The 111,709-nt window shown below is 63.6% G+C and carries 113 protein-coding genes, 3 tRNA genes and 2 pseudogenes (2 of these 118 only partly in view); 62 read left to right on the top strand and 56 right to left on the bottom strand.

The genetic code is table 11. The features are described from left to right. Positions 1-161 carry the start of a sensor histidine kinase gene (locus DMP03_RS02915; RefSeq protein ID WP_152119215.1) on the bottom strand. It extends 1,096 nt beyond the left edge of the window, so only the first 161 of its 1,257 coding nucleotides appear in the window; it begins with the start codon at positions 159-161; its stop codon lies beyond the left edge, outside the window. A 641-nt stretch (positions 162-802) separates the two neighbouring features. Between DMP03_RS02915 and DMP03_RS02910 the strand changes: the two genes are divergently transcribed. Then, positions 803-1,321 carry a hypothetical protein gene (locus tag DMP03_RS02910; RefSeq protein WP_394351024.1) on the top strand — a complete coding sequence of 173 codons (519 nt, stop codon included), beginning with the start codon at positions 803-805 and terminating at the stop codon, positions 1,319-1,321. On the opposite strand, the pseudogene DMP03_RS02905 reads toward DMP03_RS02910, so the two are convergent. Continuing rightward, positions 1,309-1,440, bottom strand: a pseudogene (locus tag DMP03_RS02905) (zinc ribbon domain-containing protein); the annotation flags it as partial. The gene DMP03_RS02910 and the pseudogene DMP03_RS02905 overlap by 13 nt on opposite strands. Positions 1,441-1,511: 71 nt before the next feature. Here DMP03_RS02905 and DMP03_RS02900 point away from each other — a divergent pair. Continuing rightward, positions 1,512-1,637 (top strand): hypothetical protein, encoded by a 126-nt coding sequence (locus DMP03_RS02900; RefSeq protein ID WP_394349694.1) that lies wholly within the window; start codon positions 1,512-1,514, stop codon positions 1,635-1,637. 11 nt (positions 1,638-1,648) lie between these two features. Here the strand turns inward: DMP03_RS02900 and DMP03_RS02895 are convergent, their stop codons facing one another. Continuing rightward, the gene (locus DMP03_RS02895) at positions 1,649-3,001 is read right to left on the bottom strand and encodes an NAD(P)/FAD-dependent oxidoreductase (RefSeq protein WP_152119214.1); all 1,353 of its coding nucleotides are present in this window, start codon (positions 2,999-3,001) and stop codon (positions 1,649-1,651) included. An 85-nt stretch (positions 3,002-3,086) separates the two neighbouring features. On the opposite strand from DMP03_RS02895, the gene DMP03_RS02890 reads away from it, so the two are divergent. Both DMP03_RS02890 and DMP03_RS02885 read left to right on the top strand, forming a co-directional pair. After that, complete coding sequence (locus DMP03_RS02890) at positions 3,087-3,869, top strand: enoyl-CoA hydratase/isomerase family protein (RefSeq protein WP_152119213.1); 783 nt, start codon at positions 3,087-3,089, stop codon at positions 3,867-3,869. 39 nt (positions 3,870-3,908) lie between these two features. Further along, on the top strand, positions 3,909-4,145 hold the full coding sequence (locus DMP03_RS02885; protein WP_152119212.1) for a DUF5822 domain-containing protein: 237 nt from the start codon (positions 3,909-3,911) through the stop codon (positions 4,143-4,145). Between the two features lies 1 nt (position 4,146). Here DMP03_RS02885 and DMP03_RS02880 read toward each other — a convergent pair whose 3' ends face one another. From DMP03_RS02880 to DMP03_RS02870, 3 genes are read right to left on the bottom strand one after another with little or no spacing between them, the layout of a single operon-like run. Continuing rightward, on the bottom strand, positions 4,147-4,668 hold the full coding sequence (locus tag DMP03_RS02880) for an HAD family hydrolase (protein WP_152119211.1): 522 nt from the start codon (positions 4,666-4,668) through the stop codon (positions 4,147-4,149). Next, on the bottom strand, positions 4,668-5,795 hold the full coding sequence (locus tag DMP03_RS02875; protein ID WP_152119210.1) for an acyl-CoA dehydrogenase family protein: 1,128 nt from the start codon (positions 5,793-5,795) through the stop codon (positions 4,668-4,670). Before DMP03_RS02875 ends, DMP03_RS02880 begins: the two co-directional genes overlap by 1 nt. 50 nt (positions 5,796-5,845) lie before the next feature. Further along, positions 5,846-6,367, bottom strand: a complete 522-nt coding sequence (locus DMP03_RS02870) for a helix-turn-helix domain-containing protein (protein ID WP_152119209.1) — start codon at positions 6,365-6,367, stop codon at positions 5,846-5,848. A gap of 105 nt (positions 6,368-6,472) precedes the next feature. Here DMP03_RS02870 and DMP03_RS02865 point away from each other — a divergent pair. Continuing rightward, a tRNA-Leu gene (locus DMP03_RS02865) sits at positions 6,473-6,557 on the top strand. A 135-nt stretch (positions 6,558-6,692) separates the two neighbouring features. Here the strand turns inward: DMP03_RS02865 and DMP03_RS02860 are convergent. Then, positions 6,693-7,013 (bottom strand): hypothetical protein, encoded by a 321-nt coding sequence (locus tag DMP03_RS02860; protein ID WP_152119208.1) that lies wholly within the window; start codon positions 7,011-7,013, stop codon positions 6,693-6,695. Between the two features lie 148 nt (positions 7,014-7,161). Between DMP03_RS02860 and DMP03_RS02855 the strand changes: the two genes are divergently transcribed. From DMP03_RS02855 to DMP03_RS02840, 4 genes are all read left to right on the top strand, one after another. Further along, a complete protein-coding gene (locus DMP03_RS02855; protein ID WP_152119207.1) occupies positions 7,162-7,722 on the top strand; it encodes a DUF420 domain-containing protein in 561 nt (186 codons plus the stop codon). A 54-nt stretch (positions 7,723-7,776) separates the two neighbouring features. Continuing rightward, complete coding sequence (locus DMP03_RS02850) at positions 7,777-8,547, top strand: pirin family protein (RefSeq protein WP_152119206.1); 771 nt, start codon at positions 7,777-7,779, stop codon at positions 8,545-8,547. A 31-nt stretch (positions 8,548-8,578) separates the two neighbouring features. Beyond that, positions 8,579-8,929, top strand: a complete 351-nt coding sequence (locus tag DMP03_RS02845; protein WP_152119205.1) for a VOC family protein — start codon at positions 8,579-8,581, stop codon at positions 8,927-8,929. Positions 8,930-9,088: 159 nt separating this feature from the next. Next, the gene (locus DMP03_RS02840) at positions 9,089-9,415 is read left to right on the top strand and encodes a NifU family protein (RefSeq protein ID WP_152119204.1); all 327 of its coding nucleotides are present in this window, start codon (positions 9,089-9,091) and stop codon (positions 9,413-9,415) included. Here DMP03_RS02840 and DMP03_RS02835 read toward each other — a convergent pair. The 3 genes from DMP03_RS02835 to DMP03_RS02825 all read right to left on the bottom strand — a co-directional run bounded on the left by DMP03_RS02835 (position 9,397) and on the right by DMP03_RS02825 (position 13,323). Next, a complete protein-coding gene (locus tag DMP03_RS02835) occupies positions 9,397-9,771 on the bottom strand; it encodes a metal-dependent transcriptional regulator (protein WP_152119203.1) in 375 nt (124 codons plus the stop codon). The two genes, DMP03_RS02840 and DMP03_RS02835, sit on opposite strands and share 19 nt — an antisense overlap. Positions 9,772-9,856: 85 nt before the next feature. Beyond that, positions 9,857-11,314 carry an amidophosphoribosyltransferase gene (gene purF, locus DMP03_RS02830; protein WP_152119202.1) on the bottom strand — a complete coding sequence of 486 codons (1,458 nt, stop codon included), beginning with the start codon at positions 11,312-11,314 and terminating at the stop codon, positions 9,857-9,859. 176 nt (positions 11,315-11,490) lie between these two features. Continuing rightward, complete coding sequence (locus DMP03_RS02825) at positions 11,491-13,323, bottom strand: acetyl-CoA carboxylase biotin carboxylase subunit (protein WP_152119201.1); 1,833 nt, start codon at positions 13,321-13,323, stop codon at positions 11,491-11,493. A 90-nt stretch (positions 13,324-13,413) separates the two neighbouring features. On the opposite strand from DMP03_RS02825, the gene DMP03_RS02820 reads away from it, so the two are divergent. Then, entirely contained in the window at positions 13,414-14,988 is a 1,575-nt protein-coding gene (locus DMP03_RS02820; protein WP_152119200.1) for a class I adenylate-forming enzyme family protein, read from the top strand. A gap of 10 nt (positions 14,989-14,998) precedes the next feature. Here the strand turns inward: DMP03_RS02820 and DMP03_RS02815 are convergent, their stop codons facing one another. Further along, a complete protein-coding gene (locus DMP03_RS02815) occupies positions 14,999-15,943 on the bottom strand; it encodes an alpha/beta hydrolase (RefSeq protein ID WP_152119199.1) in 945 nt (314 codons plus the stop codon). Positions 15,944-16,033: 90 nt separating this feature from the next. Between DMP03_RS02815 and DMP03_RS02810 the strand changes: the two genes are divergently transcribed. Further along, entirely contained in the window at positions 16,034-17,623 is a 1,590-nt protein-coding gene (locus DMP03_RS02810) for a GMC family oxidoreductase (protein WP_152119198.1), read from the top strand. On the opposite strand, the gene DMP03_RS02805 is transcribed toward DMP03_RS02810, so the two are convergent. Continuing rightward, positions 17,620-17,859, bottom strand: a complete 240-nt coding sequence (locus tag DMP03_RS02805; protein WP_152119197.1) for an acc operon protein — start codon at positions 17,857-17,859, stop codon at positions 17,620-17,622. The genes DMP03_RS02810 and DMP03_RS02805 overlap by 4 nt on opposite strands. Then, complete coding sequence (locus DMP03_RS02800; protein ID WP_152119196.1) at positions 17,856-19,403, bottom strand: acyl-CoA carboxylase subunit beta; 1,548 nt, start codon at positions 19,401-19,403, stop codon at positions 17,856-17,858. Before DMP03_RS02800 ends, DMP03_RS02805 begins: the two co-directional genes overlap by 4 nt. Positions 19,404-19,497: 94 nt before the next feature. On the opposite strand from DMP03_RS02800, the gene DMP03_RS02795 reads away from it, so the two are divergent. Then, positions 19,498-20,145: a hypothetical protein gene (locus DMP03_RS02795; protein ID WP_152119195.1), complete on the top strand. Its 648-nt coding sequence runs from the start codon at positions 19,498-19,500 to the stop codon at positions 20,143-20,145. Here the strand turns inward: DMP03_RS02795 and DMP03_RS02790 are convergent. Continuing rightward, the gene (locus DMP03_RS02790; RefSeq protein ID WP_152119194.1) at positions 20,142-21,095 is read right to left on the bottom strand and encodes a quinone oxidoreductase family protein; all 954 of its coding nucleotides are present in this window, start codon (positions 21,093-21,095) and stop codon (positions 20,142-20,144) included. The two genes, DMP03_RS02795 and DMP03_RS02790, sit on opposite strands and share 4 nt — an antisense overlap. Before the next feature lie 170 nt (positions 21,096-21,265). On the opposite strand from DMP03_RS02790, the gene DMP03_RS02785 reads away from it, so the two are divergent. The 4 genes from DMP03_RS02785 to sucD all read left to right on the top strand — a co-directional run bounded on the left by DMP03_RS02785 (position 21,266) and on the right by sucD (position 25,102). After that, complete coding sequence (locus DMP03_RS02785; protein WP_152119193.1) at positions 21,266-21,934, top strand: glycerophosphodiester phosphodiesterase; 669 nt, start codon at positions 21,266-21,268, stop codon at positions 21,932-21,934. Between the two features lie 109 nt (positions 21,935-22,043). Beyond that, on the top strand, positions 22,044-23,012 hold the full coding sequence (locus DMP03_RS02780) for a ribonucleoside-diphosphate reductase (protein ID WP_152119192.1): 969 nt from the start codon (positions 22,044-22,046) through the stop codon (positions 23,010-23,012). A 78-nt stretch (positions 23,013-23,090) separates the two neighbouring features. Further along, positions 23,091-24,233 (top strand): ADP-forming succinate--CoA ligase subunit beta, encoded by a 1,143-nt coding sequence (gene sucC / locus DMP03_RS02775; RefSeq protein ID WP_152119191.1) that lies wholly within the window; start codon positions 23,091-23,093, stop codon positions 24,231-24,233. Next, complete coding sequence (gene sucD, locus DMP03_RS02770) at positions 24,230-25,102, top strand: succinate--CoA ligase subunit alpha (protein ID WP_152119190.1); 873 nt, start codon at positions 24,230-24,232, stop codon at positions 25,100-25,102. Before sucC ends, sucD begins: the two co-directional genes overlap by 4 nt. 12 nt (positions 25,103-25,114) lie before the next feature. Here the strand turns inward: sucD and DMP03_RS02765 are convergent, their stop codons facing one another. From DMP03_RS02765 to DMP03_RS02760, 3 genes are all read right to left on the bottom strand, one after another. Beyond that, a complete protein-coding gene (locus DMP03_RS02765; RefSeq protein WP_207105364.1) occupies positions 25,115-25,357 on the bottom strand; it encodes a hypothetical protein in 243 nt (80 codons plus the stop codon). A gap of 63 nt (positions 25,358-25,420) precedes the next feature. Further along, entirely contained in the window at positions 25,421-25,570 is a 150-nt protein-coding gene (locus tag DMP03_RS14160; protein WP_172967052.1) for a hypothetical protein, read from the bottom strand. A 607-nt stretch (positions 25,571-26,177) separates the two neighbouring features. Continuing rightward, positions 26,178-27,521: a cytochrome P450 gene (locus DMP03_RS02760; protein WP_172967051.1), complete on the bottom strand. Its 1,344-nt coding sequence runs from the start codon at positions 27,519-27,521 to the stop codon at positions 26,178-26,180. A gap of 133 nt (positions 27,522-27,654) precedes the next feature. On the opposite strand from DMP03_RS02760, the gene DMP03_RS02755 reads away from it, so the two are divergent. The 6 genes from DMP03_RS02755 to DMP03_RS02720 all read left to right on the top strand — a co-directional run bounded on the left by DMP03_RS02755 (position 27,655) and on the right by DMP03_RS02720 (position 38,254). Beyond that, the gene (locus tag DMP03_RS02755) at positions 27,655-28,311 is read left to right on the top strand and encodes a hypothetical protein (RefSeq protein WP_152119187.1); all 657 of its coding nucleotides are present in this window, start codon (positions 27,655-27,657) and stop codon (positions 28,309-28,311) included. A gap of 140 nt (positions 28,312-28,451) precedes the next feature. Further along, the gene (locus DMP03_RS02750) at positions 28,452-29,450 is read left to right on the top strand and encodes a tyrosine-type recombinase/integrase (RefSeq protein WP_152119186.1); all 999 of its coding nucleotides are present in this window, start codon (positions 28,452-28,454) and stop codon (positions 29,448-29,450) included. A gap of 948 nt (positions 29,451-30,398) precedes the next feature. Further along, positions 30,399-32,357, top strand: a complete 1,959-nt coding sequence (locus DMP03_RS02735; protein ID WP_152119185.1) for a DNA helicase UvrD — start codon at positions 30,399-30,401, stop codon at positions 32,355-32,357. Next, the gene (locus tag DMP03_RS02730; protein WP_152119184.1) at positions 32,354-33,256 is read left to right on the top strand and encodes a RecB family exonuclease; all 903 of its coding nucleotides are present in this window, start codon (positions 32,354-32,356) and stop codon (positions 33,254-33,256) included. Before DMP03_RS02735 ends, DMP03_RS02730 begins: the two co-directional genes overlap by 4 nt. Beyond that, positions 33,253-36,708, top strand: coding sequence for an ATP-dependent helicase (locus tag DMP03_RS02725; protein ID WP_152119183.1), 3,456 nt, complete (start codon positions 33,253-33,255; stop codon positions 36,706-36,708). The genes DMP03_RS02730 and DMP03_RS02725 overlap by 4 nt, the downstream gene beginning before the upstream one ends. A 154-nt stretch (positions 36,709-36,862) precedes the next feature. Continuing rightward, positions 36,863-38,254 (top strand): ATP-binding protein, encoded by a 1,392-nt coding sequence (locus DMP03_RS02720; RefSeq protein ID WP_152119182.1) that lies wholly within the window; start codon positions 36,863-36,865, stop codon positions 38,252-38,254. A gap of 342 nt (positions 38,255-38,596) precedes the next feature. Here the strand turns inward: DMP03_RS02720 and DMP03_RS02715 are convergent, their stop codons facing one another. The 4 genes from DMP03_RS02715 to DMP03_RS02700 form a co-directional block, all read right to left on the bottom strand. Continuing rightward, the gene (locus DMP03_RS02715; RefSeq protein WP_152119181.1) at positions 38,597-39,472 is read right to left on the bottom strand and encodes a hypothetical protein; all 876 of its coding nucleotides are present in this window, start codon (positions 39,470-39,472) and stop codon (positions 38,597-38,599) included. Beyond that, the gene (locus DMP03_RS02710) at positions 39,473-40,429 is read right to left on the bottom strand and encodes a MarR family transcriptional regulator (RefSeq protein WP_152119180.1); all 957 of its coding nucleotides are present in this window, start codon (positions 40,427-40,429) and stop codon (positions 39,473-39,475) included. 580 nt (positions 40,430-41,009) lie between these two features. Beyond that, positions 41,010-41,084 (bottom strand) — tRNA-Val (locus tag DMP03_RS02705). A gap of 49 nt (positions 41,085-41,133) precedes the next feature. After that, positions 41,134-41,670, bottom strand: coding sequence for a cob(I)yrinic acid a,c-diamide adenosyltransferase (locus DMP03_RS02700; RefSeq protein ID WP_152119179.1), 537 nt, complete (start codon positions 41,668-41,670; stop codon positions 41,134-41,136). 89 nt (positions 41,671-41,759) lie between these two features. On the opposite strand from DMP03_RS02700, the gene DMP03_RS02695 reads away from it, so the two are divergent. Next, complete coding sequence (locus DMP03_RS02695; RefSeq protein ID WP_152119178.1) at positions 41,760-42,152, top strand: VOC family protein; 393 nt, start codon at positions 41,760-41,762, stop codon at positions 42,150-42,152. Here the strand turns inward: DMP03_RS02695 and DMP03_RS02690 are convergent. Beyond that, positions 42,136-42,570 carry a DoxX family protein gene (locus DMP03_RS02690; RefSeq protein WP_152119177.1) on the bottom strand — a complete coding sequence of 145 codons (435 nt, stop codon included), beginning with the start codon at positions 42,568-42,570 and terminating at the stop codon, positions 42,136-42,138. The genes DMP03_RS02695 and DMP03_RS02690 overlap by 17 nt on opposite strands. A 209-nt stretch (positions 42,571-42,779) precedes the next feature. Between DMP03_RS02690 and DMP03_RS14155 the strand changes: the two genes are divergently transcribed. Further along, positions 42,780-42,956, top strand: coding sequence for a DUF7838 family putative zinc beta-ribbon protein (locus tag DMP03_RS14155; RefSeq protein WP_172967049.1), 177 nt, complete (start codon positions 42,780-42,782; stop codon positions 42,954-42,956). Positions 42,957-42,960: 4 nt separating this feature from the next. Here the strand turns inward: DMP03_RS14155 and gcvPB are convergent, their stop codons facing one another. From gcvPB to gcvT, 4 genes are all read right to left on the bottom strand, one after another. After that, positions 42,961-44,424 (bottom strand): aminomethyl-transferring glycine dehydrogenase subunit GcvPB, encoded by a 1,464-nt coding sequence (gene gcvPB / locus DMP03_RS02685; RefSeq protein ID WP_152119176.1) that lies wholly within the window; start codon positions 44,422-44,424, stop codon positions 42,961-42,963. After that, complete coding sequence (gene gcvPA / locus DMP03_RS02680) at positions 44,421-45,749, bottom strand: aminomethyl-transferring glycine dehydrogenase subunit GcvPA (protein WP_152119175.1); 1,329 nt, start codon at positions 45,747-45,749, stop codon at positions 44,421-44,423. Before gcvPA ends, gcvPB begins: the two co-directional genes overlap by 4 nt. Before the next feature lie 293 nt (positions 45,750-46,042). After that, positions 46,043-46,423 (bottom strand): glycine cleavage system protein GcvH, encoded by a 381-nt coding sequence (gcvH, locus tag DMP03_RS02675; RefSeq protein WP_152119174.1) that lies wholly within the window; start codon positions 46,421-46,423, stop codon positions 46,043-46,045. Further along, positions 46,420-47,517 carry a glycine cleavage system aminomethyltransferase GcvT gene (gcvT, locus tag DMP03_RS02670; RefSeq protein ID WP_152119173.1) on the bottom strand — a complete coding sequence of 366 codons (1,098 nt, stop codon included), beginning with the start codon at positions 47,515-47,517 and terminating at the stop codon, positions 46,420-46,422. The genes gcvH and gcvT overlap by 4 nt, the downstream gene beginning before the upstream one ends. Before the next feature lie 241 nt (positions 47,518-47,758). Between gcvT and DMP03_RS02665 the strand changes: the two genes are divergently transcribed. Together DMP03_RS02665 and DMP03_RS02660 are read left to right on the top strand one after the other, a co-directional pair. Next, entirely contained in the window at positions 47,759-48,187 is a 429-nt protein-coding gene (locus tag DMP03_RS02665) for an NYN domain-containing protein (protein WP_152119172.1), read from the top strand. A 30-nt stretch (positions 48,188-48,217) separates the two neighbouring features. Then, complete coding sequence (locus DMP03_RS02660) at positions 48,218-49,246, top strand: sodium:calcium antiporter (RefSeq protein WP_152119171.1); 1,029 nt, start codon at positions 48,218-48,220, stop codon at positions 49,244-49,246. 1 nt (position 49,247) lies between these two features. Here the strand turns inward: DMP03_RS02660 and DMP03_RS02655 are convergent, their stop codons facing one another. Then, positions 49,248-49,643 (bottom strand): DUF5684 domain-containing protein, encoded by a 396-nt coding sequence (locus tag DMP03_RS02655; protein WP_152119170.1) that lies wholly within the window; start codon positions 49,641-49,643, stop codon positions 49,248-49,250. 123 nt (positions 49,644-49,766) lie between these two features. On the opposite strand from DMP03_RS02655, the gene DMP03_RS02650 reads away from it, so the two are divergent. Genes DMP03_RS02650 through DMP03_RS02640 form a run of 3 tightly spaced genes read left to right on the top strand, consistent with a single transcriptional unit; the run spans position 49,767 to position 53,664 of the window. Continuing rightward, positions 49,767-50,597, top strand: a complete 831-nt coding sequence (locus tag DMP03_RS02650; RefSeq protein WP_152119169.1) for a TatD family hydrolase — start codon at positions 49,767-49,769, stop codon at positions 50,595-50,597. Between the two features lie 38 nt (positions 50,598-50,635). Next, positions 50,636-51,796, top strand: a complete 1,161-nt coding sequence (locus tag DMP03_RS02645) for a molybdopterin molybdotransferase MoeA (RefSeq protein ID WP_152119168.1) — start codon at positions 50,636-50,638, stop codon at positions 51,794-51,796. Beyond that, positions 51,793-53,664 carry a molybdopterin biosynthesis protein gene (locus DMP03_RS02640; protein WP_152119167.1) on the top strand — a complete coding sequence of 624 codons (1,872 nt, stop codon included), beginning with the start codon at positions 51,793-51,795 and terminating at the stop codon, positions 53,662-53,664. Before DMP03_RS02645 ends, DMP03_RS02640 begins: the two co-directional genes overlap by 4 nt. Here the strand turns inward: DMP03_RS02640 and DMP03_RS02635 are convergent. From DMP03_RS02635 to DMP03_RS02625, 3 genes are all read right to left on the bottom strand, one after another. Next, positions 53,613-54,263 (bottom strand): HAD family hydrolase, encoded by a 651-nt coding sequence (locus DMP03_RS02635; RefSeq protein WP_152119166.1) that lies wholly within the window; start codon positions 54,261-54,263, stop codon positions 53,613-53,615. The genes DMP03_RS02640 and DMP03_RS02635 overlap by 52 nt on opposite strands. Before the next feature lie 152 nt (positions 54,264-54,415). After that, a complete protein-coding gene (locus DMP03_RS02630; RefSeq protein ID WP_152119165.1) occupies positions 54,416-54,694 on the bottom strand; it encodes a 4a-hydroxytetrahydrobiopterin dehydratase in 279 nt (92 codons plus the stop codon). A gap of 219 nt (positions 54,695-54,913) precedes the next feature. Further along, a complete protein-coding gene (locus DMP03_RS02625) occupies positions 54,914-55,711 on the bottom strand; it encodes a COX15/CtaA family protein (protein ID WP_152119164.1) in 798 nt (265 codons plus the stop codon). A 107-nt stretch (positions 55,712-55,818) separates the two neighbouring features. On the opposite strand from DMP03_RS02625, the gene DMP03_RS02620 reads away from it, so the two are divergent. The 5 genes from DMP03_RS02620 to DMP03_RS02600 are packed head-to-tail and all read left to right on the top strand — an operon-like array spanning position 55,819 to position 60,813. Continuing rightward, positions 55,819-58,065: an NADP-dependent malic enzyme gene (locus DMP03_RS02620; protein WP_152119163.1), complete on the top strand. Its 2,247-nt coding sequence runs from the start codon at positions 55,819-55,821 to the stop codon at positions 58,063-58,065. A 60-nt stretch (positions 58,066-58,125) separates the two neighbouring features. Then, on the top strand, positions 58,126-58,473 hold the full coding sequence (locus tag DMP03_RS02615; protein ID WP_152119162.1) for a transporter substrate-binding domain-containing protein: 348 nt from the start codon (positions 58,126-58,128) through the stop codon (positions 58,471-58,473). Next, positions 58,473-59,150, top strand: coding sequence for an amino acid ABC transporter permease (locus DMP03_RS02610; RefSeq protein WP_152119161.1), 678 nt, complete (start codon positions 58,473-58,475; stop codon positions 59,148-59,150). The genes DMP03_RS02615 and DMP03_RS02610 overlap by 1 nt, the downstream gene beginning before the upstream one ends. Beyond that, positions 59,147-59,893 (top strand): amino acid ABC transporter ATP-binding protein, encoded by a 747-nt coding sequence (locus DMP03_RS02605; protein ID WP_152119160.1) that lies wholly within the window; start codon positions 59,147-59,149, stop codon positions 59,891-59,893. Before DMP03_RS02610 ends, DMP03_RS02605 begins: the two co-directional genes overlap by 4 nt. Next, complete coding sequence (locus tag DMP03_RS02600; RefSeq protein WP_152119159.1) at positions 59,890-60,813, top strand: amino acid ABC transporter permease; 924 nt, start codon at positions 59,890-59,892, stop codon at positions 60,811-60,813. The genes DMP03_RS02605 and DMP03_RS02600 overlap by 4 nt, the downstream gene beginning before the upstream one ends. 1 nt (position 60,814) lies before the next feature. On the opposite strand, the gene DMP03_RS02595 is transcribed toward DMP03_RS02600, so the two are convergent. Then, positions 60,815-62,269, bottom strand: a complete 1,455-nt coding sequence (locus DMP03_RS02595; RefSeq protein WP_152119158.1) for a replication factor C large subunit — start codon at positions 62,267-62,269, stop codon at positions 60,815-60,817. Between the two features lie 139 nt (positions 62,270-62,408). Between DMP03_RS02595 and DMP03_RS02590 the strand changes: the two genes are divergently transcribed. Together DMP03_RS02590 and DMP03_RS02585 are read left to right on the top strand one after the other, a co-directional pair. After that, entirely contained in the window at positions 62,409-63,026 is a 618-nt protein-coding gene (locus DMP03_RS02590) for a GNAT family N-acetyltransferase (protein WP_152119157.1), read from the top strand. 150 nt (positions 63,027-63,176) lie between these two features. After that, positions 63,177-64,460, top strand: a complete 1,284-nt coding sequence (locus tag DMP03_RS02585; protein WP_152119156.1) for an RNA-guided endonuclease InsQ/TnpB family protein — start codon at positions 63,177-63,179, stop codon at positions 64,458-64,460. An 11-nt stretch (positions 64,461-64,471) separates the two neighbouring features. Here DMP03_RS02585 and DMP03_RS14150 read toward each other — a convergent pair whose 3' ends face one another. Beyond that, entirely contained in the window at positions 64,472-64,684 is a 213-nt protein-coding gene (locus tag DMP03_RS14150; RefSeq protein WP_172967048.1) for a hypothetical protein, read from the bottom strand. 491 nt (positions 64,685-65,175) lie between these two features. Between DMP03_RS14150 and DMP03_RS02575 the strand changes: the two genes are divergently transcribed. Beyond that, a complete protein-coding gene (locus tag DMP03_RS02575) occupies positions 65,176-65,859 on the top strand; it encodes a metallophosphoesterase family protein (protein ID WP_152119155.1) in 684 nt (227 codons plus the stop codon). A 21-nt stretch (positions 65,860-65,880) separates the two neighbouring features. Here DMP03_RS02575 and ppk1 read toward each other — a convergent pair whose 3' ends face one another. Further along, positions 65,881-68,262: a polyphosphate kinase 1 gene (gene ppk1, locus DMP03_RS02570; RefSeq protein WP_152119154.1), complete on the bottom strand. Its 2,382-nt coding sequence runs from the start codon at positions 68,260-68,262 to the stop codon at positions 65,881-65,883. 149 nt (positions 68,263-68,411) lie between these two features. Next, positions 68,412-68,762 carry a hypothetical protein gene (locus DMP03_RS02565; protein WP_197739278.1) on the bottom strand — a complete coding sequence of 117 codons (351 nt, stop codon included), beginning with the start codon at positions 68,760-68,762 and terminating at the stop codon, positions 68,412-68,414. Positions 68,763-69,140: 378 nt separating this feature from the next. Between DMP03_RS02565 and DMP03_RS14550 the strand changes: the two are divergent. After that, positions 69,141-69,407: pseudogene (locus DMP03_RS14550) on the top strand (RNA-guided endonuclease InsQ/TnpB family protein); the annotation flags it as partial. A gap of 78 nt (positions 69,408-69,485) precedes the next feature. On the opposite strand, the gene DMP03_RS02550 reads toward DMP03_RS14550, so the two are convergent. Next, entirely contained in the window at positions 69,486-70,436 is a 951-nt protein-coding gene (locus DMP03_RS02550) for a metallophosphoesterase family protein (protein WP_152119153.1), read from the bottom strand. After that, entirely contained in the window at positions 70,433-70,909 is a 477-nt protein-coding gene (locus tag DMP03_RS02545; protein ID WP_152119152.1) for a DUF7529 family protein, read from the bottom strand. Before DMP03_RS02545 ends, DMP03_RS02550 begins: the two co-directional genes overlap by 4 nt. 96 nt (positions 70,910-71,005) lie before the next feature. On the opposite strand from DMP03_RS02545, the gene DMP03_RS02540 reads away from it, so the two are divergent. The 5 genes from DMP03_RS02540 (at position 71,006) to DMP03_RS02520 (ending at position 78,035) form a co-directional block, all read left to right on the top strand. Then, on the top strand, positions 71,006-72,961 hold the full coding sequence (locus DMP03_RS02540; protein WP_235908464.1) for an ABC transporter substrate-binding protein: 1,956 nt from the start codon (positions 71,006-71,008) through the stop codon (positions 72,959-72,961). Positions 72,962-73,050: 89 nt separating this feature from the next. Further along, on the top strand, positions 73,051-74,070 hold the full coding sequence (locus DMP03_RS02535) for an ABC transporter permease (RefSeq protein WP_152119150.1): 1,020 nt from the start codon (positions 73,051-73,053) through the stop codon (positions 74,068-74,070). Position 74,071: 1 nt separating this feature from the next. After that, entirely contained in the window at positions 74,072-75,523 is a 1,452-nt protein-coding gene (locus DMP03_RS02530; protein ID WP_152119149.1) for an ABC transporter permease, read from the top strand. Continuing rightward, positions 75,520-76,506: an ABC transporter ATP-binding protein gene (locus DMP03_RS02525; RefSeq protein WP_152119148.1), complete on the top strand. Its 987-nt coding sequence runs from the start codon at positions 75,520-75,522 to the stop codon at positions 76,504-76,506. Before DMP03_RS02530 ends, DMP03_RS02525 begins: the two co-directional genes overlap by 4 nt. Positions 76,507-76,559: 53 nt before the next feature. Beyond that, a complete protein-coding gene (locus DMP03_RS02520; protein ID WP_152119147.1) occupies positions 76,560-78,035 on the top strand; it encodes an ABC transporter ATP-binding protein in 1,476 nt (491 codons plus the stop codon). Between the two features lie 815 nt (positions 78,036-78,850). On the opposite strand, the gene DMP03_RS02515 is transcribed toward DMP03_RS02520, so the two are convergent. After that, positions 78,851-78,925: transfer RNA gene (locus DMP03_RS02515), tRNA-Arg, on the bottom strand. Between the two features lie 93 nt (positions 78,926-79,018). On the opposite strand from DMP03_RS02515, the gene DMP03_RS02510 reads away from it, so the two are divergent. Continuing rightward, positions 79,019-79,870, top strand: coding sequence for a geranylgeranylglycerol-phosphate geranylgeranyltransferase (locus DMP03_RS02510; protein WP_152119146.1), 852 nt, complete (start codon positions 79,019-79,021; stop codon positions 79,868-79,870). 41 nt (positions 79,871-79,911) lie between these two features. Continuing rightward, positions 79,912-80,319, top strand: coding sequence for a CoA-binding protein (locus tag DMP03_RS02505; protein WP_152119145.1), 408 nt, complete (start codon positions 79,912-79,914; stop codon positions 80,317-80,319). A 1-nt stretch (position 80,320) separates the two neighbouring features. On the opposite strand, the gene meaB is transcribed toward DMP03_RS02505, so the two are convergent. Both meaB and DMP03_RS02495 read right to left on the bottom strand, forming a co-directional pair. Beyond that, on the bottom strand, positions 80,321-81,355 hold the full coding sequence (meaB, locus tag DMP03_RS02500) for a methylmalonyl Co-A mutase-associated GTPase MeaB (RefSeq protein ID WP_152119144.1): 1,035 nt from the start codon (positions 81,353-81,355) through the stop codon (positions 80,321-80,323). Further along, positions 81,352-81,771: a cobalamin B12-binding domain-containing protein gene (locus DMP03_RS02495; protein WP_152119143.1), complete on the bottom strand. Its 420-nt coding sequence runs from the start codon at positions 81,769-81,771 to the stop codon at positions 81,352-81,354. The genes meaB and DMP03_RS02495 overlap by 4 nt, the downstream gene beginning before the upstream one ends. Before the next feature lie 130 nt (positions 81,772-81,901). Between DMP03_RS02495 and DMP03_RS02490 the strand changes: the two genes are divergently transcribed. Beyond that, positions 81,902-82,486: a DUF420 domain-containing protein gene (locus DMP03_RS02490; RefSeq protein ID WP_152119142.1), complete on the top strand. Its 585-nt coding sequence runs from the start codon at positions 81,902-81,904 to the stop codon at positions 82,484-82,486. A 1-nt stretch (position 82,487) separates the two neighbouring features. Here the strand turns inward: DMP03_RS02490 and DMP03_RS02485 are convergent, their stop codons facing one another. From DMP03_RS02485 to DMP03_RS02460, 6 genes are read right to left on the bottom strand one after another with little or no spacing between them, the layout of a single operon-like run. Continuing rightward, positions 82,488-82,892 (bottom strand): hypothetical protein, encoded by a 405-nt coding sequence (locus DMP03_RS02485; RefSeq protein ID WP_152119141.1) that lies wholly within the window; start codon positions 82,890-82,892, stop codon positions 82,488-82,490. A gap of 35 nt (positions 82,893-82,927) precedes the next feature. After that, positions 82,928-83,707 (bottom strand): ABC transporter permease, encoded by a 780-nt coding sequence (locus DMP03_RS02480; protein WP_152119140.1) that lies wholly within the window; start codon positions 83,705-83,707, stop codon positions 82,928-82,930. Continuing rightward, positions 83,700-84,623, bottom strand: coding sequence for an ABC transporter ATP-binding protein (locus DMP03_RS02475; RefSeq protein WP_152119139.1), 924 nt, complete (start codon positions 84,621-84,623; stop codon positions 83,700-83,702). The genes DMP03_RS02480 and DMP03_RS02475 overlap by 8 nt, the downstream gene beginning before the upstream one ends. A 48-nt stretch (positions 84,624-84,671) precedes the next feature. Then, entirely contained in the window at positions 84,672-84,902 is a 231-nt protein-coding gene (locus DMP03_RS02470) for a SelT/SelW/SelH family protein (RefSeq protein WP_152119138.1), read from the bottom strand. Between the two features lie 37 nt (positions 84,903-84,939). Then, positions 84,940-85,632 carry a DUF7546 family protein gene (locus tag DMP03_RS02465; RefSeq protein ID WP_152119137.1) on the bottom strand — a complete coding sequence of 231 codons (693 nt, stop codon included), beginning with the start codon at positions 85,630-85,632 and terminating at the stop codon, positions 84,940-84,942. Further along, positions 85,629-87,002 (bottom strand): heme o synthase, encoded by a 1,374-nt coding sequence (locus tag DMP03_RS02460; RefSeq protein ID WP_152119136.1) that lies wholly within the window; start codon positions 87,000-87,002, stop codon positions 85,629-85,631. The genes DMP03_RS02465 and DMP03_RS02460 overlap by 4 nt, the downstream gene beginning before the upstream one ends. Before the next feature lie 94 nt (positions 87,003-87,096). On the opposite strand from DMP03_RS02460, the gene coxB reads away from it, so the two are divergent. After that, positions 87,097-87,921 (top strand): cytochrome c oxidase subunit II, encoded by an 825-nt coding sequence (gene coxB / locus DMP03_RS02455; RefSeq protein WP_152119135.1) that lies wholly within the window; start codon positions 87,097-87,099, stop codon positions 87,919-87,921. Here coxB and DMP03_RS14480 read toward each other — a convergent pair whose 3' ends face one another. The 3 genes from DMP03_RS14480 to DMP03_RS02445 all read right to left on the bottom strand — a co-directional run bounded on the left by DMP03_RS14480 (position 87,922) and on the right by DMP03_RS02445 (position 89,432). Continuing rightward, a complete protein-coding gene (locus DMP03_RS14480) occupies positions 87,922-88,107 on the bottom strand; it encodes a hypothetical protein (protein WP_197739277.1) in 186 nt (61 codons plus the stop codon). Then, entirely contained in the window at positions 88,088-88,504 is a 417-nt protein-coding gene (locus DMP03_RS02450; RefSeq protein ID WP_197739276.1) for a hypothetical protein, read from the bottom strand. Before DMP03_RS02450 ends, DMP03_RS14480 begins: the two co-directional genes overlap by 20 nt. A 70-nt stretch (positions 88,505-88,574) precedes the next feature. Further along, positions 88,575-89,432, bottom strand: coding sequence for a cytochrome c oxidase subunit 3 (locus tag DMP03_RS02445; RefSeq protein ID WP_152119134.1), 858 nt, complete (start codon positions 89,430-89,432; stop codon positions 88,575-88,577). Positions 89,433-89,522: 90 nt separating this feature from the next. Between DMP03_RS02445 and DMP03_RS02440 the strand changes: the two genes are divergently transcribed. Together DMP03_RS02440 and DMP03_RS02435 are read left to right on the top strand one after the other, a co-directional pair. Next, positions 89,523-90,941 (top strand): hypothetical protein, encoded by a 1,419-nt coding sequence (locus tag DMP03_RS02440; RefSeq protein ID WP_152119133.1) that lies wholly within the window; start codon positions 89,523-89,525, stop codon positions 90,939-90,941. Beyond that, positions 90,941-91,168 (top strand): DUF7410 domain-containing protein, encoded by a 228-nt coding sequence (locus DMP03_RS02435; protein ID WP_152119132.1) that lies wholly within the window; start codon positions 90,941-90,943, stop codon positions 91,166-91,168. The genes DMP03_RS02440 and DMP03_RS02435 overlap by 1 nt, the downstream gene beginning before the upstream one ends. On the opposite strand, the gene DMP03_RS02430 is transcribed toward DMP03_RS02435, so the two are convergent. Both DMP03_RS02430 and DMP03_RS02425 read right to left on the bottom strand, forming a co-directional pair. Beyond that, positions 91,165-92,421, bottom strand: a complete 1,257-nt coding sequence (locus tag DMP03_RS02430; RefSeq protein ID WP_152119131.1) for a Glu/Leu/Phe/Val family dehydrogenase — start codon at positions 92,419-92,421, stop codon at positions 91,165-91,167. The two genes, DMP03_RS02435 and DMP03_RS02430, sit on opposite strands and share 4 nt — an antisense overlap. A gap of 55 nt (positions 92,422-92,476) precedes the next feature. Beyond that, on the bottom strand, positions 92,477-93,331 hold the full coding sequence (locus DMP03_RS02425; RefSeq protein WP_152119130.1) for an HpcH/HpaI aldolase/citrate lyase family protein: 855 nt from the start codon (positions 93,329-93,331) through the stop codon (positions 92,477-92,479). A gap of 96 nt (positions 93,332-93,427) precedes the next feature. On the opposite strand from DMP03_RS02425, the gene DMP03_RS02420 reads away from it, so the two are divergent. Further along, positions 93,428-93,892, top strand: coding sequence for a MaoC family dehydratase (locus tag DMP03_RS02420; RefSeq protein ID WP_152119129.1), 465 nt, complete (start codon positions 93,428-93,430; stop codon positions 93,890-93,892). A gap of 1 nt (position 93,893) precedes the next feature. On the opposite strand, the gene DMP03_RS02415 is transcribed toward DMP03_RS02420, so the two are convergent. From DMP03_RS02415 to DMP03_RS02400, 4 genes are read right to left on the bottom strand one after another with little or no spacing between them, the layout of a single operon-like run. Then, entirely contained in the window at positions 93,894-94,208 is a 315-nt protein-coding gene (locus tag DMP03_RS02415) for a DMT family transporter (protein WP_152119128.1), read from the bottom strand. Next, positions 94,208-95,950, bottom strand: a complete 1,743-nt coding sequence (locus tag DMP03_RS02410; protein ID WP_152119127.1) for an acyl-CoA carboxylase subunit beta — start codon at positions 95,948-95,950, stop codon at positions 94,208-94,210. The genes DMP03_RS02415 and DMP03_RS02410 overlap by 1 nt, the downstream gene beginning before the upstream one ends. 57 nt (positions 95,951-96,007) lie before the next feature. Further along, entirely contained in the window at positions 96,008-96,856 is an 849-nt protein-coding gene (locus DMP03_RS02405) for a class 1 fructose-bisphosphatase (RefSeq protein ID WP_152119126.1), read from the bottom strand. After that, on the bottom strand, positions 96,856-97,650 hold the full coding sequence (locus DMP03_RS02400; protein WP_152119125.1) for a class I fructose-bisphosphate aldolase: 795 nt from the start codon (positions 97,648-97,650) through the stop codon (positions 96,856-96,858). Before DMP03_RS02400 ends, DMP03_RS02405 begins: the two co-directional genes overlap by 1 nt. A 101-nt stretch (positions 97,651-97,751) precedes the next feature. Between DMP03_RS02400 and DMP03_RS02395 the strand changes: the two genes are divergently transcribed. The 3 genes from DMP03_RS02395 (at position 97,752) to DMP03_RS02385 (ending at position 100,837) form a co-directional block, all read left to right on the top strand. Then, complete coding sequence (locus DMP03_RS02395) at positions 97,752-98,651, top strand: alpha/beta hydrolase (RefSeq protein WP_152119124.1); 900 nt, start codon at positions 97,752-97,754, stop codon at positions 98,649-98,651. A 39-nt stretch (positions 98,652-98,690) separates the two neighbouring features. Then, positions 98,691-99,554, top strand: a complete 864-nt coding sequence (locus DMP03_RS02390; protein WP_152119123.1) for a 3-hydroxyacyl-CoA dehydrogenase family protein — start codon at positions 98,691-98,693, stop codon at positions 99,552-99,554. A gap of 140 nt (positions 99,555-99,694) precedes the next feature. Next, complete coding sequence (locus DMP03_RS02385) at positions 99,695-100,837, top strand: acyl-CoA dehydrogenase family protein (protein WP_152119122.1); 1,143 nt, start codon at positions 99,695-99,697, stop codon at positions 100,835-100,837. On the opposite strand, the gene DMP03_RS02380 is transcribed toward DMP03_RS02385, so the two are convergent. Further along, the gene (locus tag DMP03_RS02380) at positions 100,834-101,103 is read right to left on the bottom strand and encodes a PadR family transcriptional regulator (protein WP_152119121.1); all 270 of its coding nucleotides are present in this window, start codon (positions 101,101-101,103) and stop codon (positions 100,834-100,836) included. The two genes, DMP03_RS02385 and DMP03_RS02380, sit on opposite strands and share 4 nt — an antisense overlap. Before the next feature lie 262 nt (positions 101,104-101,365). Here DMP03_RS02380 and DMP03_RS02375 point away from each other — a divergent pair, with 262 nt between their 5' ends. Continuing rightward, positions 101,366-101,635, top strand: a complete 270-nt coding sequence (locus DMP03_RS02375) for a DUF7111 family protein (protein ID WP_152119120.1) — start codon at positions 101,366-101,368, stop codon at positions 101,633-101,635. Position 101,636: 1 nt separating this feature from the next. Here DMP03_RS02375 and DMP03_RS02370 read toward each other — a convergent pair whose 3' ends face one another. Beyond that, entirely contained in the window at positions 101,637-102,272 is a 636-nt protein-coding gene (locus tag DMP03_RS02370) for a 2,5-diamino-6-(ribosylamino)-4(3H)-pyrimidinone 5'-phosphate reductase (protein ID WP_152119119.1), read from the bottom strand. An 85-nt stretch (positions 102,273-102,357) separates the two neighbouring features. Between DMP03_RS02370 and DMP03_RS02365 the strand changes: the two genes are divergently transcribed. The 8 genes from DMP03_RS02365 to DMP03_RS02330 all read left to right on the top strand — a co-directional run. Then, positions 102,358-103,299: an ABC transporter ATP-binding protein gene (locus DMP03_RS02365; RefSeq protein ID WP_152119118.1), complete on the top strand. Its 942-nt coding sequence runs from the start codon at positions 102,358-102,360 to the stop codon at positions 103,297-103,299. Beyond that, on the top strand, positions 103,292-104,080 hold the full coding sequence (locus DMP03_RS02360) for an ABC transporter permease (protein WP_152119117.1): 789 nt from the start codon (positions 103,292-103,294) through the stop codon (positions 104,078-104,080). Before DMP03_RS02365 ends, DMP03_RS02360 begins: the two co-directional genes overlap by 8 nt. After that, complete coding sequence (locus tag DMP03_RS02355; protein WP_152119116.1) at positions 104,077-104,877, top strand: hypothetical protein; 801 nt, start codon at positions 104,077-104,079, stop codon at positions 104,875-104,877. The genes DMP03_RS02360 and DMP03_RS02355 overlap by 4 nt, the downstream gene beginning before the upstream one ends. Positions 104,878-104,943: 66 nt before the next feature. After that, the gene (locus tag DMP03_RS02350) at positions 104,944-106,218 is read left to right on the top strand and encodes a Single-stranded DNA binding protein (RefSeq protein WP_152119115.1); all 1,275 of its coding nucleotides are present in this window, start codon (positions 104,944-104,946) and stop codon (positions 106,216-106,218) included. Beyond that, positions 106,215-107,768 (top strand): hypothetical protein, encoded by a 1,554-nt coding sequence (locus tag DMP03_RS02345; RefSeq protein WP_152119114.1) that lies wholly within the window; start codon positions 106,215-106,217, stop codon positions 107,766-107,768. Before DMP03_RS02350 ends, DMP03_RS02345 begins: the two co-directional genes overlap by 4 nt. A gap of 1 nt (position 107,769) precedes the next feature. Further along, positions 107,770-108,510 (top strand): metallophosphoesterase, encoded by a 741-nt coding sequence (locus tag DMP03_RS02340; RefSeq protein WP_152119113.1) that lies wholly within the window; start codon positions 107,770-107,772, stop codon positions 108,508-108,510. A 46-nt stretch (positions 108,511-108,556) separates the two neighbouring features. After that, positions 108,557-111,376: a DEAD/DEAH box helicase gene (locus DMP03_RS02335; protein ID WP_152119112.1), complete on the top strand. Its 2,820-nt coding sequence runs from the start codon at positions 108,557-108,559 to the stop codon at positions 111,374-111,376. Between the two features lie 37 nt (positions 111,377-111,413). Next, positions 111,414-111,709, top strand: partial view of a DUF7541 family protein gene (locus tag DMP03_RS02330; RefSeq protein ID WP_152119111.1) — the 5' portion only. 118 nt of this gene lie beyond the right edge of the window; 296 of the gene's 414 nt are visible here — the first part of the coding sequence; its start codon is at positions 111,414-111,416; its stop codon lies off the right edge, out of view.

Below are 111,709 nucleotides of genomic sequence, written 5' to 3'. Positions count from 1 at the left end.
TGTGCGACCAGTCCGACGCCGTCCCAGTCGAGGTGTCGCGTCCCGGTGTCGAGATAGCGGGCCATCGCCGCGTGGTGTTGGTCGGTGAACTCCGCGGGGACGAGCAGTTCGACCGACTCACCGATGAGTTCCTCGGGGGTGTAGCCGAACAGCGACTCCACGCCGCCGCCGGCGAAGTGGATCGTCTCCGTCTAGTCGACGACCAGCGTCGCGTTCGGTCCACCGGTGATTGCCCGGAGTAGCTGCTGTGCAGTCGGCTCTCCTCCGTGTTCGTCGGTGGACCATCTCACAGCAACAGTACGTGGTCGCCGAAGTTGACTCCCCCTGTTCAGCCCAACCGGGAACACGAGCCGGCGGTTCACGAGTGTGATGTCGCCCCAAACACTAACGACCAATCTCATCCCGTGGCGGCGTGCCGCGTCGATTGGCTAACCCTCGTGTGGGGCGCGCCCCTGTAGGTGGGGCCAGTCCCTGTCGCCGGCTCACGCCGGCTCTGCGTTCGGCCACGCGTGGCGTGGCCCGTGTCGCACGCCCGGGTTCTCCACCGCGTCATCGCGCGCTGGTGCGGCCTCTGGGTGGGGACTAAAGGCGTGCGTCCGTACTGGGATACAGAGACGGATACCAGTTTCGGGCTGTTCAGCGTAATGCAAGGTGGAGCCTCCGACCTCAGGGAGCGAGCGTAGCGAGCGAGTAGGTCGGAGAGGAAACCGACCCGGTACTACGCTCCCCAAGCTCGATGGCTGGCCGACTCCCTCACAAGCCGTTAGTAGTATAAAGACAGTGGCCTACATCTGACGTACGGATGGAGGTACGTCGCACTGTCCCCGTCAAACTCGACGTGGCCGACAGCGACGCCGACCTTCTCCACGAAACCATCTCCGAGTTCCTGTGGGCCGCTAACTACGTCGTAGACCACGCGTGGCAAGACGAGTACAAGACGACGAGCAAAGCCGAACTTCAACGCGAAACCTACGACGACGTGCGGGCCGAAACGAGGCTCCAAGCGAACCTCGTCCAGAACGCCCGCAACAAGGCCGCCGAAGCGGTGAAGGGCGTCGTCGCGCGTTGGAAGCACGGTGACTATGCGGGAAAGCCGAACTTCTCCGCGCCGACGCTTGTCTACGACAAGCGGTGTGCGACGTTCAACGACGACCACGCCACACTCTCAACCGTTGAAGGACGCATCACTGCCGAGTACGTTCTTCCTGACGAGAGCCGCGAGACACCCCACTCGGAGTATCTATTCAACGACGACTACGAAGTGACGGGCGCAGAGCTGCACTACCGAGACGGCGAGTTCTATCTTCACGCCGTGTTATAGTCGGCGTTCACTTCGTAGCCACACTTCTGGCAACAGAACCGCTCTTGCGTCTGGCGGTTCTCGCGGAGCGTCGTCCCGCACTTGGAACACCGTTGGGAGGTGTACTCGGGATTTACCTGAGCAGAAGAACATCGGTCTGAAGTATCTCCGCGCGGCGCAAACGTCGTCGGGCGGAGGCGCACCCGTAGACGTGCGCTTGAATCGCGGGATGTTGAACGTGAACGGCGAGTACGAGCCTGCCTATGAAGGCCAGAACGGGAGTCCACGCGAAAGCCCCACCCTCAACGAAGCGAACGGCGAAACCGTGAGCGAGTAGGGTGGGGTAGTTTACACGGCGTACTCCGCTTCGCAAATCTGGGCGTACCGGCGGTCGCGGAGGCCGAACTTCGCCCACTTGTAGCTGGCCAACAGCTTCGCGCCCGTCACGCCGTTGGTGAGCACGTCGCGGTTGTCGTAGAAGCCGTCCTCGGGGAGCACCGCGTCGACGAGCCGGAAGATGCGGTCCCAGTCGGCGGGCGTGTTGTCGGCCACGATGTCACCCATCGCGACGTTGCGCCGGAGTTCGTCGCCGATGGCGTGGTTCCACTCGTTGTTGTACGCGCGCAGCGTCCCCCGGGCGGCGAGGCGGCCAGCAATCGCACCCGTCCGGACGGCGACGTGGTCACCGCCCTCGTGGAACGCGCTCGTCGTCCCCATCGCGCCGCCGGCGACAGCGATGTTCGCGGCCGTCGGCGACTCGATCGGCCGCGTCGAGGAGATCGGGTACGTCTCGGTGCCGTTCGTCTTGCCCCGGTCCTCGACAATCGGGAAGTCATCGAGGTCGTAGTTCGGGTAGACGTGCTCGAGCAGGCGCTCGATGTACGTGCCACCCTGCGGGATGCGGTCGTCCTCGGAGGAAAGTAAGGGATAGCTGTCTCGCTCGCGCACGTCTTCGATGTCCATCCCGATGGGCATCGTCAGGCCGACGCGGGCGACCTGGCCGTCGTTCGGGAACACCCACGGGTAGGCGGTGTGACCGGGCATGTGGCCCCACCAGAACTTGATGCGGTCGTGTTCGAGCAGCTCCTCGGGAATCTCCCGGTACTCCTGGTAGGCGATGTGGTTGGCGCGCTGGGTTGCCATCCGGTCGAACTCGCCGCCCGGGAGTAGGGGGTCGAGCACCTGCCCGGTGATCGTGCGCTGTGGGCCGTCAGCGAGGACGAGATATCGCGTCGTGTACTCGGAGCCGTCACGGAGGGTGACGGTGTGGGACGGCTCGCCCGTCAGGTGGGTGTCGACCTCGCGGACGCCGTTGCCGACCCGGTACTCTGCGCCGGCTGTTTCGCTCCGCTCGCGGAGCCAGTCGTCGAACCGGGCGCGGTGCATGGTGAACCCGAAGTTGGGGTAGTCGCTGTCGATGCCAGTCGAGTTGAGCGCGACCGACTCGTTCGGGGAGATGAAGTCCGCACCGGAGAGTTCGCGGTGTTTGACGCGGTCGGGAATCGGCTCGTCTACGTCCATCAGTTCGACCCAGTAGTCGAGGATGCCGGCGGCGTCGGTGGAGTCGGGACCGAGCTGCTCGCGGTCGGCGCGTGGCACCCCTTTCTCGATGACGAGCGCGTTCGCGCCCTCGCGTGCGGCGGCGTGGCCGGCAGCGGAGCCGGCCGGGCCACCGCCGACGATGACGACGTCGTAGTCCATACACGCAGACAGTCGCAGGGCGGCTTAAATCGCCTGCATCCTCACCTCTCACCACAGTTATCCCGCCGGCCCGAGAGGGGCGAGTATGGCAGATTCAGTGCGTATCGAACGCGAGGGAGCTGTCGGCCGACTCGTCTTCGACCGGCCGGGCGCGAACAACGCGATGGACGCTGCAAGCGCAGCCGCGCTCCACGAGGGCGCAGTCGAGTTGGCGAGCGACGACGACGTGCGGTGTCTCGTCTTCACTGGCGTCGGCGGCGTCTTCAACACCGGCGCGGACCTGACGACGCTGGAGGGTGACGAGCGCGACGAGCCGGCCATCGGGTCGCTGGCAGCGTCGTTACACGAGTTCGTGGAGACGCTCGCCGGTGCGCCGAAGCCGGTCGTCTGTGGTGTCAACGGCGTCGTCGCCGGTGGCGGTATCGGCACGGCGCTCGTGGGTGATATCGTCATCATGTCCACGAGCGCGCGGTTCCAGTTCGCGTATCCGGCTATCGGACTCTCCGCGGACGGCGGCTCCTCGTACTTCCTCCCGCGGCTGGTCGGGCTTCGTGACGCCCAACGCATCGCGCTCCGGAACGAGCCGGTCGGGGCGTCAGAAGCCGAGGAGCTCGGACTCGTCACGGAGACGGTGCCCGACAGTGAGTTCGACGAGCGACTCGCGACGGAGGCGGAGACCCTCGCCGCCGGCCCGACGCAGGCGTACGCCGAGACCAAAGCCCTGCTCCAGACGAGTTTCGACCACGGGCTGGGCGAGCAGTTGGACCGCGAGGCCGACCGCATCGCCGGCTTGACGACGACCGACGACTACGAGGCGGGCTACGAGGCGTTCTTCGGCTCCGGAAGCGCATACTTCAGCGGAGAGTAGACCGAAACCGCTTACCTGCTCGTCCGTCTTTTCCGAGGTGTGCCAGAGCGCGTTGAGACGTACGAGACCGACGGTGTCGATTTCGGATGGGTGATGCAGGTCACCTTCGTCACGACCATCGTCGTCGGTGCACCCGTCGTCGCGCTCGCTTCGCTGTTCTTCGAGCTGTCTTCGTGGGGCGCGTGGGCGGAGTTCGCAATCAGAGTCGGCGCGCTCGTCTGGTTCGTGACGGCGACGTGCGTCTACGTCTACGCGCGCCGCAACGTCGAGGAGTAAGCTACGCGTGCAGCCACTCGTCGACGTACGCGAACTCGACGCCCGCGCGGTCTGCCGTCACCTCGTCGCGCTCGCCGTCCCCGACGAAGGTGACCGTCTCGGGATCGACGCCGAGTCGCTCGATAGCCACGCGGAGCGGTTCTGGGTCCGGCTTCTCGGTCGAGACGGAATCGCGCCCGACGACGACGGGAGCGTGGTTGGCGAGCCCGTGCGTGTCGAGGGCGATCTCGCAGGCGCGCTGGCTGTTGAGCGAACAGACCGCGACCGGCGCGTCACGCGCCAGCAGGTCCGCACAGGCGAGCCGCTCGCTCGCGCGTGCACCCTCACGTTCGTGTCCGGCGATAATCTCCTCGACGGCGTCGAGGTGTCCCGTCTCGCGGGCGCGTTCGTACACGCCCCAGAGTGTCTCGTACGCGAACGAGACACCCCGCTCGTCGAGGAGCGTAACGCAGTCGTCAGTCACCGCGGCCCAGTCGACAGCGAGGTCGACGACGGTCCCGTCGAGGTCGTAGACGACCGCCATCACTCCAACAGCTCCCGGGCGATGACTGTGCGCTGAATCTGTGAGGTGCCCTCGTAGATGGTCGTGATCTTGGCGTCCCGGTAGAACCGCTCGACGGGGAAATCGGTCGTGTAACCGTAGCCGCCGTGGATCTGGACGGCCTCGTTTGCTACGTCGACGGCCGTCTCGCTGGCGCGCAGCTTCGCCATCGAGGCGGCCTCGGCCGGCGGCTCGTCGTCGTCCAACCTGCGGGCAGCGTCGCGGGTGAGCAGCCGGGCGGCCTGTGTGTCGGTGCGCATCTGTGCGAGCTTGTGGCGAATCGACTGGATGTCGGCGATCGGTCCGTCGAACTGCTCGCGGTCTTGCGCGTACGACCGCGCCGCGTCGAGGGCGGCCTGTGCCACGCCGACGGCCTGTGCGGCGATGCCGACGCGCCCGCCGGTCAGAATCGAGAGCGCCGCCGACAGCCCGCGCCCCTCCTCGGTGAGTCGGTACTCGGCCGGGATGCGCGCACCGTCGAACGAGAGGGTCGTCGTGTCCGACCCGCGAAGGCCGAGCTTCTCTTCTTTCTTGCCGACGGCGACGCCGTCGGTCGACTTGGGAACGACGAACTGCGTCACGCTCCGGGAATCGTCGCGGTCGGTCTTCGCGAAGAGGATGACCACCTCACCACGCTCCCCGTTCGTAATCCACTGCTTCTCGCCGTCGATGACGTACTCGTCACCCTCGCGGCGGGCCTGCGTGCTCATGTCGGCCGGATTCGAGCCGGCGTGTGGCTCCGAGAGTGCGAAACACCCCACCGGACGGCCGTCGGCCATCTCGGGGAGGAATCGCTCTTTTTGCGTCTCGTCGCCGAACGTCGCCAGACAGGAGGTGGCGAGACAGTGGACCGAAAGCGCGGTCGCGACCGCCAACTGCCCGTGGGCGAGTTCCTCGTTCACGACGGCGTAGGTGAGACCGTCGACGTCGAGCCCGCCGTACTCCTCGGGGACGGTGAGCGCGGTCAGGTCGATATCGGCGAGCCCGTCCCACACGTCCTCGGGGAAGGTCTCAGTCTCGTCGGCCTCCTGAGCGGTGGGGCGCACCTCTTCGCGGGCGAACTTCCGGACGGTGTCGCGGATGGCGCGCTGTTCCGTGGTGAGGTCCATACCTGTCCTTGTCGCGTGCTCGCAAAAGTTGCCCGTTCGACGCGACCGACCTACTCGTCGGAGAGTTGGACGTTGAGCCGTTCCTCGATGGCCTCGATGAGCGACCCGGGAATGTTCGCCCGATTCGCCCGGCCCTGTTCGACCGCGAGCACGTCGGCCTCGGTGACGCCGAGTTCGCCCGCGAGCTCACTCGTCTGGAGACCGGCGGCCTGTCGCGCCTCGGACATCACGTCGCCGTAATCGCTCACCAGATACGGGAGCGGGTCGTCCTCGTAGTCGGTGCCCTGCTCCCAGCGCGAGGAGTCGACGGCGTTGGCGTCGGCCATGCGCGCGGCGTTTTGCGCTGCCTTGCGCCGGCGGTCGGTCGTGTCGTCGCCGGGGCTGGCCTCGTCGCGACCCTCCGTCTCGCGTTGTGTCTTGCCGCCCTGTTCCCCGTGTTGTGAACAGTCACTACAGACCTGCAGGCGCGCGCCAGCGACGGTCTCGTCGGTGAGCGAGACGCCCTCCTTCCCGCAGAGTTCACAGCTGTCGGCGTCGTCGGAGCCGACACCGCCCGTCGAGTACTTCGCCATACCGTCTAATAACTCACAGCGGCTACTTCAATCGCTCGTCCCCCGGCCGGGGAGAATCGCTTTCCTTTTGTATGCCACCGCAGTACGCTGGAATGCACACAGCGTGCGTGGGTAGCCAAGCTAGGCCAACGGCGCAGCGTTGAGGGCGCTGTCCTGTAGAGGTCCGCCGGTTCAAATCCGGTCCCACGCACTGCCCGGTGGCGTCCGCCACCACAGTGCGGGTGCTCGTCGCAGAGACAGCACCCACGCATCATCCTATCGACGCTACACTCACGAGCGACTGCGTTGTCCTGCAGCGCGGACGCGACTCTTTAGTACAGGCGGCTCACTCCACAAACAGCGTCTCTCGACAGCTGTCGAGGAACTGCGTGAGGTCACTGCCCACGTCGAGACCGACCGAGAAGCCGAACGTCGGGTCGTCGTCTGCCGGCAGCGTCAACACGAGGAGGTCCTCGAAGTAGTGGACCGAACCACGCAGTCTTCCGTGACCGGTGAGTCCACCCTTGTCGGCGGGGTTGCTCTCCGCGCGATACAGCTCCTGAAGCCGGCGTGCGCGGTCGCGAGCCTCGTCGCCGTCGATACCCTCACGCCGGTAGAGGAACTTCATCGCCCCTTCACGGTACTCCAGACAGGTTCGCAGTCCCACACCCGACTCCGTCGCCAACTTCTCTAACAGATCCCCCGGTTTGGCATACCGGAACGACGAGACCGGCCGGTATAATCCCCTGTGCTAGCGGAGTGACACCCCCGACGAGAGCGCCACGGCTTTTGCTACTCGGCTCCGACTGTCCGGTATGCAGAGGGTCGTCCGCGGTCGGGTCAGAGAGTGGACCGCCGTTCTCAGCGTCGTCTCGCTCGCGCTCGTCTTCGGGGCAGCGCTGGGTGCGATTCCCCGAGCGCTGTTGCCGGTCGCGCCCGACGCCGTCTTCGACGCGATTCCCCACGTGAACGCGGTGCTCTCGACGCTCGCTATCGTAACCATCGTCGCCGGCGTGACGGCCTCCCGTCGGGGCGACTACGAGCGCCACCGCCGGCTCATGGTCGTCTCGCTTTTTTTGTTTGCGGGCTTTCTCGTCCTGTATCTGTACAAGGTGACGATACAGGGGCCGGCGTCGTTCCCCGGCCCGGCCGCCGTCGAGCAGTATCTGTATCTGCCGTTGCTCGCGGTCCACATCCTGCTCGCCGTCGTCTGTGTGCCGCTGCTCTACTACGTGTTTCTGCTGGCCGCGACGCGCCCAATCACGGAGGTGTTCGACACCCGGCACAAGCAGGTCGCACGGGTCGCTGCCGCGTTGTGGGTCGTCTCCTTCGTCCTCGGGAACGTCGTCTACGTGCTCTTGTACATCGTCTACTGACGTTGGCAGGTGACGACGGTGGACGTATATCCGTCTGTGGCGTACCCCGTTGACATGAGTCTCGACGCCGAAGCAGACCGAGAAGCCGCCGCCGGTCTCTACAAGGCCACGCGGACGAACGTGACGCAAAATCAGGGGAAATTCAGGATCCACTTCAACTTCCCCGGCCGGAACCACCCCGACCACGAGGACCACGGCTACGGCCCGCTCTCGACGGTCGTAGAATCGTTCATGGACCCGGACACGCTCATCGGGATGCACCCACACCGCAACGAGGACATCATCTCGTGGGTGCCGGCGGGCGTGATGCGCCACGACGACGGCGACGACAACGTGCTCGTCACCGACAGCGACCACCTGATGGTGATGAACGCCGGCCGCGAGTTCTGGCACGAGGAGCGCACCAACCCCGAGGACCCGCCCCTCCGGATGCTCCAGATATTCGTCCGCCCGCACACCCTGAACATGGAGCCGAACATCCAACACGAGCCGATTCCCGATCCCGTGGAAAACGAGTGGCGACACCTGTTCGGACCGGAGGGGACCGACGCGCCGCTGTTCGTCCGCAACGAGGTCGACCTCTACGACGCGCGCATCGGCGAGGGCGCGACGGTAGAGATTCCGACGGCCGGGGGTCGTGACACCTACTTCTACGTCTTCGAGGGAGAACTCGACGCGGGCGGCGAGACGTTCACCGAGGCCGAGAGCGGTCTCTACACCGGCGACGGCTCGCTCTCGGCGGCCGCCACCGAGGAGAGTATCGTCGTCGCGTTCACCATCAACCCCGACGCCGAAGTTACGCGACAGGGCACCATCGGTCGGTAGGATTCTTCAGCCGCGCCGGCGAACGCGGCACATGGCAGGCATCGTCTTCTTCGGGACGACCGGACGCGACCGGCTCGTGGAGTGGTATCTCAATCGCGTGGACGCCTCGGTGTGGCTCGAACAGCCCGGCTGTACGATTCTCAGCCACGAGGGGTTCCGGTTCGGCTTCTGTGACGCCGACGAGACCGAAACCGAGGGTATCCTCACCTTCGTCTACGAGACGCGCACAGCGGTCGAGACGATGCACGACCGACTGGGCGAGGCGGTTCGCGAGGAGCCACACTACAACGACCAATACGACATCTACCAGTTTTTCGCCGCCGACCCCGACGGACGCACCGTCGAAATCCAGACGTTCGAACACGAAACACCCGAAATCTGAGTCGAAAAGTTTGGCCGGCCAAAACAGTCCATATTCTGAGAGGAAATTTGGCCGTCCAAAGAATATCTCCTTTAGAGCGCCCTAAACGCCCGCGTAGCCGATTTTTAGGTCCGCCAAACAAGGCACATTTATTACATATCCGTGCGTATTGACGGGTGTATGAGTGCTGAAAGCCTCGAACGACGGACGCGGAACTACCTGCAGAGCAACGTCCCACAGATTCAGGACCACGGCGGTCACTTCGAAATCGAAGACGTGGACGAGGAGGCCGGTGAGGTCACCGTCGCCATCGGCGGGGCCTGTTCGGGCTGTGGGATTGCACCGATGACGATGAAAGCCATCCGTGAACGGCTACCGGACCACGTCAGCGACATCGAGACCGTGAACGTGCGCCGGACCAGCGGTCCGCGCGCGGCAGTCATGCCGGACAAGACCGAGGAGATGGAGGAGATGGACGAGTACACCGACTACTCGCCGCCGTTTTGAGACGGCTCCTCGAGTAGCGTCGCCGCGAGTCGTCGTGCGACGGTGGGGCTGACGGCACCCGCCATCTCCATCGCTTCCTGTTCGTACTCCGGCAGTTCGAGTACGTCTCGAAAGAACCACGAGAGCGTGACGTACGTCTCGTGAAGCTGCTGTGCGCGGTCGTATCCCGCGTCGGTCAACGCCGCACCCTCGTGGGGTTCATACTCGACGAGTTTCGTCGCCGCGAGGTCGTGAAACGCCTCGGTCACGGTGCCGGCGGTCCGGTCGGTCCGCTCCGCGACGGTTCCCGACGAGACGGGAGCCGACCCCTCGTGTTCCGTGATGTAGAGGGCCAACAGATACAGCGACCGGCTCATGGCCGGGTCGGTCGCAGCGTGAGTGCTCGGGGGGCGCGCATACACGGCCTTTTTTCCGTGTGCCTAAAACGTTCTGCGCGGCGAGTCAGTCGTCGGCGAGCGCGGTCCCGATGTTCGGCCGCTCCACGTCGCGGTCCGTCGGCTCGCCATCGATATCGTACGGGTACTCGCCGGTAACACAGCCGAGACAGAGGTCCACGTCGCTGGCGTCGAGCGCGGCGGCGACCGCGTCGATTGAGAGATACGAGAGGGAATCGGCCCCGACTTCGTCGCGGATCTCCTCGGTCGACCGGTCGGCCGCGATGAGTTCCTCGCGGGTCGCCATGTCGATACCCATGTAGCAGGGCGCGATGATGGCCGGCGCGCCGACCCGGAAGTTCACCTCCTCGGCCCCCACGTCGCGCAGTAGTTCGACTAACTGCCGGGACGTGGTTCCGCGGACGATAGAGTCATCGATGACGGTGACCGTCTTCCCCTCGACCACGTCGCGAATCGGATTCAGCTTCAGTCGGACCGCGCGCTCGCGGACGTCCTGTGTCGGCATGATGAACGTGCGCCCGACGTAGCGGTTCTTCATCAGCCCCTCGGCGAACTCGACGCCCGCGCCGTCGTCCTGTGCGGCCTCGGCGTAGCCCGACGCGAACGCCCGCCCGGAGTCGGGCACCGGCATCACCACGTCCGAATCGACGCCCGACTCCTCCCAGAGCTTCCGGCCGAGTTCGCGGCGCACGTCGTAGACGAGCTGGCCGTCGATGCGCGAGTCCGGGCGCGCGAAGTAGACGTGCTCGAAAAAACAGTGTGCCGTCTGGTCCTGTTGGACGAGCTGGTAGGACTCGAAGCCACCCCCGCCGTCGTCGAGCACGACGAGTTCGCCCGGGCGCACGTCGCGCACGAGTTCGCCGTCGAGCACGTCGATAGCGGCCGACTCGCTCGCGAGGATGTAGCCGTCGTCCAGCTTCCCGATGCACAGCGGGCGGTTCCCCTCGGGGTCGCGCACCCCGAGCACAGTGTCGTCGTGGGTGATCGTCAGCGCGTAGGAGCCGTGGATGCGTTCCATCGTCCGCTTGACGGCGCGCACGAGGTCGGATTCGAGGAGGTTCCGCGCGAGGTCGTGTGCGATGACCTCGGTGTCGCCGTCTGAGGTGAACGCGTGGCCCTCGCCCGCGAGTTCGTCGCGAATCTCGCCGGCGTTGACGAGGTTCCCGTTGTGCGATAAGCCGAGCGAGCCGGACTTAAACGAGACGGAGAAGGGTTGTGCACAGGAGGTGTCGACGCTCCCCGCCGTGGGATACCGGACGTGGCCGATACCGACATCGCCAGCCAACCCGTCGATGTCCGACTCATCGAAGGCGTCTCCGACCAGCCCCATCTCGACGTGGTCGTGCTGTTGGAAGCCGTCGTGGGTGACGATGCCGGCCGACTCCTGCCCGCGATGCTGGAGCGCGTACAGTGCGTAGTAGAGGGGACGTGCTGCGGCGCGGTCGGCGAGCGACACGCCGACGACGCCACACTTCTCGCGCGGCCCAGAGAGCTCCCGCGTCATTACCAGAGTGTTCCGGCGACAGGAGAAAAGTACCGTGGTTGTGCGTAGCCTCGCCGCTATATTCCGAGTAAGTATACACAAACATGGATCGTGTCGTGTGGGCGAGTGGCTTGGTTCGTACTCAACACAGCCGGGGGTACCGGTTCAAGAGCGTCCGGCGAGAACGGAGTCGCGAGTCAGTCCAGCACGACGAGCGCGTCGCCCTGATTCACGGACTGGCCGTCCTCGACGGCGACCTCGGTGACGGTGCCGCCGAACTCCGCGACCACGTCGTTTTCCATCTTCATCGCTTCGAGCACGAGCAGCACGTCGCCCGCAGCCACTTCGTCGCCCTCCTCGACTTCGATGTCGATGACGGTGCCCTGCATCTCCGCGGTGACGACCTCGCCGTCGGCGGAGACGCTCGGCTCCTCGCGGGTGGAGCCGTCGTCGGAGCCGCCCGAGTCACCGCCCGACGGGGCCGGTCGCGAGGCCGGTTGTGTCGGGACTCCCTCCTCTTCGAGGTCGACGTCGAAGCGCTTGCCGTTCACCTCGATGGTGAACTCGCGGGTGACGGTCTCTCCGTCCCCGTCGTCGCCCGCACTCGCCTCGGTGCCGTACTTCGCTTGATACTCGTCGAAGACGGAGCGGTCGATGTGGTCGTCGAGATACTTCGTCGTGTGCGTGCTGGCGACGAACTTCTCGTCGTCGAGCATCGCGAGGTGGAACGGGACGATGGTGACGATGCCTTCGAGGTCGTACTCGCGGAGCGCGCGCTTCGAGCGGGCGATACACTCCTCGCGGTCCTCGCCGTGGACGATGAGCTTCGCGACCATCGAGTCGTAGTCGGTGACGAGGTCGTCACCCTGCCGGAGCGCGTCGTCCATCCGGACGCCGATGCCGCCCGGCGGGTCGTACACGTCGAGCGAGCCGCCCTGTGCGGGCGCGAAGTCGTCGGTCGCGTCCTCGGCGTTGATACGGAACTCCATTGCGTGACCCTCCAGTTCGACGGACTCCTGTGAGAAGCTAATCTCCTCGCCGTCGGCGACCCACAGTTGCCACTTCACGATGTCGATGCCCGTCAGCTCCTCCGTGACGGTGTGTTCGACCTGAATCCGGGTGTTCACCTCGAGGAAGTAGAAGCCGGTGTCGGGACCGAGCACCTCGCTCGCCTCCCTGTCGGGGTCCTCCTCGACGAGGAACTCGACGGTGCCCGCGTTGACGTAGTCGGAGTCGGCGACACCGCGGCGTGCGGCCTCGCCGATCTGCTCGCGAAGCTCGTCCGAGAGGGCGGCGGACGGTCCCTCCTCGATGACCTTCTGGTGGCGGCGCTGGAGCGAGCAGTCGCGCTCGCCGAGGTGTCGGACGTTGCCGTGCTCGTCGGCGAGCACCTGTACCTCGATGTGGCGCGGATTCTCGAGATACCGTTCGAGATACACGGAGTCGTTGTCGAAGTACGCCTCGCCCTCGCGTTTGGCGGATTCGAGCTGGTCGGCCGCCTCGTCGGCGCTGCGGACGACCTTCATCCCGCGACCGCCGCCACCGCCTTCAGCCTTGATCGCGACGGGGTAGCCGTACTCCGCACCGAACTCGGTGACCTCCTCCGGCTCGGTGACGGGGTCGGTCGTGCCGGGGACGATCGGCACGTCGGCGGCGTCCATCAGCTGGCGAGCCTTCGTCTTCTCACCCAACTGCTCCATCGAGTCGGCGGCGGGACCGACCCAGGTGACGCCCTCGGTGTCCTGTACCTTGCCGGCGAACTCGGCGTTCTCGGCGAGGAAGCCGTAGCCGGGGTGGATGGCGTCGGCGCCGGCCTGCTTCGCGGCCTCGATGACTGCCTCGTGGTCGAGATACGAGTCGGCGGCACGGGCGGGTCCAACGTTGTACGCCTCGTCGGCAAATCGGACGTGGCCACTGTGTTTGTCGGCATCGCTGTACACTGCCATCGTCTCGATACCGAGGTCCTCGCAGGCGCGCATCACGCGCACCGCAATCTCGCCTCGGTTCGCGACGAGTACCTTCTCGAACATGCACGAGGTTGCCCCCGGAGTCCACCTTACTCTGTCGGTCCCTCGTGTCGATGGACAACATTTACCATAGGCCCAAGAGGCTACTCTGGTATGCATCTCGATCTGGACACCTTCGGCGACACCATTCACGGCGGCAACGTCGCTCGGATGTACGACAAGACGGCGACCGTTCGCGGTGACGCGCCCGCGCTCGAATCCCACGGCGAGGAAGTGACACACGAGGAGCTACAGGCAGTCAGCAGCGCCTTCGCCGGCGGACTCCGCGAGCTCAGCGTTGCGGAAACAGAGCCGGTGATGCTGTATCTCCCCAACTGTCCCCAGTACGTCATCGCGTCGCTGGGCTGTTTCCGGGCCGGCTCTCCCGTCTCGCCGGTCAATCCGCAGTATCGCTCGCGCGAGCTCGTCCACCAGCTCACGGATACGGACGCCGCGGCCGTCGTCACCCACGTCGCCCTGCGCGAGCATCTCGGCGAGGCGATCGCCGAAATCGACAACGACCCCGCCGTCATCACGGTGGGTGACCGCGACGCCGTTCCCGAGGGCGACACCCACTTCGACGACGTGCGCGGAGAGCCGACCACGGTTGATGTGGACGGTGACGCCATCGCCTCGCTGCCGTACACCTCCGGCACGACCGGCGAGCCGAAGGGGGTCCGACTCACCCACGACAACATCCGCGCACAGCTGCTCACGACGATTGCCGTCCGGTCCGACGACCTCACGCCCGACGAGGAGAACAGCCTCGTCTGGCTGCCGCTGTATCACATCACCGGCTTCGTCCACACGGCGCTCCAGCCGCTCGCCCGCGGCGGCACCCTCTACATCCGGAGTGCGGCCAACTGGGACGCCAAGGAGGCGATGGCAACCATCGAACGAGAGGAGATCTCCTCGTTCATCGGCGTCACGGCCATGTACGCCGACATGGTCGACGACGACAGCTTCGGCGATTACGACCTCTCGTCGCTCGTCACCGCCTCGGAGGGTGGCGCGAAGCTGACGGGCGCGGTGCAGGACGCCTTCGAGGAGACTGCCAAGGTCGCCATCAAGGAAGGGTACGGACTGACCGAGACGACCGGCTCGACTCACACGCAGGTCGGCTCGCTCTTTGGTCCGCGCCACGGGACCGTCGGCCAACCGCTTCGTCACACCGACTGCCGTATCGTCGACTCCAACGGCGACGAGGTACCGCTGGGCGAGACGGGAGAGATTCTTGTCCGCGGCCCGCAGGTGATGGAGGGGTACCACAACCGACCGAAGGCGAACGAGCAGGCGTTCACCGACGCCGGCTTCTTCCGCACCGGCGACATCGGTCGCCGCGACGAGGAGGGATACTACGAAATCGTCGACAGGAAGAAACACGTCATCGTGACGGCCGGCTACAACGTCTACCCGAGCGAGGTGGAGAACCTGCTCGCGGAACACGAGTCGGTTCGGGAGGCTGCCGTCGTGGGAATCCCCCACGAACGGCGCAACGAGACCGTGAAGGCGTTCGTCGTCCCCGCTAACGGCGACCCGGAGAATCCGGGTATGACGGCCGACGAGATACAGCAGTTCTCGCTCGACAACATCGCGCCGTACAAACACCCACGCGAGGTGGAGTTCGTCGCCGAACTACCACGAACCGCGTCTGGAAAGATTCAGAAGTACAAGCTGACCGACGAGTAGCGCCGCGTCGTTACAGCTCGAAGGCGGCCCGCAGGTCCGCCCCACTTTTTCCGATGGCGTCGTGGCCCGCCTCCAGGTTCGCCTGTCCGGCGAGCATGCTGTAGAAGCCGTGAATCATCTCCGGATAGTGGTGGTGTTCGACGGCGACGCCCGCGTCTTCGAGCGTCTCGGCGTAGGCGATTCCCTCGTCGCGAATCGGGTCGAAGCCGGCCGTGACGACGGTCGCCGGCGGGAGGTCGGCGTGCGAGTCGGCGTGCAACGGGTGGGCGTACGGGTCGTCGTCGGTGGCGGTGTGGAAGTAGCTCTCGCCGAACCACTCCATGTCCGGTTCAGTCAGGTAATACCCCTCCTTGTTCTGCTCGCGAGAGTCCCAGTCGGTCGTCTGCGTGACGGACGGGTAGACGAGCAGTTGGTAGTCGATGTCGGGACCGTCCTCGTCGCGTGCACGGAGGGTGGCGGCGGCAGCCAGATTCCCGCCCGCACTGTCGCCAGCCACCGCGAGTCGGCCGTCGCCGCCGGTCTCGTCTGGATTGGTGGCGAGCCATTCGAGCACGGCGTAACTGTCCTCGAACGCCGCCGGATACGGGTGTTCCGGCGCGCGCCGGTAGTGGGTCGCGACGACGACACACCCCGACTCGCGCGCGAGGTGCCGGCAGACGAGGTCGTGGCTCTCCAGGTCGCCGATGACCCAGCCGCCGCCGTGGAAGTACGCGACCGTCGGCACCGGACCGTCGGTGTCGGGCCGATAGATGCGAATCTCGATGTCGCCGTCCGGGCCCGGGACAGTACGGTTCTCGACGCTCGCAAGGTCGGGACCGTCGGCGTCGGCCCGCATCCGGGCGGAGACCTCGCGGGCAACGTCGGGGTCGCCGTACTTCGCAAGAGGCTGTGTGTCGGCCGCCTCGACGGCTGCGAGAATCTGCTGTACGTCGGGGTGAGGCTCGTCTGCGCGCATACACGCTGTGGTGTGACACGTCACATCAATCTGTCGTCGTCTCGGCCGCATCGGGACAATGCCTATCCTCTCGGCTACACAGACGTAGCTATGCCAACACGAACTGCGACCTACGACTACATCATCGTCGGCGCTGGCTCCGCAGGCTGTCTGCTCGCGAACCGACTCTCGGCCGACCCCGAGACGACCGTCCTGCTGCTCGAGGCCGGTGGCCCAGACGACGACCGGAACATCCGAATTCCGGCCGGCTTCTCCGACCTGTTCAAGGGCGAGTACGACTGGGATTACACGACGACGCCACAGTCGGCGCTTCACGACCGGGAGCTCTACTGGCCCCGCGGCCGGACGCTCGGCGGGTCGAGTTCTATCAACGCGATGATCTACATCCGCGGTCATCCCGACGACTACGACGGGTGGGCAGCGGCGGGCAACGACGGCTGGGGGTACGACGACCTGCTCCCGCACTTCAAGCGCGGTGAACACGCCGACAGCGACCGGCTCGACGCCGCGTACCACGGCACCGAGGGCGAACTCAACGTCACGGACGTGCGCTCGCCGCGTCCCCTCTCGGAGGCGTTCGTCCAGTCGGCCGTGGAAGCGGGCTATGAGCACAACCCCGACTTCAACGGGAGCCAGCAGGCCGGCGTCGGCCAGTACCACGTCACCCAGAAGGGCGGCGCGCGCCACAGTTCCGCCGACGCCTATCTGAAGCCCGTCCTCGACCGCCCGAACCTGACTGCCACGACCAGAGCGCAGGTGAGCCGCGTCCGGTTCGACGGCACGCAGGCGACGGGTGTCGAGTACCACCACGACGGCCGTCGGCTCGTCGCCGACGCCACCGAAGAGGTCGTGCTCTCGGCGGGAGCCATCGACAGCCCGAAGCTCCTGATGCTGTCGGGTGTCGGACCGGCCGACCACCTCACCGACCACGGTATCGAGGTCGTTCACGATTCGCCGGGCGTCGGCCAGAATCTGCAGGACCACCTGTTTGCCCCCACGACGTTCGAGACATCGACGACAGACACCCTGGAAAACGCCGAACGGCTCCGCAACGTCGCGAAGTGGTTCCTCCTCAAGCGCGGGCCGCTCACCTCGAACGTCGCCGAGGCGGGCGGGTTCATCCACACCGAACACGCCGACGGGAAGCCGGACGTGCAGTTCCACTTCGGGCCGGGCTACTTCTTCGACCACGGCTTCGCCGAGCCGCCGGTCGACAACGCCTTCGCGCTCGCCGTGACGCAGGTGAACCCCGAGAGCCGCGGCGAAATCCGGCTCGACTCCCCGAGCGGTTTCACTGCGCCCGAAATCGACCCCAATTATCTCGCCACGGAACGCGACCGCGAGACGCTCGTCGCCGGGATTCGTGCCGTTCGCGACATCGTCTCCGAGGGGCCGCTCGCCGAGTTGAGCGAGCGCGAACTCACGCCGGGTCCCGACGCCCAGACCGACGAGGAGATTCTGGAGTCGATCCGCGAACACGCCCACACGGTCTACCACCCGGTCGGCACCTGCAAGATGGGCGAGGACGGCATGGCCGTCGTGGACGACGAACTCACCGTCCACGGCGTTGAGGGGCTACGCGTCGTCGACGCGAGCGTGATGCCGACGCTGACGAGCGGGAACACGAACGCGCCGACGTACGCGATTGCGGAGAAGGCGGCTGACCTGATTCGAGACTAGAGGCGGTCGCCACGGCCGGCCGCGGTCCACGCGTCCGTGGGCGTGCCGTCGCTCGGTCGCACCGCGCGCCCGGTGACGGCCTCGGTCCGGGCGGCGAATGCCCACCGCTTGCCGTCCCACGTCTCGACCGATTCTTCTTCCTCGCTCTCCTCGGCGGCGAGGTGTGCAGAGACGGCCGCGACGATAGCGGCGGCCTCCTCCTCGTCTGCTGACTCGGGGACGAAATCGGGGTTCACAGCGGGATGTTACCGTGTTTGCGGTCGGGGTTCGATTTGCGCTTGCCCGAGAGCATCTCCAGGTCGGCAATGAGCCGGCGGCGGGTCTCTTCGGGTTCGAGCACGTCGTCCACGAAGCCGCGCTCGGCTGCCGTGTACGGGTTCGCGAACGCATCGCGGTACTCGTCGATGAGCTGTTGGCGACGCGCCTCCACGTCGGTCGCATCTTCGAGTTCCTCGCGATAGAGGATGTTGACCGCGCCCTGTGGTCCCATCACGGCGATTTCGGCCGTCGGCCACGCGTAGTTCACGTCGGCCTCCAGATGCTTCGAGGCCATCACGTCGTAGGCCCCGCCGTACGCCTTCCGCGTGATGACCGTCATCAGCGGGACGGTCGCCTCGGAGAACGCGTACAGCAGTTTCGCGCCGTGTTTGATGATGCCGCCGTGCTCCTGGTCCTTGCCGGGCATGAAGCCGGGCACGTCCACGAGCGTCACGATGGGGATGTTGAACGCGTCACAAAAGCGGACGAACCGCGCGCCCTTCTGGGACGACTGGATGTCGAGCGTCCCGGCGTTAAATCGCGGCTGGTTCGCGACGATGCCGACCGAGCGGCCGTCGAGTCGGGCGAACCCGGTGACGAGGTTCCGGGCGTACGCCTCCGCCACCTCGAAGAAGCTCCCCTCGTCCATCGTCCCCTCGATGACGTCCACCATGTCGTACGGCTTCTGTGGCTCGTCGGGAACGATGCCGGTCACGTCGGCGTCTCGGTCCGGGTCGTCCCACGGCTCGACGCGGGGGGGATTTTCCATGTTGTTTTGCGGGAGATACGAGAGGAGCCGCTGGAGCGTGTCGAGACCGGCCTCTTCGTCGATGGCGGCGAAGTCGGCGACCCCCGACTCCGAGGTGTGGACGCCCGCGCCGCCCAGCTCCTCGAAGGTTACCTCCTCGCCAGTGACCGTCTCGATCACGTCTGGACCGGTGATCATCATGTGGCTCGTCTCCTCGACCATCAGGATGAAATCGGTGATGGCGGGCGAGTAGACCGCACCACCGGCACACGGTCCCATGATGGCCGACAGTTGGGGCACGACCCCCGAGGCCTTCTGGTTGCGGTGGAAGATGTCGGCATAGCCGGCAAGCGAGTCGATTCCCTCCTGAATCCGTGCGCCCGCGGAGTCGTTCAGGCCGACGATGGGTGCGCCCGTCTCGATGGCGCGGTCCATCACCTTACACACCTTCTGGGCGAACACCTCGCCCAGCGAGCCGCCAAACACCGTGAAGTCGTGCGCGAAGACGAACACCTTCCGGCCGTCCACGTCGCCGTAGCCGGTGACGACACCGTCGCCCGGAATCTTCGTCTCGTCCATGTCGAAGTTACTCGAGCGGTGTTCCCGGAGCATGTCGAACTCCTGGAAGGTGCCGTCGTCGAGGAAATACTCGACGCGTTCGCGCGCGGTGAGCTTCCCCTTCTCGTGCTGGCGGTCGATACGCTCTTGTCCGCCGCCCTTGCGGGCTTCCTCCTTGCGCTCCCGGAGCTCGTCCCGCTTGTCGTCCATTGTCATTGTCCGTGCTGTGAGGGGAGACGAAAAAGGGTTTCCGGGACCGAGAGCCGACTGGCCTGTAAGCTATTTGGCGCGCGCGTCCCTATTTTCGGGTATGAGTGCACAGCGGCAACTCCCGCCGATCATCGACTTCGGTGAGGTGCTCGACCGCGTCGAGAACCGGACCGACGACGCCGAAGCACACGGCTACATCGACGAGATTCACGAGGGGCTCGACGAGCTGGCCGCACGTGACCCCGACAGCCGCGAGACGCAGGTTCAGGAGCTGGAGCATCTCATCGACTCGCTGTTGATATACGTCGACGACGACGCCGAGATGTGGGCCAAGACGATTCAAAACCGGTTCGCGAACTACAGACACGCACGGAGGGAGTCGTCGCGCACCCTCCACATCGCGAACGGTCGGCTCGAACGCGACGGCGAGACGGCAGACGTGGAGGCGACCGGCGAGGCGACCCTCCACGGACAGCTCGTCAACAACGGCGAGCGCTCGGACGCGATGGTGTCACTGGCCTTCTACGACGAGTACGACCGCGCCATCTGGAAGGTGGAGTCCCGGGAGTTCGAGGTCGGTCCCGGCGAGAAGCGCGACCTGGGGTTGAACGTCTACATTCCCGAAGGCGCGAGCTACTACGCCATCGCCGCGCTCGAACCGGCCGACCCCGCGACCGTCGCGGACGAGGCACCCACGCCCGGCAAGGACAACGTCGGCGAGGACACCTCTTACGTCGACTTTTCTTAGGGCCGGACGACGAGTTTCCCGAGCACCGACTCGGCGAGCACGTCGCGGTGTGCGTCCTCAATGTCGTCGAGTGCGTACTCGCGCGCGACGACCGGCTCGATATCGCCTCGCGCCACCATGCCGGCGAGCCGCGACAGGACTGTGCTCGTGTCCGGCGTGTTGAACATCGACATCGCCTGGAGTCGGATATCCTTCCCTTTCCCCGGTCCCATCGGGAACGCGACCGTCGGCTCCGTGTTGCCGATGGCGACGATACGCCCGCCGGGAGCGAGCACCTCCGCGTCAGTCTCGATGGTGCGGTCGACCACGGTCCCGAGGACGAGCGACGGCTCGCACGCGTCTGCGAGCGCACTCGCGAGGTCGCCGCGCGCGTAATCCAACACCGTCGACGCGCCGAGTCGCTCCACCTCGTCGTGGTACGGCGGCTTCGCCGTCGCCGTCACGTCTGCGCCCATCGCGCGGGCCAGCTGCACGGCGACGTGGCCGACCCCGCCGTTTGCCCCGTGGACGAGCACCTCGTCGCCGGGCGTGATGTCTCCGTGGTGGACGAACGCCTGCCACGCGGTCGTACCGACCAGCGCGAGGGCCGCAGCCTCGGCGTCGCCGACGCCGTCGGGGAGCGGCGCGGCGAGGTCGGTCGAGACGGCCGCGTACTCTGCACACGCGCCCGGCGTAGTTCGTCCGAGCCCGGTCGCGTAGACGCGCTGGCCCGTCTCGTAGTCGGTCACGTCGCTGCCGACCGAGACAACCTCGCCGACGGCGTCAGAGCCGGGAATCCACGGCAGCTCCGGGACCGGATAGCTCCCTTCCCGGAAGTAGGTATCGACGGGATTGACACCGGCGGTCGAGACGCGGACGAGGAGTTCGTCCGCGGCGGGTTCGGGTCGCTCAACGTCCTCGACGGCTAGCTGTTCTGGTCCTCCGTGCTCGTGATAGCGGACGGCGCGCATGACGTCCCGTTCGGCCGACCGGGGCAAAAGCGTTCGTCGGCGTGTCAGCGAATACGTATAGATTTTTCTGCAACTCAAAACTAGTTTGCGGTGTATTCTGTTTCGAGCGGTCGCGAATCCACCGATTTCTCCGACACCCATTTACGTCTCTGGACGTGCTCACTGGTAAGATGCGGCTCATCGCACACCGCGGATTCGCTGCGACCGCCCCCGAGAACACGATCTCGGCCGTCGAACGTGCAAGCCGCCGGGCAGACGAAGTCACCATCGACGTGCGACGGTGTGACTCTGGCGAGCTCGTTGCCATCCACGACCCGACCGTCGACCGCGTCACCGACGGCACCGGAGCGGTGTGTCGCCACACCCTCTCGGAGCTACAGTCGTTGACCGTCCTCGGCAAGGAGCAGATTCCGACGCTGGACGCGATGCTCCAGGCCGTGCCGGCCTCTGTCGGCGTCACCCTCGACCTCCACGAGATTGGACTGGCCCACGACGTGCTCCGGCTCGCCGACCGCGCCGACGTGCACGTCACTGTCTCGTCGGGTATCGCCCACGAACTCGAAGGGTGTCGCGGCATCGCGCCCGGGGTGCCCCGCGCCTACCGGTTCGACGGCGACGCCGAGGTCGGCTTGGAGTTCGCCCGCGAGACCGACTGCTCGTATCTGAATCCCACGGTCGAGACGTGTGACGGCTGGCTCGTCGCCACCGCACACAACGAGGGATTCTGCGTCAACGCGTGGGGCGTCGGCTGTCAGGACGACGCCGCCGCGCTCGAATCGTGGGGCGTCGACGGCGTCGTCGCCGACCACCCACAGATTATGCCACAGGCCCGTCTGTGAGCAGGGTCTACGCGGCCGAAGAGCCGACGGGAACGGCGCGCGACAGAAACTCTTGTGAATCGGTAGCAAGTTCCACAATGATTATCATGACGTACCCGAACCCAGGGGTATGAGCCGATACAGCGACAACACGCGGGCGCACCGTCTCGACCCCGACTCGTTCGCCTCGGGGTACTTCCGCAACGCCGTCTACCGACACTGGGACCCCTACGAGGACATCGCCGACGAGCTGCTCGAACAGGACCGCGAGCGACTCACCGAGAGTGAAATCACCGAGCCGCTGTTCGACGGGCTTCGCGGGACGCTAGCCGCCTTCGGAGCCGGCGAGGAGGCCGTCACCGAGGACCTCGCGCCGCTGTGCATGCGGCTCGACAGCATCGAGAAGCAGATGTTCGTGACGACGCAGATCTACGAGGAGGCGAAGCACACCGCCTTCTTCGACCGCTACTGGCGAGATGTCATCGACCCCGTCGCCGAGGCGAAGGGGTTCGAGGTGACCGCGCCGACGGACGAGCGCTACTTCCGCGACGGCTACGAGGAGCTGTTCGACCGCACCGAGACCGCGATGCACAATCTCCTCGAAGACGACTCCGACGAGGCGCTCGTAGAGGCGTACTGCCACTACCATCTGGCCGTGGAGTCGGTGCTCGCACAGACCGGCTACTACGGGATTCAGGCGGCGTACTCCCCATCGGGTCCGGACCTCGGCGCGGAGGGGAACCTCCACCTCGAAGGGTTAGTCGAGGGCATCAGCTACATCCGGAGCGACGAGGGTCGCCACGTCGGCTTCGGGATGCACGAGGTACAGGACCTCGTCGAGGCGGGCGTCGACCCGAACATCGTGAACGAGACGCTGTCTGACCTGTTGCCGCTCGTCGCCGAGGCCGTCGGCCCGGACCCGAACGCCTCCGGCGGCGGCGAGGGCGGGATCGACCCGAACGCGCTCGTCGAGTACGCCAGCGAGAAGGTGGCCCGCCGCATCGAGATTATCACCGACACGACCGCGGAGATTCCGCCCGTCGAGGAGTTGGTCCACATCGAGGGTGGCGCGGACGCGGGCGCGACGGGCGACGACTGAGACGCGGTCCCACGCGACGCCCTCTCACTTGCGTTTCGATACTACTAACTCCGCGTCGGTAGAATCCTCGCTCGGTAGATGAAACTTCACGAGTATCAGGCGAAGGGCGTCTTCGCCGACGCTGGGCTCCCGGTTCCGGAGTCGACGCTCGCAGAGACGACCGACGAGGTCGTCGACGCAGCCAACGACATCGGCTATCCGGTCGCGGTCAAGGCACAGGTACAGGTCGGCGGGCGCGGCAAGGCCGGCGGCATCAAGCTGGTCGACAACGACGAGGAGGCGCGAGAGGCCGCCGACGCGATTCTCGGCATGGACCTCAAGGGACTCCACGTCGACAAGGTGCTCGTCGAGAGCGCCGTCGACTTCGTCAACGAACTGTACGTCGGTGTGACGATGGACCGCACCGTCGGCAAACCGGTGGCGATGGTCTCCACGCAGGGTGGCGTCAACATCGAGGAGGTCGCCGAGGAGACTCCCGAGGCTATCGAGCGGGTCCACATCGACCCCGCCTTCGGTATCCAGCCGTACCAGGCCCGGGAGGCCGTCTTTGAGGCCGGCGTCGACAAGGACGTGGCGATGGACGTGGCGAACGTCCTCACCACGCTGTATGACCTCTGGGACGAGAAGGACGCGACCGAAATCGAGGTCAACCCCGTCATGATTACGGCAGACGACGAGGTCGTCTGTGCAGATGCCGTGATGAACATCGACGAGGACGCGCTGTTCCGACACCCGGACCTCGCCGAGATGGAAGACGAGGCCGCAGGGGACGAACTCGAAGCCAAGGCCAACGACTACGGCTTCGATTACGTCCGCCTGTCGGGCAACGTCGGCATCATCGGTAACGGTGCCGGACTCGTGATGACGACGCTCGACCTCGTGGACTACTACGGGGGGTCGCCGGCGAACTTCCTCGACATCGGCGGCGGTGCGAAGGCGGAACGCGTCGCGAACGCACTGGACATGGTCTTTTCCGACGAGAACGTCGATTCGGTCGTGTTCAACATCTTCGGCGGCATCACCCGCGGCGACGAGGTGGCGAAGGGAATCAACGAGGCGCTCGAATCCTTCGACGAGATTCCGAAGAAGGTGGTCGTCCGACTCGCCGGCACGAACGCCGAGGAGGGGATGGAGATTCTCAACACCGACCTCGTGACGGTGGAATCGACGCTGGATTCGGCCGTCCAGCGAGCGGTCGAGTACGCGGAGGAAGAACAATGAGCATTCTAGTCGACGACGATACGCGCGTAGTGGTACAGGGCATCACCGGCGGTGAAGGGAAGTTCCACACCGGCCAGATGACGGCGTACGGCACGAACGTCGTCGCCGGCGCGGTCCCCGGCAAGGGCGGACAGGAAGTCGACGGCATCCCGGTGTACGACACCGTCCGCGGCGCGGCCCGCGAGGAGGACGCCAACGCGGCAGTCGTCTTCGTCCCGCCGGCGTTCGCGGCCGACGCCGTGATGGAGGCGCTCGACTCGCCGGTCGACCTCGTGGTCGCCATCACCGAGGGAATCCCGCAACAGGACATGGCCATGGTGAACAAGCGACTCAGCGAGGTCGACACGCAGCTCATCGGCCCGAACTGTCCGGGCATCATCACGCCGGGCGAAGCGAAGCTCGGCATCCTGCCGGGCAACATCTTCTCGGACGGTGACGTGGGGCTCGTCTCCCGCTCCGGCACCCTGACCTACCAGGTCGTCGATAATCTCACGCAGCGCGGTATCGGTCAGACCACCGCCATCGGCATCGGCGGCGACCCCATCATCGGGACGGACTTCGTCGACGCGCTGGAGCACTTCGAGAACGACCCCGACACGAAGGCGGTCGCGATGTGCGGTGAGATCGGCGGCGAAGACGAGGAGGAGGCCGCCCGCTTCATCGGCGAGCACATGGACACGCCGGTAGCCGGCTTCATCGCCGGTCGTACGGCACCGCCGGGCAAGCGCATGGGCCACGCCGGCGCAATCGTCTCCGGCGGCGGCGGCGCTGGAACAGCAGAGTCGAAGATTCAGGCGCTCAACGACGCGGGCGTCCCGGTCGGCGACACCCCGGACGAGGTCGCAGACCACATCGAAGACTTCCTGTAAACGGTCTCGCGGCTACTCTTTCGTTTCGACGTCCGCCTCCTCGTGTGCCAGAATGAACGGCCCAGAGGAGACGGTGTTGCGGGCGACCGTCGCCACCCGGAGCACGTACGCCGTCAGGACGACGAACGGCGTGAGCGCGAGCGAGTAGGCCGCGCCCGCAAACAGCAGGATGTACGAGAGACCGAACGCCGTTCCGGTGATAGCCTCGAGGTCGACGGCCAAGATGGCGTACGAGACGACCACGATCGTCGGCAAGGAGACGTAAATAAGGTCTTTGGTCAGGTTCGAGAACTCCCGTTCGAGATACAGCGACTTGAACTACTCCAGAGCGGTGAGGAAGAATCTGAGCGCGTCCTCGAGTTCGTCGATGAGTTCGGCCGTCTCGTCGGTGAAGCTGGTCGTCGTAGTGGGACTGGAGCCGCCGGATGGCGTACAGATGCTCGGCGTAGTTGTACTCCAGTGCAGCAAGTAGCATGCCGAACGTGTCGGTGTCGTCGCTGCCGAGCGTCTGGTTCACCCGTTCGGTGTCGTCGGCGACGCGGTCGACGTACTCGTCGATGCGCGCCTGTAATCCGTCGGAGTTCTCATCGACCGGCTTGACGTACTCGTCGCCGTCGATACTGTCGCGGATCTCCTGTGCCCGCTGGAGGACCGCCTGCGTAATCGCTCGGAGGAACGCGCTCGGCCGGACGGGGCTGACTTCGCGGTCGAGTACCGCCTCCGTCTCGTAGCGGAACTCGTGGGAAGAGTCGACGCGCTCGCGCTGACGGCCGACGGGCGACAGCTCTTGTGAAGTGAACAGGGAGGCGATCGAGACGACGACGGAGACGAGCAGGATGACGCCCGACAGCAGCGTGTTCAACAGAGCGGCGACGGAGCTTCGCTCACCGAAGATCGGATTGACGCCGGCCTGGTCGAACATGCTGAGCGGGAACATCGCGACGTACAGCGAGACGACGAGAAAGCCGGTCACGGCCCGCCGGTTGCCGGTGACGAGCAACCACCGCCGCAGTCCGTCACCCCCGATATCACTCCCCATCGGCCGATGTAACTCGCCGCCGGCTGTTAACTCGCACTACCTGTCGTCGGGCGTCGAGACAGTCGCCGGGACGCCCTCGCGCGGGCGCAGCGTCGGCGTGAGCCGGAGGTCGTCGAGCGCGCCCGAAGCAACGTCCACGTCGAAGTCGGCGACGAGCCGCGCGAGTGCGAGCGTCGCCCCCGAGAGCGCGAAGCTTCGTCCGATACAGGCGTGTGGCCCGGTCGAGAAGGGGAAGTAGGCGTCGACGCTGGTCGGCCCACGGCGCTCCCACCGACTCGGGTCGAAGGTGTCCGGCGACTCGAAGTAGCGGGCGTCGCGGTGAATCGACCACAGCGGGACGATGGTCGCTGCGCCGTCGGGCACGTCGTAGTCACCGAGGTCGGTCGTATGGTTTGCCTGCCGGAACACCCCCCACGCCGGCGGATACAGCCGGAGCGACTCGTTGTACGCGCGCTGGGTCGCCGGAAGCCGGTCCACGTCGTCGTGGTCGAGCGGGCCGTCCCCAATGACCTCTCGCGCCTCCGTGCGAACCGCGTCGCGAACGTCGGAGTTGTCAGACAGCAGCGCGAGCGTGTAGGTGAGGCTCAAAGCGGTCGTCTCGTGGCCCGCGATGAGGAACGTCGCCACCTCGTCGCGAATCTGGTTTTCGGGATACTCCACGTCAGGATCGTCCTCGCGCTGGATGAGGATAGTGAGCATGTCCGGCGGCCCAGTGTGCTCGCCGTTCGCGAGCGACTCGCGACGGTCCTTGATCATGTCCTCTGCGAGCCCGCGGATGTTGGCCGCGGCCTCACGGAACGCTGGAGAGACCCGCGTCGGCAGCCACTCCGGCGTCGCGATGTCGATGCCGAACTCCAGTTCCTCGCCGGCGACCGCCATCCACTCGTGAAACTCGACGGCGCGTTCGCGGCCGATGTCCTTGCCGAGTAACACCTCGGTCGCGACCCGGACCGTGAGCGTCGTCATCTCGCGGTGGAGGTCGATATCGTCGTCGTCGCGGTCGGCCCACTCCTCGGCGAGCGCCTCGACGCGTCTGCCGACGGTGTCGGCGTACGCCGCGACCTGCCGTCCGGAGAAGGCCGGTGCGACGACGGAGCGTTGCTGTTCCCACAGTTCGCCCTCGCTTTGAACGAGCCCTTGTGAGGCGATGAGCGAGTCCGTCTCGCGGGCGGGGACCCGTCCGAAGTCGTCGGGTCGCGAGAGCAGGTCACGCGCCAGCGTCGGATTCGTCACGATGACCAGCGGCGGTCGCGTCGGAATCGGAATCTGGAGCGCGTCGTCGTACCGGGTCTGGATACCGCCGAGATACCGGAACGTGTCGGTGCCGAACCGTACCGCGTCGATGACACCAGCGTCAGGTGGTGTCGGAATGGACCGCATACGTATGGTATACGCGCAGACACGCTTGGAGTTTGCGTCGGCTGTTGTCTGTGACAGGACACAGTTATCGCAACACATTTATTCGACTGTTTCCGTGCTGAAATATCTCGCGGCGACGCGACCCCCCCCACAGATGGCTGACTCACGACTCACTCGTCTCACGGACCGAGTCCGCGACCAGTTTTCCGACCGTTCGACGCCGGAGTCAACTCCGGAGCCGGGAGCCACGGTCGAGCCGTTTGCCGCCCCCATCCCGCCGGAAGCAGTCGAGCGAGCCCGTGAAACAGCCGTCTACGACGAGACCGCCGACGGTGAGCCCTCGCTCGTCCGACTGCTGGATGGACTCCACCGGTGGACACAGCGAAATCGCGCCGCGTTGGGCCGCTGGCTCACCGCCGCGACGGCCGCCGACGGGACTCTCGTGACGCCGGTGTACGTCAACGATGAACTCGTCACCGTCGTCTTCCCGGCCGAGCGGTGGCGAGAGCTGAAGCCGACGCTCAACGTTACCGACGAACAGTTGGCTGCGATGGTACGTGCCCACCGCGCAGCGGCCGACTGTCGAGACCTCGGCGCGGCCGCCGGCGTCGTCTCTCTCCTGTCGGTGGAACTCCCGGGAGCCGCTGTCGGCGACATCCTCGCAGCGGCTGACCACGACGACACCGTCATCGAAGTGCTGCCCGATACCAGCGCGTCGACATCTCCGGACGACCCGGTCGACTCCTCGCCACCGACCGACGACGGAGAGAGTCTGGAGGAACTGCTCGGCGACGGCCCATTCGGCGAGTGAGGAAGGTATGGCGACTAGCTGGTGTTGATTTCGCTCTGAAAACGGTCATGGGTCGGGGCGGACGTGGAGCGAGCCACGTACGGACCGTTCGCCGCCGTTCACGCGATATAGAGGCCCTCTACAGGCGGTCCGTGAAAACTGTGACCACGGACCAAGACGATCTCGAACCGCTTGATCCCAAAACGGGAACCAAGCTGTTCCTCGAACACAAGGCAACAGACTGTACAGACTCGACTGTCCAGAATCACCGCTACCGGATGAAGCACTTCTTGGAATGGTGTGACGAGGAGGATATCGACAACCTGAACGACCTATCAGGTCGGGACATCCAACGGTACCGGCTCTGGCTGGCTGACGATGATGATATCAACGCACTCACGATGAAGAATATGATGTCGGGCTTCCGTGTCTTTCTCAAGTGGGCAGGCTCGGTAGAGGCGGTTCCGGAGAGCCTCTACTCGAAGCTGATGATCCCGCGCGTCCGGCGCAGCCAACAGAGTAGCGAAAAAATCCTTGAGGCGGAGCGAGCAGAGAAGCTTCTCGCATACCTCTCGCGGTACGAGTACGCCTCAATGCATTACGTCCTACTCGCATTCCTTTGGGAAACCGGAATGCGAATGGGGGCTGCCTACTCCGTCGATCTGACTGACGTAAACTTCGACGAGAAACGTGTCGAACTCGTTCATCGGCCCGAGCAGGGGACGACGTTGAAAAACGGAAAGAGCGGCGAACGATTCGTAGCGATGTCTGCCGAAGTGACGGAGTTACTCAAAGACCACGTCGATACATTCCGGTACGACATCACCGACGAATACGGCAGGGAGCCCTTGCTGACAACAGAACATGGACGGATGTGTCGAGGAACGCTCCGTCGAAAAATCAACAAGATCACCGCGCCGTGCTATATCGACGAGCCGTGTCCTGACTGCAACCGGGGAATCGAGAGGAAGTGTGCCGAGGCAGTTAGCCCGCACGCGATTCGTCGCGGGAGTATCACGCACTTCCTCACGGAAGACGTGCCGATTGACGTGGTTAGTGACCGGATGAACGTGAGCCGGAAGGTGCTCGACAAGCACTACGACAAACGGTCCGCGGAGGTGAAGCTGGAGCAGCGCCGCGGCTACCTCGATGAGATCTGAGACGAGGACCGACTAGCGAATCGCTTCTATTTTTCGAGTGACGAACCTCGTGTCTGCTTGGATGCACACGCTGCCCTCGAAGTAGTGTGAGAATCACACGGATTCTTCTGCCCCTGCGACTCCTTTCCGACTATGTCATTAACCGACCTCAACCCCGATTGGTCTGTAGAGTGGGCTACGTCCAAGTCAAACGGAAACAGCTATTTCGATAACATCGTACTGAGCCGCGAACAGGCCGTTGAGTACGGGGACGAGCTGGTGATGTCGTTGCGATTGGACGGACAGATGCTGCGGAAGCGGGGACTCGATCGCGAGGAACCGTTCGCCTGGAAAATCGAAGACGGTGAACTACGGACTAAGTCGACAAATCCTGACGACACTGTGTTTCCGTCGACCTGCTCAGTGAGCCGTACTTGATCGTCGACGACAACGTCGGAGAGATCGTGGATATCTTCCTCGAATCCACACGTGTCGGGTAGGCCATTGAGAAATACGCGGAGAAATTCCGCGTTCATTCGGTGGGGCTGCTCCGGGTCGAGGAAATATGCGAAGAGCCGGTTGATGTACACCTCGGCCTTCCGTTGCGTTCCTAACGAGTATTCGATCACGTCCATCAGCAAGCGAGGTGTCTCGGGAACCGCGGTGAGTTGCTCCCACCGGCGTGTAAACGTCTTCAATTCCCGCCGCAAGTCATCTGTCTCAGTCATACCATCATCTCCGGACAACTCAACACGGAGGTATAGACGCTTTGCCGACAAACTGCGCGAGTAGATGGAGAGAAATAGCGGAATTAGGAGTACTCTTATCACAGAATCAACCAACGTTTCTAATTATCCGAGGGTCGATTCCGTGTCACTATCATCTGTTTACCAGCAGTTCGACGGGACGTTAGTCACGGTACCGTTCGGGGCCGAAAACGTCGAACGGACAGCGCGAAACGAATACCGAATGCTTCTCGACGAGCACGATTCTGAGGATGTGCTCGTCATCACCGGTGCGCCGACGAGCGCGGACACGTTCCGTGAAGCGTTAGGTGAGGAACTGCCGGGCGCGGCGACGCCGTACGTGACGTCGTCGGTGGTGCACGCGACTGATGTCCTCAACCAGACCGATGACCGCGTCATTCTCTCCGACGCCCTGCGGCGGGAACTCCTGTACCGGTTCCTCGCAGACTACGAGTGGGAAACGGAGTACCTCCAACGCGCGTCTGCACAGCCGTCGTTCATCGAGGACGTGGATGCGGTGATGGGTACGATCTCCTGGCAGACGGTCAGGCCTGACGAGACTCCGGAACTCCGTGACATCACGGCTGCGCTCGACGCGTTCCACGCGTGGCTCGCCGAGCACGGGCACATGGAACGCGGGCAACTCATCTCGGAAGCGCTCGATGTCCTCACCGGGGATGCCCGCGGCGACGTCGTTGATTTCGACGCGGTGCTCGCGGTCGAGTTTGAGGAGTTCTTCCCGCTTGATCGCGCGTATCTCGACGCGCTCGCGGGAGACTGCGAGCTCGTCTGTGTTGCCGAGGAGAACGCGAGTGTACGCCGGACGTGGGTTGAGACAGGGCCAGTCACGGACTACGTCTCGTTCAGCGAATCCCGATGTGGGGCATCGGGGACGCCGTCGACGCGACCAGCTGTGACGGCAGCCTATTTCGCCGAAGAAACGGTCCCGGAAGATCCAGAAGCCGGGTCGGTGTCCGTCCTCGCTACAGACTCCAGTGACGAACAACTCGCTGAGATTGCGAACGAGATTGAAGAGCTCGTCGTGCAGCCGGACTGGGGGTACGACGACATCGCTGTCGCCACGAACCAAAGCGGTAGTGCTGTGACGGACATTATCGAAGCGTTCGAAGGCACCGGGATTCCGACGGAATCGACAACTGTCACGGGGTTCGGTGACGACCCCGCGATTCGGGAACTCCTCGCTGCCGTTCGGTATCTTGCCGACGATGAAGATGATGGACCCGACCACGGTCCGGAACTCGATACGGACCGCTTGAACCGAGTCAGCGAGACGGAGAGTCTCGAAGACACGATTCACTGGTGGGCGACAGACGCTGGGTTGAAAGAGCGGATCGCGGAACGGGCGGCCCCGTTGGATGCACGGGCGCAGTTCGGGAACGTCCGGCGGGCGTTCCGCATGGCCGAGTTCCTCGAAGAGACCGAGTTCGTGGATGCGACGTGGGAGTCGTTCAAGAAGATGCTCGAACGCGCCCACGAGTACGCACCGCAGCAGAATCAGACGAGCGCGACGGATCTCGACGGCGGCGTCCGCGTCGATCACTTGCAAGCGATCAAGAACGAGTCGTTCCGCGCGGTCTTTCTCGTGAATCTCGTCGACAGTGAGTACCCAGGCGACCCGTTCCTGACACGGTTGTTCCCGAGCGAGCGAGTCGCGTCGATGCCGGACTATCCGGGTGTAACGGAACTCGATGGAGCGGATGTGGATGCGACGTTCCCGACGACGTCGACAGCGTCAGGACGACCGTTCGCGCAGTACCACACGGAGCACGCGCGGCGACGGTTGGCTGTCGGTGCTGGCGCGGCGACAGACCGGCTCTACTGTTGTCTCTACGAGTACGAAGACACAGCGCTCGAAGAGCGTACGCAGGCATCGCGGTTCCTCACAGCGGCGTATGAGGAGCTTCCGTGGGTGACCGAGGCCGATGAGCCACACATTACGAGTGAGCAAGCGGCGGAGCAGTACCTGTTGTCGCGGGTTGACGACGCGCTCGCGGAGGTGCGCCGCGCGAACAGTCAGGACGTGACGGTGTCGCTTGGCGAGGTCGAAGCGGAACTCGGAGAGATTCAGGACCTGCTCGAACAAAGCGGCTCCCGAGGAGACGAGCTCCGAGAAGCGTTGCGTGCACGTGTTGAATTCGCTAACGGGGAGGTGCGGCGATGAGTTCGTCGCTCTCCCCGTCGCGGTTAGCGAACTACGCGACGTGTCCGCGGCTGTACGACTACCGCTACGCGCAAGACGTGAACGCGCCGGACCGTACAGAACTGTATCTCAACCAAGGAACGATCTACCACGAGACTATCGAGGCCGTGTGTGATGCGACTGACCGCGATGACGACCCGGAGACGATACACAACCGGGCGATGGAGGTTTTCGATGCGAAGTGGGACGAACACAGTACCCCGGATGACTACGAATCCGCTGCGCATCAGGAATACCAGCGAGCTGAGAATCGCGCTGCCATCGCGTCGTTCTTCGATCCGGACGGCGGTGACGGGATCGAGCACGCTCGTTACTCGGTCGCCACGGAATGTTGGGTGGAGTGCGAAGTGGATGGTCGAGAACTCCACGGGAAAGCTGACAACGTCGTCCGGACTGATGACGGGCTGCACATTTTCGACTACAAGCGGAACACGGACGGGGTTCTTTCGTCGGGGACGGCCGAGTACCTTGGCGACCATTTCGACGGAGAAGCCCACGAACCGAAGCGGGTCCGGAACGCGTTCCAGACGGCGACATACGTCGAAGGCGTGAAGAACGAACCGTTCTATGAGGACGGGATGGAGGTTCGGTTCAGTTTCTACGGGATCCTCAACAGCACGTCGTTCGAGAGCACCCCGAACGGATACGACGTGTCCGCGCGTGGCTGGCCTCGGGAAACCACGGAAATCTACGAGAACCACTACGACACGATTTGGGCGCTCATCCGGGAGGCCCACGATGGTATCACGGGTGAGACGTACGAGCCGGAACCGCTCGACCTTATTACTGAGGAGGCGTGCCCGGACTGCGACTATCGAGAGATGTGTGCTGACCGACTGTCCACGGAGGTGCAACGATGAGCGACGAGTCCGAGTACCCGTCTTGGTTCCCGGTGCCGGAAGAAGACGTGTCCCCAGAGCCTCAACAGCGGACAATCATCAACTCCGATGCGTACCCGATGCGTGTGCTCGCAGGAGCAGGAACGGGCAAGACGTTCACGATGGTGCGGAAGATCGAGCACCTCATCGACGAGGAAGACGTCTCGCCGGACCGGATTCTCGCGTTGACGTTCACGAACAACGCGGCGGACTCGATGCGGGAGAAGCTTAACGCGAAACTCGGGACAGCGGGGTACGACATCGACGCGTACACGTACCACTCGATCTGTAACGAGATTCTCACTGACTACGCCTACGAAGCCGGGATCGACCCGGACTTCGAGGTCGCCACGGACGCCGAGAAGTACGCTATCGTGCTGGATGTTTTGGACGACATCGAGTACCGGTCGGTCAAACCCAACGTGTACGGCAGCGACGGGTACGCGTCCGGAGCTGCGTCGAAGCTGCTCAGCTTTATCGGGTCGATGAAGCGCAGCGGCATCTCGCCAGCCGACATCGACGCGTTCCTCGGGCCCGCCGACCGCGTCTACGATCTCGCCGACCTGCCGGAACGCATCGAAACGATTGCCAGCGATAATCTCGGCGGCCGGTCCGTGTCGAGCGTGCTGGACTCACTTCCCGATGTGCGCGATGAGTTCGCCGCGGAACGCGATGCATTGGGAACGGACGGGATCGAAGCCAGTGCTCGGGATTTCCTCGACCGGCTCGTCGATCTGTGTGCTGCGCTTGAAACCGCGTTCGAGGCCCACGAAGATGGCGAGCGTAACCTGCCAGACAACGCGTACAAACTCCCGAAGTACCTGTTCGGAGGGTACGCAAGCGGTGCTCCGAAAGGGATCCCAGACAATCTGGATCTTGAACTCACGGACCACCTCGACTCGTTTGTTTCCGACTGTCTTGCTGCCCGAGATCTCACCGCAGGGTACGCTGCGTACGAACGAGAACTGGACGAGCGAAATCTCATTGACTTCGACGGCCTGGTGGTCGAGACAGCTGCCCTGATGGACTCGCCGGTTGGTGAGGAAATCGCCGAGCGGTGGGACTACGTATTCTGCGACGAGTTCCAAGACACGGATCGCCTCCAGTTCGACCTCGTCACGTCACTCGTTACCGACGATAATCTGTTCGTCGTCGGGGACGACGATCAGGCGATCTACGAATGGCGCGGCGCGAACGTCGCCAACATCACCGACGAACTCGACCGCGCGTTTGCGGCGCTCACGGACGAACCGCTGGAGGAGAACTTCCGCTCCCGTCAGCCGATTCTCAACCTAGCGAACGAGGCGATTCAGAAACTCAACCACCGTGAACGGCACAAGACACTCACTCGCGTCGACGAACCCGCGTACGACGGGGACACCGTCGCTACCGTCGAACTACCGGACGAAGACGACGACTCGGACGGTGCAGCCCAACTTCGTACTGTCGTACAGAATTTACTGACTGGTGCAGCAGACAACCTCGATGAGACGTACGATCCAGGCGACATCGCGTTACTCGTTCGGAAGAACGACCACGCCACACCCGTTATCGACGAGTTCGAAGATGCTGGCATCCCGTACCAGGTTGCTGGCGATCTTGCCACGGAATCAGTCGGCGTCGGAACCGTCACTGCCTACCTGAAGGCACTCGCACGCCCCGAAGACGAGGTAAGCTGGAATCGCGTCCTCCTGATGCGTTACCGTGTGTGCGACGCAGACCTTCGCACGCTCAACGCGGGCGACGATCCGCTCGTGGACACACTCCGGGAGACGCCGCTCGACGAGTTCGAGGAGCCTGAGCGCGTCGCAGAAGCCCGCGAGCATGCCACGGAACTACTCGAACTCCGCGACTCGGCGTCGCTCAGTCACCTGTACCGCGAACTCACGGACATCACGAACATCGAGTGGTACCTCAGCGAACAGGAACGCCGAGACCTCGCCCAGCTGGAGGACGTCATCGAACAGTACGGGGATAGTGCCGTCCAACCACCGCTCACCCCGGAGTTCATCGACTCGCTGGAACACTACGACTCCCTGTTCGACGAGAGTGGCACCACACCCACGAGTCAGCCGGACGTCGCTGACGACGCGGTCAACGTGATGACCATCCACAAAAGCAAGGGCCTAGACTTCCCGGTTGTCCTCATCCCGCAAATCACGGCTGATGAATGGGCCCCGAGCTCACGTACGTACGACGCGCTCGAAACCAGCCTCTCGGATGGTGCGGAAGCAGCGTTCGCGCAGGACTTCGTCGAGCGGGATGCTCGTGAGACCCGCCGCGTGTTCCACGTCGGGATCACGCGTGCCGAAGACGCCCTCGTCCTGCAGGGTGGCAGCGAAGAAGACGACAACGGTGAGGGCGAGAACTCTGTTTCAGAGATTGTTGACGAAATGCTTCCATCTCAAATCCCATGGCAGCCAAAGCGAGGACACCTCCCGCTCTGGAGGGACGTCCAAGAGTGTCTCCCGGACGAGACGGCAAACTGGACTGACACACTGGCCAGCGAGACAGTCGGCGATGTTGGTGGGACCGTCAATCACGACGGCGAAGAACTCGCAGTCGAAGCTGCGCGCGACCGCGTCCTAGACTTCGCAACAGCCACTCTCAACGGAGATCTCTCACCGAGCGTCGAGCGAGAGACACTCCAAGTGACGTCGCTGACTGGCCCGTCGGCACCGTCGCCGCCGCTCTCGCACAGCTACACGTCGCTGGCCGCCTACGAGGAATGCCCGCGGAGCCACTACCTGGACTACGTGGTCAACGCGTTCCCCGATTACCAAGAGACCACAAGCGACGCCGGTGATGGCGTGTCGCAACGTACAATCGGGTTGTTGTTCCACGACACCGCCGAGCAAGCTGCAAATCAAGATGTGAAACGCCGTAAAGAGTGGTACGAGATCTGCGAGCGACTCGCCAGTCAGCGCCGCGCTGAGGACGCGCTCCCGGCGGCAAAACAATGCATCGACCGGTACTTCGAGTTAGATCTCCCCAGTTACGAGATCATCGACGCGGAGCGAGAGTTCGAACTCGATATCGATGGGCACGAACTCGTCGGCTACATTGACGCCGTCTACCGGACGCCTGACGACGAACTGGTCGTCATCGACTACAAGGCGACCGAACGCCACCGCGACCTACAGGACGACAAACAACTCCCAATCTACCTGTTAGCGTGCCGTGACCTGTACGATGGACCTGTAGCACGTGCGGGATACGCCTATGTCGGAGACATCGGTCCAAAAGTTGAATCCCGAACATTCAGCGAAAGTGATCTGGAAGCAGTCAGAGATGACGTGACGTCGTCGATGAACGATATTGCTGAGTTCTCGTTCAGTCGGTACACTTCGGGCGAGCACTGCCGGTGGTGTCAGCACAACCAACTTCCCTGCGCGCCGGCCTCGTTTACCGTCGGTCCCGGGTTCGAGGAGTGAATCGTCGACACCACGCGAAAACAATTTCCCGCAGATCCAGTTCCCATCTCGCCTGTATCCCTCGTCAGGTTCGGTGTCTTGGTTGCAGTGCGAGAATCACTCCAGTGGCTACCCGAATTGTTAAGTCATTATCGCAGTAATCATTATCCTAAGTATGACCTTCTACGACCGGGAGGAAGAACTCGATACACTCACCGCTGCGGTGGAGTCCCCCGGTTCGGACTTCGTTGTCGTCTATGGCCGGCGTCGGGTTGGGAAAACGGAACTCCTCAAAGAATTCTGTGCTGACCGTCCCCACATGTACTTCCTTGCCGCGCAGGAAGCCGAGCATCGACAGCGCGAGAAGTTCCTTGAGCAAGTTGCGGATTACTTCGATGAGCGCGTCCCGCGAATCGACAGTTGGGACGAAGCGTTCGAATACCTCGGGGAGAACCTCCAGCGAGAGGATCTTGTCGTCGTCATCGACGAGTTCCCGTATCTCGTCGAAGAGAACGACTCGCTCCCGTCGTACGTACAAGCGTTCGTTGACCAGGAGCTTGATGGGACGGACTCGATGCTGGTGCTCTGTGGGTCGAGCGTGAGCACGATGGAGTCAGAGATCCTGGGGCACGAGAGCCCACTGTACGGGCGACAAACGGCCCAACTCGACGTAACGCCGTTCTCGTTTCAACAGGCCCGAGAGGTCATCTCGTACGACTTCAGGGACGCGGTTCGCTCGTATGCCGTCACGGGTGGTACCCCGATGTACCTCACGCTGTTCGACTACGACCAGTCGCTCGCGGCGAACATTCGATCACACGTCCTATCACCATCTGCGGTACTGTATAACGAGCCCGAGTTCCTCCTGCGCACCGAGCTCCGAAACCCAGCCCGGTACATGAGCATCCTCGAAGCAGTCGCACTGGGCCATACAACACCGAACGAAATCTCCGGCACAACGGGAATCGATCCGGGACCGCTCTCGAAGTACCTACAGACACTTCGCCGCCTCCGCCTCATCGAACGAGATGTCCCAGTCACGGCCTCGGGGAAGAAATCGAAGCGGTCACGGTACCGAGTTGCGGACGAGTTCCTTCGGTTCTGGTTTCGGTATGTCGAGCCGCATCGATCCAGTATCGAGGAAGCACCGGAAATCGTGTACGAGGGGACGATTGAACCGGACCTCCCAACGCACGTCGCAACCACGTTCGAGGACGTATGCCAAGAAGTCGTCTGGGAAGGGATTCGACGTGGCGCATTCGAACCGTACTCCGAAGTCGGTCGCTGGTGGTACGGACAAGAGGAGATCGATATCGTCGGGCTGGCACCGAACGACGACCGAGTCCTCCTCGCCGAATGTAAGTGGACGACGGATCCGGTCGGGGAAGACCTCGTCGAGAGCCTGCGAGCAAAGGCGGAGAACGTCCGATGGGGACCGTCGAATCGAGATGAGCAGTTCGCCCTGTTCTCGAAAAACGGGTTCGTCGACGGACTCGAAGCACAACTCGACGACTCATGGTCCCTGTTCAGCGTAGCGGACATCGACGACCTACTCACGCCGTCCTGAGTGCTTCGCTACTAATCCAAGGGAACGTATATACGACGAACAACCAACAAATGAACGAGACGAACATGTTCCCCCGTCCGGAGACGAGGAAATCCCACGGCACTACACCGCTGGATTGGATTGTTAATACGTAGGTTGGTTCTGGTCGCGTTCCGTCCATGATCGCTATCAGTACCTCGATATCGGATCTCCGCTGGGAGTACTAACGTTCGGCAGAATGTACGTACACACGTACTTGTGGACGTACACATGGATGTGCACAAGTACGTACCCAGAGACGTACTGCCGAACGCTTGCCATCCTCATCCCAGTGCCGTCACTGAGAGATTCGAAAGCAGCGAGTTAGTTGGACGAGGGGTGAACAGTATCCCCTTCTCGGTCAAGAATTTCCTTTTCGACGAGACGATCGATCCCAGCAGACACCGCCTCCTCGTCGCCAACGGAGAGCTCTCGGACGTTCGAAAGAACACGTTCGCTGATCGCGCGTGGACTCCGAAGACCCTCATCGACCGCTTCCAAGATACCGTACTCAACTTCGAATTCGGTTGCGAACTCCGACACGCGATCTGTAAACGAGGATGGCAGCCCGGAAAGCGACTGTACAGCCACCTCGATAGTAAATAACGGATGAGATTGATTACGGATATGCGTCGCTTCAATTGACCCCGTATTGAACGGGCGCTGTTCCTCAATCTCGTTGAGGATCACTTCGTAGGCGAGTCCACGCTGCGCGTACGTCCGCATATCCTCAATGTCGCGTCGTCTGCCAGCTCCTAAGTCGCCGCCGGACACTGCCTTCAACAAGAACAAATCCTCATCAGCGAGCACGTACGCCGTTGCACGTTCCCCTGTCCAGAACTCGTCCGCCCGATCGTGCATGCCCTCTGTGATCCAGACTTTCCCGACAACCTGTTGCTCGAACAAGTCAACCCGAAACCCGCGGTCGGGATGGTAGAGCTCAACCGTTTTTCCGACCCCTTCGAATGACGCGGTCGGCTCACCCGTCACCTGAAACCCTTGTTCTCGAAGGGCGTGATAGACGTGTTCGAATTCGGTTGGCACGCCGAGAGCCAAGTCGATATCTTCGGTTTGATCTTTCAGCCCCCGAACTGTCATTGCAGACCCGCCAAGGAGGTACACGTCCACCGATTCTGAGAGCCACTCGTCAAACTCGGCAAGAAACGTCTTGATGGCCTCCTCGCCGCTGAAGACGGTCATTTATACGACTCCATACTGATCTTTCAGCGCCGCGTATTCTTGAGCACTCGGCAAGGGACTTCCCGCCTCCATCTCATCGTCGGCGTCGGTGCCTTCGTCTATGAGACGATACATCCGGGGTATCATTGAGTCCAGACCGTACCAAGTCGCAGTCTCGGTGAGTGTTTCCTGTTCGATTCGTTCCTGTTCGATGAGCAGCATCGCGTAGCTCACGCGTCGGGAGTCAGTGTTGAGGACGAGCGTATGGCAAACGATGTCTGCAAGGGTGAGATCGTCGTCTGGCGCGTACCAGAAGGCGGGTTCTCCTGCAAGGAAGAACTGCAGGCCGTACGCTTGGAATTCCGCTAATCCAGTCACGTCCCAGTCGTCGGCGTTCTGGAGTTTCTCCGTGTCTTCGGAGGTTTGTACTTGGACGAGCGCGCGTTTCGGGTCATACCACGCAATTGTGGCACTGGGCGCGAGTCGCCGAACACGGTTGCGGTGGCCATGCCTGACGACGGTGTTGGCGAATTCGAGTAAGGGGTGAAGGTCGTCGGCGAGTGCGTACTCTGGGCCGGCGGGAGCGAGCATCGCTCGGTTCTTCAACGGGGATAACGCCTTGTGGACAGCCTGTCGCGTAATTCCTAATCGGTCAGCGATCGTGGTGATGCGGCGTGGTTCATCAAGGTACCAGCAGACCTGTATCGTGGCCGGTGAGAGGAGGTCCGCCCAGTCCACGTGCCCGAGGTTCGATGTCAGGTCCCGGTACGCTTCGACAATCGGATCATCAGAGGCGCGCAGGACACGCTGATTGTGCTGCGCTCTGGACTCGTCCAGTACCCCTTTGTCGAGTAAGTCGTCAACGACGCGGTAGACCTGCTTGCGACTATACCCGGTTTCTACAGCCAGCTCTTGTGCGGTTACATCCCCCCCGAGACTCAGTACGTCTAGAATAGCGAGCCCGGCCTTCGTAAGCATCTTTGTAAACTATATTGTCTTAACAGTTAAAAGATCTTCCGCATTTTAGTTTACAACAAGCCTCTATACCGTCGGAATCCCCCGGGTGAAGGATTGTGACTTCCAGCCTCTTCTCAGTTGGAACATAGACGAGAATCCGCGCGGGACGCGAAGAGTACCGCGTCGAGTTTAACGAATTGGTCGTGAGGGAATCCGAGGGGGTCGCCCACGCACCGCTCCGTGGGCATTTGAACCGTGAGTATGATGCCGCCTCCCCGAACCGAAGTCCACTGGTCAGGGCGCACGCCAACTGATCTTGAAGACGCGTACGAGGTCGTAGGGCTGTCCGTACCAGACAGCAACTGCCCATCGGGAAGGCCAAGTCCACGGGCAGTTCTTGCGCGCTCCAGAGCCACCCATCAGCACCCACGTTTATATATGAGCAACCGTTGTCAATAACCGGATCGCTATACGGAGGGTCTCCGCGTGCAACGACCGAATGGATTCACGACCTCGAAATCTACGTCGATATAACAGATTCTTCGGTTAGAAGGCCTAAAACCGAGGAATACAGTCGAATACAATCCGTACGTGCCGCGTATGGGTCGGGGCGGATTTGAACCGCCGGCTTCCTCCGTGTGAAGGAGGTGTCATAACCGGACTAGACCACCAACCCGTACTCGTTCGTACCCCGTGGCTATGCTTAAGAACTACGCTTCGGTAGCTCAGTACTGCGGCGATTCCTCTTCGATGCCGTCGCGTGCGTTCACGACACGCGCGAGGACGAACAGCGCGTCGGAGAGCCGGTTCAGGTACGCGACGACCTCGGCGTTGATCGGCTCGTCGCCGGCGAGGTCGACACACCGGCGCTCGGCGCGTCGACAGATGGCGCGGGCCTGGTGGAGCCGTGCGCCCACGTCGCTCCCGCTCGGGAGGATGAACGACTCCAGCGGCTCCAGTTCGTCGTCGTAACCGTCGATAAGCTCCTCCAGCCACTCGGTGTGTTCCGGCTGGAGGTGTGGCGTGTCCTCGTCTTCCGGGTCTGGCGTTGCGAGGTCCGCCTGTACGATGTGGAGGTGATTTTGGATCTCACGGAGCTGTTCGTCCACGTCGTCGTAGCCCGAGGGTCGGAGCACGCCGATAGCTGAGTTCGCCTCGTCGACGGTGCCGTACGCCTCGATGCGGAAACTTGTCTTCGAGACGCGCGACATGTCCCGGAGGTCGGTCATTCCCTCGTCACCGCGGCCGGTGTACACCTTCATGACTCGGGGTACGACCGCCGGCGGTTTAATTCGCACCCACGCTGACCACGCCGGAACAGCTTTTCTGCCGGCGCGTCCCAAACACGGGTATGCAGGCGAGCCACATCGACCACGTGAACCTGAACGTCCCGGCCGACGGGAAACAGCCGGCACGGGAGTTCTACGAGCAAAAGCTCGGCTTCACAATCGAGGACGACCTCTACGAGGCGGGCGAAAAGCCCTTCTTCGACGTGCGGCTCTCCGCGACGGGCGTTGTCCATCTCTGGCCGACCGACGACTTCGAGCCACAGGCGGCGGTGAACTACGACCACCTCTGTATCGTCGTCGAGGAGGACATCGAGACGGTAAAATCACAGCTTACGGAGGCCGGCGTCGATATCGAGAAGGAACTCGATTCGCCACTCGGCGCGACGGGCGTCGCGGGCGCGGTGTACGTTCGCGACCCGTTCGGCTATCGGGTCGAACTTAAGAGTCGCGTGTGAGTGCATCGAGCGTGACCCGGGCCGCAAGTCCCGCCAACCCGATGTCGTGAATCGCGATGATGACGAGCAGTTCGGTCCCGATTCCGACGTTCGCGCCGGTCACCGCGGCGAGCGCGATGTAACAGAGCGTGCCCGACAGCGAGAGGAACACGAACGCTGCGAGCGGTGCGGTGTAGCGGGTAGTGAACAGCAGTAGCCCGACGAGTAGCTCCCCGACCGCGTTTGCGAGTGTCCACGTCCGAGTCGAGACGGGTAACAGCGTGTCGGCCCACGACTGGACGACCATCGCGTCCCACGGTGCCGGCGCAACGAGTTTGTGAACACCGGCGAGCGTAATCGCTGCGGCGAGTGCAGCGCGCGCGAGTGGAAGCCGGTCGATGGTCGCGACACGATTAGCAAAGCGAGTATCCCGGCTCACGTGGAAACCGACCTGATTACGGCGTGCATACCCACGGATTCGACGGCGGGCGTCAATAAATCAGACACCGGCGGAGCCGATCGAAACCGTGTGCATTGAGTCAGCCAGTCTCAACTACTGGACTGCGGTTTTCGTATCCCCGAATAGAGTTTATCAGCTCCGACACCAGAATCCGGTACGTTCAGGTGGCCGGCGATGAGAATACGGGTATGAGCCTCGAACTCGACCGCGACTGCCCGGAGTGTGGCGAGGAGAAGACGTTCTATCGTGCGGCCGCGATGAAGGTCCACCTCGGCACGAAGGCGAAGTGGCACTGCCCCGACTGCGAGTACGGCTTCGTGCGCATCGCGAACGGCGATGTCGCCGTCGATACGAACGCCGCGTAAGCGACTACTCTTCGTCGTCGAGCGCCTGCCACGACAGTCGCGGGTTTCGTGCCGCGCTAGTCTGGTCGATTCGCCCGGCAGCGGTGCGGCTCGGCGCGTGCTCGATGGTGTCGGTGTCGCTCGCGCTCGCGGCGTTGAACGCCGCCGCGAGCTGGTCGAGGGTGCGTTTCGACTCGATTTCGGTCGGCTCGGTCATCAGCGCCTCGGGGACGATTTCGGGCCACTTCGTCGTCGGGGGGTGGACGCCGAAATCGAGCATTCGCTTTGCGGCGTCGGCGGCATCCTGCTCGCCCGCGGACGCGACGAACTCGTGGTGGAACGGGCCGAACGGAATTTCGTAGTCGATCTGCTCTGCTAGATAGTTGGCGTTGAGGACGGCCTTCGCGCTCGCGTCGGCGAGTCCCGCGTCCCCGAGGCGGGTGATGTAAGCGTGAGCCTTCAGGAGAACGAGCCAGTTGCCGTCGTAGCCGTGGACCTTTCCGATCGAGTTGTCCGGCGTGTGCGTCTCGTAGCCGGTGTCGGTCGCGCGGACGTGTGGGTCTGGCAGGAACTCCCGGAGCTCCTCGGTGACGCCGACCGGACCGGCTCCCGGGCCACCACCGCCGTGTGGCGTGGCGAACGTCTTGTGGACGTTGTAGTGCATGACGTCGAAGCCCATGTCTCCGGGTCGCGCACGCCCGAGCAGGGCGTTCAGGTTCGCGCCGTCGTAGTAGAGGATGCCGCCAACGTCGTGGACCATCTCGGCGATTTCCTCGATGTCGCGCTCGAACAGGCCGAGCGTGTTCGGATTCGTCAACATGAGCGCGGCCGTCTCCTCCGAAAGTGCTGCCTCTAGCGCCTCGGTGTCGACGCGGCCCGCCTCGTTCGACGGGAGCGAGACCACGTCGTAGCCGGCCATCGCTGCGGTTGCGAAGTTCGTTCCGTGGGCCGACTCCGGGATGATGACCTCGCTGCGCTCGTCGCCGTTCGCCTCGTGGTACGACTTCGCGACGAGGATTCCGGTGAACTCACCCGCCGCACCAGCCGGTGGCTGGAGGGTGACAGCGTCCATCCCGCCGATGTCGCCGAGATACGTCTGCAGTTCATGTAAGAGACCGAGTGTCCCCTGTGTGCTCCGCTCGGAGCGGTCGGGATGTATCGAGGCGTCCGCCCGCGCCGCGAGGTCCTCGGTGAACTTCGGGTTGTACTTCATCGTGCAGGAGCCGAGCGGGAACGGACCGGATTCGACGCCGTAGTTCATCTCCGAGAGCCGGGTGTAGTGGCGCGCGAGCTCCGGCTCGGAGGGGTTCGGGAGTTCCAGCGAATCACGAGTCAGGTCGTCGGGAAGCTCGGAGTCCACCTCGACGGTCTCGGAGCCTTTCTCCGACAACAGCGGCTCGTAGCGGTCGCCGTCGGGGTCGACCCACGACGCCTGCTCGAAGGTGAGCGTCTCCGACTGCTCGTCGGGGCGCTCTTGTTGGCGGCTCACCGAACCACCTCCGAGACGGCCGCGACGAAACCGTCGAGGGCCTGCTCGTTCGCCTCCGTCACGCAGACCTGTATCTCGTGGTCGCCCACGGCGTGGACAGCGTATCCCTCGGCTTCGAGGTCGGCGGCGATTGCCTCGGCCGGCTGGTCGACCCGCGCGACGAACTCGCGGAAGTGATGGCGGTCGTGGACCGGTGCCTGTACCCCTGTGAGTTCATCCAACCGGCCGGCTGTCTCGCGGGCGCGGCGAACGCTGTCGTTCGCCAACTCCACGAGACCATCCGGGCCGAGGGAGGCGACGTGCATCGCCGTTCGGAGCGCGACCCACGCCTGATTCGAGCAGATATTCGAGGTGGCCCGCTCCCGGCGGATATGCTGTTCGCGCGTCTGGAGCGTCAGCGTGTACGCGCGGCGGTCGTCGCTGTCCTCGCTCGCACCGACGAGTCGGCCAGGCACCTGCCGGAGGAGCTCGCGGTCGCCGCGGCAGGCGAACAGTCCGAGTCCGAAGCCGTACGCGGAGCCGAGTCCGAGCGCGCTCCCGTCGCCGACGACCACGTCTGCACCGACGCTCGCCGGCTCTTCCAGGAGTGCGAGCGCGACGATGTCGGTTCCGAGCGTGAACAGTGCGTCGTGTTCGTCGGCGAGGTCGCCGACGGTATCGAGTCCTTCCTCGATGGTGCCTCGGACGGTCGGGTTTTCCGCGTACACCATCGCGGTCGTCTCGTCGACCTGTTCCGTGAGCGCTTCGCGGTCGACGTTTCCGTCCGCCGTCGGATACGTCTCGACTGTAAGGTCACTGCCGGCGACGTAGTTGTCGAGGACGCCGCGGCGACCCTCGTGTAACAGGTCGGGAACGAGCACGCGCGTGCCAGAGATCGAGCGCAGCCGCTCGGCGAGCGTGGCGGCCTCACCGAGAGCCGTGGCGGCGTCGTACATCGAGCAGTTCGCCACCTCAAGCCCCGTCAGCTCGACGAGCATGGACTGGTACTCGAACAGCGCCTGCAGGAATCCCTGTGCGACCTCCGGTTGGTACTGCGTGTAGGAGGTGATGAACTCCGAGCGGTCGGCGAGGTGGTCGACAACGGACGGGACGTAGTGGTCGTAGTGGCCGCGACCGAGGAACTCGGTCAGGTCGTCGTTGTCGGCCAGTGTCGACGCCACCGCACGGCGGGCGGCCTGTTCGCTCTTCGCGTCGATACCGAACTCGCCGTCGAACCGAACCGACTCGGGAATGTCGAACAGCGCCTCCTCGCTGTCGACGCCGATGGCGTCCAGCATCGCGGTCGTCTCACTCGCCGTGTGGGGTGCATACGGGCTACCGCTCATCGAGAACCCTCCGCGTCTGTCATTGTCCACTGTAACGGCTCCCGACTCTTGATACCCCCGATTTCGTCGACACGTTTGCGGCTACACTGGACGACAGAATAGGGGATATATCCACGAACGTGGTTGATTCAGGCGATACTCGCGCGCTCGTGTGAGTGTTCAAGGGGGAAGCCGCACCAACCTCGGCGATGCTCTGACGAGTCGCCCGCGACGGCCGAGACGGTAGTACGGCGTCCCGTCGCGCGTAGGTAGCCGTCTGTTCGCCACACACGGCAGCGAAGGGAAGCGAGTCGTTACTCGGTCTGGTCGCGGTACTCTTTGGCCGTGAGCAGGCCATCGAAGTCCGACTCCTCGTAGGCGACCTCCAGCATCCAGCCGTCGCCGAAGGGGTCGTCGTTGACGAGTTCCGGCTCGTCGAACAGCCGTTCGTTCACGGCGACGACCTCACCGGAGACGGGCGCGTAGAGATCCGAAACCGCCTTGATGGATTCCACGACGCCGAACTCGGCGTCTCTCGTCACGTCGTCGCCCTCGCTCGGCAGTTCGACGAACACCACGTCGCCGAGTTCGTCCTGTGCGAAGTCGGTGATGCCGATTCGAGCGGTGTCTCCGTCCGGACGGACCCACTCGTGTGATTCCAGGTAGCGACAGTCGGTGTCGATGTCGAAGCTCATGGTTTGTAAAATGGAAGCTGCTGGACGCGGGCGTCTTTCTGGCTGCCGCGGACGACAACCCGCAGGTTCGTCCCCGGGTCGGCGTACTCGATCGGGAGATACCCCATCCCGAGTGGCTCACCGAGCGTCGGGCTCATCGTACCCGAGGTGACCGTGCCGACGACGTGGTTGTCGGTGTTGACGATATCGTAGCCGTGCCGCGGGACGCCCCGCTCGGTGAGTTTGAAGCCGGTGAACTGCTCGTCGGGATCGGTCGCGTCGGCGAGTGCGTCACGGCCGACGAACTCGGTGTCGAGGTCGACCGCGAAGCCGATACCCGCCTCGAACGGCGTACGCGGGTCCGTCTCCGGGTGGAAATCCTGCCCCGCGAGCAGGAATCCCGCCTCGATGCGGAGGGTGTCGCGCGCGCCGAGTCCACACGGCTGGACCGATCCATCGCCGGTGTCGGCGATGTCGTTCCAGACGGACTCGGCATCTGTCTGTGAAAGCAGGAGTTCGACGCCGTCCTCTCCGGTGTAGCCGGTGCGGGCGACGAGACACTCCGCCCCGGCGAGCGTCGCGTTCGTCGCCGTGAACCGCGAGAGACCGCCGAGATGCTCGTCCGCGAGGTCGTCCGCGACCGAAACCGCCTCGGGACCTTGGAGCGCGAACATGGCGTACTCCTCTGTCGCGTTCTCGACTGACGCGTCGAGGTCCCACCGGTCTCGGTGGGCGACCCAGCGGTCGAAAATGTCGTCGTCACCGCCCGCGTTCGGGACGAAGAGGTACGTCTCGCCGTCGGGGAGCAAGTAGACGACGGTGTCGTCGAGCATCGTGCCGTCCCCGGTCGTGATGGCGGCGTACTGTGCCTCGCCCGCGTCGAGGGCGGCCACGTTGTTGCTCGTGAGTCGGTTCATCAGTTCCGTCGCGTCGGGACCGGACACTTCGATTTCGCCCATGTGGGAGACATCGAACAGTCCGGCCGCGTTTCGGACGGCCGCGTGCTCGGTCTGGATACCGTCGAACTCGACGGGCATGTCCCAGCCGCCGAACTCGGTGAATTTCGCGCCACGGTCGGCGTGCACCGCACGCAACGGCGGCGTTTGAAGGGCCATACATCGACGGTTTCGCGCCGAGCGTTAATACGTTCGGTTCCCGGTTGCGAGTGTATCCGACAGGCTGTCACCTACGCACCTCAGTACGCCGCTCAGCCGGTGAACCACACTCCGAGAGCGTGACGGTACGTTTATTTAGCTGAAAGTAAGCGCGAGCAGGGAGGGGGCTTAGCGCCTACTTTCAGTTAAAAAGACTGGGGGGCCATCGATAGCGGTTTGCCGCTCGGCGTGAACCGACGGTATGGACGAGCCAGCGCGGGTCGGCGTCTTCGTCGACGGCCCGAACGTCTTCCGCGAGGAGTTCGACGTGGACCTCGACGAGATTCGCGACACGGCAGATGAGGAGGGCCGACTCGGCGTGAAACGGCTGTATCTGGATGAGGGGGCACCGCCGGAGCTGATTCGCGCCGCCGAGGCCCGCGGCTTCGAGGTGACAGTCACCAGCGGGGACGTGGACGTGAAACTCGCCGTCGACATGACCGAGTTCGTCGCGAGCGGCGAACTCGACACCGTCGTCGTGGTGTCGCGTGATACTGACTTCAAACCGGCCGTCGAGGTTGCAAACCGTCACGGGCTCCGGACGGTCGCGCTCGCGCCGGGCGAACACGGGCGGTCGGACGCGCTCGCGAACGCCGCCCACGCACACGTGACACTCGGCGAAACAGAGTAGACTTTTCTCCGCGAGCGACCACGACAGCGTATGTTCTTCGGACTCGTGCCGGCGACGCCGCCCGCCGCCGCGCTCGTCATCGCCGTCACGACGGCCATCATCTGGCTGGGAAGCGGCTGGCTCGAGCGCTCTGCGGACGAGCTCGCAGCATACTACGGACTGCCGGCGGTCGTGCAGGGGTCAGTGGTCGTCGCCGTCGGCTCCAGCTTTCCGGAACTGGCGAGCGTCGTCATTACCGCGCTCAGCGACTCCTTCTCGATGGGCGTCGGGGCCATCGTCGGCTCCGCCATCTTCAACATCCTCGTGATTCCGGCGCTCGCCGGCGTCATCGCCGACGGCCCGGTCTCGGCCGATCGCACTATAGTCTACAAGGAAGCCCAGTTTTACATGATTGCCGTCTCCGCGCTCGTTATCACCTTCGCGCTCGGCGTCATCTACTACCCAACGGAGGTGAGCCGGCTGGGGGGACAGGTCACTCGTCCGCTGGCCGCGATTCCGCTCGCGCTGTACGGACTGTATCTATTCATCCAGTGGCAGGACGTGAGCGACCACGAGGCCGAGCGCGTCGACGACATCGACGCGTGGCGGAGTTGGGGGTTGTTGGCGCTCGGACTCGGCTTTATTCTCCTCGGCGTTGAGTCGCTCGTGGGGGCAATCGAGGTGTTGAACGCCAGCTTCGGAATTCCGGAGTTCCTCGCCGGCGTGACGATTCTGGCCGCTGCGACGAGTCTCCCGGACGCGCTCGTCAGCGTGCGGGCCGCCCGCGGCGGTGACGGCATCACCAGCCTCGGCAACGTCCTCGGCTCGAACACCTTCGATCTGCTCGTCGCGATTCCGGTCGGCGTCCTCATCGCGGGAACCGCGCCGATCTCGTTCGCCGTCGCCGCACCGATGTTCGGCGTGTTGACCGTGGCGACGATTCTCCTCTTTACCGTCCTCCGGACTGACCTCACCCTCACGGGCGGGGAGGCGTATCTGCTCGCCGCCGCCTATCTCGCCTTCGTCGGCTGGGTGGTCGCCGAGACGCTCGGCGCGACGAGCGTCATCGTCGGCGTCTGAGTCAGTTCGGTCGCCCCCGATACCGGTAGTCGCCGAAGCCGAGAATCGCGTGGAAGATACCCGGCAAGAGGAATAGTCCGACGGTGAATCCCGCACCCTGCCCGAACGCCTCCGAGATTCCACTCGACATCCTGTAGAGGGCATAGAGGTTGACGAGCGGGACGAAGAGCGCCAACAGCCACCAGCCGGAGTTGCCACCAATCTTGAAGAACAGGTACGTGTTGTAGATGGGGACGATGACGCCCCAGCCGGGTTCGCCGGCTTTCGCGAGCATCTTCCAGCCGCCGGCGATGATGACGGCGGTCAACGCGAGTAGAATCAGCAAGAACACGACACTGACACCCGTCGTGGCGTCGCTCTGGAGCGGGGCGATACCGAGTACTGAGCTGCTACTCATACGGCGTGTGGACACGACGAATCGGTATATGCGTTTGGCCACGTGTTCTACCCCGGGAGACTCGCGCGACGGGTCGCAGTCGTGACCCGGAGTGTTTTCGGCGACGGCCATCGAAGCGCCGGTGTGCAACCGATTCTCGACAATCATCTCCATCTCGACCCGGTGAACGGACGAGGGGCCGACGCGGTGGACGATTTCGCCAACGCCGGCGGCACCCACTTGCTCGTCCTCAACAAGCCGTCGTGGCACCTCGTCGGCGAGGTCGACGGTGAGGACGGATTTCGGGAGACGTTCGACCTCACGGTCGAGGTGACCGAACGCGCGAGCGAGAAGCTCCCCGGTCGCGCGTGGCCGGTCCTCGGCGTTCATCCCGGACTCATCTCGCAGTTGCTCGACCGCGGCTACGACCCCGAAGCGGCCCGCGACCTGATGCAGACGGGACTGGACGTGGCGGGCGAGTACGTCGCCGACGGCACGGCACTCGCAATCAAGTCCGGGCGGCCGCACTACGGCGTGACCGACGCGGTGTGGGAGGCGTCGAACGAGGTAATGTGTCACGCCTTCGCGGTCGGTGCCGAACGGGACTGTGCCGTCCAACTCCACACGGAAGGTGGCGACTCGTTTCCCGACATCGCAGCGTGGGCCGCAGACGCCGGTCTGCCGGCCGAGCGGGTGGTCAAACACTACTCCGAGGGACCAATCGAGGGAGCGACGGCGAGCGTCATCTCCCGGAAAGACGAGCTCGAAGCCGCGGCCGAGTCGAGCGAGCCGTTCCTCATGGAGACGGATTTCATCGACGACCCGGACCGTCCGGGCGCGGTGCTCGGTCCGAAGACCGTCCCGCGGCGCATGACGTGGCTCCGCGAGGCCGGCTACGACGCGGCGATGGAGCAGGCACACGTCGAGACGCCGAAGTCGGTCTACGGCATCGACACCGCGGCGACGCTCGACTAGCGCGAGCGACTTTTCTGCCGGCCACCCCGTGTGTCGGTATGCACAATTCGGCAATCAAGCGCGTCACCTCGCTCGCCGACGCCCGGCGGGTCCTCGCGGATATCGTCCCCGCACCGACGGAGACGGCGACGCTCCCGCTAGCTCGGGGGGACGGGCGCGTCATCGCGCGCGACGCTCGCGCCACCGAGCCCGCGCCACCGGAGCAACGAGCCACGGCTGCGGGCGTGGCTGTCCACGCGAGCGCGACCCTCGACGCGGGCGAGCACACGCCGGTCCGACTGCGCGAGAGCGCCGGCCCACCCGACGAAGACGAAGCAACGCCCGTCTCGGCAGGCGAGCCACTCCCGGAGGGCGCGACGGCCGTCGTTCCGAGCGCGGCAGCCGAGACGACCGGCGGCGAAGTCTCGATTACGACCCCCGTCACCGAGGGTGAACACGTCGCCGGCGTAGGGAGCGACATCGAGGTCGGCGACCTGCTCGTTCCCGCGGGGGGGCGGCTGACCCCGGCGCTCCTCGGCACGCTCGCGACAGCCGGCCATGGAAACGTCACCTGCTACGTCAAGCCGACGGTCGGCGTCGTCCCGGTCGGGCGACCCGAGCGCGTCACCGCCACGGGCCGGACGCTCGCCGGTCTCGTTGCCCGCTGGGGTGGCCACCCGGAGGCGCGCGACCCCGTCGACCCTGAATCATACGCCGTGCGGCCGGCGCTCCAGCGCGACCTGACGCGTGACCTCATCGTCACGGTCGGCGGCACGGAGGCCGGCAACGAGTCGGTCGTCCCCGGCGTCGTCGACACGCTCGGCGAACGACACGTCCACGGCGTCGCGGTGGCTCCCGGTCGAGCGACGACGCTCGGCGTCATCGAGGGGACGCCCGTTCTCTCGGTTCCCGGGACGGTGGTCGGGAGTCTCGTCGCCGCGATACAGCTCGTGCGCCCCGCACTCGAACACGGGGGCGGGGGCGCGCTTCCCACGATAGCGACGACGGAGGCGCAACTGGATGGGAAGCTGGCGTCCGCGCCCGGCGAACGCACCTTCGCGCGGGTAGCGCTCGACGGCGAGACGGCGACCCCGATTGCGACGGGTGCGGCGACACAGTGGTCGACCGTCGCGAGCGCCGACGGCTGGGTCGCAGTCCCCGATGCGAGCGAGGGGTACGACGCCGGAGAGACGGTCAGCGTCGAACGGTGGGAGCTGTGAGCGACCGCAAGCAGTTCCGGACGCTCACGCCGCCCGAGGAGCTTCGAGACATTGTCGCCGGACTGGGTATCGACCCCGGCATCAAGCAGGTTCCGCTTTCCGAGGCCCGCGGGCGCGTGCTCGCTGAGCGACTCGACGCTCCGCTCGACGTGCCGGGGTTCGACCGGGCGAGCGTGGACGGCTACGCGCTCCGAGCGAGCGATACGACCGGCGCGAGCGAGACGAATCCGGTCTCGCTCCCGGCCGTCGGGACGGTCCACGCCGGCGAGGAGCCGGACGGGACTGTCGGACCGGGCGAGTGTGTCCAGATTTCGACCGGCGCGGTCGTGCCGTCGGGAGCCGACGCCGTCGTGATGGTCGAACAGACGAACGAGAACGGAGACGTGAGACTCGTCCAGACCGCTCTGACGCCGGGGTCGGGAATCATGCCCGCCGGGGCGGACATCTCGGCCGGTGATCGCGCGCTGCCGCCGGGGACGCGACTCACCGCGCGCGAGACGGGACTGCTCGCCGCGCTGGGCATCGAGTCGGTCCCCGTGCGGGCGCGTCCGACGGTTGGTATCATCTCGACAGGTGACGAACTGGTGCCGGTCGGAGAGCCGCTCGACAGCAGCACGGGCCAGATACACGACGTGAACGCGCCGACGATAGCCGCCGCAGTCGCGGCAGCCGGCGGGGAGCCGAAGCGATACCCGCACGTCGGCGACGACTTCGACGCGATGGCCGACCTGCTCGAACGGGCCAGCGAGGAGTGTGACCTCGTGCTCTCTTCCGGGTCAACGTCCGCGAGTGCGGTCGACGTGGTGTATCGCGTCATCGAGGAGACGGGCGAGCTACTCGTCCACGGGGTCGCCGTCAAGCCGGGCAAGCCGTTGCTCGTCGGCGAACTCGGTGAGGGGGCGTACGTCGGCCTACCGGGATACCCGGTGAGCGCGCTGACGACGTTCCGGGTGTTCGTCGCGCCGGCGATACGCGAGGCCGCCGGGCGTCCGGAACCGGAGCGTGCCACCCTCGCCGGTGAGATGGCCGTCGAGGAGCGGTTCGAGCCGGGGCGGCTCCGATACGTTCCCGTGGGCGTCACGACCGACGGCGGCGGTGACCGGCTCGTCTACCCCGTCGACAAGGGGTCGGGGGCGACCACCTCGCTGACGGACGCCGACGGCGTCGTGGCGATGGCTCCTGAGACACAGTATCTCGCGGCCGGCGAGTCCGTCACCGTCGAGCTGTTCTCGCCAGACGTGCGCCCGCCGGCGCTGTTGGGGATGGGCGCGAGCGGGCCGGGCGTGTCGCGACTGCTCGATTCAGTGTCTCCCGACCGCGGCCGGCCGCCTCGGTATCTCGCGCGCGGCGAGCAGGCGGCCCGGTCGTGGCTCAGCGACGACGTGCCGGATTTCCTCGTCACGAGTGAGGAGGACACCGGAGGGGAGACGATGGGCGCGTGGAGCCGCGAGTGGGGGCTGGTGGTCCCGCGTGGGAATCCAGCGGACGTGACCGACATCGGCGACCTGACTGACGAGGTGCGACTCGTGAGACAGGCGTCGGGAACGGGGCTGCACGCCGCGTTCGAGACGCTGGCCGACGACGCGCCGGTAGGCGCGACCGGCCCGGGAGTCGAGTCACCGGCCCGGCAGGTGATCGACGGCCGGGCCGACGTGGGCGTCGGACTCCGCGCGACGGCAGAGCGGGTGGGCCTCGGCTTCGTCCCGCTCGGAACACAGCGGCTGCACGTTGTAGTGAATCCTTCGCGGACAGAGAAATCAGCGGTAGCACGGCTGGAAGACGCGGTCAGTGGGCTATCGGTCGAGGGGCTGGCGGGCTACGAGCGTGTGGACGCGCCGAACAGTTCGTCGAAGTCGGAGACGCGGTAGTCGCCGCGCACGCACATGCCGCGGCGGTCGTGGCCGTGGCGTTCGACGTGGATGCCGTCGAGTCCGGTGTTCCACGCCGCGCCGATATCGGTCGCGCCGTCACCGGCGAGCACGCCCGCGTCCGACTTCTCTACGTCGAGGTCGGAAAGCACGCGCTCGACGGGCGCAGGATCGGGTTTCCAGCCGATATCGTCCGAACAACAGACTACGGTGTCGAACCAGTCGCGGATGTCGAGGTGGTCGAGCGTCGGGTTCGCGAGACTCGGCTGGGAGTGGGTGATGAGCCCGAGCGGGCCGTCGTAGTCGGCAAAGTGCTCGGCGTCGGAGTAGAGGAAGGTGTGTTCCGCGCGGCGTTGCCCGTCCTCAACGGCGTGAAACGCCTCCCAGAACGCGTCGGGGTCGATGTTCCACCGGGCCAGTTGGTCGTTGCGGAAGCCGCCCAGCCCGTGCCAGAGGATCTGCGCCTGCTCCTGTGAGAAGTCGTAGCCGAGTCGGTCGCCGATGGCGTCGAACACGTCGTGGATGTACCCCTCCTCCACGTCGACGAGAGTGCCGTCTAAATCGAGGAGCCAGTAGTCGTACGCGTCGCCACGGAGCATACAGACGCTACGCGCTCGAGAGTAAGTGTCTTGCGTCGGGCGTGTGCGGCTCGGGTGTCACCGTCGTCACAAGGGGCTCAGAGCGGGGGTATCGGTATCGTCATCGCCGCACGGCCGTCATAGCACGTCGAGAAGTAAGGTGGTTTCGAGGCTTACTCGTACAGTTCGTCCAGTCGCTGTGCGAGCTCGATATCCTTTTTCGTGATGCCACCGGCGTCGTGGGTGGTCAACCGCACCTCGACCTCGCGCCACTCGATGGTGATCGTGGGGTGGTGGAACGCCTCCTCCGCGAGCCCGCCAGCACCGCCGGCGAAACCGACGCCGGCGAGGTAGCTGTCGAACTCGAAGCGACGGACAATTTCGTCACCCTCACGAGACCACTCGTTGGGGAGCTGTGTGTCGATTTCGTCGGAAGACAGCGGCTCTACCATACGTATAGAACGGCGAGTGAGTATATAAATACTGGGCGTCTCTAAGCACGTAGGCACGCCGCTCAATACCGTTCCGACGCTTGTCCTAAACGCCACAAGACGGCGCATGGCTGTCCTGCCGGTGCCGTTCCGATACCCGTTGCTGGGGGGTGACGGGTATCACCGTGGCTCTGGGGACGCACCCGCGAATCTCGGCGGAAGCTCCGCCGAGGTTCTCTCTTAACTCGTTTCCGTGAGCCGCCGGCTCAGTCGGTCCGTATCGCCGACGCGGGCCGCGAGGAGCGTACAGCCGAACACGACCACCAGTCCGACGACGATGAGATAGACGATGGCGTCACCGTACGCGCGGCGGCCGACGATGAGAATCGCGGCCGAGAGCAGCGAACCGACCGTGGCGAACTGCGTCGCGCGCTGGTCGTCCATCCAGACCGCCGCGGCGAGCAGTCCGGCGAGGGCAGCGAGCAACAGTCCGTTGTACACCACCTGAATCGGTGCGGTGAACGTGACGAGGAACCGCGGCGAGAGCAGCGTGGCGAGCGCGAGGAACGGAAGCGCGAGCAGCGCGACACGGCGACCGGTGACGGGAGAGACCTGCGACTCGTAGGTCCACGCGGCCGTCAGCGTCGAGAGCGTAAACAGGAGGACCGGCGTCGCGAAGTGGGCAAACAGCACGGCGATTCCGTACTGGGTCACCGTCAGCGCACCGAGCACGACCTGTATCGGGAGGATAGCGAGGACGGCAGTGCTGGCGTAGCGGACGCGCGAAGACTGGTCGGTCCGCCACGACTGGACCGCGGTCGCGAGTACGGGCAGTCCGGTCGCGCCCGCGATGAGCCGGTGGAACCACTCGATAAAGCTCGGCCAGTTCGCCGGAAACAGCCCGCCGAGCGGCCCGTCACACAGCGGCCACCGCATCTGGCAGGTGAGTCCGGCACCAGCGGCCGCCGTGAAGATTCCCAACGCCATCGTCACCCCGACGAGCACCGCCGTCCCCGCGGCGAGTCTCCGGAATCGCATACCTGTTGTCAGGCCCGCGGAAACTTAACCGGCGCGCTCGGGGAGATTCGACGCCTGACGAATGCCGCTTCGGGTGGATTTTTGAGGCCCCCACGCGGGGGAGTGTCATGGGATTAGACGAGGACGCGTTGGAGTATCACGAGTCGGAGCCGCCCGGCAAGGTGGAGATTTCGACGACGAAGCCGACGAACACCCAGCGAGACCTCTCGCTGGCCTACTCGCCGGGCGTCGCCGCGCCGTGTAACCACATCGCCGCCAACAACGACGACGCCTTCCGCTACACCGCGAAAGGGAACATGGTGGGCGTCGTCTCGAACGGGAGCGCCGTGCTCGGCCTGGGTGACATCGGGGCACAGGCGTCGAAACCCGTCATGGAGGGGAAGGGCGTTCTGTTCAAGCGATTCGCCGACATCGACGTGTTCGACATCGAACTCGACCAGGACGACCCACAGGACATCATCACGAGCGTCGCCGCGATGGAGCCGACGTTCGGCGGCATCAACCTCGAGGACATCTCCGCGCCCGACTGCTTCGAAATCGAGGAGGAGCTCCGCGAGCGGATGGATATCCCCGTCTTCCACGACGACCAACACGGCACGGCCATCATCTCCGGGGCGGCCCTGTTGAACGTCTGTGACGTGACCGGAAAGGACATCTCCGAGTTGAATATCGTCTTTTCGGGAGCGGGCGCGTCGGCTATCGCGACCGCTCGCTTCTACGTCTCGCTGGGCGCACGCAAGGAGAACATCGTGATGTGTGACTCCTCCGGCCCGATTACGCCCGACCGCGACGACGTGAACGAGTACAAACAGGAGTTCGCCAACGAGACCGACGCCGAGGACCTCGCCGGGGCGATGGCGGGGGCCGACGTGTTCGTCGGGCTCTCCGTCGGCGGCATCGTCTCCGAGGAGATGGTCCAGTCGATGGCCGCCGACCCGGCCGTGTTCGCGATGGCGAATCCCGACCCCGAAATCGGCTACGAGGAGGCCAAGAACGCCCGCGACGACACCGTCATCATGGCGACGGGCCGGTCGGATTACCCGAATCAGGTGAACAACGTGCTCGGGTTCCCGTTCCTGTTCCGGGGCGCGCTCGACGTGCGCGCAACCGACATCAACGAACCGATGAAGCGCGCCGCCGCGGAAGCGCTCGCGGAGCTGGCTCGACAGGACGTACCCGACGCCGTCGTGAAGGCGTACGGCGACGAGCCGCTTCGCTACGGGCCGAACTACGTGATTCCGAAGCCGCTCGACCCACGTGTCCTGTTCGAAGTCGCCCCGGCCGTCGCTGAGGCGGCCATCGAGTCGGGCGCAGCCAGACAGGACCTCGACCTCGACAGCTACAGCGAGCAGTTGGAGGCCCGCCTCGGGAAGGGACGTGAGATGATGCGCGTCGTCCTCAACAAGGCGAAGGCCGACCCCAAGCGCGTCGTGCTCGCCGAGGGCGGCGACGAGAAGATCATCCGCGCGGCCTACCAGCTGCTCGAACAGGGCATCGCCGAGCCGGTGCTCATCGGCGACGCCGAGGAGATCCGTCGCACTGCGGCCGACCTCGGGCTGGAGTTCGATCCGGAGATCGTCGACCCCGACGCTCACGACCTCGCGCCCTACGCCGACCGCCTCCACGAGCTTCGCCAGCGGAAGGGAATCACTCGGCGAGAGGCCGGCGAACTCATCAAAGACGGCAACTACCTCGGTAGCACGATGGTGGAGATGGGCGACGCCGACGCGATGTTGACGGGGCTGATGCACCACTACCCCGAGGCACTTCGCGCGCCGTTGCAGGTCGTCGGGACGGCAGACAGCGCGGAGTACGCCGCCGGCGTCTACATGCTCACGTTCAAAGACCGCGTCATGTTCTGTGCGGACACGACGGTCAATCAGGACCCCGATACCGCAGTGCTTCAGGAAGTGACGAAACGCACTGCCGAACTCGCTCGACGGTTCAACGTTGAGCCGCGTGCGGCCCTGCTGTCGTACTCCGACTTCGGTTCCGTCCGCAACGAGGCGACCGCACGGATTCGCGACGCCGCCGACGCGCTCCGTGCAGACGCGAGCGTCGACTTCCCGGTCGACGGGGAGATGCAGGCAGATACCGCCGTCGTCAGCGAGATGCTCGAAGACACCTACGAGTTCACCGACCTCGACGAGCCGGCGAACGTGCTCGTATTCCCGAACCTGGAAGCCGGCAACATCGCGTACAAGCTGCTCCAGCGGCTCGGCGGCGCGGAGGCCATCGGTCCGATGCTCGTCGGAATGGACAAGCCGGTCCACGTCCTCCAGCGCGGCGACGAGGTCAAAGACATCGTCAACCTCGCCGGCGTGGCGGTCGTCGACGCACAGGAAGAAGAGTAGTCCGCGAGCGAGGGCGAGCGGTCCACCGCGTCGGAGCTCGGCGATCTCTCGGGCCGCCCGGTGGGCGCACAGTCCGGGACGACCGGTGAGGAGACCATCCAGGACGAGCTCATCGCCAACGGCGAACTCGAGGAGTCGAACTACACGAGCTACGACAACTACGTGCTCGCGGTCGAGGACCTGGAGAACGGCAACATCGACGCCATCGTCATCGACGAGCCGGTAGGCGACACGTTCGCCAATCAGCGACCCGTCGAGGTGGCGTTCATCTACGAGACGAACGAGCAGTACGGCTTCGGGATGCGGACGGACGACGACGACCTCACGACGGCCGTCAACGAGGGACTCCAGACCGTCCGCGACGACGGCACCTACGAGGACCTGACCGCAGAGTGGTTCGGTAGCTAATGCTGCTGCAGTCTGGCGCGTGGGAGTACATCGCCGCGAACTGGGTGTACCTCGGGTGGGGACTGGTGTTCACCGTCTGTCTGACGGCCGTGAGCGTCGTCCTCGGATTCCTGCTCGGCTTGCCGGCCGGCATCATCGAGACGTACGGCTCCGGCTACAGCCGCGGGCTCGTCGAACGCGCCGGCGTCCTCGTTCGCGGGACGCCCATCGTCATCATCCTCGTGGCGTTTTACTTCCTGTTCCCGCTCACGATAGCAGCGTTCTGGGCAGCGGCGCTGGGACTGGGGATTCGGAGCGCGGCCTACCAGTCACAGATATTCCGCGGCGCGCTCCAGTCGGTCGGCGACGGCCAGATGGAGGCGGCTCGGTCGGTCGGGATGTCGAAGCTCGACGCCATCCGACGGGTCACCGTCCCGCAGGCGCTTCGGCGGTCGATTCCCGGCTTCCAAAACGAGTTCACCATCGTCCTGAAGGACACCTCCGTGGCGTACGCCATCGGACTGGGCGAGCTGCTCACCCGCGGGACGAACCTCTATCTCACCGAACAGGGGAACACCGCCGTCTTGGAGATCTTCCTCGCCATCTCGGCCGTGTACTTCGTCCTCACGATGACGACGAACCTCTCGCTCGACGCGCTCGGGCGACGGTTCGCGATTCCAGGAGGTGAGGGCCGGTGACGCTGCTCGAGTTCGCCGACGTTCACCAGTCGTACGGCGAGGAGGAGGTGCTCGACGGCATCTCCTTCGGCGTCGACCGTGGAGCCGTCGAGGTCATCATCGGTCCCTCCGGCTCCGGAAAGTCGACGCTGTTGCGGTGCGTGAACCGCCTCACCGACATCGACAGCGGCGACATCCGACTCGACGGCACCTCCATCTACGCCCGCGACGAGAACGAACTCCGCCAGCAGGTCGGAATGGTGTTTCAGGACTTCAACCTCTTTGCTCATCTCACGGCCCTGGAGAACGTCACGCTCGGCTTGCGACGGGTGCGCGGCTTCTCCAAGGAGGAGGCCGTCGCGGACGCGCACGACCACCTCGAACGGGTCGGCCTGCTGGAGCAGGCGGAGTCATACCCCGCAGAGCTATCGGGCGGGCAGAAACAGCGGGTCGGCATCGCTCGCGCGCTGGCGATGGACCCCGAAATTATGCTGTTCGACGAGCCGACGAGCGCGCTCGACCCAGAGCTCGTCGGCGAGGTCGTCTCAGTGATGCGTGACCTCGCCGAGGAGGGAATGACGATGCTCGTCGTCACCCACGAGATGGGCTTTGCCCGCTCGACCGCCTCGCGGCTCACTTTCCTGGACGACGGTCGGCTCGTCGAGCAGGGACCACCCGAACAGCTGTTCGAGCGACCGGAACACGAGCGGACGGGGACGTTCCTCCGCCGGCTCACCGAACTCCACGGTGGCATCGACCGATGAGCGCGGCATCGACGGTGCGGGGCCGCGTCGTCAAGGTGACCGGCGGCGGGCTGTTCCGGTGGCTCGCGTTCGGTGTCTTCTGGGGATATCTCGTCGTCAGGTGGCTCTACCAGTGGGTCGGAGCCGACCTGCTCGGGATGGACCCACGCGCGCCGCTGTTACCCGTCGAGACGTTCCGCACGCTCGCGACGACGTGGGACGGGACACGCATCGGCGGCCTGTTCTCGTTCCTCCGAGTGGCGGGCGATGCGCTTCCTGCCGCCGTCACCGGGACGTGGCTCACCATCATCCTCACGGTTGTTGCGATGGCCGCGGGACTGGTCATCGCGGTTCCGCTCGCCGTCACCCGCGTCTACGGCGGTCCCGTGACCCGGTGGGCAGCGCTCGGCTACACGGAGCTCATCCGGGGGACGCCGCTGCTCGCGCAGTTGTTCGTCCTCTACTACGGGCTGTCGCTGTCGGCGACGCTGCGTGAACTCCCGTTCGTCGGTGAAGGGTTCATCCCCGCACAGGCGGCACTGGTCGCAATGATCGGCTTCATCATCAACAGCTCCGCGTATCAGGCAGAGTACATCCGGTCTGCGCTTCAGTCGGTCGAGGTGGGTCAGCTCACCGCCGGTCGTGCGGTCGGGTTATCGAAGCTCCAGACCATCCGGCGTATCGTGCTGCCGCAGGGACTCAGGTACGGGATTCCGGGCTGGAGCAACGAGCTCGTCTACCTCATCAAGTACTCCTCGCTGGCGGCGTTCATCACCGTTCCCGAACTGTACAAGCGGACGCGGGATATCGCCTCGGGAAACTTCCGCTACTTCGAGCTGCTCGTGGTGGCTGGTGTCATCTATCTCGGTCTCGTGCTCTCGGCGTCGGCGCTGATGGGTCGCGTCGAGCAACGGGTCGCGATTCCGGGTCTCGGCGAGTAGCTCACATGAAATCCGACAGCCCGGACTGTGAGTCGTCGTCCGGCTCCGTCGGCTCCTCGTCCGGCTCCTCCTCGGCGAGTACGTCCTCGTCGACGGTCTCGACGCTCCCGCTTTCGGCCTGTGCCGACTCGCTTTCCGCGGCGGCGTCCTCGACGCGCTCCATGAACACGTCGCCACCGTGAGCCTCGGCGGCCTCGGCCCGCAGTTCCTCGGCGTCGTCGACGACCGACTGCACCTTGTTCGTCGACTCGCCGGAGCCGGTGACGAACGCGACCTCGCTCGTCCCGAACTCGTAGCGGGCAGCCATCCGGACCGTGAGGTCGCGGTTCTTGCAGTGGTGCGTCATCACGGCGAGGAACGGGACGATATCGCGGCGGGCGGTCGCGGTGGAGACGCCCGCCACCCGCGCAATCTGGGTCGCAACCTCATCACGGGTCGTGTCCTTCGACGAGCGGTAGGGCGCACCGCCGTAGCGGGTCCAGCCGCCGCGCGTCTCGTTGCGGGCCGCGGCGACGCCGGCCGCGATGTTGTCCGTCGCGTACCGCCAGTAGGAGTAGTTCTGCGTCGCACGGACCCGCCCGAGCCAGCGGTCGGCGCGCGCAAGGTAGTCGTACGCGCGAGCGAGTTCGCCGGCATCGTACACCTTCGGAACCTTGTCCTCGGCCCACAACAGCAGGTCGTCGGGCGTCTCGTCCACGTCGTAGGTGAGATAGAGAGCCGCTTCGGGGTCGTCTTCCTTGAGGACGGAATCGAGGAACTCGAAGATGCCCTTCGTCGTGTCGCGCTCGCCGCTGGTCACGTCCTCGACGCTGATGGCGTCGCGACCGTCCGCGACTGCCTGTAAGTCCTTTACTGCCCCGCGGAGGTCGCCGCTGTTCTGCTCGGCGATGCGTTCGAGGGCGTCCTCGTCGAACTCGATTTCCTCCTTCCGGCAGAGGTCACGGAGCACCGGGACGATGGAGCGGGCCGACACGTCGCGGAACTCGATGGTTTGGCAGGCGTTGCGGAGCCCCCGGGACATGTCGTAAAACTCGTTCGCGATGAGCACCATCGGCTGGCTCGCCTCCTTCACGATACTCGTGACGGCGCGGGCACCGCCGCGGTCGTAGGTGCCGTGGATGTTGTCGGCCTCGTCCATGACGACGAGCCGTCGACCCGGCTCTCCCTCTTTCGCCTGCGTGAGCGTGCTCGATTTCGCCGCTTCACCCGCGACACGGTCGATGATGTCGCCGGTGCGCTGGTCCGAGGCGTTGAGTTCGATGACCGGCCACCCCATGTCGTTGGCGAGTGCGTGGGCCGCGCTCGTCTTGCCGACGCCGGGTGAGCCGTAGATGATAACCGCCTCCCTGTGGTCGTCCCACGTCTCCGCCCACTCCTTCAGGTCGTCGCGCGCGGAGTTGTTTCCTCGCACCTCCGACAGCGTCGTCGGACGATACTTCTCCGTCCAATCTGTCATACTGGTCCCTGCATGCGTCTGTTCTTGTCCACGGTAGCGGGGGCCGGTGGGTAGTCGTTTCGGACAGTCACTTCGCTTCGTCTGTCACTCACTGACAGGGCGGGGAACCGTTTTAGCCCTCTCCGTTCGCCCGACGAGTATGTCGCTGTTTCCCGAGATGCTCGAATCCGACCGCCTTCGCTACGAGGCGCTTCGCCCGGAGACGTTCGACCCCCTCGACTTCTATCAGTACGTCAACGCCGACGCGCCACACATCGACGAGATTACGCGCTACGTGACGTGGGATCCCCACGAGACGCCAAAGGAGTCCGCCGAGTTCATCGAGCGGTCGGGCGAGCAGTTCGCGAACGGCGAGGCGAGCCAGTACGCGCTGTACGCGACCGAGGGCGAACTGGCGGGTGAGTTCGTCGGCATGGGCGGGCTCGGCGTCGACTGGGACCGCGAGCTCGCCACGCTCGGCGCGTGGCTCCGCAAGCAAGCGTGGGGAAACGGCTACTCCGGTGAGCGTGCGGCCCGCCTGCTCGAACTCGCCTTCGACCGACTCGATTTGGCGATGGTCGCCGTCAAACACGTCCCCGAGAACGAGCCGTCGGAACGCGCCATCACGAAGTACGTCGACCGGTTCGGCGGTCGCCGCGAGGGACGGATGCGTCGCAGTACGGTGGACCCCGACGGCGGCGTGTACGACATGGTCCGGTACACGATTTCACAGGCGGAGTTCGAAGCGAACAGGTGCGAACGCACAAGGAGAAAATAGCAGTGGACCGTAGCCTGTTTAGCTGATTGGGCGAGAAGCCTCCGTCCTCAAGAAGCGACCGAAGGGAGCGAGTAGGGCGGAGATGAATCGCCCCGCGAAGCTGGGCGCACACCTTTACCTTCCTGCGCCTGGATAATCCATGTACGACGCATGGATTACGTACTCAAATACCGGCTGTTCCCTGACGGTCAGCAGCGGGAGCGACTAGACTGGGTACGCGATACCGTGCGACAGGTCTACAACCACGCGCTTCACCGGTTTAACCGCATCCCCGAAGATGCTGGAACGGTCAAACAGCGCGTCACACAAGTCCGAGACGAACTCCCTGAGTTGAAAGACTGGTGGACCGACCTGAACAACGTATACTCGACAGTGCTGCAACAAGCTGTCGAGCAGATTGAAACGAACATCACGAATCTCGCTAAACGGCGAGACGCCGGGTACGACGTTGGCTCGTTGAACTGGAAAGCACCACACGAGTACCGGAGTTTCACGTACCGCCAGACGGGTTTCGAACTCGATGACAACAGTGGCCCGTCAGGGCGTGGACTCCTCACTTTGAAGAAAGTCAACGGCGAAACACTACAGGTTCCTATCCGGTTGCACCGCGACCTTCTAGACGAGACTGACGTGAAGCACGTCACGATCAAAAAAGACCGTACTGGTGCATGGTTCGCCTGTCTCAACGTCGAACAAGCCGAACCCGACAAACCCGACCCAGCCGAGCTAGACACCAAAGATACCGTGGGGCTTGACCTCGGTATTTTGAACTTCATCCACGATTCCGACCGCAGACAACTCGGCCGCCTCAACCTATCCAGCGACCGGGAACGGCTGGAACACGAGCAACGGAACTTATCGCGGAAACAGCACGGCAGTAATAACTGGGAAGAACAGCGACAGATGGTGGCCAAAGTCCACAAACGAATGCGGAACAAGAAATCAGACTTCAAGCACAAAGTCGCGGCGTTCTACACCACTGAGTACGATGCCGTATTCGTGGAAAATCTGAACGTGAAGGGGATGCTGGAAAGCGGCCGGAATAGTCGGAATACGCACGAAATCGGGTGGCGTGACTTCATCACCATTCTGAAACACCACGGACGAAAGCGTGGCTGTCACGTCGTGGAAGTTGACCCGAAAGACACCACGAAAGCATGTAACGAGTGTGGTGTCAAAACCGACAAACCGCTCTGGGTCCGAGAACACAGTTGCCCGAGTTGCGGATACACTACTGACCGTGACTATAACGCTGCGTTGAACGTCTGGGAACGCGGCTTGGAGAAGCTAGGAGTGGTTCACTCCGAAGATAGAACGCCTGCGGAGACTGCGACCGCTGTGGAGCAAACTCATCGAGAGTCTGTTTCTGCAAGTCGCGTCGTCGAAACAGGAAGCCCCTGCCTCAAGGAAGCAACGCAAAGCGTTGCCGAGTAGGCAGGGGTAGTTCACACGCCGAGCCAGTCGTCGTTGCGAATCTGGTACCCGTTCGCGCGACACAGCTTCGCCGCCTGTCGCCGCACGCTCCGCGACCCCGGGACCTTGTCGTTCTCGTGGATTTGCTCGGTGCTCCAGTCGGCGACCGCCGAGACGAGCGCATCGTCGTCGTCACCATCAAGATCGCGGAGTGGTTCGAAGGTCTTGATGCCCACGGTTGGCACATTCGTGTTACAGATGGGACCGGCGGCGGAGCGCGGTTCGAGATCACAAATGTTGAATTTGTAGACACGTAGGTCCCTGCATTCAGTAATCATCAAGCGGTGGACCGCTAAAATGACACAGCGTCTAATTGTCTGACCGAATTAAATAGTCTTAATTACTGATGAGCAGGCTGCTACATTCGCGCAGTGTATCTCACACGGTGATCGCAACTTTTCTCTGAGCTGGTAACATTCTCGGTAGTCAATACCAGGCATCATCGACCAGCTGTTTCACTCCAGTTTGCATCTGAAGAATAGGATTTCAACAGGGCCGGCGTGAATTATCACTTAGTGATTGTCAACTTGATGAATCCACACAGAAGAACACGGTCAATCACCGAGAACTACATAGCAGTATTGCCCTCTATTAGCAACTGATTCATGTAGAACAGAGGTAAATCAACCTGTAGACCAACTCTCAGAACAACTGACTCGACACTAGACCAGATTAAATGAGCACAAAACCTCAGTTCAATACCGACGTTGAAGCACAGCACGATCGGTTCGAAATAAGTAGTGATCGAGGAGTCTATATTATTGGAGATGTCCACGGAAGTCGTGTCGCTCTTGAGGTTCTTCTTGCGGAACTCAACTTAGATGATGACGATTTTGTCTTTTTAGTCGGTGATCTGGTGAGAAAAGGGCCAGATAGTCCTGGTGTCATTGATCTCGTCCGTGAGGATTCACGTCTCGTCAGCGTCCGTGGAAATAACGAACAGAAGATCGTGCGCGGCGACAAGAACCCAGACTGGCTCCGTAACGGAGACCTCGACTATCTTAATTCACTTCCTGTTGCCATCTCGTTCGACGACATACTTGTTGTGCATGGCGGTATCGATCCTCAGCGACAGCTTAAACACCACACCGTTGATGAGCTGTTGACGATGCGTGCCCCGCACGGGAACGGGTATGACGGACCGTTCTGGTATGATGACTACGACGGGCCGTACCGCGTCTTTTTCGGCCACACCGTTCATGACCACCCGGTTAATCGAGAATATGCTGTTTGCCTTGATACCGGTTGCGTCTACGGAGGAACACTCACAGCGTACGACTATCGGAATGATGAATTCATCACTGTAGAGGGGAAAACGCATCAAGAACGCGCTACTTCCAAAGTCGTTGACCCAGCCTAGACTTACACACCTGACACGGAATCACTCATATTCGGCCTGAAGACGACCTCGCGCTCCATCACGTGTCTTGTAGTATCGTCGTTCACCGGCTGTCGTTCGAACGGCCCAGTCGTACGTCTCGCTATCAGGTTGATACCAGTGGTCTGAGTGGGTGTCGAAGACAGACTCGTCCCCACCATTCGGATGGGCCTGTTCTCTATCATCGTCGGCAGTGACTTCGTCTGACTCCTCAGATACGGTGTTCGTTTTGTCCTCTGCGACATCCTCAATGAGGAGAGTTGAATCAATGAGATCTGTATCGACGACCATTCCTGGCCCGTGGCCGCGGTCGAGAGCTGCTTCAGTCGCTTTCATTAAGATCTCTTGGATGTCTCGCACCGGTCCGTCATCGGGGAAGACTCGTTCGTAGCTTCCGTCGCTTTGCATTATCCACCGGCGGCGGTTATCTTTCAGTGATGCCTCCAAGATGAACCTGAGTTGTCTGCGCAGTTCTGTATTCTCGACTGGAGTAACAGCCTCTACTCGATAGTCGAGATTTCGCGTCATCCAGTCGGCAGAACCAATATACCACTCGGGGGTTCCCCCGTTCTCGAAGTGAAATATTCGAGCGTGTTCAAGGAATCGACCTACAATCGAGTGTACAGTGATGTTCTCGCTCAGCCCATCGATACCGGGGCGAAGCCGGCAGATGTCCCTAACAATAAGGTCGATCTCGACACCAGCTATCGAGGCACGATAGAGCTCCTTGACCATCTCAAGATCTTCAAGCCCATTTATCTTGACTACAATCCGTGCCTTCCGATCAGCATGGGCGTGATCAATTTCCCGTCTGATCATCTCAGTGAACCGCTCGCGCATCGTCACAGGTGCAATCAGGAGCTTTCGGAATCGGTTATCGAGCGTCGGCCCGGTGAAGAAATTGAACACCTTCGTGAGATCAAACCCAATATCCCGATCTGCAGTCAATAATCCCAAATCGGAATACCCCTTCGCCGTCCCTGAGTGATAGTTTCCGGTACCGATGTGTGAGTAGAGTTGAACGCCATCGTCTTCTTGCCGAACAACGAGCGCCGTCTTCGTGTGAGTCTTCAAACCGACAGTCCCGTAGGCTACGTGGATTCCCTCTTGTTCAAGTTGTCGGACCCACTCGAGATTGTTTTTTTCGTCGAATCGAGCCTTCAGCTCGACCATCACGGCTACCTGTTTGCCGTTTTCTGCGGCATTGATGAGGCTTTCAATAACTTTTGAATCACTCGCAGTTCTATATATTGCTGCCTTCACAGCGAGTACGTCAGGATCGTTCGCCGCCGCGTGTAGGAACCGTTGAACTGTTCCCTCAAAGGAATGATACGGGTGATGCGCGAGGATATCCTCCTTTTTAACCTTATCAAATATCTCCGTCATATTATCTGAGCTGTCACTTGCCAACGAGCCTAATCGTGGGTGTGGTTTGGGCGTCCAAGAGGAGGGTTTGAGATCAGGGCGATCAATCTCAATGAGTTTAAAAAAGTCCTCAAAATCAATCGGACCAGTCCGATGGAATATTTCTCGGTCGGCTAATCCAAGTTGGGTTTTAAGAATCGACAGCGACTCAGCAGGCATATCGGCGTCAACTTCAAGTCGAACCACCGTTGCGAAGCGTCGCTGTTCAAGAACGTCCTCAACCATCTCAGTGAGGTCCTCAGCGACCTCTTCGTTGCGTCGTACCTCGGCGTTCCGAGTCACTTTGAATTTTGAGACATCGCGAATGTCAAGATCGGGGAGTAGTAGATCTAGATTACATTCGATGAGGTCTTCGATGAGAAGATATCGATCGGCCTCAGTGGGGACATCTATCAATCGAGGCTGGTTCGGAGGTATCTTGATTCGGGTGAATGTTGTCTCGTTACCTCCATTCGACGAGAGAACAGCAAGCGAAAGAGAGAGGTTCGAGATGAACGGGAATGGGTGAGCTGGATCAAATGCGAGTGGTGTCAGAGTCGGGAGAATGGACTCCTCAAAGTACGTACGCAACTGTTCTTGCGCCCCTACGGTTAGCTCGTCAGGAGTACAAATCTCGATCCCTTCCTCTGCAAGCGTCGGTTTGAGTACTGACTGCCAATATTCAGACTGTTGGCGAAAAAGTGGACGGGCAGTATCGAGCACTTCAACCCACTGTTGTTTCGGTGTCCGGCCATCCGGTGTCGTCTCAGATATCCCGGCATCAATCTGCTGTTTAAGCCCACCAACGCGTTTCATAAAGAACTCGTCAGTGTTTTTTGTGAAGAACGCTAGAAATCGAAGACGTTCAAGCGGTAAATTGCGTCCATCCATTCCCTCTTCAAGAACTCGTTCCTGGAATGCGAGCTCGGAGAGTTCTCTGTTGAGGTAGTACTTGGGATCACTAAGCTCTCTGTCGTTCACTAGATCACCTGTCGAGAGAGATTTAGTATTGTGGATGGACACCCGAATGTTTGGAAGTGAACACTAGTCTCCATGTTTACTCAGGCTGAACGACTTTCATAGAGTGTGATACGAATACTCATTCTCTGAATCCTCTTGGGTGTGACTAGTCAATCCTCGTTGTGGAGTTGAATCGGCGTCGTGTCAGCTGATGATTCAGGCGAAGGGTTAGACGTATCCACTCGATCCAGAACATTTTCTGGGAGCCAAGTAGCGTTTCGTTGTTTCCATTCTTTGTTCGGAAGCGGGTCGTGGTCCTCTGAATAAATGACAATCTCAACGGCGTCAGAAACTATCTCGCATTTTCGGATTGCAGATTTAGTTTCGTCGAGATTATGCGAGGCTAGATGATTCTTGGCAGTTTTATACAGGTCATTTTTTGCGTATCTGTTTCTTTCACCTTCGAGTGTCCGGACTGAGTCGCAGATTGGACACCTGAGGAGTACGGCTTTTTGCATCATTATATTTGGGACGGACCAAGTATAAAAAACCAGATATGTATTAGTGTTTTTTAATATATAGTTATCGGGTGGCAACGATTAGAGTGGACGTGGCTCTGTATCTCGCCCGCCGATTCTATCAGTTCTTAACGATTTCAGCAGAGCCTCTAGTTCGGTACGGCACCGTGACATCCTCCCCGTCGTGAACGGCGGGGCTTCCCGTCCCGCAGGTGGGATATTTGCTGGTCTACGACACGACCTGTTCTCTCGTGTGAAACGTCCCGCTCTCGCGGTCGAAGAAGTATGTTGTTGATTGAGGGAGAAGCCCCTGGGAGTATCTCGGAAAGCGTGTGACTCACAGAACACAGGATAGATTGATATAATGTATTTTGATGAGGCAAGACGTGTTGCGTCTGCGGTAGGGAAGACGACAGTCAGCGTGTCAAACGTGGTTTGTACGTGTGTGAAGAACATGATGATGCGTTCAATGCTGACGTGAACGGGGCGGAGAACATCCGCCTCGACATCAATCAAAGTAACTCCGAGTCTGCACCCGATTTGGGTGGGGATAGGAGTATCGGCTGGCTGGCACAGCCCGAAGTCTACCTATATGACTTGTCTCACGGATTCTTACCGAGGGAACAAGTGGTAGACTGCAAACCCTAATATCTCAAATGCGGTCGGGATTCCTCCGCCTTCAGGCGGAGGAGGATGTCAATCCTTGATTCTCCTCAGCGTTAGTGCCTATTTATTATTGTGCTCATCTACAAGCGGGAGCGAGGCGACACGAGCCGCCGCAATGGCTGTCAGTCCACGTGATGTAGTCGATTCATTTGTGCGTTGAGCATGCGCTTCGCCAAGGGATTGTTCATCTCCAATGGGGATGAACCGAACGACAGTACCATTGGGTGTAGTTTCACACAGGAGGTACGCCTGTGGGAACGAACACGTAGTTGGCGCAGCGATTTCGCGAACGCCTGCGTAGCGTCCAGTGGCGGGTAAATGATAGTGGCCGGTAAAAACGAGGTCGGCACCTCCCTCAGCAAGCGCATCTGCAAACGGTTTGGGATCACGCATCACGGGCGGGAGATGCATCTCAGGTTCCGCTTCCCGGTGGGCAGAAATCTGGTCAGAGACCGGTGGGAAATTGTGGTGGACAAGTACAATTGAGGGGCCAGCATCAGTGAGCGTCTCTCGTAGCCACGCTCGGTCTTCGTCTGTTACACGACCGTCATGGCTCTCGAACAATCGATTGCGAGTTCCAGCGCTGTTAACGCCAACTACGTCCATGCCGCCGATAGTCGTGTGGAATGGCAACGTTCCCGGTCCATACTGCTTTGCAAACCACGAAATATCGGCCGTATTGTGCTCATCACGAGACTTCGGCACATCGTGATTACCTGGAACTGCGAGAAACGGTGCATCGAGTCTTGAAACTGCCTTGTCGACAGCGTCGTAGTTCCACGGTTCACCGTCTTTGGTCAGGTCACCCGGTGATAGGACGGCATCGACCTCTCGCTTGTTGATATCCTCGATAGCTGCTTCAAAATGCTCCTCGGTCTGTTCAAACAACTTCGATGTCCCCTCTGAGCGGGTTGATACGTGCGGATCAGCGATGACTGCAAAGCGTGTGTGCTCACCAGCCGGATTATTGAGTCGAGCGAGAACCGATCCGGCTGCCTCATCACTATTCACTCCGATTCACCCGGGAAGAAGAGCGAGGGGGTACTGTGATGAAAGCTTCCGAGCCGAGTCCCGTCCAACAAGTCGACGTGTGAATAAAGTTCTCCACGCTGGATAGCAGTCTCTGGCAGTGTTTCGAGTGATGACCGGTTGAGTGTTCCAACGAGAAGTACGGCTACTTCATTCTCTGTGTCGGAGACGCGTGTTAGTGAAAAGATATCCGACCCAACAGCCCGATTAAATACTTCGTAATTGTCGAACGTACCACCGTTAATAACTCGCTGGAATGGCTCAGCAACTTCTCCCTGAGCGATGTAGGCAAGTCCCGGTCGACCTTCTGGGTCATCTGTAGGGGGAATTGGTGTGACATGTGCAGCCCGTACCGTGACAACTTGCCAGCCATCATCACTAAGCCGAGTCCCCATCTTATCGGCCTGTTCCAGTGTTGCCCGCCACTCGTTCTTTTGCGTCTCTGAATCTGGCATCATCGCCGAGTTTCAAATCCGTGGTTGAATAGCTTCTGATATTTTACCAAATAATTAGGCGTATATATATGATTGTAGGCATACACAAGAATTCTTGTGGGCATACATCGCTATTACCAACGTAATTACGGCAAGCGCGAAGTTGTCCCGATGATGCCAAACGATACGACCCGGCGGGGATTCCTGACTGCTGCAGGAGTTGGTGCGGCAACTGCACTAACTGGTTGTCAGAGTGGCCCGAGCGAGGACAACGCCACGGCGACCGATGAATCATCAACAAACCAGGATTCAAATAATGACACGACGGATTCAGGGGGAACGCCAACAACTGGTGGCACGCTCCAGATGATGGCAACTGGTTCGATTCAGACACTGGACCCGATCAACGCGAAGGGGTCCGGAGCTGGGTACGACCAGTACGGCCGGTCGCTGATGGAGTTTGAGAACGGCACGTATCCGCCGAAACCCGCGCTCGCGACAGATTACTCAATGTCTGATGATGGGCTCACGTACACGTTCCAACTGCGTGAGGGCGTCACCTTCCACGACGGATCGGAATTCACTGCAGACGATATCGTCTACTCATATCGACGACTGGCAGGCTCTGAAAACTCCCGAAACCGCGACGATATAATCGGAACGACGATGACGATCGCTCACGAGAAAGATCCATCACGCTCCGAGCCAACTGACGAGGAGACACTCGCCGACTACGTTCCGGGCTCGCTTGAGGTAGAGGCGGTCGACGACTACACGTTTGAGATGACGCTTGCAGCACCGTTCCAGTACACGCTGTTCCAAATTGCTGGTGGTGCATTCTCAATTCTTCCAGAAGGCTCCGTCGGAGATATCGAAGGATACGATGGAGAGTATGCGTACAACGAATTCTTCTCCACCCAAGGAGATGGGCCGGCGTACGCAGGGCTTGGTCCGTTCCAGGTCGACTCGTGGACGAAGGGGAGTGAGATACAACTCACCGCGTTCGATGAGTACTATGGGAGCCAGCCGGAACTGGACGGAATCACGTACACAGTCGTTGGATCGGGGAACACACGACTAAGCCGGTTCAGACAACAGAACGCCGATGTTCTTGAAGGGATGCCAACGGCCTCGTTCAATCCCGATGGCGTCTCGATATCAGAAACGGACGGGAATCGTTCTGTCGGGACCTACACGTTTGACGATGGGATGACGGTTAACTACGGCGAGATTCCATCGCTCTCGACAGAATATCTCGTGTTTAACACACTGGAGGTCCCGATAGCGGTCCGGAAGGCATTCGCCTACGCGATGAATCAGGATGAAATTGCCCGCGATATCTACAAAGGGAATGCAAAAGCAGGCTATCACATTACGCCGCCTGCACCCTATCCGACGTTTGAGGATGGCGTGAGTTCGGCTGAAACGTACGACCAGCACGCAGAAAGTGGGTATCAATCAAACACCGAGTACGGAGAAGACGGCTATCCCTACGGATACGGAACAACGGACCTCCAATCCGCACAAGAGGTAATGGAGGCTGCTGGCTACAGCGACTCGAACCGCTACTCGATTACCGGCACCACAATTGCTGGCAACAGCGCCTACGAATCGGTTTTCACCGTGCTCCAATCGAAGCTCCGGTCTGCCTATATCGATATGAGTATTGAGCAGGCGGAGTTTGGCACCATCATCAGTCGCGCGATTTCTGGCGATATGGAGGTGTTCGGGCTCGGCGACGGGATGGAGTATCCCGGCCCACAGAACTTCCTTCGATTCCTGTACGGAGAAAGTCCAGGCGGTCAGTTCACGCGCTGGGGTGCAGAGGGAAGCTACCACGAGGAGTCGCTGCGCCAGCAGGCTCTCGACACGTGGGAGTCCAACTACGTTGGCGGCGACCAAGCTTCTCGGAATGAGGCATTCCAGACAATCGAGGAGATCAACTGGGCATCGGTACAGGAGTTGCCATTCGCTCACACGACATCTCAGCGATTCTGGCATCAAAACGTCGACATCACGATGTATGATGTGATGGAAAACCAGACGTTCACTGACGTAATGCTCAGTCGGTAGCTCGGCCATCGACCAGAAGAGATTCAATTCGTTTTAACATCATTCATGAAAAATAACGCACGGGCACTTTCCGTCTGGAGTTCGCAGCCGTGAGCCGGCTGACGTACCTTGGCAAGCGGCTGCTGATGAGCCTACCAGTCATCTGGCTTGGAACCACGATGACGTGGTTTATCATATTCATGGGCCCGATTGACCCAGCTGCCCGATTGCTCAGTGAAGGGCAGGTACGTAATTCAGCCGAGTACACTGCTGCACAACAACAGCTCGGGCTTGACCAACCACCACTACAACATTACGTTGAGTGGATGGGGAATCTCCTCACGTTCGATTTAGGCCAAACATGGCTGCTGTATCAGGGATCGAATGTGAATGCACTCATCCTTGATTTCCTCCCACGAACACTGTGGCTTGGGTTCTGGTCAGTACTGATTGCAATCTGCATCGGTGTCCCACTGGGCTTCTACGCCGGCATGAACTCAAATACAGGTGCAGATTACGCCGCTTCACTCGGGGGAATTGTCTGGCGAGCAATGCCAAATTTCTGGCTCGCAATTATGTTATTAGCAGTGCTTGGCTCATCGGCCGCTATCATTGGTATTGATTATCAAAATTTCATCATCCCATTGGATAGTCTGACGGGAAGTCCAGATATGTCACAAATTGGTACAGTTGATGGGTTCCTTGCTGCGACAAAGAAGGTGCTTCCGGCCGCAATTGTACTTGGATCTGCGTCAATGGGCAATGAGATGCGCATCGGGCGAACCGCAGTACTGGAAGTTCGAAACGAAGACTACATTGATTTCGCGAGAGCACAGGGGGTCTCAGATCGGCTAATCGTTTGGAAACATATCCTCAGAAACGCGCTAGTGCCACTTGTCCCGATTATTACAAGCGAGGCGTTTCTGCTCATCGGTGGAAGCGTTCTCGTTGAGACTGTGTTCTCAATCAACGGAATCGGTTGGCTGTTCTATCAGGCTGCTATACAGGGAGACCTTCCGCTCGTTGGGACACTCATGTACATATTCATCCTCATGATAGTCAGCATCAATCTCATACAAGACATCCTGTACACGATCATTGACCCCCGGGTGGGGTTGGAGGGGAACTGAAATGTCGAACACCACTCCCGATAGGAGTTATAAATCGGTAATAAAGACCGTCGCAACAACTGAATCAACAGTTTTCATCTGGGCTGCAATCGGTGTGGCTCTGTTTGCTCTGGAAGCCAGCGCCGTGCTGGCATTCTTGATGAGTATCCTCGGTGATTTCGTCGTTGCACTCCCGGTTGGAGCGGGTGGTGCTGTCGCAGCGCTCACGGAGTTCGAGGCCGCTATCCGAGCAGTTCCAACGCTCTTATCAAGAGAGACCATCCCCAACCAAGGATACTGGGACGGGTCAGAGTGGGTTGGAACCTTCCTCAATTTACGACCAGGACTAGCATGGGGACTTCGCGCTACGCTCGTGTACGTGTACGCGTTTGCGATTGCGGCGTGGGTCGCTGCGGGCTATCAGCTTTACCGCCGTGTGTACCGTGCTGCAAATTGGACTCCCCGTGACGATGTAATCGACCGGTTTCGGACTCACCGATGGGGCATCTTCGGACTCTTTGTCGTGTTCATGTTCGTCACGATGGCGGTCTTTGCCCCTGCACTTGGTCCAACTACCTACGAGCAAAACATGCGAAACTCCTACTCTAACGAGATACAGTACTTCGACACAGAGACTGATAGCGTAGAGACGGTGCTCGTCGGCCAAGCTAACCGTGGCTCACAGTCGACTGGTGATAACGCCGACCGTGTCCTGCCGATGGAGTATGATAATTTCGGTCGATTCCACCCATTTGGGACACTCCCAACTGGTCGTGACTTGTTCACATTCATCGTTGTCGGCTCACGCATCTCTCTCGTCATCGGGTTACTGTCAGTCGGACTGAGTGCATTACTCGCTTCGTCGCTTGCCCTCACTGCTGCGTATTATAAGGGGCGCGTTGATTTATCAACGGTTCTGATATCAGATGGAGTTATGGCAATGCCACAGTTGCTGCTGCTAATTATGCTTACCAGCGTCCTTAGTGGGACATGGCTCGGCAATATCTACAGTGGTGGGTTTCTTCTCGCGCTCATTTTCGCGTTCACTGGCTGGACCTATATGTGGCGGTCATTGCGTGGGCCTGCTCTTCAAGTCTCGGAGCGACAGTGGATTGACGCAGCTAGGTCCTTCGGACAACGTCCACTCGTCATTATGCGTCGGCACATGTTCCCGTACATTACCGGGTATATGCTAATTTATGGTTCAATGACACTCGGAGGGGCGATTATTTCCATTGCTGGCCTTTCATATCTTGGGCTTGGAGTTGCACCGCCAACGCCAGAGTGGGGCCGTGCAATCAACCTCGGGCAAGATTACGTCAGGACTGGCTCTTGGCATATCTCCCTTATACCAGGGTTGCTAATCACGCTGGTAGTCACAGGCTTCAATGCGTTAGGCGATGGGATTCGCGACGCGATTGACCCACAGTCTGATGCTGCAAGTAACACAGCTGGTCGGGGTGGTGGCGCGTGAGTCTGCTCGAGGTTCGAAATCTCCGAACGGTATTCCATACGGAGCGTGAGCAAATTCACGCTGTAGATGGTGTGAGCTTTGATGTTGATGCCGGAGAAGCCGTTGGCCTCGTCGGCGAATCAGGGTCAGGAAAGTCAGTTACTGCCCGTTCGGTACTCGGATTGGTCGACGAACCTGGTGAAGTTGAGAGTGGATCGATTCAGTTCCGTGGTGATGAGCTAACAGATGGTCATTGGGAATCCCACCGTGGTGACCTTGCAATTGTGTTCCAAGATCCCGGAAGTGCATTGAACCCAACCTATACGATAGGGAACCAGATTCGTGAGGCGCTACGGATTCATCAGGGCCTTCGTGGAAAAGAGGCACGCAGTCGGGCTGTTGAGCTGCTTGAGGCAGTCGGCATACCAGACCCCAGCAGTCGTGTTGATGAGTATCCACATCAGTTATCTGGAGGCATGCAACAGCGCGCGGTGATCGCAGCCGCGCTTGCGTGCGATCCGGATCTTTTGGTTTGTGATGAACCAACGACTGGGCTCGATGTCACAATACAGGCGCAGATACTTGATTTACTCAACCGTCTTCGCCGGGAGGAAGACCTCGCGATTCTCCTCATTACGCACGATATGGGTGTTATCGAGGAGACAACAGACCGTGTGAATGTCGTTTACGCTGGTGAGGTAGTTGAGCGAGCACCAACGAAGGAACTGTTTGACGATCCAGCCCATCCGTACACGCAGGCGCTACTCAATTCTATTCCCGGCAGGACGCCTCCTAACGAGCGACTTCCGACAATAGACGGAGAGGTACCAACCCCGACTGGGTCGGCTGAAGATTGCCGGTTTGCCCCACGCTGTCCCGAAGCGGGGCCGGATTGTTTAGCTGACCCTCCTGACCACGTATCGGTGGGCACAGAGGATGTTCACCACACCGCTGCATGTCTGTTGTACGATGATCGATACACGATTGAGAGTGAGCAGCTATGACAATATCGAATCCAAGCAGTAGGATCAGAGGTCCTGAGCAATCAAACAATGATATGTTTCTCTCTGTCCGTGACCTGCGGATGTATTATGAGGACAATAGTTTACTCAACCAATCACCGCCGGTTCGTGCGGTTGATGGAGTTAATCTCGACATTTATGAAGGAGAGACTCTCGCTCTCGTTGGAGAATCTGGGTCTGGTAAAACAACGCTCGGGCGTACGATATTAGGACTCAATGAAGCAACAGGTGGGACTGTACAGACCGATGGCCGAGATGTGACCGAATTGTCCGGCGTTCAAAAGCGTCGCTGGCAACGTGAAGCTGGAATGGTGTTTCAAGACCCAGAGGAGAGTCTGAACCAACGGCTTACCGTCGGCGAGATTATTGCCGAACCACTAGAAGCTCACGACTGGCCAACAGTAACAGCAGCGACTCCAAACGGCTCAGTCACCGGTGACGTGGAGCCGGCGACGGATCGAACGCCAGATATTCATGTCGATACAGCAGGAGCGACACTAACAGCGTCAGTCCGTGACCGATTCCCCCTTACTTCCGAAGATGTGACACTCGAGGCTGATGGGGATACCGTAGAAGTGAGAGTTGAGAAGTCGCAGGCTGCAATGCGTGAACAGCGTGTTCGGTCTCTACTCGATCGAGTCGGTCTGCAAGAGGCTCATTTTTACCGATATCCACACCAGTTTTCGGGAGGACAGCGACAACGCGTTGGGATTGCCCGCTCTCTCGCTCTTGAGCCACGCTTTCTCGTTCTAGATGAGCCGGTATCGGCTCTCGACGTGAGCGTTCAAGCCCGTATAATCAATTTGTTGGAAGATATTCAGGCGGAGCTCGGACTTACATATCTGTTTATCGCGCATGATCTCAGTGTCGTTCGGCATATTGCTGATCGGGTTGCTGTCATGTATTTAGGAATGATCGTTGAGACGGGGCCGACGGGGCAGGTATTCAATGATCCTGCCCATCCGTACACGCTATCATTATTGTCAGCGATTCCCGGCAGTGGTTCGCCATGGGATGGCCCACGGATTACACTGCGGGGGACGCCGCCAAACCCACGTGACCCACCCACTGGCTGCCCATTTGCAACTCGCTGTCCGGCTAAAATCCGGCCAGATAGCTATGACTTACCGGAAGAAACCTGGCGTGCTATTGATGAGTTGCGGGTCGTATTTCGAACACGGGCACGGGCTGAAACAGGGGCAACCAATCGTATTCGGTCGCTGCTGGATTTGCCAGTAGATTCTGCTGCGCTCTCTGAGACGCGTGAGGGGGTCTTTGGTGATATTCAGCTCCCTCAGGGTGTCGCGACGGTCGTTGAGGAGGCATTCGATTTAGCGCGAATGGGTGACGACGCGGGCGCAGCCGAACGCCTTCGGAAGGCGTTCGGATCACGATGTGATGAAGAACACCCGGAGTCACGTGACGGACTCCGAACGAACCGATGTCTACGTCGAGAACCTCAGTACGAGAATACCCAGTCTACAATCGCCCAGCGCGAAGGCGAGGGTTGATGCAACGACATGTTCGCTCGCCTACGTAGGCATACAGTTAGATTACCTTGGGGCAGACAGATTATCTGGGGCTATACACCTGTGATCAGCACTCTTCGCAGATTACTCATGCTGACCCGCGGTGCACCGTCGGCTGTGTTCACAAGAGGATCATCAAATCAAGCTTCTGACCGGTCTTCAGCACAAAATCACGCCTTATCCTGCCCAGCTACTGCGCGCTAGTGAGGTGTGGACCCTCACGCGGCCACCAGGCAGGGACGAAACCACTGTTCGAACGAGTGCAGATTGACATCCTCCCCGCGGTAAAGCGCGAGGCTTTCTCCTTGATTCAGCGGGGTAAGTCCCACTATTCTGGGGTTTCGACTCTGTTGGAATCATCAATCGGAGAGATGTCTTTAGAAGTGTGCTGAATACAGAGCGCTCCTCGGTCACAGGCGTCCAAGGAGAGCGCTCCGGCAGTAGCGTTTCTCGGATGTGCAGGACGTTTATTTAGGACGTGTTCGGGTATGTGTGTATGCCAACATTGGAAGGTTGGACACTCTGGCTACACATCGGTGCCGGAACGGTCGCTGTGTTGGCTGGCTTAGGGGCGCTCGTGACGATCAAAGGGGGATGGCGACATCGTCAGGCTGGGAAACTCTTCTTGATATCGACTTGTGATTGACTATACGCATCAAGGCGGTGTTTTGCTGCGTGGAATCAGGGGACGGCGAAGGGGTGCCTGATGATGCATAACGAACTCCAGTTGAAGGGCACGGGTGGATTTATATATTACCTGTCGCTGTCCAGTGGATTTGGTTCGTTATGCAGCAAGACGAGCCCTGAGGGATTTGAACCCCCGGCAACGTGGTCCGAAGCCACGCACTCTGTCCGGGCTGAGCTAAGGGCCCTCACTACTGCGTAGCAGGGTGGTATTCAAAAGCCCTTCCATCGGAAACGTTCCGGACCGACGCGTTCATACTCGCGTCTCGTGACAACCAACCATGCAGCGGCTTCGCGGATTCGTTGAGCTTACACGCCCCGGAAACGCGCTCACGTCGGGACTGCTCACGGCTATCGGTGCGGTCGTCGCCGGAACCGCACCGACGCCGGGGCTGCTCGTCGACACGGGCGCACTGGTCCGTGCGGCCGCAGCCGTGCTCGCGACAATGCTCGCCGTCGGAGCCGGCAACGCCATCAACGACTACTTCGACCGTGAAATCGACGCCATCAATCGGCCGAAGCGACCGATTCCCCGCGGTGCGGTGACGCCGCATGAGACACTCGCGTTCGCCGCGGTGCAGTTCGCGGTCGCGGTCGGACTGGCGCTCGTGCTCCCGCCACTTGCCGTCGCGATTGCCGTCGTAAATCTCACCGCGCTCGTCGCGTACACGAAGCTGTTCAAGGGACTGCCGGGAGTCGGTAACGCGGTCGTCGGCTGTCTCGGCGGGTCGACGTTCCTGTTCGGCGGTGCGGCCGTCGGGGGCGCGCTCCGACCTGTAGCCGTCCTCGCCGTGCTCGCCGCGCTGGCGACGTTCTCGCGGGAGGTCATCAAGGACGTGGAGGATATCGCCGGCGACCGCGAGGAGGGGCTGAACACGCTTCCCATCGCGGTCGGGAAGCGGCGTGCGCTCCAGGTCGCGATGGCCGCGCTGCTCGTCGGCGTCGCCGGCAGCCCACTCCCGTATCTGCTCGCCGACTTCGGCGTCGCGTATCTCGTCGCCGTCGCCGTCCCCGACGTGCTCATGCTGGTCGCCGGCTACTGGGGCTTTTCCGAACCGACGCGGAGTCAGGCGTGGCTGAAGTACGGTCAACTGCTCGCCGCCGGCGCGTTCATCGTCGGCCGGTTCGCGTAGCCGCCCCCGAGGCTTTTGCGCGCCGGACGCTACGGGTGAGTATGGTGACGACAGACGACGCGGAGTTGACGGCAGCGCTTGAGGCAGAGACCATCGCGGTCGTCGGCTGTTCGGCCACGCCTGGGAAGGCCGCCCACGGCGTCCCGAAGTATCTCCAAGAGCACGGCTACCGTATCGTCCCGGTCAACCCGACGACCGACGAGGTGCTCGGCGAACCGGCGTACGACTCGCTTTCCGACGTGGAGGAGACAGTCGACCTCGTGGACGTGTTCCGGCCGAGCGCCGAGGTGTCGAGTATCGTCGACGAGACGCTCGACCGTGAGGACGTGGACACCGTGTGGCTCCAGCTCGGGATTCGCGACGGTGAGGCCGGCGAGCGCGTCACCGACTCCGGGCGTCGGTTCATTCACGATAAGTGTCTGAAAGTCGAACACCAGCGACTGGCGTGAGCTACTCGCGGACCGACTCGCGCAGCGGAGCGAGCAGTTCCTCCGTCACGGCGTACGGGTCGGTCTCCTTCGCGACGATGGCGTCCACGTAGCGTTCGAGCCCACCCTGCCGCTCGATTTCCTCGCGAATCAGTTCGCCCGCACCCTCACGGAGCAGGCGGCGAATCTCCTCCTCGTAGCGGTCGCGCCGCTGAGCGTTGAGTTCGCCCGAAGCCTCGAGCCACGCGCGGTGGTCGACGAGCGTGTCGAGAAACGGTTCGACGCCCTCGCCGGTCTTGGCGACCGTCTCGACGATTGGCGGGGTCCACGTCTCGTCGTCCCCGTTGTCGTCTTCATCCTGCTCACCAACTGCGTCGGTCTCGACGCCGTGGTGGCCGGCAGTGCCGGCAAGCGGCGAGGCGTCCCGCATGTGAACCATCTCTTTTAGCTCCTGTACTGTGCGGTCGGCCCCGTCGAGGTCGGCCTTGTTGACGATGAACACGTCGCCGATTTCGAGGATACCGGCCTTCAGCATCTGTACGTCGTCACCCGAGGAGGGAGGAACGAGCACGGCGACGGTGTCGGCGGTGCCGACGATGTCGACCTCGTTTTGGCCCGCGCCGACCGTCTCGATGATGATTCGGTCCTTCCCGAACGCGTCGAGTGCCTTCACCGCGTCCGTCGTCGCCGTCGAGAGCCCGCCGAGCGTTCCCCGCGCCGACATCGAACGGAAGAACACGTCCATGTCTCCGACGTTCGAGGCCATCCGGATGCGGTCGCCCAACACCGCGCCACCCGAAAAGGGCGAAGAGGGGTCAATGGCGATGACGCCGACGGTCTCGCCCCGCTCGCGATACGTCTCTGCCATCTTGTCGACGAGCGTCGACTTGCCAGCGCCGGGGGAACCGGTGATGCCGACGACCGTCGCGTTCCCGGTGTGCTCGTGGAGTTGACTGACCAACTCGCGGTAGCCGGACCCGCGGTCTTCGATTTTCGAGATGACGCGGGCCAGCGCGCGGTGTTTTCCGGCGAGCAGTTCCTCGATGAGATCGCTCATCGCTCGGGCGCGTTCTCGCGGACGAACTCGATGGTCTCTGCCATCGACGACCCCGGACCGAAGATGCCGTCGACGCCCATCTCGTACAACTCGTCGCGGTCCTCGTCGGGGATGATACCGCCAACGAGCACGAGCGTGTCCTCGAAGGCGTCGTACGACTCCAACCCCTCCACGATTTTCGGAACGAGAGTGTTGTGGGCACCGGAGAGGATTGAGATACCGAGCGCGTCCACGTCCTCCTGGACGGCGGCCTGCACGATTTCGTCGGGTGACTTGTGGAGTCCGGAGTAGATGACCTCGAAGCCGGCGTCGCGGAACGCCCGGGCGATGACGTGTGCGCCGCGGTCGTGGCCGTCGAGACCGACCTTCGCGACCAGACAGCGGATGGTCCGGTCCTCGGAGTCCTGTGTACTCATGGCAACACTTGCACACCCAGACGCTTTCACAGTTACGGAGCGGCTGACAGCCTTCAGCAGGATTGTGCGAGTACAACTCCGCTTGTTCGGAAAGCGGAACGGCTACTTACGCCGGCCACCAAATACGGTTATGAGTCTCGCGGACAGTTCGGTCGTGAAACGCCGCCCTCGGGCCGTCGTCGCCGTGCTCAGCGTCGTCGGCTACGTGCTCGTCATCGGGACCCTCTACGTCGGCCTGCCAATCTACCCGGAGATCGGGCTGGGGACGGTGAATCTGCTCTCACACGCCATCGCGCTCGTCAACACCGTCGCGGTCTGTTGTCTGGTCGCCGGCTGGTACCACATCCGGCAGGGAAACGTCGAGACGCACCGCCGGCTGATGATCGTCTCTTTCGTCCTCATCATGATTTTCCTCGTGATGTACCTGCTCAAGACCGGCGGCGGGGGACGCAAGGACTTCGTCGGTCCCGACCTCCCGTATTATCTGTACCTCGCGATGTTGGGCATCCACATCGTGCTGTCGGCGCTGTCGGTGCCGCTCGTCTTATACAACATCACTATCGGACTGAGCCACAGCGTCGACGAGATTCGCCAGACCGCCCACGCTCGCGTCGGCCGTATCACCGTCGCCGTCTGGAGCGTCTCGCTCACGCTCGGCGTGTTAGCGTACCTACTGTTGAACCACGTCTACACCTTCGATTTCGTCCCGGCCTGAGCTACTCCTCCAGTGCGCCCATGTGCTCGGCCAGCGCGGTCGCGCCGTCCGACATCGCCCACCGCTGGTCCGTCGCTGCCGCCCACTCCCTGAGCTCGGCCGCCGCCCGCTCAACCTGCTCCTGTACGCGGTCGCCTGCCTGTTCGCTCGAAACGCGCTGCCACCGCTCCTCGAAGTCGTACCCGACGGCGACGACCCGGCCGCCCTCACCATCGCCTTCACCACCGGCTTCCTCGTCCTCACCGTCCCCCGGCGTGACGAGGACGACCGCCGGAACGAGCTTCGCGTCGGTCCCCTCGAAGTCGAAGACGCCGGCCGGGAAGACGGCCCGGAAGCGGCCGCTCTCGTTGAGCTCTTGCAGTTCCGCGAGTTCGAACGGTCGGTCGGGGAGCGTGGAGAGTTGCATACCACCACTCGCCGTCGGGTTCGGAAAACGGTTTCTCAGTCGGTCCGCGGGAGCGTCACAGCCCCGACGACGAAGAAGGCGAGCGTCAACGCGGCGAGCACGAGCAGATTCGACTCCGCGACGCCCAGCCCCCCCGGCACCTGCGAGGTGGCGAGCGTGTCCGGCGGTTCGTAGGCGACGGCACGCACGCCACGCGAGAAGTAGGTCAGCGGCGACACCCACAGCGGGAGCCACTCCGGCAGGAGCGACTGGGGAACGAACGTCTCCGACAAGAACAGAAGTGGGAGCGCGATTCCGTTCGAGGCCGCGATGACGCCGTCCGAGGAGTCCGACAGACTCCCGAGAATCGCGCCCAGGCCACAGAACAACGCGACGCCGAGCACGACGAACGGGACGAGCAGCGGCGAGAAGACGATGGACGCGCCGGTGACGGCCACCACGAGCAGGAGGATTCCCGCGGCCGCGACGCCGATGATGCCGACGTTGACGAGCGTCTGTGCCGCCAGCCACTCCCACCGACGGAGCGGCGTCGTCGCCAGCTTCTCGAAGCGGTTGTCTTCGCGGTGGCGGGCGACCTCGCTACCTACCCGGGAGAGCGGCGTGAACAACACGACGACGGCGAGGTAGCCGGGGACGTAGTAGCCCGGCGGCTCGGTGAACAGCCCGCCCGTCCCGCCGGCCGTGTTGACCAAAGCCCCGAAGATGAGGATGATGATGGCCGGAAAGAAGAACGTGAAGAAGACGGCGGTGCGCCGGCGGAGGAACGCCTTCCCCGCGGCGACGGTCTCCGACCGGATGCGACCGGCTCTACTCATCGCCCACCTCGCGGGGCGTCCCGCTGGCTCCGACAGTTTGGCCGGTGAGCTGGAGATACACCTCTTCGAGGTCGGGCTGTCGCCAGAGGAGACCGTCGTATGCAACCCCGGCGTCGGTGAGCGTCGTCGCTACGTCGCCCACCTCGTCCGGGGCAACGTCGTCGACGACGAGCCGGCGCTCGTCAGGGACGAACGCGTAGTCGGCGGCGGCGAGCACCTCGCGGGCGTGGTCGGAATCGTCGGCGCGAATCTCGACGCGCGGGCGACCGCCGTGTTCGGCGACCAAGGCTGCGGGTGGTCCCTCGGCGACGAGTCGCCCCCCCGCGAGCAGGCCGACCCGGTCACAGAGTCGTTCCGCCTCCTCCATGTAGTGGGTCGTGACGAGTACCGTCGCGCCGGCGTCGGCGAGCGCGTCGATGAGGCCCCACACGTCGCGGCGACCCTGCGGGTCGATTCCCGTCGTCGGCTCGTCTAAGAACAACACGTCGGGATCGTTCACGAGCGTCGTGGCGACGCACACTCGTCTCTTCTGTCCCCCGGAGAGGTCCTCGTAGTAGGTGTTACCGCTGTCGGTAAGCCCAACATCGACGAGCGTCTCGCCCACGTCGCGCGACTCGTCGTAGAGACCGCCGTAGTAGCTGACGACCTCGCGAGCCGTCAGCCGAGCCGGCGGCGAGAACTCCTGTGGAAGCAGGCCGAGCCGCTGCGGGTCGGCGCGTTTCGGGTCCTCGCCGAGCAGTCGCACCTCGCCTTCGGGGTCGGTCGTCCCGGTGAGCGCGCGGACGAGCGTGGTCTTGCCCGCGCCGTTGGGACCGATGAGTCCGTATATCTCGCCGGCGTCGATGTCGAGCGAGACGCCGTCGAGCGCGACCGTCTCGCCGTACGACCGGCGCACGTCCGACGCACTGATAACCATACCTCGGTTCGTGGCGCGCCCGTCTAAGCGGTTGTGTTCCGTCGCCCGCTACAGTTCGGCGCGCACCCGGCGGACGATATCGTCCACGTCGTACTCGTCCTCGGTCAGGTCCCAGATTTGTTCGCCGTCGACCGTCACGCGGAAGACACCGTGGTCGCCGGTGACGAGGGTCACGCGGTCAAGTGATTGCCCGAAGCTCTGGAGCACCGCGCGTTCGGTATCGAGTGCGCGGTCGAGATAGCCACACGGCACGCAGTAGGTGATTTCGACGTGTGTCATACGCGAGAGATGAGCGCCGGGGGCAAGCACCTGACGGTCACGGGCGAAGTCGCGAGAGGTCCGCCATCGTCGGTCGCCATCGGAGCAGGAGCACAGTCGCGAGGAACACGCTCGTGGAGAGGAAATACGACTGCTGGCCGATAGTGGCGGCGAAGCCGGCACTCCCTGTGACAGTCGTGAGTACGCCCGCGATGACGGGAAGCACACACGAGACACAGGAAAAGAGGCCGAGCAGGCCCGCGCCGACGGAGCCGGACACGTCGGCAACCGTTCCGTAAACGAGCCACGCGAGCGCGAGATAGCCGACCGTCTTGTACGGGATGAGATTCACGACGAGTCGCTCACCGCTGTACAGCAGTGCGGGCGCGAAGCCGGGCGGAATCTGGTAGGTGACGAGCCGGAGCCCGGTGGCGCGCTCGCCGATACCCGGCAGGAGGACGCCGCCGGCGAACGCGAGCACGAGGAAGTAGCCGACGGCGAGCGCACCGGCGACGAGCCGCTTGCGGCCGGTCACGCGCGGGAGCGAGGTGTTGCGATACGCCCACCAGGATACGTCGAGCCACACCCACGGCATCACGAGGATGAAGATGCCACGCAGCGACGCCGGCGGCCCGCTCACGAGCAGCGAGTAGAGGATGACGACGAGCAACTGTGCGTTCAGGATGGCGGCCCAGTAGACGAGCGTCCGGGTGGGCGGGCGGCGGTCACGAACCGCGGCGAGCGTGCTCATACGACGAGTGAATCTACGACGATAGCCACGAGCAGCGCGCCGAGATATGCGTTCGAGGCGTGGAACGCGCGGAACGCCGCGCCCTCGGTGCGCTCGCGGTGGAGTCGGACGACCATCCCCAGAAAGAGCGCCCCGAACCCGACCGTGGTCACGGCGTAGAAGACGCCGAGATCGCTGACCGCGGTGAGCACGCCGGCGCTGGCGAGCGTGGCCGCGAGATACCAGACGATGTGTTTGCGCGTCTTCGTCTCCCCGCTGACCACGGGCATCATCGGGAAGCCGCCGCGGGCGTAATCGTCCTTGTACGCCAGCGCGAGGTTGTAGAAGTGCGCCGGCGTCCACAGGAAGATGGTCACGGCGAGCACGACGCCCGGCAGCCCGAGTTCGCCGGTGACGCCGACCCAGCCGATGAGCGCCGGCAGCGCACCCGCGACACCGCCGATAACCGTGTTCTGGACGGTGTTCGGCTTCAACACGAGCGTGTAGATGACCGAGTAGAACACGATGGCGACGAAGCCGAGCGTGGCGGCGAAGACGTTCACCTGCAGGAAGGCGACGAGCGAGGCGGCCGCGAGCGCGAATCCGAACGCGAGCGCGTTGTGCACGGGGACGAGTTCGGTCGCCAGCGGGCGGTCGCTGGTGCGTTTCATCCGACGGTCGATGTCGCGCTCGAGGACGTGGTTGAAGGTCCCCGACGCGCCGATGGCGAGGACGCCACCGCCGAGCGTGAGGACGATGGTGCGGACGGTGAGTCCACCGGGGCCGCCGGCGAGCGACATCCCGGCGGCGGCCACGAGCGCGAGCAGCCACATCAGCCGCGGCTTCATCAGTCGGAAGTACGCGAAGAGCGTCGCGCGGGCGCGGTCGAACGAGGAGTCGAAGCGAACCGTCGACTCGGACGGTTCGGCGTCGACGACGGACTCCTCGAACGGTTCCTCGGGCACGTCGTCGCGTCCGGTGTCAGCTTCGAGTTGCCACGCGAGCGCGGCGGTGAGCGCGGTGAAGATGGCGACGGCGATGCCGAGGTGGAGACCGGGCGTGAGGCCGCTCGCACCGGCGAAGACGACGACTGCGCCCATCCCGACCTGCACCGGGTAGAGCGCGAGCGCGGCCAGCAGCGCGCCCTTGACGCGGCGAGAGCTGTCCGACCACCCGATGGCGACGGAGCTGACGAGGAGGAGCCCGACGACGAGCGCGGCGGTGCGGTGGCCGAGCGCGACGACGGCACTCACCGACGAGGGGGCACATAGGGGCCACGACGTACAGGCGGCCGTGGCGTCGGCGACGGTGGCCGTCGCGCCGGCGACGACGAGGAGATACACCCCGACGACGGTCGTCGCGAGCAGCGTCGTGAACTGCGGCCGCTTCATTACCAGAGCAAAGTCTCGGCTCTACTTATGCCCCGCGCTTCTTGCGGATAGCACGCATCGCGGGGTTAATGTGGGGCCACTCCTAACTGCGGCTATGAAACGTACGCGCGTTGCGGGGGCCGTCGCAACGGTGCTCGCGCTACTCGCCGTCGCCGTGGGCCCGGCTGCGGCACAGCCGTCCGAGAACATCGGTATCATCAGTTCACTTGACTCCGAACTCCTCTACGTCTCCGCGATTATCGCGGTAGTCGTCGAGGCGACTCTCATCTACACGGTCGTCCGCTACCGCAACAACGACGACCCGAAACCGACACAGGAGAACCGTCGCCTCGAAATCACGTGGACCATCGCGACCGCCATCGTCCTGCTGTTCGTCGGCGTCGCCGCCTACGCCGCCCTCGGAAGCCCGCTCGTCGGTGGTGTCACCGCCGCACAGAACCCGAACGCCGTCGAGCCGGCCGTCACCCACGACTACCCCGGTGCCGTCGGGCCACCACCGGAACGACAGGAGGAAATCGTCGAAATCGAGGTGACCGCCCAGAAGTACTACTGGACGTTCAACTACACCGAGACGATGGAGAACGGCAACGTCTCCACGATGGTCTCGACAAGCAGCAGCAGCGGTCAACCGCTCGTCCTCCCGGCCAACACCCAGGTGTATCTCCACGTCAGCTCCGTCGACTGGCTCCACGCCGTCCACATTCCGAAGCTCGGGCTGAAGCAGGACGCCATGCCGGGCAAGTACAACACCATCACGACGGAGCTGAACGACGAGGCAATCGGCAACTCCTACCAGCTCTACTGTGCGGAGTACTGTGGCGTCGGCCACTCCGCCATGCTCGGTGAGGTGCTCGTCGTCTCACAGGAAGACTACGAGCGCTTCACCGAGAACCCCGAGGAGTTCCTCGCGAACCAATAATCAGTCGTCGCGCCGAAGCGACTCACACTCCCCGTCCGTCACTTCTCGCCGCCCGGTCTCTGTCTCGACCAGCAGCGCGCCCGTCTCGGTCACTTCGGTCGCCGTACCGCGAACCGTCTCGTCGCCCGTCTCGACCCGTACACGCTCACCGAGCGTAATCGCGTGCTCACGCCACCTGTCGAGCACGTCGGCGAACCCGTCGTCCGTCTCGACGCTGTCGGCGGACTTGAGCAGGCGCTCGTGGAGTCGGGCCGCGACCCGCTGGCGTTCGACCGGCTCGCCGCGCGTCGACGCCGAGAGAGCGAGCCATCTCGCAGGCTGCCACGCCGCCGGCGACCGTGAGCCGACCGACTTGCACGGGGTCGAGGTCGGGGTACAACAGCGTCGAGGACCAGACTCCGCCGGGCGGGACAGCCCACGCGTTCCCCGTGCAACCGCGTGCGGCCGTGAGTTCGTTCGTGACGGCGAAGCTGCCGTGGGAAGCGTTCGGAATCTGTCGGCGGAGATAGCCGCTCGTGTCGGGTGTCGAGTCGAACGTCGTCACGGGAACCCCGAGCCGTGATTCGAGTTCGGATGCGTCCATATCGGAGTGACGACGCGCGGGGCAGAAAGCGGTAGCGAGTGACTACGACAAGGAGACGAGATGTGGCCGTTCAGACAATCGCGCCGACGTAGAGCACGAGCACGAGGAACACCCACACCACGTCGACGAAGTGCCAGTACATCGAGACGGTTGTGACGGAGGTGTGGTTCTCCGCGGTGTACTGACCGAACAGCGACCGCACGAAGACGATACCGAGCAGGACCGCACCGAGGCTCACGTGAAGCCCGTGTAATCCGGTCAGCCCGTAGAACGCGGAGTTGAACACGCCGCCACCGAGGGAGAGTCCCTCGTGGACGATGAACTCGTAGTACTCGTACACCTGGCCGCCGAGGAAGACGACGCCGAGTGCGAGCGTCAAGCCGAGCAGGCCGAGGAAGCGGCGGCGATTACTGTTGCGGAGCGCGACGTGCGCGTAGTGGAGCGTAATCGAGGAGAGAATCAACAGGACCGTGTTGGCGATGACGAGGCTCCCGAAGATGTCACCGCTGGTGACGAGTTCCGGGAGCGTCTCCTCGGACCACACGTCAGATCGGATGAAGAAGTAGTAGACGAAGCCGGCACCGAAGGTCGCAATCTCGGAGCCGAGGAACGCCAACATACCGAGCCGGAGTCCGGCACTGCCGGAGCTTTCGTCCCAGTAGGCGGCGATAAACGCGTGGTAGGTCCAGCCGTAGAGACCGACGACGAAGCCGACGACACCGAACGCGAAGACGCCGAGGCTGAGTTCCAGCGAGACGAGCGGGTCACTCCCCTGTGAGAGGATATACATCGCCGCGCCCGCGTAGATGATTGCTGCACCAACTGCCGTCACAAAGGGCCACCAGGATGCCTCACCGAAGCCGCGAGGCCAGTCCTCAACGGCGGGGAGATGGTGGCCGTGGTCGTCTGATTCGTCCGCGTGGCTCATACCTGCGGCTTGCGACCCTATCGACAAAAGCCCTCCTATGAGCCGCTCGGTTCCGACGGCTATACGTGGCGGGCGGCGTAACGTCGAGCGATGACCGATAGCCGACGCCGGTGGTGGCGCGTGTTCTGTAGCTCGCTCGCCGCGTTGTCCGCGACGGTCGCGTTCGTGGGCCAAGTGCTCGCCCACAGCGGGAGTCTCGGCGCGAACGCCGGCCGCGGCGTCGCCGTCCCAACGTGGCTGTTCCTCGCCACCGGCGGGGGCGTCGTCGGCGTCTCCTTCGTCCTCTCGTCGCTCGCCACCGACCGCGAGTTCCTCCGATACGTCCACGAGTACCGGCGAACCGTCGGGACGACGCGTCACGACCTGCTCGTCGGGCTTGGTCGAGCCGTCGGCCTGCTCGGACTCGTCGTCGTGCTCGCGACTGGCTTTCTGGCCGGACGGAGCGAGTTTCCGGTCGCGCTGCTTGCCGACGTGCCGACCGACCCGCTCCGGAACGCGGCCATCCTGCTCGTGTGGGGCGGCTGGTGGGCCGGGCTGGCGATGTCGTCGTATCTCGTCGGGAACGGGTGGCCCGTGCTCAATCCCTTCCGAACCATCGTGGGATGGCTTCCCTCGCTCGACCGCGACCTCCCGGTCGACGGGGGGTGGGTCGCGACGGTCGGCTTACTCACCCTCATCTGGGTCGAGGTGGTGAGTCCCCTCGCCGACGCGGCCCAGTTGCTCGCGACGGCCGTGACGCTGTACGGCGTTGTGACGGTGCTCGGGGGCGTGGTCGTCGGCGACGACTACTTCACCGAGTACGACCCCGTCGCGCGCGTCTTCGACGCCTACGGCCGGGTCGCACCGCTCACCGTCGAGGACGGTCGCCTGAAGCTCCGCTCGCCGGGCGCTGGTCTCCAGACGCCGTGGGTCGACTCGACCGGCGATATCGCCTTCGTCGTCGCGCTGTTGTGGGGGACGACCTACGACGGGCTGGTGGCGACGGCACCGTGGGCGGACTTCGCCCGCGCCGTCGTCGGTCTCGGCGTCCCGCCGGTCTTCCTGTATCCACTCGTGCTCGCCGTCGGGTTCGCTGCCTTCCTCGGTGTCTACCTGCTCTCGGTACGCTACGGTCGCCGAATTGCGGACACGACGCTCGATTCGGCCGAACTCGCCGCGCGGTTCGCCCCGTCGCTGCTCGCTATCGCCGCCGGCTACCACGTCGCCCACTATCTGGGCTACTTCCTGAACCTGGTGCCTGCCCTCGCGAACGCGCTCGCGAACCCGCTCTCGCCGGGGCAGGCGTTCGTGTTCGCGATTCCGGGCTGGTTCGGGCTGGCGTCGCTGACGTTCGTCATCGCCGGCCACGTGCTCGCGGTGTGGGTCGCTCACGGCGTCGGCTACGAGCTGTTCCCCTCCCGGATTCAGGCCGTCCGGAGCCAGTATCTCCTCACGCTCGTCATGATGTTCTACACGATGACCTCCTTGTGGATCGTCTCGCGACCGTACGAAGCCCCACCATTCCTCTGATGACACACGACTGCCCGTACTGTGACCGGACGTTCGTTCAAGAATCGTACCGCGACCTCCATCTCGGCCACCGCCACGAGGGACGGCTGACGACGCGGGAACGCGCCGCGTTCGAGCGCGCGTACGAACGGGAGGAGGACGACCTCACCTTGTTCCGGTACAAGGCGCTCGGCTTGCTCGTGCTCGTCTACTTCGGCTTCCTACTCGCGTACGCTGTCTCGCTCTAGGGCCACGTCCCCGACTCGGCGTGTGCGGCGATAACGCGCTTGAGTGCGACGATGTAGGCTGCGGTCCGGAAGTTCGGCACGTCGTACGTCTCGTAGGCCTCGGTCAGCCCGTCGAAGGCGTCCGTGATGACGCGTTCGAGTTCGTCGTTGACGCGCGCCTCGGTCCAGCCGAATCGCTGGCGATTCTGCACCCACTCGAAGTACGACACCGTGACGCCGCCGGCGTTCGCGAGAATGTCCGGCAGGACGGCCACGTCGCGCTCGGTGAGTACGTCGTCGGCATCGGGCGTCAGCGGACCGTTGGCGGCCTCGACAATCATGTCGGCCTGCACCGATTCGGCGAGGTCGGCGTCGATTGCGTTCTGGAGTGCCGCGGGGACGAGCAGGTCCACGTCGAGCGTGAGCAGCTCCTCGTTCGTCAGCTCCTCCGTTCCCTCGTAGCCGACGACGGAGCCGGTGTCGCGTTTGTGCTCGCGCACGTCCGCAGGGTCGAAGCCGTCGGGGTCGTGAATCGCTCCCGAGGAGTCGGAGACGGCGACGACGGTGGCACCGGTCTCCTCGGCGAGCATCCGGGCCGCAATCGCCCCGGCGTTGCCGTACCCCTGTACCGCGACCGTCGCGTCCCCGATGTCGCGATCGAGGTAGTCGAACGCCTCGCGGGCAGTGAGCATCGTCGACCGACCGGTCGCCTCGACGCGGCCTTCGGAGCCGCCCGAGTCGAGGGATTTCCCCGTCACGACGCCCGGTTCTGTCGTGTTTTCGAGGGTCTCGTAGGTGTTCTTGATCCAGTTCATCTCCCGCTGGCCGGTGTTCACGTCCGGGGCCGGGATGTCCTTGTCCGCGCCGACGAAGGGACGCAGTTCCTTCGTGAACGCGCGGGTGAGCCGCTCGAGTTCGGTCGCCGAGAGCTCCGAAGGGTCGACGACGATACCGCCTTTTCCGCCGCCGTACGGGATATCGACGGTTGCGGTCTTGTACACCATCCACCCGGACAGCGCCTTCACCTCGGCGCGGTTCACGTCCGGATGATAGCGAATCCCGCCCTTGTACGGGCCACGGTCGCCGTTGAACTGCGAGCGGTACGCCCGGAACGTCTCCAGTCGCCCGTCGTCCATGCGAACCGTCAGATTCGTCTCCAGGATGCGTTCGGGATTTTTCAGCCGCCGAAGCAGTCCGTCATCGAGGTCGATGTACGCAGCCGCATCGCCTAGCTGCTCTTGCAGGCTCTCGAAGGGGTTCGTCTCTCCGGTCATTAGTTGTGGGTCGCCCGCTGCGTCAAAAAGCGTGCTGGGGTACGCCGACACATGATTACGCGCCCCAGACGCCGGAAGCGCGTGCGCGCTCGCGGACGCGCTCGGCTTGTGCGATGAGGGGGGCGTCGACCATCTCGCCGTCGACGCGGAACACGCCAGCCCCGGCGTCGGTCGCCTCGGTCGCAGCCTCGAGGATGCGACGCGCCCACGCGATGCGTTCACCGTCGGGCGTGAACGCGTCGTTGACGATGCCCACCTGCGAGGGGTGAATACACATCTTCCCGTCGTAGCCGAGTTCGAGCGCGAACCGCGTCTCGTCGGCCAACCCATCGCCGTCCTCGATGCCGGTGTAGATAGTGTCGATGACATCGACGCCGGCGGCCGCGCCCGCGAGGACGACCTGCTGGCGGGCGTGTGACACCTCGGTCCCCTCCGGCGTTCGGGTCGCCCCGATGTCGGCCGCGAGATCTTCAGCCCCGAGCGCGAGCGCCACGACGCCGTCGGTCGCAGCGATGGCCTCAGCGTGGAGAACGCCGGCAGCCGACTCACACAGGGCGATGACGGGCACGTCGAAGCCACGCTCCGAAAGCAGGTCCGTCACGGCGAGCACGTCGGCCGGAGCCGCCACCTTCGGCACCATCACGGCGTCGAGGCGCGCGGGGGCGTCAAGCGCGTCAAGGTCCGCGGCCGCAGTCTCGGCGTCAGGGTTGACGCGCAGACACACCTCGCAGTCGGGGTCGAACTCTGGGTCGGACAACACCGCGGCGACGGTCTCGCGTCCTGCGGCCTTCCGCGACGGTGCAACCGCGTCTTCGAGGTCGAAACACACCGTATCGGCGTTGGTCGCGGGTGCTTTTCGCAACAGCTCGGGTTTGTCGGCGGGCGAGAAGAGGAGCGAGCGTCTTGCCATACCGTCGGGTCCGACCGCTCGCTGTTAAAGTACGTTGCTCTGTGAGGGCCGGTAGAGACCACCACCATATTTGCCGCCACCGACGCGAGCAGACATATGGCAGGTCTGTACTACGAGGAGTTTACTGTCGGCGAGACAATCGAGCATCCGCGCCGGCGAACCGTCTCCGAGAGCGACAACCAGACGTTCTGTGACATGACGATGAACCAGCAGCCGCTCCATCTGGACGCCGACTTCGCCGCCGACACCGATTTCGGCGCGCGGCTCGTCAACGGGCTCTACACGATGTCGCTCGCGGTCGGGATGTCGATTCCAGAGACGACCGACGGGACCATCGTCGCGAACCTCTCGTACGATTCGGTCCAACACCCGAATCCGGTCTTCCACGGCGACACCATCTACGCGGAGACGACCGTCACGAGCAAGCGCGAGACCAGCGACGGCGAGCGGGGTATCGTCGAGATGCACGTCGAGACGTACAAGGTCGAAGACGGGACGGAAGACACGCTTGTCTGTGGGTTCGATCGGACCGCGCTCTCGCTCAAGGAGGAAAATCAGTAGCTCACGAGACGCTGTGGAGTCCGACGATGCCGACGACGATGACGGCGATGAACCCACCCCGCGCGAGCGTCGCCGGCTCGTCGAACAGCACGATACCGAGCGTTGCGGTCCCGACCGCGCCGATACCCGTCCAGACGGCGTAGGCCGTCCCGATGGGGAGATTCTCGACGGCGCGCGCGAGTAGGACCATACTCACGGCGAGCGCCAGCACCGTCGCCGCTGTCGGGAGTGGCTTCGAAAGCCCTTCGGAGTACTCCAGACCGATGGCCCATGCAACCTCGAACAGGCCGGCCGCGACGAGCATCGGCCACGACATCAGAACACGGTACCGTGTTTCTTCGACGGGCGGTCCTTCTCGACGCCCTCATAGAACTCGAAGCGGGCCGCGAGTTCACCGCGCAGTTCGGAGGGGGGGATAATTTCGTCGATGACGACCTCGCTCGCCATCCGGTGGATGTCGATATCCTCGCGGTACTCCTCGCGGAGCTGTTGTTCCAGCTCGGCGCGTTCCTGGGGGTCGTCGATGTCGGCGAGCCGGTTGGCGTAGACCGCGTTGATGGCCGCCTCCGGTCCCATGATGCCGATTTCGCCGGCGGGGAGACCGATGACCGACTCGGGATCGTACGCCGGGCCAGACATCGCGTAGATGCCGGCACCGTACGCCTTCCGCACGATGACGGACTGTTTCGGCACCGTGGCCTCGGAGGTGGCGTAAATCATCTTCTTGCCCTTCTCTAGGATGCCATCCTTCTCGACGCCGGAACCGGCCATGAAGCCGGGCGTGTCACACAGATACAGGAGGGGGATGTCGTATGCGTCACAGGTCCACACGAAGTCGGCTGCCTTGTCAGCGGCGTCGGGGAAGATGGCTCCGGCACGTTCGTCCGGCTGGTTCGCGACGATACCGACCGGGCGACCGTCGACCCGACCGAACGCCGTGATAATCTCCTTACCGTAGTCGGGTTTCAGCTCGAAGTACGAGCCGTGGTCGACGACGCGCTCGATGACACGCTCCATGTCGTACGGCTCGTTGGGTGCCTCGGGGACGACGGAGTCGATGCCCTTCGGCGGCTTGCGCGGCGGCTTCGATTCTGCCATCGGCGGCGACTCGTCGCTGTTGTCAGGCAGGTAGGTGATGAGTTGCGCGACGAGTTCGCGGGCGTGTTCCTCGTCTTTGGCGACGAGGTCGGCGGAGCCGGAGTGTTCGGCGTGGACCTGCGGACCGCCGAGCTCCTGCATGTCGATGTCCTCGCCGGTGACCATCTGGACCATGCGCGGGGAGGCGATCGCCATCGCGGACATCCCCTCGACCATGATGGTGAAGTCGGCGAAGACAGGGGTATAGGCAGCGCCGGCGATACAGGGACCGTAGAGCACGCAAATCTGGGGGACCCGACCCGACAGCATCGAGTGGTTGTAGTAGTACTTCCCGATGCCCTCTCGGTTCGCGAAGAAGCCGGTCTGTTGGTCGATGCGTCCGCCCGAGGAGTCCATCAGATACAGGACCGGCTGGCCGGTCTTGAGCGCGCGCTGTTGCATCCGGAGGAACTTCTCGACGCCGCGGCCGGCCATCGACCCCGCCTTCACCGTGAAGTCGTTGGCCATCCAGTGCACGTCGCGGCCCTCGAAGTCCGCCGCACCGGTGAGAAGTCCGTCGCCGGGCGTGCGGCTCGCGTCCCCGTCGGCTTCGGGCGCGTTCTCGTGCCAGTCGTCGAAGGCGGCGAACTTCCCGTCCTCGAAGGCGATGCCGTCCTCGCCGAACCACAGGTCGAGGCGGTCGCGCACGAACAGTTTGTCCTGTTCGCTCAGGCGGTCCTTGTACTTCTGGGGACCGCCCGCCTCGATGTCGGCGATTTCCTCGCGGAGCCGTCGCTCGCGGTCGGTCGGACCGAGGTCGTCGTCGATTGGCGCGGTGAGGTTCACGTCGCGCACGAGCAGCGGTTCGTCGCTGTCGCCGACGAAGACGCGTATCTCGTCGTCGTCCGTGTGCTCGGAGAGTGCGCTGGCGATAGCCGACGCCTCCTCCTCTGTCGCCGACTCGCCGATGTGTACGTCCATACCGTGGGTGGCGAGGCCGGCGACTAATCCGTTTCCGTTCGCAAATATTGTCGGCGTCTACGCGAGCGCGGCCTCCAGCCGCTCGACGAGCGCCGTGTTTCCGAGATGAACGGGGACGCGCTGGTGGATTCCCTCGGCGGGCACATCGAGCAGCGATTTGCTTCCATCGGAGGAGCGACCGCCCGCGGTCTCGACGATATGGGCAATCGGATTCCCCTCGAACAGGAGCCGAAGTTTGCCGTCGGGCGCGGAGTCGAGGGCCGGATACGCGAAGACGCCGCCGTAGGTGAGCACCTGATTCACGTCGCCGATCATCGCGCCGCCGTATCGGAGCTTGAGCTCTCGTTCGATGTCGGCGGCGTAGTCGGCGAAGTCGTCGGGCCAGTCTGGAACCCGCCCGCCGAAGCCGTACACGACGGGGTCGTCCGGAACGGTCAGGTCCTCGGTGACGACGCGCCGGTCGCCGTCTTCGATGACGTACTCGGTCACGGTCCCCTCGTGGGCGGTCACCATCGTCGTAATCGGCCCGAAGAGGACGAACGCGCTCGCGACGAGACTCCGGCCGCCGGCCGGAAGCGGCTCGTCGTAGACGCCGACGATGGTGCCCATCGTGTTGTTCGACTTGAGGTTCGAGGAGCCGTCGAGCGGATCACAGGCGACGTGGTAGTCGCCGCCGGCGTCGCTCGTGATGACGGACTCGCGTTCCTCGCTGGCGTAGCTCCCGACTGCATCGAGGGCAAGGAGGCGGGTCTCCAGCATGCCGTCGGCGTACTCGTCGGCGGCGAGTTGCCGCTCGCCCGAGGGGTTCTCGGTGTCGCCGTAGCTGCGACGGCCGGAGAGACCGACGCGAATCTCCGGGGCCGTGGCCGCAACGGTATCGAGGAGGGCCGCGATGTCGTCGCTCATCAGGCTGCGCGGTCGAGCGCCTCGTCGACGCTCGTCTCGTCGAAGATGACGGCTTCGAGCGCGTCGAGGATGTGGGTGGGGTCCTCGCGCTGCCAGACGTTCCGGCCGACGGCGAGACCGACGCCGCCAGCGTCGATGACCGACTTGACCGACGAGAGGAACTCGCGGTCGGTCGTCTTCGAGCCGCCGGACATGACGACCTTCGTCTTACCGGCCATCGAGACGGCGTGTTCCATCGCCTCCTGGGAGCCGGGGTACTTCACCTTCGCCACGTCGGCCCCGAGTTCGTGCGCCTGGCGGGCGGCGTAGGCGATGGTATCGGGCGCAGTATCGTTCTTCAGACCCTGTCCCCGCGGATACGACCACATCACGACGGGGAGGTCGCGGTGGCGAGCGGCCTCCTGTGCGTCGCGGAACTCCTCGACCATCTCGATCTCGTTGTTGGAGCCGCCGTAGACGGTGAAGCCGACGGAGGAAGCACCGATCTCCTGTGCGTAGTCGACGGTGCAGTTGACCGCCGAGTCCGGCTCGCCCATCCAGAGGTTCGACGTGCCGTTCAGCTTGAGCAGGAGGTCGACGTCGTCCTCGTAGGATGGGTAGTACGCCTCTGCCGGTCCCTTCTGGACGGCCAGTGAGGTGACGGCCGAGTGGGTGGCCGCCTCGAACGTCCGGGCGGGGTCCTCGCTGCCGTCGAGACCCTCGAAGTCGACCGGGCCGTGTTCGAGACCGTGGTCGTACGCGAGGATGAGCACCTTCCCGTCGCGAGCGAGCGGGCTGTCGTCGAATGGTTGCATACGAGTCCGTCTGCACACCTGCCCAAAGAAGGTATTGATGCGCCGGCTCAGCCGCCGAACAGCGTGTCAACAGTTAACTCGGAGCGTCGAGAGCTGTCGGTATGTCACGACGGCGCGATGTCGAGACGGAAGACGGAACGCGCGTCGCGGTCCACGTCCGCCAACCCGACCGACCGACGGACGAGGCGGTCGTCTTCGTTCACGGCGCGACGTTCGGCGCGCGGCCGGCGTTCGACACCCCTGGCTACTCGTGGCTCGCCGACACCGCGTCCCGCGGGCGAGCAGCCTACGCCGTCGACGCCGTCGGCTACGGCGACAGCGACCGTCCCGTGGCGATGGACGACCCGGACGCCGACCCGCCGAGTCGGGCAGACAGGGTAGCCGAGGACCTGCGTCGCGTCCTCGACTCGCTGGCACGCGACCACGAACACCTCCACCTCGTCGGCTACTCGTGGGGGACGATGGTGGCCGGTATCGCGTGTACGCGTGAGACGGAGATTACCTCGCTCGTCCAGTTTGCACCCGTCTACGACCCCGAACCGGCGCGAGTCAGCGCCTTCGACCCCGGACGTGACCCGGCACCGAAACGCGAGGCGACCCGCACCGAGACCCGTGACCGGTGGGACGCACACCTCCCAGTGCCGAGCGACCACCGCGACCCGGACGCGTTCGACCGCTTCTGGACGACGCTGTTCGACGGGCAGGGCGTGAGCGACGACCCGCCGACGGTCGAGGCTCCAAACGGGACGCTGCTCGACCTCACTGCGGCCGCGACCGGTGGACCGATCTACGACGCCGCCGACATCGCCGTCTCGACGCTCGTCGTGCGCGGGTCACTCGACCAGACGGCGACGCGTGAAGACGGGCTCCGGCTCTACGACGACCTCACGACCGGTGAGGCCGAGTACACGGAGATCGCGAACGGTTCGCACTTCCTCGCGCTGGAGCGTCGCCGCGAGACACTGTTCGACCGCGTGGCGACATTCCACGACGGACAGTAGCTTCGGCATATTTTACCACCGGCGAGCCGACCCGCGAGTATGCGAGGCTTCGAGGAAATCGAGACAGTGGGCGTCGTCGGTGCGGGAACGATGGGTAACGGCATCGCGCAGGTGGCCGCCACCGCCGGCTACGACGTACTGATGCGGGACATCGAACCCGAATACGTCGAGAGCGGGCTGGACGCCGTCGACGAGTCGCTCTCGCGGCTCGTCGCCAACGACACCATCACCGAGACGGAAAAGACCGACGCGCAGGCGCGGCTCACGGGGACGACCGACCTCGGCCGGCTGGCCGAGGCGGACGTCGTCATCGAGGCGGCCGTCGAGAAGATGGATATCAAACAGGACATCTTCGCCGACCTCGACGCCGTGGTGGACGACGACGTAGTGCTGGCGACGAACACCTCGACGCTCTCGATTACGACCATCGCGGCCGCGACCGACCGCGCACAGCAGGTCGTCGGACTCCACTTCATGAATCCCGTGCCGGTGATGAAGGGCGTGGAGGTCGTCACCGGAGAGAAGACGACGGACGCCGTGACGGACCTCGCCCACGAGTTCGCCGAGGCGCTCGGCAAGGAGACGTGGGAGTCCGACGACAAGCCGGGGTTCGTCTCGAACCGCATCCTGATGCCGTGGATCAACGAGGGGATTCGTGCCTTCGACGAGGGGGTCGCCACCAAGGAGGATATCGACCGCGGGATGAAACTCGGCACGAACGTCCCGATGGGGCCGCTCGAGCTCGCCGACCACATCGGGTTGGACATCTGTCTGGACGCGACGGAGACGCTCCACGAGGAGCTCGGCGACCGCTACAAGCCGGCGTATCTGCTCCACCGGAAGGTCGACGCCGGCGACTTGGGGAAGAAGACGGGCGAGGGGTTCTACAGCTACGAGGGGTAACGCCCGATAAAATGCCGTCCGGGCGGACGAGCGGTACCCCTACCAACGTCCGCCGCTGTGCGTGCTGTGGGTCGGTGTGGTATGTACCTTGTGCCGGTCGGTGCTCGAAACGGCCAAGTACGCAGGCTCGTAGTGAGAGTATGGACTTCCAACTCTCGTCGGAGCAGAAACAGATCAAGGAGATGGTCACGGAGTTCGTGGACGAGGAGGTCGTCCCGCGAGCCAGCGATATCGACAAGACGGACGAGTTCCCCGCCGACCTCGTGGACGAACTCGCGAAGCTCGGACTGATGGGAATGCCGTTCCCCGAGGAGTACGGCGGTGCCGGGCTCGATTATCACGCCTACCCGATTGCGCTCGAAGAAATTTCCCGCGGCTCCGGCGGTCTGGGGACCATCGTCGCAGCCCACATCTCGCTCGCCGGCAACATGGTGTACGAGTTCGGGACCGACGCCCAGAAGCAGGAGTATCTGACCCCGCTCGCTGAGGGGGAGGAAATCGGCGCGTTCGCGCTCTCGGAGGCCGGGGCAGGCTCCGACGTGCCGGCGATGGAGACACACGCCGAGGCCGACGGCGACGGCTACACCATCAACGGCGACAAGGTGTGGATTTCCAACGGCTCGGTCGCCGACACCGTCACGCTGTTCGCGAAGACCGACCCCGACGGCGGCAACAAGGGCATCTCCTCGTTCATCGTCCGGCCCGAAGAAGACGACGGCTTCATCGTCGAGGGGACCGAGGACAAGCTCGGCGACAAGGGTTGTCCGACGGCCGAGCTCCGCTTCGACGACATGTGGATTCCGGAGGAGCGACGCCTCGGCGAGGAGGGTGAAGGGTTCGTGCAGGCACTCAAGACGCTCAACGGCGGCCGTATCACCATCGCGGCTCGGTCGGTCGGTATCGCACAGGCCGCCCTCGACGAGGCCAGCGAGTACGCCAGCAACCGCGAGCAGTTCGACCAGCGAATCGGCGACTTCCAGGCGATTCAGCACAAGCTCGCCGATATGGACACCAAGACCCGTGCCGCTCGCCTGCTGATGCACTCGGCCGCGGACAAGAAGATGCGCGGCGAGGAGTTCATCAAGGAGGCCGCACAGGCGAAGCTCTACGCGAGTGAGGCCTCACGCGAGGTCGCCAACGAGGGGATTCAGATTCACGGCGGCTACGGCTACACGAAGGACTTCCCCGTCGAGCGGATGTACCGCGACGCCAAGCTGAACGAAATCTACGAGGGGACCAGCGAGGTGCTTCGCAACACCATCGGTCAACAGCTCCTCGATTAGGCGACTCGTTCTTCGAGCCACTCGTACTGGTTTTCGACGCCGCGCTCGCCCGTCTCGGTGAGCGCGAGCACGTCGGCGATCCCGTCGACGCGGCGCTCGATATGGCCGGCGTCCACGAGCGCGTTCACGCAGCCTTCGAACTGTTTTGGGCGGATTCTCCGGTCGTAGCGGCGCTGGAGCGCCGTCTTCACCGACTGGGCGCGCTGCTCGTCCTCGTACAGCAGGATGCAGATGTCACGGCGCATACCGCTGGCGAACCACTCCATACGGGCAGAAACGAGGCGAACGTCGTTACTGCTGTGATTCTGTGTCGAGGGGGCGTCGGTGGGAACACCCCGACGCCCAGACTGTAGTCAACCACGACGAACACGTGCCAAGGTGTGACCGCCTGACTCGGCGGGCGCGAGAGTCACCGAAGTCTGGTGCACTCGCACAACGTGGTATATCTGCACATAATAAATACGTACAGGAGGGTGTTCAGCCGGTGAAAACCGTCACCTTCCCGTAGTCGGGACACGAAGGAGGGGTATGAGCAGCGCCGAGACAGACGACATCACCGCGGAGTACTACGAGACCGACGAGGAGCGCGTCCTCAGCTTCGACCGCGACGGGAGAACGGCCGCCATCGCGCAGAACATCGAGGGGTACGCCATGCTGAAGGTGCGGCCGACACCCGACGGCGACGAGCTCGAACGCTACTACGGGTTCGACATCGCGCTCGACCACGCGGGCGAACTCCTCGGCGTCGAGCCACACGCTCTCCCGGTTCCCGACGACGCCGCCGACATGGGGATGTGACCTACGCGTCGTAGGCAAGCACGACCCCGTCGTCGAGTCGCGACACGTCACGGAGCTTGAGCGTCGGGAACTCGTCGACGAATCCGTCACCGTCGGCGAGAGTGGGCGCACCGCGCCCGCCGATAATCATCGACCCGACGTACACCGTGAGTTCGTCCACCAGTTCGTCCGCGAACAGCGAGAAGATGAGTTCACCACCGCCCTCGACCATCAGGTGTGAAACACCGTGCGTGGTGAGTTCGTCGAACGCCTCGGGGAGGTCGACCCGGTCCTCGCCGGCGACGACGACAGTCGCACCGGCCCGTTCGAGCGCGCGCCGACGCTGTTCGGGAGCGGCCGCGCTCACGAGGAGATACGTCGGTCGGTCACCGGCGAGGATGTCGGCGTCCGTCGGGGTGCGTCCCCGCGAGTCGGCAACCACCCGTGCAGGTGGCTCGCTGCCGATGGATTCGTCGTGGCGTTCGAGCGACGGGTCGTCCGTGAGGACGGTGCCGACCCCGACCACGACGGCGTCGGCTTCGGCGCGAATCGTCTCCATGCGGGCGAAATCCTCGTCCCCGGAGATGGCAATCTGTTCGCGCTGGCGCGAGGAGAGCTTCCCGTCAGCGGAGACGGCCGCGTTCACGTGGACGTGCATACCGGAGGTGGCCGGGGGAGCCGATTAGTGGTTTCGCCCGCGGGGACAACGCTCAAGCGACCGGGCGGCGTCGGGTCTGGAGAGTATGCCGGTCATCCAGACGGACGAGCTGACGAAGTTCTACGGCGACGTGCGGGGTATCGAAGGGGTCTCCTTCGCCGTCGAAGAGGGAGAGGTGTTCGGCTTCCTCGGTCCGAACGGGGCAGGAAAGACGACGACCATCCGGACACTGCTCGGCTTTCAGTCCCCCACCGCTGGATCGGCGACGGTGCTCGGGGCCGAGGTGACCGACCGGGCCGCCCTGCGTGAGTCGCGTGGGAACGTCGGCTACCTCCCGAGCGAACCGGCCTTCGACGAGCGTGCGACCGGGCGACGGTTACTGGAGTACCACGGCGCACTCCGGGGTGACGAGCGCAGCGGCGAGCTGCTCGACGTGTTCGACCCACCCCTCGACCGCGCGGTCGAGGAGTACTCGCGGGGGAACAGACAGATGCTCGCCATCGTTATCGCGTTCATGCACGACCCCGACCTCGTGATTATGGACGAACCCACCTCGGGGCTGGACCCGCTGAAACAGGCCAAACTGCTGGATTTCATCCGGGCGGAACGCGAGTCGGGCACCTCATTCCTCTTTTCGTCGCACGTCCTCGGCGAGGTGCGGAAGGTGTGTGACCGGGTGGGTATCATCCGCGACGGCCGCCTCGTCGAGCAGGCTGACGTGGCCACGCTCCTCGACCGCAACGGCAAGCGGGTCGAACTCCGATTCGCAGACGACCTCGCGGCCGACGCCTTCGCCTTCGAGGGCGTTCACGACCTCGATATCGCCCCGTCGGGGGAGGCGACGACGGTCATGTTCACGTACACCGGCCAGTACGAACCCCTACTGGAGCACATTCTCGCCCACGACCCGCTCGACGTGAACATCGGCGAGGCACCGCTCGAGGACGTATTCATGCGGTTTTACGACACGGACGCGACCCTCGATGCAGGGGAAGAAAGCGAGAACGGGGGAGCGTCGGATGCGTGAGACCGCCCGGTATGAAGGCCGTGGGAATCTCCTCGCGTCGGTCACAATCGGCGGGTGTCTCGCCGCGTTTGGCGGGCTGGTGACCGCACTCACCCCGGGCATCCTCGACGATTTCGACATCGAGACCGTGGTGGCGAACCTTCCGCCGGCGGTCGCCGAGGGGTTCGGGTTGGAAGCGATCGGCAGTCCGGGCGGCTTCATCGCGCTCGAACTATACCAGTACGTCTGGCTCGTCGGTCTCGGGAGCTATCTCGCGTACTCGGCCGCCGGGAGTATCGCCGGTGACGCACAGGCGGGTCGACTCGACATGGTGCTCGCGGCACCACTCTCGCGGCGCGGCCTGCTCGCCGGAAAGTTCCTCGCGTATCTCGTCCCCGTACTCGTCGTGAACGCCATCGTCGGAGGCGTCGTCATCGGGGTGAACGCGGCGGTCGGGGCGGGTATCGAGCCAGCGTGGCTCGTCGCGGTTCACCTGCTGTCGGTGCCGTATCTGCTCGTCTGTTGCGCGATTGGGGTGACTGCCTCCGTGTTTGCCGACCGGCGGAGCCAGGCGGAGGGCGTCGCCGTCGGAACCGTCGTCGGGACGTTCGTCCTCTCGACCCTGCTCGGCGGGACCGCACTCGGGGGACTGACGCGGCTCACGCCCGCGAGCTACTACGACCCGCTGGCGATTCTGACGACGGGCGAGTACGACCTCCTCGGGGCGGGAGTGCTGCTCGCAGCGACCGTCGGACTGCTGGCCGTCGCCGCTGCGGGCTTCGAACGGGCTGATATCGCATGAGCCGACGTGACTTCGCGACGGTGTTCCGGTACGAGGCTCGGGGACGGCTCCGGACCTCGCTACTGCTGTCGGGAGCACTCTCCGCGTACGGGCTCGTCTTCGTCGCGCTCGCGCCGGATTTACTCGTTGGGACGGACCTCGCCGCACTGCTGGAGTCGCTGCCACCCCTGTTGACGGCGCTCGTCGGCTTCGAGTCGCTGGACTCGGTCGCCGGCCTGCTCGCCAGCGAGTTCTACACCTTCGGGTGGACGGTCGGACTGGCCGCCTACGTGGCGTACGCGGCAGCCGGGACCGTCGGCGGGGACATCGAGTCGGGGAGGGCCGCCACGCTGCTCTCGGGGCCGACCGCACGGACCGACGTGCTCGCCGGAGTAGCCGCCGGGCTGCTCGTCCCGATTGGACTCGTCAACGCCATCGTTCCGCTCGCGTTGTATCTCGGCGCAGGCGTCATCGGCCAGCCGCTGTCGCTCGCCGGCCTGTACACCCTCCACGCCGTCGCCGTCGTCTACCTGCTCGCGTGGCTCGGTCTCGGCACGCTCGTCGGCGTCACGGTCAAGCGCGGACGGCTGGCCGGTCGGACTGCCATCGCCGGCGCGTTCGCCGCGTGGTTCGGCGAGGCCGCTCTCTCTGTGACGACGGTCTCGGAGCTCGGCGCTCTCTCGCCGGCCCGCTACTTCGATCCGACGGCGGTGTTGGTCGAAGGCATCATCGCCCCGCTCGACATCGCGGTGCTGCTCGCGATTGCCGTGCTCGCGCTGTCGGTCGCACGCTATCGATTCGTCCGGACAGACCTGTGAGCGTGTGCAGCTCCCGCCTGCGACCGGGCGATACATCCTTGAGGTGGGGGCAAGAAGCCACGGACGATGAGTCTCGAAGACGAAGCCGAGGCGCTCGCCTCCGACCTCGGTGTTGACAAACAGGAGGTCTTAGAGGACCTAGAGAAGCTCACCAGCTACTCCGTCCCGCTGGAGGAAGCAAAGGGGTCGCTTCGCCGGAAATACGGCGACGGCTCCGCCTCGTCCGGCAACGAGCCGACGACGAAGGAGATCGCCGACATCGGCACCGACGACGGCAACGTCACCGTCACTGCCCGCGTGTTGACGGTCGGGAAACGTTCCATCCGGTATCAGGGGGACGACCAGACCATCTACGAGGGCGAACTCGCCGACGAGACGGGCCGCATCTCCTACACCGCGTGGGAGGAGTTCGGACTCTCCGTCGGCGACACCGTCACCGTCGGCAACGCCGGCGTCCGCGAGTGGGACGGCCGTCCCGAGCTGAATCTGGGTCAGTCCACCACGCTCGTCTTCGAGGACGACACCCTCGACGTGGAGTACGGAGTCGGTGGCGACCGCACGCTCGACGCGCTCGAACCGGGCGACCGCGGGCGCAACGTCGTCGTGCGCGTGCTGGAGTGTGAACGGAAGACAATCGACGGGCGCGACGGCGAGACCGAAATCCTGAGCGGCGTCCTCGGCGACGAGACCGGCAAGCTCCCGTTCACCGACTGGGACCCACATTCAGAGATCGAGGCGGGCGCGAGCGTCCGACTCGAGAACGTCTCCATCCGGGAGTTCCGCGGCGTCCCCTCGGTGAACGTCTCGGAGTTCTCCAGCGTCATCGCGCTCCAGGAGGACGTGGCGGTGAGCGAGTCGGCCCCGGAGCTGCCGATCGGCGATGCCGTCTCGTCGGGCGGCGCGTACGACGTGACGCTCGTCGGCAACGTCATCGAAGTGCGTGACGGCTCCGGACTCATCGAGCGGTGTCCGGAGTGTGGCCGCGTCGTCCAGAACGGACAGTGTCGCTCCCACGGTGCCGTCGAGGGGGAAGACGACCTGCGCGTGAAGGCGATTCTCGACGACGGGACCGGGACGGTGACGGCGGTTCTCGGCCACGACCTCACGGAGGAGGTGTACGGTGGCGGTATCGAGACCGCGAAGGAGCACGCCCGCGACGCCATGGACAAGGAGGTCGTCGCCGACGAGATTCGCGAGCAAATCGTCGGCAGGGAGTACCGCGTTCGCGGGCAACTCTCGGTCGATGAGTACGGCGCGAACCTCAACGCCACGAGCTTCGAAGAGAGCGACGAGGACCCGAGCGAGCGTGCGAAGGCCGCACTCGCGGAGGTGGACACATGAGCGAATCTGAGGACGGGGGACCGGGTCGGCGCGAAATCGCCAATCGGCTGTTCGCCGCCGAGTTCGACGACGCGGACCTCTCTTACTCCGAGAGCGACGAGGAGCGCGCGCCGAACTACGTCGTCACGCCGTCCGGTGCGCGCGTCAATCGCCTGTTCCTCGTCGGCGTCCTGACGGAAGAAGAGTGGGTGAACGACGAGATGCTCCGGGCGCGAATCGTGGACCCGACGGGGGCGTTCGTCACCTACGCGGGCCAGTATCAGCCGGACGCGCTCGCCTTCCTCGAACGGACGGAGCCGCCCGCGTTCCTCGCCGTCACCGGCAAGGCGCGCACCTTCGAGCCGGAAGACGGCGACCGCGTTTTCACGAGCGTTCGCCCGGAGTCCATCAGCGAGGTGGACGGCGACACCCGCGACCGCTGGGTCGTGGAGGCGGCAAAGCGCACCATCGAGCGCACTGAGACGATGGCCGCCGCCATCGAGACCGGGCTCGGAGGCGAGGAACTGACGACCGCGCTGGAAGCCGACGGCGTGGAGCCGTCGCTCGCGTCGGGCATCGCGCTCGCGCTCGACCACTACGGGACGACCCCCGAATACCTCGACGCGCTCCGGACGCTCGCCGTAGAGGCGCTCGAAACGATTGCCGGCGAGCGCGACGAGGTCGGGTCGCTCAACGTCGCGCCGGACGAGGGAGCCGGCGACGCGAGCGCGCTCGCGGACCGCGACCTCGCGGTGGAAACGGCGGGCGAGGACGCCGACAGCGAGACGGAAGACGAGCCGGCGGCAGCCACCGTAGACGACGGTCCGAGCGCGGAGTTCGAGCCGCTGGACGAGGAGTCAACGACCGAGGCGGAGTCCGTCGAGACAGAATCCGGCGCGGCGGCGTCGGACACCCCAGAGCCGGCGACCGACGAGCCAGCGACGGAGGAGACCGAGCCGACCGACACGACGACGGCGGCGGAGCAATCGGGGGTCGAGACCGACGACACACTCGACGAGTCGGTTGGGGAATCGACCGAGGAGGCGCTGGGTGAGTTCGAGACCGACGACGACTCGCTGGGTGAGTTCGAGACCGGCGAGGTGGAATCGGAGATCGAAGAGGAACTCGACGACTTCGACCCCGAAGAAGACGACGTGCTCACCGACGAGGAGCGCGAGCAGGTCGAATCCGAGTTCGGCACGGAGTTCTCGACCGGCGACGAGGTCGAACCCGAACCCGAACTCGAACCCGAACAGGAGCCGGAGCCGCCGAGTGACGGAGCGTCGGACGGCACCGACGCCGAGCAGACCGACGAGCCAGTCACGGAGGAGCAGACAGCCGAATCGGAGCCTGAGGACGCCGGGACGGAGCCGGACCGTCCGGTCGACGAGACCGTCCTGGAGGCGATGGAGTCGCTGGACGACGGCGACGGAGCCGACCACGACGAACTGGTCGCGACGGTCGCAGACCGGACCGGTGCGAGCGAAGACGAAATCGAGGACGCCATCGACGACGCGCTGATGAGCGGGCAGTGTTACGAGCCGGCAGACGGGAAGCTCAAGCCGATCTGACGTGGTGGAGCCGATTCCGGACGTGCCGGCGGCGACGGCAGCGACCGCCGGCGAACGCCTGCTCGTGTTCGCGGATTACCACGCCGGCCTGGAGGTCGCACTCCGTCGTGACGGCGTCGAGCTCCGGTCTGCCGCGGAAGACCGGCGTGCGCGACTGCTGGATATCGTCCGCGATACCCGTCCTGACCGCGTCGTAGCGCTCGGCGACGCGGGGAACGCGCTCGGCACGCCCAGCGGCGAGGAGAAACGAGAGCTTCGCGAGCTGTTCGACGCTGTGACCAGCTACTGTCCCCTCGTGGTGGTGAAAGGGAACCACGACGGCGACGTCGAGACCGTCGCAGCCGACAGCGAGGACGTGACCGTCACTGACGGGACGGGTACACGTATCGGCGACATCGGCTTCGCGCACGGACACACGTGGCCGTCGGAGTCGGTGCTCTCGGCCGAGACGCTGTGTGTCGCCCACGAACACCCGCAGGTGCGACTCGAAGACGAGGTCGGCGGGGCGCGGACCGAGCGGGCGTGGCTCCGTGGCGGAGTGAATCCAGACCCGTTCACGGAACAGTCGCTTGCAGTCGACTCGACGCGGCTGGTCGTCTTTCCAGCGTTCAACGACCGCGTCGGCGGGACGTGGGTGAACGAGAACGACGCCTTTCTCGCGCCCTTCCTCCCCGACGCGCTCGCCGACGGAGAGGCGTACCTGCTCGACGGGACGCGACTCGGACGGTACGACCGACTCTGAGTAACGACCGTGCGCCTTATTCGGCTGTCACCCCCAGTGTGGTGTAATGAGCCAGCAGGGGCTGGACGCGTTCACTCACCTCGCCGCGCCGGTGCGGCAGGCGCTCTCCGAGCGCGGCTTCGACCAGCCGACAGAGCCACAGCGCAAGGCGATTCCGCCGCTCGCCGAGGGGCGAAATGGGCTCGTCGTCGCCCCGACCGGGACCGGCAAGACGGAGACTGCGATGTTGCCGGTGTTCTCTGCGATTGCAGACCGAGACGACGTAGAGGGGTTACAGGCCCTGTACATCACGCCGCTGCGCGCGCTGAACCGCGACATGCGCGAGCGGCTCGACTGGTGGGGCGAGACGCTTGGTGTCGAGGTAGACGTCCGGCACGGCGACACGACGGATTACCAGCGGAGCAAGCAGGCCGACGACCCGCCGGACGTGCTCGTCACGACGCCCGAGACGCTACAGGCGATGTTCACGGGCAAGAAACTCCGTGCCGCACTCGAAGACACAGAACACGTCGTGGTCGACGAGGTGCACGAGCTCGCTGCCTCGAAACGGGGCGCGCAGCTGGCGGTCGGGCTGGAGCACCTGCGCGAGTACGCCGGCCCGTTCCAGCGAATCGGCCTGTCCGCGACCGTCGGCGACCCAGAGGAAGTCGGGCGATTCCTGACCGGCGACCGCGACTGTGCGGTCGTGGAAGTTGACGCCGGCAGCGAGTTCGACGTGCAGGTGACGAACCCGGAGCTGACGCCCGATGACGAGGTGCTCGCCTCCGAACTCGTCACCGACGCCGCGGTCGCGAGCCAGGTGCGCACTATCGATGACATCGTGGGCGAAAACGACTCGACGCTCGTGTTCGTGAACACGCGGACGACGGCCGAGGGTCTCGGCTCGCGGCTGAAGGAGTACGGGACCGATATCGCGGTCCACCACGGCTCGCTGTCGAAGGAGGCGCGCATTGACGTGGAAGACCGGCTCAAGTCGGGGGAAATCGACGCGCTGATGTGTACCTCCTCGATGGAGTTGGGTATCGACGTGGGGAGTATCGACCACGTCATCCAGTATCAGAGTCCCCGCGAGGTGGCTCGACTGCTCCAGCGGGTCGGCCGTGCGGGCCACACCTCCGGGGAAGTGTCACGCGGGACCGTCATCACGACCCGGCCGGACGACACCTTCGAGGCGCTGGCCATCGCGAAGATGGCAGACGAGGGCGTCGTCGAGGACGCCGCAATCCACCACGGGAGTCTCGACACGGTGGCAAACCAGATTGCCGGGGTGTTGATGGGGTTCGGCGAGATTTCCGCACGGGGTTGTTTCGAAATCATCCGTCGGGCGTACCCCTACCGCGACCTCGAACAAGAGAGCTTCAAAGAGGTCGTGCGCGAACTCGCCGACAACCACGTGCTGTGGCTGGAGGAAGGCCACGACCGACTGGAGAAGTCTCGCGGGACGTGGGAGTACTTCTACCAGAACCTCTCGATGATTCCCGACGAGCAGAACTTCCGGGTCGTGGACATGGCCTCGGGCCGGACGGTCGGGACGCTCGCGGAGCGGTTCGTCGTCAACTTCGCCGCGCCGGGTGAGGTGTTCATCCAGGGCGGAGAGATGTGGCGTATCACCAACGTGGACGAGGACGACGAGAAGGTGCAGGTCACGCCGGTCGAGGACCCCGGCGGCGAGGTGCCGTCGTGGACCGGCCAAGAGATTCCCGTTCCCTACGACGTCGCCCAGCGGGTCGGCCGGATGCGCGGCGAGACGAAATCCGCCTTCGAAGCCGGCCAATCCCGGGAGACCGTCGCCCAGGGGATGGCCGAGGAGTATCCGACCGACGAACACACCGCGTGCGAGGCGCTGGACCCCATCGAACGCCACGAGCCACCGATGGCGACCGACGAGACGCTTCTGGTCGAGGCGTACGGGCGCGAGGTCGTTCTGAACGCCTGTCTCGGCCACAAGGCGAACGAGACGCTCGGCCGCCTGCTCTCGGCGCTCATCGGCCAACAGACCGGCTCGTCCGTCGGACTGGAGACGGACCCCTACCGCATCCAGCTGGAGGTTCCTTCGGGCGTCTACCTCGGTGACGTGGTCGACCTGCTGTTCGACACCGACCCCGGCCACGTCGAACCGCTCATCGAACTGTCGCTGAAGAACTCCGATTCGCTGAAGTACACGCTCGCACAGGTCGCTGCGAAGTTCGGCGCGCTCAAGGGGTGGAAGGGCGGCCGCGGCTTCGGTCGCGACCGCCTGCTCGAAGCCCTCCGAGACACGCCGGTGTACGACGAGGCGCTTCGGGAGACGCTCCACGTCGAACTCGACGCCGACCGCGCGAGTGCCGTCCTCGAATCGGTCCGCCGGCGGGAGGTGGCCGTCGAGACAGTCGGCGAGCGCACGCCAATCGGCCTTGGCGGCCACGCCTCCGGACAGGAGCTACTCTCGCCGGAGAACGCCGACGCGTCGATTATCGAGACGGTCAAGGAGCGCATTCAGGGCGACCGGATGTTGCTGTTTTGTCTCCACTGTCAGGAGTGGGAGACGAAGCGGCAGGTGAAACGCATCGACGACCCGCCGACGTGTCCCAACTGTGGCTCGACGCGCATCGCGGCGCTGAATCCGTGGGCCGACGAGGTGGTGGCCGCCGTCAAGCGCGCCGACAAAGACGAGGAGGAAGAACGGATGACGGAGCGGGCGTTCAAAGCCGGCTCGCTCGTGCAGGGCCACGGGAAGGAGGCGGTCATCGCGCTGGCCGCGCGCGGCGTCGGGCCACGCAACGCGGCGCGAGTCATCAACAAGCTCCGCGACGACGAAGACGACTTCTACCGGGACATCCTCGCGAGAGAGCGCGAGTACGCCCGGACGAACGCGTTCTGGGACTGACCGACGAACATTTGAGCCAGTGCCACTCATAGACGGTATGGCACGAGAGGAACGCGAGACAGAAACGTCGGCAGCCGCGAAAGTGAGTTCGTGGCCGCTGTTCGTCGCGCTCGGTCTCGCGGTGGGGGAGGTCGGCGTCGTGATGGCAATCTATCCGCTGGCCATCGGCGGGCTCGTGCTCTTTGCCGGGAGCATCGCTGGCATCCTCACCGAAGCCGGCTACACGGAGCGCCCGTGGCGAACGCTGACCGCGCTGTCCGGCGTGTTCGTCGCCCTCGGCTTGATTGTCGTCGTCACGCAGACTGGCACGAGCGTCGGAGCTATCGAGAGCGC

This window comes from Halosegnis rubeus (assembly GCF_009184545.1).
In the GTDB taxonomy this organism is placed as follows: Archaea; Halobacteriota; Halobacteria; order Halobacteriales; family Haloarculaceae; genus Halosegnis; species Halosegnis rubeus.
This window is presented reverse-complemented; position numbering and strand designations above follow the sequence as displayed.

Excerpts from the sequence above, each read along its gene's own strand:
- DMP03_RS02910 (WP_394351024.1), top strand. The coding sequence starts at position 803 with ATGGAGGTACGTCGCACTGTCCCCGTCAAACTCGACGTGGCCGACAGC.
- DMP03_RS02895 (WP_152119214.1), bottom strand. The coding sequence starts at position 3,001 with ATGGACTACGACGTCGTCATCGTCGGCGGTGGCCCGGCCGGCTCCGCT.
- DMP03_RS02890 (WP_152119213.1), top strand. The coding sequence starts at position 3,087 with ATGGCAGATTCAGTGCGTATCGAACGCGAGGGAGCTGTCGGCCGACTC.
- DMP03_RS02880 (WP_152119211.1), bottom strand. The coding sequence starts at position 4,668 with ATGGCGGTCGTCTACGACCTCGACGGGACCGTCGTCGACCTCGCTGTC.
- DMP03_RS02875 (WP_152119210.1), bottom strand. The coding sequence starts at position 5,795 with ATGGACCTCACCACGGAACAGCGCGCCATCCGCGACACCGTCCGGAAG.
- DMP03_RS02870 (WP_152119209.1), bottom strand. The coding sequence starts at position 6,367 with ATGGCGAAGTACTCGACGGGCGGTGTCGGCTCCGACGACGCCGACAGC.
- DMP03_RS02855 (WP_152119207.1), top strand. The coding sequence starts at position 7,162 with ATGCAGAGGGTCGTCCGCGGTCGGGTCAGAGAGTGGACCGCCGTTCTC.
- DMP03_RS02850 (WP_152119206.1), top strand. The coding sequence starts at position 7,777 with ATGAGTCTCGACGCCGAAGCAGACCGAGAAGCCGCCGCCGGTCTCTAC.
- DMP03_RS02845 (WP_152119205.1), top strand. The coding sequence starts at position 8,579 with ATGGCAGGCATCGTCTTCTTCGGGACGACCGGACGCGACCGGCTCGTG.
- DMP03_RS02840 (WP_152119204.1), top strand. The coding sequence starts at position 9,089 with ATGAGTGCTGAAAGCCTCGAACGACGGACGCGGAACTACCTGCAGAGC.
- DMP03_RS02835 (WP_152119203.1), bottom strand. The coding sequence starts at position 9,771 with ATGAGCCGGTCGCTGTATCTGTTGGCCCTCTACATCACGGAACACGAG.
- purF (WP_152119202.1), bottom strand. The coding sequence starts at position 11,314 with ATGACGCGGGAGCTCTCTGGGCCGCGCGAGAAGTGTGGCGTCGTCGGC.
- DMP03_RS02825 (WP_152119201.1), bottom strand. The coding sequence starts at position 13,323 with ATGTTCGAGAAGGTACTCGTCGCGAACCGAGGCGAGATTGCGGTGCGC.
- DMP03_RS02820 (WP_152119200.1), top strand. The coding sequence starts at position 13,414 with ATGCATCTCGATCTGGACACCTTCGGCGACACCATTCACGGCGGCAAC.
- DMP03_RS02815 (WP_152119199.1), bottom strand. The coding sequence starts at position 15,943 with ATGCGCGCAGACGAGCCTCACCCCGACGTACAGCAGATTCTCGCAGCC.
- DMP03_RS02810 (WP_152119198.1), top strand. The coding sequence starts at position 16,034 with ATGCCAACACGAACTGCGACCTACGACTACATCATCGTCGGCGCTGGC.
- DMP03_RS02800 (WP_152119196.1), bottom strand. The coding sequence starts at position 19,403 with ATGACAATGGACGACAAGCGGGACGAGCTCCGGGAGCGCAAGGAGGAA.
- DMP03_RS02795 (WP_152119195.1), top strand. The coding sequence starts at position 19,498 with ATGAGTGCACAGCGGCAACTCCCGCCGATCATCGACTTCGGTGAGGTG.
- DMP03_RS02790 (WP_152119194.1), bottom strand. The coding sequence starts at position 21,095 with ATGCGCGCCGTCCGCTATCACGAGCACGGAGGACCAGAACAGCTAGCC.
- DMP03_RS02785 (WP_152119193.1), top strand. The coding sequence starts at position 21,266 with ATGCGGCTCATCGCACACCGCGGATTCGCTGCGACCGCCCCCGAGAAC.
- DMP03_RS02780 (WP_152119192.1), top strand. The coding sequence starts at position 22,044 with ATGAGCCGATACAGCGACAACACGCGGGCGCACCGTCTCGACCCCGAC.
- sucC (WP_152119191.1), top strand. The coding sequence starts at position 23,091 with ATGAAACTTCACGAGTATCAGGCGAAGGGCGTCTTCGCCGACGCTGGG.
- sucD (WP_152119190.1), top strand. The coding sequence starts at position 24,230 with ATGAGCATTCTAGTCGACGACGATACGCGCGTAGTGGTACAGGGCATC.
- DMP03_RS02760 (WP_172967051.1), bottom strand. The coding sequence starts at position 27,521 with ATGCGGTCCATTCCGACACCACCTGACGCTGGTGTCATCGACGCGGTA.
- DMP03_RS02755 (WP_152119187.1), top strand. The coding sequence starts at position 27,655 with ATGGCTGACTCACGACTCACTCGTCTCACGGACCGAGTCCGCGACCAG.
- DMP03_RS02735 (WP_152119185.1), top strand. The coding sequence starts at position 30,399 with ATGCTTCTCGACGAGCACGATTCTGAGGATGTGCTCGTCATCACCGGT.
- DMP03_RS02730 (WP_152119184.1), top strand. The coding sequence starts at position 32,354 with ATGAGTTCGTCGCTCTCCCCGTCGCGGTTAGCGAACTACGCGACGTGT.
- DMP03_RS02725 (WP_152119183.1), top strand. The coding sequence starts at position 33,253 with ATGAGCGACGAGTCCGAGTACCCGTCTTGGTTCCCGGTGCCGGAAGAA.
- DMP03_RS02720 (WP_152119182.1), top strand. The coding sequence starts at position 36,863 with ATGACCTTCTACGACCGGGAGGAAGAACTCGATACACTCACCGCTGCG.
- DMP03_RS02715 (WP_152119181.1), bottom strand. The coding sequence starts at position 39,472 with ATGACCGTCTTCAGCGGCGAGGAGGCCATCAAGACGTTTCTTGCCGAG.
- DMP03_RS02710 (WP_152119180.1), bottom strand. The coding sequence starts at position 40,429 with ATGCTTACGAAGGCCGGGCTCGCTATTCTAGACGTACTGAGTCTCGGG.
- DMP03_RS02700 (WP_152119179.1), bottom strand. The coding sequence starts at position 41,670 with ATGAAGGTGTACACCGGCCGCGGTGACGAGGGAATGACCGACCTCCGG.
- DMP03_RS02695 (WP_152119178.1), top strand. The coding sequence starts at position 41,760 with ATGCAGGCGAGCCACATCGACCACGTGAACCTGAACGTCCCGGCCGAC.
- DMP03_RS14155 (WP_172967049.1), top strand. The coding sequence starts at position 42,780 with ATGAGCCTCGAACTCGACCGCGACTGCCCGGAGTGTGGCGAGGAGAAG.
- gcvPA (WP_152119175.1), bottom strand. The coding sequence starts at position 45,749 with ATGAGCGGTAGCCCGTATGCACCCCACACGGCGAGTGAGACGACCGCG.
- gcvH (WP_152119174.1), bottom strand. The coding sequence starts at position 46,423 with ATGAGCTTCGACATCGACACCGACTGTCGCTACCTGGAATCACACGAG.
- gcvT (WP_152119173.1), bottom strand. The coding sequence starts at position 47,517 with ATGGCCCTTCAAACGCCGCCGTTGCGTGCGGTGCACGCCGACCGTGGC.
- DMP03_RS02665 (WP_152119172.1), top strand. The coding sequence starts at position 47,759 with ATGGACGAGCCAGCGCGGGTCGGCGTCTTCGTCGACGGCCCGAACGTC.
- DMP03_RS02660 (WP_152119171.1), top strand. The coding sequence starts at position 48,218 with ATGTTCTTCGGACTCGTGCCGGCGACGCCGCCCGCCGCCGCGCTCGTC.
- DMP03_RS02655 (WP_152119170.1), bottom strand. The coding sequence starts at position 49,643 with ATGAGTAGCAGCTCAGTACTCGGTATCGCCCCGCTCCAGAGCGACGCC.
- DMP03_RS02645 (WP_152119168.1), top strand. The coding sequence starts at position 50,636 with ATGCACAATTCGGCAATCAAGCGCGTCACCTCGCTCGCCGACGCCCGG.
- DMP03_RS02635 (WP_152119166.1), bottom strand. The coding sequence starts at position 54,263 with ATGCTCCGTGGCGACGCGTACGACTACTGGCTCCTCGATTTAGACGGC.
- DMP03_RS02630 (WP_152119165.1), bottom strand. The coding sequence starts at position 54,694 with ATGGTAGAGCCGCTGTCTTCCGACGAAATCGACACACAGCTCCCCAAC.
- DMP03_RS02625 (WP_152119164.1), bottom strand. The coding sequence starts at position 55,711 with ATGCGATTCCGGAGACTCGCCGCGGGGACGGCGGTGCTCGTCGGGGTG.
- DMP03_RS02620 (WP_152119163.1), top strand. The coding sequence starts at position 55,819 with ATGGGATTAGACGAGGACGCGTTGGAGTATCACGAGTCGGAGCCGCCC.
- DMP03_RS02610 (WP_152119161.1), top strand. The coding sequence starts at position 58,473 with ATGCTGCTGCAGTCTGGCGCGTGGGAGTACATCGCCGCGAACTGGGTG.
- DMP03_RS02600 (WP_152119159.1), top strand. The coding sequence starts at position 59,890 with ATGAGCGCGGCATCGACGGTGCGGGGCCGCGTCGTCAAGGTGACCGGC.
- DMP03_RS02595 (WP_152119158.1), bottom strand. The coding sequence starts at position 62,269 with ATGACAGATTGGACGGAGAAGTATCGTCCGACGACGCTGTCGGAGGTG.
- DMP03_RS02590 (WP_152119157.1), top strand. The coding sequence starts at position 62,409 with ATGTCGCTGTTTCCCGAGATGCTCGAATCCGACCGCCTTCGCTACGAG.
- DMP03_RS02585 (WP_152119156.1), top strand. The coding sequence starts at position 63,177 with ATGGATTACGTACTCAAATACCGGCTGTTCCCTGACGGTCAGCAGCGG.
- DMP03_RS02575 (WP_152119155.1), top strand. The coding sequence starts at position 65,176 with ATGAGCACAAAACCTCAGTTCAATACCGACGTTGAAGCACAGCACGAT.
- DMP03_RS02565 (WP_197739278.1), bottom strand. The coding sequence starts at position 68,762 with ATGATGCAAAAAGCCGTACTCCTCAGGTGTCCAATCTGCGACTCAGTC.
- DMP03_RS02545 (WP_152119152.1), bottom strand. The coding sequence starts at position 70,909 with ATGCCAGATTCAGAGACGCAAAAGAACGAGTGGCGGGCAACACTGGAA.
- DMP03_RS02530 (WP_152119149.1), top strand. The coding sequence starts at position 74,072 with ATGTCGAACACCACTCCCGATAGGAGTTATAAATCGGTAATAAAGACC.
- DMP03_RS02520 (WP_152119147.1), top strand. The coding sequence starts at position 76,560 with ATGTTTCTCTCTGTCCGTGACCTGCGGATGTATTATGAGGACAATAGT.
- DMP03_RS02510 (WP_152119146.1), top strand. The coding sequence starts at position 79,019 with ATGCAGCGGCTTCGCGGATTCGTTGAGCTTACACGCCCCGGAAACGCG.
- DMP03_RS02505 (WP_152119145.1), top strand. The coding sequence starts at position 79,912 with ATGGTGACGACAGACGACGCGGAGTTGACGGCAGCGCTTGAGGCAGAG.
- meaB (WP_152119144.1), bottom strand. The coding sequence starts at position 81,355 with ATGAGCGATCTCATCGAGGAACTGCTCGCCGGAAAACACCGCGCGCTG.
- DMP03_RS02495 (WP_152119143.1), bottom strand. The coding sequence starts at position 81,771 with ATGAGTACACAGGACTCCGAGGACCGGACCATCCGCTGTCTGGTCGCG.
- DMP03_RS02490 (WP_152119142.1), top strand. The coding sequence starts at position 81,902 with ATGAGTCTCGCGGACAGTTCGGTCGTGAAACGCCGCCCTCGGGCCGTC.
- DMP03_RS02485 (WP_152119141.1), bottom strand. The coding sequence starts at position 82,892 with ATGCAACTCTCCACGCTCCCCGACCGACCGTTCGAACTCGCGGAACTG.
- DMP03_RS02480 (WP_152119140.1), bottom strand. The coding sequence starts at position 83,707 with ATGAGTAGAGCCGGTCGCATCCGGTCGGAGACCGTCGCCGCGGGGAAG.
- DMP03_RS02475 (WP_152119139.1), bottom strand. The coding sequence starts at position 84,623 with ATGGTTATCAGTGCGTCGGACGTGCGCCGGTCGTACGGCGAGACGGTC.
- DMP03_RS02470 (WP_152119138.1), bottom strand. The coding sequence starts at position 84,902 with ATGACACACGTCGAAATCACCTACTGCGTGCCGTGTGGCTATCTCGAC.
- DMP03_RS02465 (WP_152119137.1), bottom strand. The coding sequence starts at position 85,632 with ATGAGCACGCTCGCCGCGGTTCGTGACCGCCGCCCGCCCACCCGGACG.
- DMP03_RS02460 (WP_152119136.1), bottom strand. The coding sequence starts at position 87,002 with ATGAAGCGGCCGCAGTTCACGACGCTGCTCGCGACGACCGTCGTCGGG.
- coxB (WP_152119135.1), top strand. The coding sequence starts at position 87,097 with ATGAAACGTACGCGCGTTGCGGGGGCCGTCGCAACGGTGCTCGCGCTA.
- DMP03_RS02450 (WP_197739276.1), bottom strand. The coding sequence starts at position 88,504 with ATGGACGCATCCGAACTCGAATCACGGCTCGGGGTTCCCGTGACGACG.
- DMP03_RS02445 (WP_152119134.1), bottom strand. The coding sequence starts at position 89,432 with ATGAGCCACGCGGACGAATCAGACGACCACGGCCACCATCTCCCCGCC.
- DMP03_RS02440 (WP_152119133.1), top strand. The coding sequence starts at position 89,523 with ATGACCGATAGCCGACGCCGGTGGTGGCGCGTGTTCTGTAGCTCGCTC.
- DMP03_RS02435 (WP_152119132.1), top strand. The coding sequence starts at position 90,941 with ATGACACACGACTGCCCGTACTGTGACCGGACGTTCGTTCAAGAATCG.
- DMP03_RS02430 (WP_152119131.1), bottom strand. The coding sequence starts at position 92,421 with ATGACCGGAGAGACGAACCCCTTCGAGAGCCTGCAAGAGCAGCTAGGC.
- DMP03_RS02425 (WP_152119130.1), bottom strand. The coding sequence starts at position 93,331 with ATGGCAAGACGCTCGCTCCTCTTCTCGCCCGCCGACAAACCCGAGCTG.
- DMP03_RS02420 (WP_152119129.1), top strand. The coding sequence starts at position 93,428 with ATGGCAGGTCTGTACTACGAGGAGTTTACTGTCGGCGAGACAATCGAG.
- DMP03_RS02415 (WP_152119128.1), bottom strand. The coding sequence starts at position 94,208 with ATGTCGTGGCCGATGCTCGTCGCGGCCGGCCTGTTCGAGGTTGCATGG.
- DMP03_RS02410 (WP_152119127.1), bottom strand. The coding sequence starts at position 95,950 with ATGGACGTACACATCGGCGAGTCGGCGACAGAGGAGGAGGCGTCGGCT.
- DMP03_RS02405 (WP_152119126.1), bottom strand. The coding sequence starts at position 96,856 with ATGAGCGACGACATCGCGGCCCTCCTCGATACCGTTGCGGCCACGGCC.
- DMP03_RS02400 (WP_152119125.1), bottom strand. The coding sequence starts at position 97,650 with ATGCAACCATTCGACGACAGCCCGCTCGCTCGCGACGGGAAGGTGCTC.
- DMP03_RS02395 (WP_152119124.1), top strand. The coding sequence starts at position 97,752 with ATGTCACGACGGCGCGATGTCGAGACGGAAGACGGAACGCGCGTCGCG.
- DMP03_RS02390 (WP_152119123.1), top strand. The coding sequence starts at position 98,691 with ATGCGAGGCTTCGAGGAAATCGAGACAGTGGGCGTCGTCGGTGCGGGA.
- DMP03_RS02385 (WP_152119122.1), top strand. The coding sequence starts at position 99,695 with ATGGACTTCCAACTCTCGTCGGAGCAGAAACAGATCAAGGAGATGGTC.
- DMP03_RS02380 (WP_152119121.1), bottom strand. The coding sequence starts at position 101,103 with ATGGAGTGGTTCGCCAGCGGTATGCGCCGTGACATCTGCATCCTGCTG.
- DMP03_RS02375 (WP_152119120.1), top strand. The coding sequence starts at position 101,366 with ATGAGCAGCGCCGAGACAGACGACATCACCGCGGAGTACTACGAGACC.
- DMP03_RS02370 (WP_152119119.1), bottom strand. The coding sequence starts at position 102,272 with ATGCACGTCCACGTGAACGCGGCCGTCTCCGCTGACGGGAAGCTCTCC.
- DMP03_RS02365 (WP_152119118.1), top strand. The coding sequence starts at position 102,358 with ATGCCGGTCATCCAGACGGACGAGCTGACGAAGTTCTACGGCGACGTG.
- DMP03_RS02360 (WP_152119117.1), top strand. The coding sequence starts at position 103,292 with ATGCGTGAGACCGCCCGGTATGAAGGCCGTGGGAATCTCCTCGCGTCG.
- DMP03_RS02355 (WP_152119116.1), top strand. The coding sequence starts at position 104,077 with ATGAGCCGACGTGACTTCGCGACGGTGTTCCGGTACGAGGCTCGGGGA.
- DMP03_RS02350 (WP_152119115.1), top strand. The coding sequence starts at position 104,944 with ATGAGTCTCGAAGACGAAGCCGAGGCGCTCGCCTCCGACCTCGGTGTT.
- DMP03_RS02345 (WP_152119114.1), top strand. The coding sequence starts at position 106,215 with ATGAGCGAATCTGAGGACGGGGGACCGGGTCGGCGCGAAATCGCCAAT.
- DMP03_RS02335 (WP_152119112.1), top strand. The coding sequence starts at position 108,557 with ATGAGCCAGCAGGGGCTGGACGCGTTCACTCACCTCGCCGCGCCGGTG.